Origin of the sequence: Streptomyces sp. NPDC004284 (genome assembly GCF_042874035.1) — a bacterium.
In the GTDB taxonomy this organism is placed as follows: Bacteria; Actinomycetota; Actinomycetes; order Streptomycetales; family Streptomycetaceae; genus Streptomyces.
Genome location: NZ_JBIAMJ010000001.1, coordinates 111,588 through 224,731, shown reverse-complemented (window position 1 = coordinate 224,731; position 113,144 = coordinate 111,588). Strand labels below are relative to the sequence as shown.

The following is a 113,144-nucleotide window of genomic DNA, read 5'->3' as shown; positions in this document are numbered from 1 at the left end:
CATCCGTGGTGCTCCCTGTCGGGACTGGAGGTTGCGGGCGGTCGACATGACTCTGGCGCGGGCCGCGCGCGAGGGCGCCGAGCCTCTTTCATGACACTCGTTCAATCACCCGTTCCAATGAACTGCTCATCACCCATTTCGACGAACCGCTCTTCAATACCGGCATACGCGACATACACGGCGATACGGTCACCGTCATGGCTGTCGAGACCCGCGTCCTGGACGACGACTGCGAAGCGCTCACCGGCTGGGGCCGCACCGCCCCCAGCCTCGCGCGCGTGTACCGGCCCCGGGGGCATGCGGAGGCCGTCGAGGCGGTGCTCGGGTGCGGGGCCCGGGGGGCGGTCGCGCGGGGGCTCGGACGGGCGTACGGGGATGCCGCGCAGAACGCGGGCGGGGCCGTTCTCGACATGACCGGGCTCGACCGGATCCTGGGCGTGGACGCGGCCGCGGGACTCGTCGCGTGCGAGGCGGGGGTCAGTCTGCACCGGCTGATGGAGGAGCTGCTGCCGCTCGGGTGGTTCGTCCCGGTGAGCCCCGGCACCCGGTACGTGACCGTCGGCGGAGCGATCGGCGCCGACATCCACGGCAAGAACCACCATGTCTCGGGCTCCTTCGGCCGGCACGTGACCGCGCTCGAACTCCTCACCGCCGACGGCGAGGTCAGGACCGTGCGGCCCGGGACCCCGCTCTTCGACGCCACCACCGGCGGCATGGGCCTGACCGGGGTGATCCTCTCCGCCACCCTGCGGCTGCTGCCCGTCGAGACCTCCCTGATGCGGGTGGACACCGAGCGCGTCCCCGACCTCGACGGGCTGATGGCCCGGCTGACGGACGGCGACCACGCGTACCGCTACTCCGTCGCCTGGATCGACCTGCTCGCCCGGGGCGCCGCCACCGGCCGCGCCGTCCTGACGCGCGGCGACCACGCCCCGTACGAGGCGCTGCCCCGCCGCCACCGGGCCCGCCGCGATCCGCTCGCCTTCCGGCCGGGACGGCTGCCCGCCCCGCCGCCGTACGTCCCCGGCGGGCTGCTCGGCCGCACGTCCGTCGGACTGTTCAACGAGCTCTGGTACCGCAGGGCCCCCCGCGCCGAGACGGGCAGGCTCCAGTCGCTGCCGGGCTTCTTCCACCCCCTCGACGGGGTCCCGCACTGGAACCGGATCTACGGGCCCGGCGGCCTCGTCCAGTACCAGTTCGTCGTCCCGTACGGGCAGGAGGACGCCCTCCGGCGGATCGTGCGGCGGATCGCGGACCGGGGCTGCCCGTCCTTCCTCGCCGTCCTGAAGCGGTTCGGCGCGGGCGACCCCGGCTGGCTGTCCTTCCCGCTCCCCGGCTGGACCCTCGCCCTCGACCTGCCCACCGGCCTCCCCGGCCTCGGCCGCTTCCTGGACGCGCTCGACGAGGAGGTCGCGGGCGCCGGCGGCCGGGTCTACCTCGCCAAGGACTCCCGGGTCCGGCCGGAGGTCCTGGCCGCGATGTACCCCCGGCTCGACGAGTTCCGGGCGCTGCGCGCCGCGCTCGACCCCCGGTCCGTCTTCACCTCGGACCTCGCCCGCCGTCTCGCCCTCTGAGGAGGACCCACCATGAAGGACGCCTTCGGTGCCCCGCAGTCCCTGCTCGTCCTCGGCGGCACCTCCGAGATCGGGCTCGCCACCGCCCGCCGTCTGATCGCCCGCCGCACCCGCACGGTCTGGCTGGCCGGCCGCCCCTCCCCCGCGCTCACGGCCGCCGCCGACTCGCTGCGCGCGCTCGGCGCGGACGTGCGCACCGTGCCCTTCGACGCACTCGACACCGAGGCGCACGAGGAGCGGCTCGGGAAGGTCTTCACGGAGGGCGACATCGACATGGTGCTGCTCGCCTTCGGGGTCCTCGGCGACCAGGCGCGCGACGAGTCCGATCCGGTCGCCGCCGCCCGGGTCGCGCAGACCAACTACACCGGCGCCGTCTCGGCCGGTCTGGTGTGCGCGGGCGCGCTCCAGGCGCAGGGGCACGGTTCGCTGGTGGTGCTGTCCTCGGTGGCGGGCGAGCGGGCCCGCCGCGCCAACTTCGTCTACGGCTCGTCGAAGGCGGGGCTCGACGCCTTCGCGCAGGGCCTCGGGGACGCGCTGCACGGCACGGGCGTGCACGTCATGGTCGTACGGCCCGGGTTCGTGCGCTCGAAGATGACGGCCGGGCTCGCGGAGGCGCCGCTCGCGACGACCCCGGAGGCGGTCGCGGGCGCGATCGAGCTGGGGCTGCGGCGGCGCTCGGAGACGGTGTGGGTGCCGGGGGCGCTGCGGATGGTGATGGCGGCCGTACGGCACCTGCCGAGGCCGCTGTTCCGGCGCCTGCCGGTGTGACTAGGCGGTGGGCGTCGGGGTGTCCACCGGGCTGCCGCCCTGCGCGGGGACCGCCGAGATCGGGCGGCCGCTGCCGAACTCGTAGTCGTACAGCTTGCGCCAGACCCCGTCCGGGCCCTGCTCGTACAGCGCGAAGGAGCGGCAGGTCCAGGCCGCCTCGTAGCCGGCGAGCTCCTCGAACGCCCGGTCCATCCCCTCCTCGGAGATGCCGTGCGCCACGGTGACGTGCGGGTGGTACGGGAAGGCCAGCTCGCGCGCGAGCGGGCCCTGCTCGTCCCGGATCCGCTGCTGGAGCCCGTTGCAGCAGGGCACGCCCTCCGCCAGCTTCACGAAGACGACCGGGGAGAGCGGGCGGAAGGTCCCGGTGCCTTCGAGGCGCACGGGGAAGGGCTGGTGGTCGGCGGCGACGGTCGCGAGGTGCGCCTCGATCTCCGGGAGCCGCTCCTCGGGGACCTCGGTCGGCGGGACCAGGGTGACGTGCGTGGGGATGCCGTACGCGGCCGGGTCCCCGAAGCCGGCGCGCCGCTCCTGGAGCAGGCTGCCGTAGGGCTCCGGGACCGCGATCGAAACGCCGAGCGTTACGGTCCCCACGTCGTTCTCCTCCGTTGTCGGTCGACTTGTGTCGGATGGTGCCAGCCGCCAGTGTGCGGCAGGCACCACCCTTTGGGCCAGGGTCCTTGGACTCGGCGCTCGGCTCAGTGCTTGGCGGGCAGGAAGCCGATCTTCTCGTACGTCTGCGCCAGCGTCTCGGCGGCGACGGTACGGGCCTTCTCCGCGCCCTTGGCCAGGACCGAGTCCAGCGTCTCCGGGTCGTCCAGGTATTCCTGGGTGCGGTCCCGGAACGGCGTGACGAAGTCCACCATGACCTCGGCGAGATCCGTCTTCAGCGCGCCGTACATCTTGCCCTCGTAGCTCTTCTCCAGGTCCTCGACGGAGGTCCCGGTGAGCGTGGACATGATGGCGAGCAGGTTGGAGACGCCGGCCTTGTTCTCCGGGTCGAAGCGGATCACCGTGTCGGTGTCGGTGACGGCGCTCTTGACCTTCTTCGCGGTGACCTTCGGGTCGTCCAGGAGGTTGATCAGGCCCTTCGGCGAGGACGCCGACTTGCTCATCTTGATCGTCGGGTCCTGGAGGTCGTAGATCTTCCCCGTCTCCTTGAGGATGTACGGGGCCGGGATCGTGAACGTCTCGCCGAAGCGGCCGTTGAAGCGCTCCGCGAGGTCGCGGGTCAGCTCGATGTGCTGGCGCTGGTCCTCGCCGACCGGAACCTGGTCGGCCTGGTAGAGCAGGATGTCCGCGACCTGGAGGATCGGGTACGTGAAGAGGCCGACGCTCGCGTTGCCGGCGCCCTGCTTGGCGGACTTGTCCTTGAACTGCGTCATCCGGGAGGCCTCGCCGAAGCCGGTGAGGCAGTTCATGACCCAGGCGAGCTGGGCGTGCTCGGGGACGTGGCTCTGGATGAAGAGGGTGCAGCGCTCGGGGTCGAGACCGGCGGCGAGCAGCTGGGCGGCGGCGAGCCGGGTGTTGGCGCGCAGCTCGGCGGGGTCCTGCGGGACCGTGATCGCGTGCAGGTCGACGACCATGTAGAAGGCGTCGTGCGTCTCCTGCAGCGCGACCCACTGGCGGACGGCGCCGAGGTAGTTGCCGAGGTGGAACGAGCCTGCGGTGGGCTGGATTCCGGAGAGCACACGGGGACTGTCAGAGGCCATGCGCCCCATTCTCTCAGGTGCCGGCCCCGGTACCGGACGTGGCATCGCGGCCCGTGAGACGAGAAACACACATCGCACGCGAAGCACTCGAAGTGCTCGAAGTGCTCGAAGCGCTCGGAGGGGGAACCGGCGGCGGACGTACGGGCGCGGGCCGAGGGCGTTCTTCGGGAGCCGGTCGGCCCGGGCCGGGAATCGGCCGTCGCCGAGAGCCAAGGGCTGAGGGCCGAGGGCTGGGGGCCGAGGGCTGGGGGCCGAGGGCTGGGGGCCGAGGGCTGGGGCCGAGGGCTGAGGGCCGAGGGCTGGGGGCCGAGGGCGTCCCGGGCCACGCCTGCCGTCCGGGCGGCAGGCGTGGGCCGGAGTCGCGCTACACCGGGAGGCCCGGGGCGGGGAACGCCGCCATCAGGTCGGCGACCTCGGCACGGACGGCGTGGAGGGCGTCCTCGTCGCCGGTTCCGGCGGCGGTGACGGCACGGTCGATCCACTCGGCGACCTGCGGCATGTGTGCGACCCCCAGGCCGCGGGAGGTGAGGGAGGGGGTGCCGATGCGGATGCCGGAGGGGTCGAAGGGCTTCCGGGGGTCGTAGGGGACGGTGTTGTAGTTCACGACGATCCCGGCCCGGTCGAGGGCCTTCGCCGCGATCTTGCCCGGGACCTGCTTGGGCGTGAGGTCGATCAGGATCAGGTGGTTGTCGGTGCCGCCGGAGACCAGGTCGAAGCCGCGGGCGAGGAGGGCCTCGGCGAGGGCCCGGGCGTTGGCGACGACGGCGTGGGCGTAGTCGCGGAAGGAGGGCTGGGAGGCCTCGCGGAGGGCGACGGCGATGGCGGCGGTGGTCTGGTTGTGCGGGCCGCCCTGGAGGCCGGGGAAGACGGCCTTGTCGAGGGCCTTGGCGTGCTCCTCGGTGGACATGAGCATGGCGCCACGGGGGCCGCGGAGGGTCTTGTGGGTGGTCGTGGAGATGACGTCGACGTGCCCGACCGGGGAGGGGTGCGCGCCGCCCGCGATGAGGCCGGCGATGTGGGCGACGTCGGCGACGAGGACGGCGCCGGACTCGCGGGCGATCTCGCCGAAGGCGGCGAAGTCGATGGTGCGGGGCAGCGCGGTGCCGCCGCAGAAGATGATCTTCGGGCGTTCCTTGAGGGCGAGCTCGCGGACCTGGTCGAAGTCGATCAGACCCGTGTCCTGGCGGACGCCGTACTGGACGCCGTGGAACCAGGTGCCGGTGGCGGAGACGCCCCAGCCGTGGGTGAGGTGGCCGCCCATGGGCAGGGCCATGCCCATGACGGTGTCGCCGGGCCGCGCGAAGGCGAGGTAGACGGCGAGGTTGGCCGGGGAGCCGGAGTACGGCTGGACGTTGGCGTGGTCGACGCCGAAGAGGGCCTTGGCGCGCTCGATCGCGAGGGTCTCGACCTGGTCGATGTTCTGCTGGCCCTCGTAGTAGCGGCGGCCGGGGTAGCCCTCGCTGTACTTGTTCTGGAGGACGGTGCCGGAGGCTTCGAGGACGGCGGCGGAGACGTAGTTCTCGCTGGGGATGAGGCGCAGGGTCTCGGCCTGGAGCCGTTCCTCGGCGCCGACGAGGGCGGCGAGCTCGGGGTCGGCGGCGGCGAGCGCGGGGTGCTGCGGGGACGTGGTCATGTCGTTCCTCCGGGCGTGCGGCGGACGGTCCCGGGACTGAGGTGTGCACGGGACCAGGGGCCCGTGATGCCCAGGCGAGCGGCACCTCGTGTAAGGGAGCGCGCGCGGCTCCCCCGGGGTCTCTTCCCCGTACGCCAGTCGCCGTGCGTGTTTCCAGACTAGCGGGCGCGCCGTCGCCGAGGTTTCCCGGTCCGGCATGCGAGCGACGATAAGAAAGGGGCCACAGCCCCTGGGTCACCCCTGAGCCGCAGGACGAACGGAGATCCCGTGTCGAGGACAGAAGACGCGATCGCTTCCGCCGACGCGCACAGCGCTCACAACTACCACCCCCTTCCGGTCGTCGTCGCCTCGGCGGACGGCGCGTGGATGACCGATGTCGAGGGCCGCCGCTACCTCGACATGCTCGCCGGGTACTCGGCGCTCAACTTCGGGCACGGCAACCGGCGTCTGATCGACGCCGCGAAGGCGCAGCTGGAGCGGGTGACGCTGACCTCGCGCGCCTTCCACCACGACCGCTTCGCCGAGTTCTGCGCGCAGCTCGCGGAGCTGTGCGGCAAGGAGGCGGTGCTGCCGATGAACACGGGGGCGGAGGCGGTCGAGACGGCCGTGAAGACCGCCCGGAAGTGGGGGTACGAGGTGAAGGGCGTGCCGGACGGGCACGCGAAGATCGTGGTCGCGGCGAACAACTTCCACGGCCGGACGACGACGATCGTGAGCTTCTCGACGGACCACGAGGCGCGGGACCACTTCGGGCCGTACACACCGGGGTTCGAGATCGTGCCGTACGGGGACCTGACCGCGATGGAGGCGGCGGTCACCGAGAACACGGTGGCGGTGCTGCTCGAACCGATCCAGGGCGAGGCGGGGGTCCTGGTCCCGCCGGCCGGCTATCTGGCGGGGGTGCGGGAGCTGACCCGCCGGCGGAACGTGCTGTTCATGGCGGACGAGATCCAGTCGGGCCTGGGCCGGACGGGGCGGACGTTCGCGTGCGAGCACGAGGGCGTGGTGCCCGATGTGTACATCCTGGGGAAGGCGCTGGGCGGCGGGGTGGTGCCGGTGTCGGCGGTGGTGGCCGACCGCGACGTCCTCGGGGTGTTCCGGCCGGGTGAGCACGGGTCGACGTTCGGCGGGAACCCGCTGGCCTGCGCGGTGGCCCTGGAGGTGATCGCGATGCTGCGGACGGGCGAGTTCCAGGAGCGGGCGGCGGAGCTGGGCGAGCACCTCCACGCGGAGCTGGGGCTGCTCGTGGGCGGAGGCGCGGTGGAGGCGGTGCGCGGGCGCGGGCTGTGGGCGGGCGTGGACATCGTGCCGTCGAAGGGGACGGGCCGGAAGATCTCGGAGAAGCTGATGGGGCGCGGGGTCCTGGTGAAGGACACGCACGGGTCGACGATCCGGATCGCTCCGCCGCTGGTCATCTCGAAGGAGGACCTGGACTGGGGCCTGGAGCAGCTGAGGGGGGTTCTGTCGGACTGACGGAGTCCGTCCGAAGAGGGTGGCGTGCGCTCAACTCGGCGCATTGACACCGGACTTGGTCTAGGCCAATGATGCGGCCATGCCGAGACTCCGTCTGCGTCACGCCGTGCGTGCCGCGCTCGCCGCCCTCGTCCCGCTCGCGCTCCTCGGCGCGGTCGCCGGACCCGCGCACGCCGCCGAGGCGGCCTGGCCCGAGCCCGTCCCGGTGGTCTCCCGCGTGGAGACCACCGACCCGGTCGTCTTCCTCACCATCGACGACGGCTGGTACCACGACCCGGCCGCCGCGAAGCTGCTGCTCGACCGCCGGGTGCCCGCCTCGCTCTTCCTGCTCCCCGGCGCCTACTCGTACGACTCCGGCTACTTCCACACCCTGCTCGACCAGGGCCGCTCCCGCGTCGAGAACCACACGGTCGGCCACCCGGACCTGACCGCCCTCGACGCCGCCGGGCAGAAGGCGGAGGTGTGCGGGGCCCGTGACCAGCACCTCGCGCAGTTCGGCGACGGTCCGCGGCTGCTGCGCCCGCCGTACGGCACGTACGACGCGACCACCCGGACCACCGCCCGTGCCTGCGGGGCGAAGGCCCTGGTGACCTGGACGTACGACATGACCACCTGGGGACGGTGGACCCCGCCGACCCCGTCGCTGAAGGCCGGCGACATCATCCTGCTGCACTTCAACGAGACGGTGACGCAGGACCTGACGCGGGCCCTGGACGCGGCGGAGGCGGCGGGCCTGACGCCGGCGCCGCTGCGGGACTACGTACCGGAGTGACCCCTAGAGGATCACATGCGGCAGGAAGCGGGCGTACTCGTCGGTGACGAGGCCCGCCGACTCCCGGATGCCGAGCCCCGCCGCCTCGTCCTCGACGACCCACGCGCCGAGCACCACCCGGTTGCCGTCGAAGTCGGGCAGCGGGGCCAGCTCCTGGTAGCAGCAGGCCTCCCCGTCCCGTACGAAGGGCTCCGTGCCGGCCTCGTGCAGGGTGACGCCCGCGCCCTCGCGGCCGAGCAGCGGCTTGGCGACCCAGCCGGTCGTCGAGGCGAGTTCGCGCGGCCCGTCGAGGTGGGCGGGCAGCAGGTTGGGGTGGCCCGGGTTCAGCTCCCACAGGATCGCGAGGAGCGCCTTGTTGGAGAGCAGCATCTTCCAGGCGGGTTCGATCCAGCAGGTGGTGCCGGTGCCGCCGCCGTTGTCGAGGGTGTCCAGGACGTGCCGGCCGAAGCGGTCGGTGGTCAGCCACTCCCACGGGTAGAGCTTGAAGCAGCTGCGGATGAAGCGGAGCCGGTCGTCGACGAAGCGGCGCGAGAGCCGGTCCCAGCCGATCCGCTCGACGGAGAGCATCTCGGTGTCGAGCCCGGCCTGCTGGGCGGTCTCCCGCAGGTACGCGACCGTCATCAGGTCCTCGCCGAGCTCGTCGCCGTCCGAGTGGGCGAAGTGCAGGGGGCCGGGCGGGAGCAGGTGGGCCTGGCGCCTCCAGGCGTCGACGAGCCGCTCGTGGAGGGAGTTCCACTGGTCGGCGCCGGGGAACCGTTCCTCCATCCAGAACCACTGCGGGCTCGCGGCCTCCACGAGCGAGGTCGGGGTGTCGGCGTTGTACTCCAGCATCTTGGCCGGGCCCGTGCCGTCGTAGCGCAGGTCGAAGCGGCCGTACAGGGAGGGGAGTTCGTCCCGTCGCCGCCAGGACTCGGCGACCAGGCCGGCCAGCTTCGGGTCGGTGATCCCGAGCTCGGCGAAACGGTCCTGCTCGACGATGTGCGCGGCCGCCCCCAGGCACAGGGCGTGCAGCTCCTCGACGACCTCCTCCAGGGCCTCGACCTCGGGCAGCGAGAAGGAGTAGTACGCGCTCTCGTCCCAGTACGGGCGCAGCGAGCCGTCGGGGTGGCGGGTCAGGGGGTAGACGAGCCCCTGCTCCTCGACCGTCTCCTGCCAGCCGGGCCGGGGCTCGATGGTGTGGCGTTCCATGGTGCCGTGCCCGCCTCAGCCGCCGCCGGAACCGGAGTGGGAGCAGCCGAAGCCGCCGGTGTCGACGGCGGTCTTGTCGAAGCTGCCGCCGCTGACCTTCCTGTCGCGGACGGAGCCGCCGTAGTAGTACGAGCCGCGGGTGCTGCTGCCGCCGTTGTCGTCGTCGCTGCCGCCGCCGCTCTCGCAGCGGTAGCTGGGCAGCTCCTCCCGGGTCAGCGGGTCCACACAGCGCCTGTCCGGCTCCGCACCGCACGCGGTGATCGTCGCCGCGAGCACACCCATCCCGCCGAGCACCACCGTGCTCGACCTCAGCCTGCGCATCTCCGTCGCCTCCCCTTCGCCGTCACGACCGCCACCGTCGCGACCGCCGCCCTCACGACCGCCACCGTCGCGACCGCACAGTGTAGGCCGGTGTTTTCCGGCCTCACGGCCTAGAGTCGCTTCGTGCTTCTTGGGATGATTTGCGCGCTGGCCTCGTCCGTCTGCTTCGGCGCCGCCTCGGTCCTCCAGGCGATGGCGGCGCGGGCCGCCGAGCCGGGGACGGGCGGCGGCGTCGACATCGCGCTGATGTGGCGGGCCCTGCAGCAGTGGCGCTATCTCGCCGGCCTCGGGGCGGACGGTCTGGGCTTCGCGCTCCAGATCGTGGCGTTGCGGACGCTCCCCATCTACGTGGTGGGCGCGGCCCTCGCCGCGAGCCTGGCGGTCACGGCGGTCATCGCCTCCCGGGTGCTGCGGGCACGGCTGAGCCGGGTGGAGTGGGGGGCCGTGGCCGCGGTCTGCGCGGGGCTCGCGATGCTGGCGCTCGCCTCCGGCAAGGAGGGGCACCAGGAGACTTCCGAGGTGCTGGACTGGGTGCTCCTCGTGGTCTCCTTCGGGGTCCTGCTGCTCGGCGTCGCGGCGGGCCGGCTGCCGGAGCGGTCCCGGGCGCTCGTCCTCGGCCTCGGGGCGGGGATCGGCTTCGGGGTGGTGGAGATCGCGGTCCGGCTGCTCGACGGAATCCACTTCACCGACCCCGCCCTCTACGCGCTCCTCGTCGGCGGCGGGGCCGCGTTCATGCTGCTGACCTCGGCTTTCCAGCGCGGCTCGGTGACCACGGCGACGGCGGGCGCGGTGCTCGGCGAGACGGTCGGCCCGGCGATCGTCGGGGTGGCCTGGCTCGGCGACCGCACGCGGGACGGCTTCGGCTGGCTGGCGATCGTCGGCTTCGCCGTGGCGGTGGCGGGCTCGCTGACCCTGGCCCGCTTCGGCGAAGCCCCGGCGCCGGAGCCGGTGGCGGCCCCGTGACCCCCCTCCCCCGGGTTACGGCAGCACCCCGCACAGCGCTTGGAGGGCGCCCTGCCAGCCGCTGTCCGGGGGTGTGGCGTAGCCGACGACGAGGCCGTCGAGGGTGGGGGGCACCGTGGGGCGGCGGAACCGGTTGACGCCGTGGACGTCGAGACCGCGCCAGGCGGCGGCCCGCAGGGTGGCCTGTTCGGTGCCGGGCGGGAGGGTCAGGACGGCGTGGAGGCCGGCCGCGATCCCGCTGACCCGGGTCTCCGGCGAGTGCGCGGCGACGGCCGCCACCAGCTGGTCGCGGCGGCGCCGGTAGCGCAGCCGCATCGCCCGTACGTGCCGGTCGTACGCCCCCGAGCGCAGGAACTCCGCGAACGCCAGCTGGTCCGGCGCGCTCGACGACCAGTCCACGGCCCCCTTCGCCGCCGCGACCTCCTCCGCCAGGTCCCCCGGCAGGACCATCCAGGCGAGGCGGAGTCCGGGCGCGAGGGACTTGCTCGCGGTGCCGAAGTAGACGACGCGCTCGGGGTCGAGTCCTTGGAGCGCCCCCACGGGCTGCCGGTCGTAGCGGAACTCCCCGTCGTAGTCGTCCTCCAGGACGAAGCCGCCGGAGGCCCGCGCCCAGTCGACGACCGCCGCCCGCCGGTCCGGGGGCAGGGCGCCGCCCAGCGGGTACTGGTGGGCGGCCGTCATCAGGACCGCCCCGCACCCGCCGAGACCGTTCAACTCATCGGTCCTCGTGCCGCGTTCGTCGAAGGCCAGGACGGGGGTGCCCAGTCCGGCGCTCCTGAGCAGCTCGTCGTGGAGCCCGAGCCCGTACGACTCGACGGCCACGTCCCGCACCCCCCGGGCCCGCAGCACCTGGCCGATCAGCGTCAGGCCGTGCACGAAGCCCGCGCAGACGACGATCCGCCCGGGCCGGGCGTGCACGCCCCGGGCGCGGGCGAGGTACTCGGCGAGCGCGGCGCGCAGTTCGGGCCTGCCGTGCGGATCGCCGTACCCGAAGGCCTCGTTGGGGGCGTCGGTGAGCGCCCGGCGGTACGCCTTGAGCCAGTCGGCGCGGGGGAAGGAGGCGAGGTCGGGGGTGCCGGACCTCAGGTTGTGCACGGGCGCGGCGGGCCGGCCCCGGACCGCGGCGGACGACGAGGACGGCGGGGACGGCGGGGACGGCGCCGGCGGGCGGGGCGCGGTCCGGCGGGCGACGCGGGTCCCGGAGCCCTGCCGGGCGGTGAGCCAGCCCTCGGCGACCAGTTCGGCGTAGGCGTCGGCGACGGTGTTGCGGGCCATGCCGAGGTCGGCGGCGAGCTGCCGGGAGGACGGCAGCCGGGTCCCGGCTTCCAGGCGCCCGCTGCGGACCGCCTCCCGCAGGGCGTCCATGAGGCCCGCGCGGAGCCGGGGGCCGCGGAGTTCCAGGTGGAGGTCGGACCCGAAAGTGGCCCAGTCGTTCGCCATGGAAATGGACCATACAGCTGAGCCATCGGCTTCGTACGGTGGACGGCATGACGACGGTAGAGACAGAGCAGACCGCGTACGCCCACGAGCACGCGCCCCGGATGTCCCTCCCCGAGCACCTCCCCGAGTTCTACCGGGCGATGGTCCGGCTCGAGGCGGCGGCCGCGAAGGACATCGACCCGACCCTGTACCACCTGATCAAGCTCCGGGCCTCGCAGATCAACCGCTGCGCCTTCTGCATCGACATGCACAGCAAGGACGCGCTGGCCGAGGGCGAGAGCGTGGAGCGGATCGTGCAGCTCTCCGCCTGGGAGGAGTCCCGGCACTTCTACACCGAGCGGGAGCTCGCGGCGCTCGCGCTGACCGAGGCCGTCACCGTCCTCACCGACGGCTCCGTCCCCGACGAGGTGTACGCCCGGGCCGCCGCGCACTTCGACGAGACCGGGCTCGCCCGGGTCATCGCCGCGATCGTCACGATCAACGCCTGGAACCGGATCGGCGTCACCACCCGCATGGTGCCCGGCCACTACACCCCCCGCCCCGCGTGAGCGCCTCGGCCCTGCGGGCCCTCCACCACGACCTGCCGGCGGACGCCCCGCTCGTGCTGCCCGGCCCGTGGGACGCGGCCAGCGCCCGCGCCTTCGAGGCGGCCGGGTTCCCCGCGCTCGCCACGCCCAGCGCCGGGATCGCCGCCTCCCTCGGGTACGAGGACGGGGCGACCCCCGCGGCGGAGATGTTCGCCGCCGTCGCGCGGATCGTCCGCTCCGTCTCCGTCCCCGTCACCGCGGACCTGGAGGGCGGCTACGGCCTCCCGCCCGCCGAACTCGTGGAGCGCGTACGGGAGTCCGGCGCCGTCGGCGTCAACCTGGAGGACAGCGGCCCCGACCGCGCCCTCAAGGACCCGCGGGCCCACGCGGACTGGCTGGCCGAGGTCCGGGCCGCGGCCGGCCCCTCGCTCTTCCTCAACGCGCGCGTCGACGTGTACATCCGCCCGTCGGCCGACCCTCTGGAAGAGGCCGTCACCCGTGCCCGGCTCTACGCCTCGGCCGGCGCGGACTGCGTCTACCCGATCGCCGCCCCGCCCGCCGACCTCCCGGCCCTCCGCGCCGCCCTCGGCGACCTCCCCGTCAACGCCCTCGCCGTGCCCGGCGGCCCGTCCTTCTCGGAGCTCGGACGGCTCGGCGCGAGTCGGGTCACGTTCGGGGACGGGCTGCTGGGGCGGGCGCTCCGGGACGTGACGGTCCTGGCGACGGCCCTCCGGGGGGCCGGGGCCTTCTGACCCCGGCCCGTGCGGGCGAGCCTCAGTGTGCGCCCGGGGCGAAGTGGTCCAGCGCCACCCGGAGGACCTCGCGCTGCTTGGGCCAGGCCGTCTCCGGGCCCGCCGCCAGGATCGCGTAGTGGTTGCCGTCCGCGCCGGTGAAGGCGCGGTCGACGACCTTGCGGCGGCCGCCCTCGCGGTCGTAGGCGTAGACGAGTTCGGCGGAGTCGGCGGGGGCGCCCGGCTCGCCGGTGACCCGTTCGAGGCTGAGCTCCTCGTAGCCGGGCTTGTTGGTCCGGCCGTCCTCGGAGGCGCCGCGCAGGGCGTCGTACGGCGTCAGGCCCGCCTCGTGGACGACGAAGACCTGGACGAGGCTCTGGCCGTCCGGGGCGTTGTAGAAGACGCCCTGGTCGGACTCGGTGCGGTTCCAGCCCTCGGGGACGGCGATCGTGAAGCCCTGGGGGTCCTCGACTCCGTGGTAGCCGGGCGGGGGCATGTCGTCCATGGGCGCCGACGTGTCGGAGGGGGACTCCGAGGGGAGTTCGGAGGACGGGGACGGGGACTCGGACTCGGACGTCGGGGCCGAGACCGAGGCCGGCGGGCCCGCCACCGGGTCCTTCCCGTCCTTCCCGCCGCCCCAGACCGCCCAGGCGCCCACGGATCCGGCCGCGAGGACGGCCACCGCCACTCCGGCCGCCAGCGCGGCCCGCGAGCGGGGCCGGGGCGCCGGGAGGGGCGGCGCGGGGTACTGCCAGCCGCCCGACTCGGGGACGTACTGCGGATCGTGCCCCGGGCCGTACTGCGGGCTGTACTGCGGAGGGGGCGGCGGAGGAGGAGCCACGGGGCTCCCGCCCGAGGAGGGAGCCGGCCCCGCTCCCCCCGCCTCCCAGCTCTGCGTCTCGTCGTTCCAGCGGGCCCCGCTCATCTCATCCTCCGAGCAGGGCGCCGACGGCCTGCCCCACGGCCACGCCGGAGGCGAGCATCCCGGTCACCGCGCCGGCGTCCGCGAGGGCGCGGCGCAGGGAGGCCAGACGGCCGCCGCCCGCGCGGCCGGTGCCCTCGATCTCGTCCTCGGCGTCGGAGAGTTCGGCGTCGAGGGCGGCCGTCTGCTCGGAGGGGACGAAGCCCGCCAGGTCGGAGCGGAGCCGGAGGATGGCCTGGAGCAGCTCCTCGTGCTGGGGGTCGCGGGCGGGCTGGGCGCCGTTCACGGTGTTGGTGACGGTGTTGTTGTCGCCGATGGTGACGTTGCCGCTGGTGTTGGTGACGTGAATGCCGTTCGTGTGGTCAGCCACGGTCGCCTCCGGTCGTCGAAGTGGTGAAGGTCTTGCTGGTCACCGTGTTGTTGTTGCCGACGGTGACGTTCCCCTTGGTGTTCTCGATGAACGTGCCGCCCTCGGCGACGTGAACGATCTTCTGCTCGAACTCGGCGGTCTCGTAGCCCGCTTCGCGGAGCGCGACCGTCACGCCGTTGGCGACCCGGTCCTGCACGCTCTTGAGGTAGCGGCTGACGTCCATCTCCTGGAAGAGGGAGGCCTCGTCGTCGGAGCCGAGCTGGCGGACGGAGGCCCACGGACCCTCGGGCAGCGCGTGGGCGTGGCCGCCGGTGAGCACCCGCCACAGGTGGCCGAGCGCGCGCCAGAGCGTGGCGAGGGAGTCGCCGGCCGAGCGCGGGGTCCGGCCGAGCGCCCAGACGGCCTTGCCGAAGTGGTGGTTGCGCAGGTAGCGGTGGGCGACCCGGTCGGCGTACCGGTAGAGCGGCTTCACGGGCCGCAGGACGTGCGGGGCGACCTCCAGCATCAGCATGCCGCCCTGGGTGTGGACCCGGACGAAGACGGTGGTGACGATCTCCTCGCCCCAGCCGCCGACCCGGACGCGGAGGAAGTGGCGGCGGGACTCGCCGCCCTCCTCGATGGAGCCCGAGCGGTGCGCCTCGAAGGCCTCGGGGGTGTACGGGGCGGCCGCGCGCTCCGGCAGTCCGTCGACGGGCAGGAAGACGACCTCGTCGATCTCCAGCTCGCGCAGCCGGTCCCGTACGGCGGCCTGGAGCTGCGGTGAGCCGTGCGGGGAGGGCACGCGGAGCGCCTCCAGGAGCGGGACGACGTGCCGCAGGACGGCGCTGTTGTCGAGCGGTTCGGGCGCCTTGCCCTCGAGGTTCTTGCGGGGGCGCAGCTCGATGGAGAGCGACCAGGGCTCGTACGGGGAGCCGGCGCCGCAGAACGGGTCCTCGGCGCCGTACATGATCAGCCGGGAGTGCTGCTCGACGCGGATCCGGTCGCGCAGCCGGCGGAAGCGGGGGCCCTCGGCCTGCTCGGCCGGGTCGGAGCGCTGGTCGGGGAAGCGCTCGCGGGACAGCTCCTGGGTGAGCGCGCGGGCGAACTGGCCGCGCTGGACGGCCACCGCCCAGGCCACGAGGAGCGGCACGATGATGGTGATCCAGACTTCCAGCTTGCCGACGCCCCACGCCTCCTGGGCGACGAGGCCGATCGCGGAGAAGGCGTCGCCCGCCGTGGAGATGTCGTCGAAGAAGCCCCCGGACTCGCCGTATCCGTCGTACCCGTCGTACCCGTCGTATCCGCCCGACCCGCCGGACCCGTCGGAGCCGGTCACGACGGCGAGGAGGAACAGCGCGGCCTGGAGGAGCGTGAGCCGCCCGTACCAGCGCAGCAGGAACGCGGGGACGAGGCGGTAGACCGCAGTGGCCGCGGTGGTGGCCGGGCCGCGCACCCAGCGGGCGATGCCCAGCAGCAGGAAGGGCGCGAGGAGGAGGACGACCAGGCCCTTGGTGAGGGGGATCGCGACGATCCAGAGGGCCAGGATGCCGGCGGCCCAGGCGAGTTCGACGCGACGGGCGCGCATCGCGTGGGCGAGGACGCGGCTCGCGTCGAAGCCGAGGGAGGGGGCGGTGAAGCGCTCCTCGTGGACGTACAGCTGGTCGATGACCGCGTCACGGAATCCGCCGTCGACGTACGTGCCGGCGCAGAGCAGCCGGGTCGCCTCGCTGGCGGCCGGTAAACGGCGCGGGTCGACGGCGGGCTGCCCGCCGGGCGGTGTGCTCGGCGGGTGACCGGGCTGTTGGGGTACGAACGACTGCGCCAAAACTCCCCCGATGTGCGTGGAACTGTCCATGGTTTCGGCCCAGTTGGCCGGGAACCGGTGGGACAGCATAGAGGAGGTCGGGGTTCCGTGTCGGCACGGAAAACGGCGCCCCCGGGCCGTACGGTCGGTCGTACGGCCCGGGGACGCCGGGAACATGAAGCCGGAATCAGCGCCGGCTGATCAGCTTCGGATGAGGCCGAGCTCGCGAACCGCGTCGCGCACCCCTTCTCGACGCTCCCCTCGCACCGCTCGGCCCCGAGAAGGGGCCTCGCGGGCTTCGGGAAGCCGCGACGGCCTCCGTCCGTCGGACGCGTGGGCTCAGATGAGGCCGAGCTCGCGGACCGCGTCGCGCTCCTCGACGAGCTCCTGGACGGAGGCGTCGATGCGGGCGCGGGAGAAGTCGTTGATCTCCAGGCCCTGGACGATCTCGTACTTGCCGTCCTTGCAGGTGACGGGGAAGGAGGAGATCAGGCCCTCCGGGACGCCGTAGGAGCCGTCGGACGGGACGCCCATGGAGGTCCAGTCGCCCTCGGCGGTGCCGTTGACCCAGGTGTAGACGTGGTCGATGGCGGCGTTCGCGGCGGAGGCGGCGGAGGAGGCGCCACGGGCGTCGATGATCGCGGCGCCGCGCTTGGCGACGGTCGGGATGAACGTGTCGGCCAGCCACGCCTCGTCGTTGACGGCCTCGGCGGCGTTCTTGCCGGCGATCTCCGCGTGGAAGATGTCCGGGTACTGCGTCGCGGAGTGGTTGCCCCAGATGGTGAGGCGCTTGATGTCCGTGACCGAGGAGCCGGTCTTCTGGGCCAGCTGCGTCAGGGCGCGGTTGTGGTCCAGGCGGGTCATCGCGGTGAAGCGCTCGGCCGGGACGCCCTTGGCGGCCGACTGGGCGATCAGGGCGTTGGTGTTGGCCGGGTTGCCGACGACGAGGACCTTGATGTCGTCCGCGGCGTGCGCGGCGATGGCCTCGCCCTGCGGCTTGAAGATGCCGCCGTTGGCGGCGAGCAGGTCACCGCGCTCCATGCCCGGGCCGCGCGGGCGGGCGCCCACGAGCAGGCCGATGTTGGCACCCTCGAAGCCCTTGTTCGGGTCGTCGAAGATGTCGATGCCCTTGAGCAGCGGGAAGGCGCAGTCGTCGAGCTCCATGGCGGTGCCCTCGGCGGCCTTGACGCCCTGCGGGATCTCGAGGAGGCGGAGCTTGACCGGCACGTCCGCGCCGAGCAGGTGGCCCGAGGCGATCCGGAAGAGCAGCGCGTAGCCGATCTGGCCGGCCGCGCCGGTCACGGTGACATTCACGGGAGTGCGGGTCATGGCGATCTCCGTAAGACAGCTGGCGGTGGGGGTCCCTGCCCCTGGTGCGGGATAGCTCTCTTGATCGATCGGTGTCTCGACATGAAGAGATATCCAGCGATCAGGCTATCCGACCCGGGGCCCCGCGAATCGCCACCCCCTTGTGGTCCGGCTCACTGCCACCCGTCCGGGGAGGTCCCGGCGCGCGCGGAGCCGAGGGTGGCTTCCGGCGCGTGTGGCGCGAGATAGCGGAATGGTCACCTCCGTGCCACAGCGCGCCGACGGAGCTTGAACCGACCTGGCGCGTACATGACCCTTGATCACGACGGCGCCCGCCCTCCCACGGGGGAGAGGGCGGGCGCCGCACCACGAGAGCCGGAGGGGCTACGTCGTCACCGTGAGGTGGAGTACGTCCTCCAGGAACGGGATCCGCAGCCACGGCCCCGGCTGCACCATGAGCGCGAACAGCACGATCAGGCCGCCCATCACCCCGTACGTGATCACGTCCGTGAAGCGGGAGCGGACGGCCAGCATGCCGACGGACGGCACCACCCGGCGCATCACGGCGCCCGCGAGGAGCGCGGCCCCGACCAGGATCGTCCCGACCCGGAAGGACTCCGCGAAGGGGTCCGTCCCCACCACGAGCAGGCCGAGCCCGGCGAGCACGAGGACGGTGAGCAGCGGCCACTGGCGGGCGGGGGCCGGCGCGTCGCCGGGGGCCGCCCGGCGCCCGCCCTCGGGGGGCGCGGTGTCGGTGGTGAGCCGCTTGCGCGGGCTGACCGCCGCCCCGGCGTCCGTCGCGCCCGGCGCCTCGTCCGGGCCCGGCGCCCCCGGCGTCCCGGAGGTCACGTCAGAGCGCCGCGGCCGCGCGCTCGGCGGCCTCGACGACGTTGACGAGGAGCTGCGCACGGGTCATCGGGCCGACGCCGCCGGGGTTCGGGGAGATCCAGCCGGCCACCTCGGTGACGCCCGGGTCCACGTCGCCGACGATCTTGCCCTCGCCGTTGCGGGAGACGCCGACGTCGAGGACGGCCGCGCCCGGCTTCACGTCCTCCGGCTTGATGAGGTGGGGCACGCCGGCCGCCGCGACGATGATGTCGGCGTTGCGCAGGTGCGCCGAGAGGTCCCGGGTGCCGGTGTGGCACTGGGTCACGGTGGCGTTCTCGGAGCGGCGGGTCAGGATGAGCGGCATCGGGCGCCCGATGGTGACGCCGCGTCCGACGACCACGACCTCGGCGCCGTTGATCTCCACGCCGTGGGCGCGGAGCAGGGTGACGATGCCGTTCGGCGTGCAGGGCAGCGGGGCGGGCTCGTTGAGGACGAGACGGCCGAGATTGGTCGGGTGCAGGCCGTCCGCGTCCTTGGCCGGATCCATCAGCTCCAGGATGCGGTTCTCGTCGATGCCCTTGGGCAGCGGCAGCTGGACGATGTAACCGGTGCAGGCCGGGTCCTCGTTGAGCTCCCGCACGACCGCCTCGATCTCCTCCTGGGTGGCGGTGCCCGGCAGGGTGCGCTGGATGGAGGCGAGGCCGACCTCCGCGCAGTCGCGGTGCTTTCCGGCGACGTACTTCTGGCTGGCCGGGTCGTCTCCGACCAGGATCGTTCCGAGGCCGGGCGCGATGCCCTTCTCCTTGAGGGCCGCCACACGGACGGTCAGATCGGACTTGATCGCGGCTGCGGTGGCCTTGCCATCGAGAATCTGGGCGCTCATGCCGCCATCCTCCCGGATGACCCCGCACATGTTCCAATCCGGGCGTCTCCGGGCCCGGAACCGGCGGCGGCGCGTTGCTGTCCTACAACACATCTGCATTCCGGCTGGACAAACTTATGCGCCACTTATGACGATGGGGGCCGAACAGTGCCGCGGGCACTGCCGGGGGGCGCACCGCAGAACGACCATGTTTCCTCCGCGTGACCGCGTCGTCCCCGCAACGGAGGAAAGCCCCACATGAGCTTCGGTGACCCGAACAACCCGTACGGCCAGCAGCCCCAGCAGCCCCCGCAGGGCCAGCCCGGTTACGGCTACCCGCAGCAGACCCCGCAGGGCGTTCCGCCGCAGCAGGGCTACGGCTACCCGCAGCAGCAGCCGGGCGCGTACCCCCAGGCTCCGGGCACCCTCCAGGCCAACAACGGCTACATCAGCGTGCACGGTCTCGGCACCGTGCAGGTCGCCTCGATGGGTCTGCGGTTCGCCGCGCGCCTGATCGACGGTGTCGCCATCGGCGTCGTGTACTGGATCCTGTCGGCCATCGGCCTGGCCGGTGTGGTGGGCGCGTCCAAGAGCATCGACGACTGCACGAGCCTGGACCCGGGCACCACGGCGTACAGCGACTGCATCAACGACCAGGCCGCCGCGGCCGGTGGCATCCTCGCCGCCTTCTTCGGCGTGCTCTTCCTGCTGTTCCTCGCCACCATGCTCTACGAGTGGCTGATGATCGCCTTCGTCGGCGCCACGCTCGGCAAGATGGCCCTGGGCCTGCGCGTCGTCAAGGAGACCACGGGCGGCAAGCCGGGTCTCGGCGGCGGCTTCATCCGCTGGATCATCCCGATGGTCGGCGCGATCCTCTGCGGCATCGGCCAGATCCTGGTCTACCTGTCGCCGTTCTTCGACAACACCGGCAAGACGCAGGGCTGGCACGACCGTGCCGCCGGCACGCTCGTCGTCAAGAAGTAACGCTCCACGAAGTAACGCTTCGGCAGACGCCCTGCCGTTCCGCGGGCCGTCCGGTTCACCACCGGGCGGCCCGCGGCCGTCTCACTGCCTCTTCAGGACCGCGAAGTTCACTGCCTCTTCAGGACCGCGAAGCCGTCCGAGCGGTACGTGATCTCGTACCGCGCCTCCGGGTGCAACTGCGCGGCCAGCTGCGCCGGATCCGACACCTGCTGCCCCCAGCCGCGCAGGTCGAAGGCGAGGTAGTCCGGGGTGGCCCCCTTCGACGTGCCCACCCAGTAGACCCGGTGGTCCGCCGTCAGGTGGGCGAGGAGCGAGACGTCCGCCTCGACGCTCGCCCCCTCCGGCACCGCGTCGACCGCCGCCCGCGCCTCCGTGGTCCGGGTGTCCGTCCGGTACGTCTCCGACTTCAGCAGCTCCCGGAGCGGCAGGTTCGCGGCGAGGGTCAGGGAGACGGCCACGGCGACCGGGACCACGACCTTCCCGTACGAGACGAGCCAGGCGCGCGGCGAGGTGCGGACCGAGCGGACGCCGTCCACGAGGGCCAGGAAGACGACCGGCATCAGGATCGCGCTGTAGTGCCAGTGCATGCCCCAGTGGTTGGGGTCCTGGGAGAGGAAGCGCCAGCCCAGGGTCGGCAGGACCAGCAGGGCCAGCGGGGAGCGCAGGGCGAGGAAGCCGGTGATCGCGAAGAGGTAGAACACCATCTCCCACCGCTCGCCCGAGCCGAGGGCGTCGGCGACGACCTGCCCGAAGGAGGTGTCGGCGCCCGTGCCGGTCTTCTCTATCTTCGCCCAGTAGTCGTACTGGCCGAGCTTGCTCGCCGCCGGGATCAGGACGAGGACCGTCAGCGCGAAGGCCGCCACGCCGAAGCCGGCCAGGGCCGCGCCCAGCTTCCTCCGCCCCTTCAGGAAGAGGACCACGCCGACCATGGCGACGGTCAGCCCCATGTCCTCCTTGACCAGGACGAGCGGGGCGGACCAGGCGGCGGCCGCGGTCCAGCGCCCGAGGAGCAGCGCCCGGCAGGTCAGGGCGAGCAGCGGGACGGCGAAGGCGATCTCGTGGAAGTCGGACTTGACGGCCTCCTGGAGCCCCCAGGACAGGCCGTACGCGACCGTCAGGCCGATGCCGGCGGCGCGGCTGCCGAGGACCTGCTGGGTGGTGCGGCCGACGACGACGGCCGAGGCGGCGAAGAGCGCCGCCTGCCCGAGGAGCAGGGAGACCGGCGAGGGCCAGATCCAGTAGAGCGGCGCGAGGAGCGCGGTGACGGGGCTGAAGTGGTCGCCGAGTATGGGGAAGCCGGGGCCCTTGATGTCGACGAGGGGCGCCCGGAACTCGGCGTACGCCCGGACCGACTGCCCGAAGATCCCGAGGTCCCAGGAGGGCGTCCGGAAGTGCGCGTACTGCACCCAGGAGTACAGGAAGTACAGGCCGCAGAGGACGCCCGCGAGGATCAGGTACGGCCGGAGCGGGGCCGGGGAGGGGCCGTCGGACGGCTCCGCTTCGATGCTCTCGGCAGCGGGCCTGTTCAGTACGTCCAACACCACGTCCCCCACTACCGGCGGCCGACAAAAGAGCCAACCCATTAGACCAGAGTCCACCCGTTCGGCGGACCTGTCGCAGGAGTGACGGAACGGGAGCGGCCCGCCGGCACCGGTGGGGTGCCGACGGGCCGCTACGGGGTGCCTACCGTCAGTGGAAGAAGTGGCGCGTGCCCGTGAAGTACATCGTCACGCCCGCGTTCTTCGCGGCCTCGACGACGAGCTCGTCGCGGACCGAGCCGCCCGGCTGGACGACCGCCTTGACGCCGGCGGCCGTGAGGATCTCCAGGCCGTCGGGGAAGGGGAAGAAGGCGTCGGAGGCGGCGTACGAACCGCGCGCCCGCTCCTCGCCCGCGCGCTCGACGGCGAGCTTGGCGGAGTCGACGCGGTTGACCTGGCCCATGCCGACGCCGACCGAGGCGCCGTCCTTGGCGAGCAGGATCGCGTTGGACTTGACCGCGCGGCAGGCCTTCCAGGCGAAGGCGAGCTCGGCGAGCTCCTCGGCGGAGAGGGCCTCGCCGGTGGCGAGGGTCCAGTTCGCCGGGTCGTCGCCCTCGGCCTGGAGGCGGTCGGTGACCTGGAGGAGGGCGCCGCCGTCGATCGGCTTGACCTCGACCGGGTTGGCCGGGGCGCCCTCGGCCTTCAGGACGCGGATGTTCTTCTTCTTGGCGAGGATCTCGACCGCGCCGTCCTCGTAGCCGGGGGCGACGATGACCTCGGTGAAGATCTCCGCGACCTGCTCGGCCATCGCGACGGAGACCGGGCGGTTGACGGCGATGACGCCGCCGAACGCGGACAGCGGGTCGCAGGCGTGCGCCTTGCGGTGGGCCTCGGCGACGTCGGCGCCGACCGCGATGCCGCACGGGTTGGCGTGCTTGATGATCGCGACGCAGGGCTCGGTGTGGTCGTACGCGGCCCGGCGCGCGGCGTCGGTGTCCGTGAAGTTGTTGTACGACATCTCCTTGCCGTGCAGCTGCTCGGCCTCGGCGAGGCCGCCCGTGCCGTCGACGTAGAGAGCGGCGCCCTGGTGCGGGTTCTCGCCGTAGCGCAGGACGTTCTTGCGCGCGTACGTGGCGCCCAGGAAGTCCGGGAAGCCGGAGTCGTCGGCGGCGGCGTAGTCGTCGGCGAACCAGGAGGCCACGGCCACGTCGTACGCGGCGGTGTGCTGGAAGGCCTCGGCGGCGAGCCGCTTGCGGGCGGTCAGGTCGAAGCCGCCGGCCTGGACGGCGGAGAGCACGTCGGCGTACCGCTCCGGGCTGGTGACGATCGCGACCGACGGGTGGTTCTTGGCGGCGGCGCGGACCATCGACGGGCCGCCGATGTCGATCTGCTCGACGCACTCGTCCGGGGTGGCGCCGGAGGCGACCGTCTCGCGGAACGGGTAGAGGTTCACCACGACGAGGTCGAAGGGCTCCACGCCGAGCTCGGCGAGCTGCGCGCGGTGCGACTCCAGGCGCAGGTCGGCGAGGATGCCGGCGTGCACGCGCGGGTGGAGGGTCTTGACGCGGCCGTCGAGGCACTCGGGGAAGCCGGTCAGCTCCTCGACCTTGGTGACGGGCACCCCGGCGGCGGCGATCTTCCCGGCGGTGGAACCGGTGGAGACGAGCTCGACACCGGCCTCGTGCAGACCGCGGGCCAGCTCCTCGAGCCCCGTCTTGTCGTAGACGCTGACCAGCGCGCGGCGGATGGGCTTAACGGTGTCCGTGTTCACCGACATGAACCTTTCGTCCCTCAATGCGGTAGCCGTGCCGGGCGAGGCGCCCCACGACGTCGACGAGCAGAGAGCGCTCGACTTCCTTGATGCGCTCGTGGAGCGCGGCTTCATCGTCCGACTCCCGCACCTCGACCACGCCCTGGGCGATGATCGGGCCGGTGTCGACGCCGTCGTCGACGAAGTGGACGGTGCACCCGGTGACCTTCGCGCCGTAGGCGAGGGCGTCACGCACCCCGTGGGCACCGGGAAAACTGGGGAGGAGCGCCGGGTGGGTGTTGACGACCCGGCCGCCGAAGCGGGCGAGGAACTCCTTGCCGACGATCTTCATGAAACCGGCCGAGACGACGAGGTCCGGCTCGTACGCCGCGGTGGCCTCGGTCAGCGCGCGGTCCCACTCCTCGCGGGTCGCGTGGTCCTTCACCTTGCACACGAAGGTCGGCAGACCGGCGCGCTCGGCGCGCTCCAGGCCGACGATGGACTCGCGGTCGGCGCCGACCGCGACGATCTCGGCGCCGTACCCCTCGGGGTCGGCGGCGATGGCGTCGAGGAGGGCCTGCAGATTCGTACCGGACCCGGAGACCAGGACGACGAGGCGAGCGGCAGCCACTGGGGTCACTCTTTCCGTGGTGTTTGTGCGGTCGTACGAACGAATCGTGCCCCTCGATACGGGGAACCCTACGAATGGCCCGACCGTCAGCAACGATACCGGCACACGGGACGGCCCCCACGGGACGGGGGCGGGACCGGACGGTAGCGTCAGGGTCCGACGCCAGCAGGGGCCGTGGATGCGGCCGCGGTCACGACGACAGAGGGAAGACGTTCAGCAGATGCCGGAACGCCAGTCCACGGACGACAACAACCCGTTCGCGCCGCCGCCCGAGGGCCGGCCGGATCAGCCGTGGCAGCCGCGGCGGCCGGAGGGCTCGGACGACGACGCGTCCGGCTCCTCGGGGCCGTCCGACGGCCGCTGGAGCCCCCGCCAGCCGGGCCCCTCCCAGGACGGCTTCGGCCGGGGACCGGAGCGCCAGGGAGGCGGCCAGGGCGGACCGGAGGGCGGCCCGGGGCAGGGCGGGCGCGGCCCGGGGCTCCGCTGGGACCCGACGGACCCGGCGCAGCGGCGTGCGCGGTACGCGATCCTCTCGGGCATGTGGGGCTTCTTCTTCGCGATCTTCGGCATCCCGGAACTGGCGCTGCTGCTCGGCGCCCTCGGCCTCTACTGGGCGATCAGCTCGCTGCGCGCCAAGCCGAAGCCGGCGGGGGAAGTGTCGCCGACATCACAGCCCTCTCCCCCGGCGGCCCCCTCCGAGGGGCAGCCGGCGGGGGCGTCCGCCGCGACCGCCCCGCTCCGCTCGATGCGGACGGCGGCGATCAGCGGCCTCGTCGCCGCGAGCCTGGCCCTGATGATCGTCGCGGTCGGCTTCACCATGCAGGTCGTCTACCGCGACTTCTACGAGTGCCGCGACGACGCCCTGACCCACGCGGGCGAACTGGCCTGCAACGACCTCCTGCCGAAGCCGCTGCGCGCGGGCTTCGGGGTGCGGGAGTAGCCGGTACGGCAGTGGCCGGCCCGCGTCATTCGGCGGGGGGTGGTGGCGGCGGGGCGGGTTCCCAGGCCGCCGGGAGGTAGTCGTACGGCTCGTATCCGGGGTCGGCGAAGGGGCCGGCGTTCGGACCGGTCATCGGGCCGACGTCCGAGCCGGTGATCGGGCCGGTGTGCCCATCGGTGTACGGGGGGCCGCCGGGGCCCCGGCCGGCGGCGGCCTCCGGAGCCGCCGAGGCTGCTGAGGTTGCTGGGGCCTCCGAGGCTGCGGGGGCTTCCGGCGCGGTGGCCTCCGGACGGCCCTCCGTGGCGCCCGGAGGGGCCTCGGCGGGCACCCCGACCACCGCCCCGACGGCTCCGACCGCCGCGCTCACGGCCGCCCCGACCGCCGCCAGGCGGCCGGGCGCGGACACCGGGGCGGGCCGGGACTTCTCGGAGCGCGGGACCCTGCGACCCCAGGCCCGCACCCCCAGCGCCGCCGGCGCCCCCACGCAGACCCCCCACAGCACCGCCGCCGCGCCCGCCTGCCACCACACCGGGCCGAACGCCGAGAGCCGGCCGGTGCCGAGCGGGCCGCCCGCCGCACCCGCGAGGACGGCGACGGCAGCCCCGTACCCCCAGGCCGCACCGAGCGCCGTCAGGGCCGCGTCCCGGGCCGCCCAGCTCCGCGCCGCGCGGCCCACGCGATGGCCCAGGACCAGGGCGGCGGCCAGCGGGGCCGCGGCGGTCGCCCAGTGGACCCAGGTGCCGCGCCCCTCGGTGGGCAGGGCGGCGAGGAGCGGGAAGGGCGGCAGGGCCGGGTCGCCGACGAGGCCCAGCGGGGTCGCGAGGGCCCCCGTGCCGAGGGTGAAGCCGGGGCCGAGGCCGTACGCCGCTCCCCAGACGGCCATGTTCGGCAGCAGCGCCAGGACGAGCAGCAGGACCGTCACCCGGCCGGACCACTCCCCCGCGAGGCCCGTGAGGGAGGCCTGCGCGCGGCCCGCGTGCCAGGCGAGGGAGACCGCCGCGGCCACGGCGCCGCCGCCGAGCAGCGTGACGAGCCCGAGCCCCGCGGCGCGCAGGGCGGCGGCCCGCCGCCGTCCGGGGAGCGGGCGGCCGAGCGCCGTCCACACGCCCGCGCCCGCCGCGCCGGTCACGACGGCGGGCAGCCACAGTCCGGCCGTGATCAGGTCGGCGGGCAGCGGGCCGCTCTCGCTGTAGACCACGACGGCGGCCGCGACCAGCAGGTATCCCCCCGCGACGGCGGCGACGGCGCCGCCCGGGGAGGGGCGCGGCCGGTCCCCGTCGCCCCCCGGGTCGAGGGTGTCGCGGGCGGCCCGGTGGACGAGCCAGACGGGCAGGGCGACGAGGAGCATCGGGACGATGCCGAGGGGCGCGGGCAGGCCGGACAGGGTGTCCGTACGGACCAGGTCCACGCCGTGCGCGAGCAGCCAGATCCCGGCGGCGACGTGCAGGGCGCCGACGGGGCCGCCGTCGGAGTACGGGGAGCTGATCCAGGCCGCGACCACCAGGACCGCGAGGGCGCCGAGACCGAGTCCGGCGGCGACCCCGCCCCGGACGCAGGCGGTGGCGAGCGCGGCGGAACGGCCGCCCTGGACCAGGGGGTGCTCGGTCACATGGGTCACGGGGCCATGCTCCCAACGACACGCGCTTTTCCCGCGTAACAGGCAAACCTCCGTTGTGTCGCTCAAGATACGTTTATGTACTTTTCCGCCCAGAGCAGCTCTGCGGGAGGTCGACGCCGATGAGCCGGAGCACCGCGGATTCCGCCCCCTCCGCCACCCTGCCGACCCCGAAGGAGCGGCGCAGGTTGCGTGAGGCCCTCGCCCTCACCGAGGAGCAGGTCGCCGAGGCCCTGGGCGTCACGAGGGCCACGGTCAAGGCCTGGGAGACCGGCCGGTCCACCCCACGCGGCCGCAAGCGCGAGGCATACGCGCGACTGCTCGGCGCGGAGGGCACGGAGCCCCCGCTCCCGACGACCCCGAAGCCGCCCGGGCCCGCGCCGACACGGGCAGAGCCCCGGGCCGCCCGGCCGGAGACCCCGGCGACCTTGCCGGAGATCCAGGCCGCCCGGCCCGAAGCCCGAGCTGCCGGGCCCGAAGACCAGGAGGCCTTGCCAGAGGCCCAGGCCGCCCGGCCCGAAGCCCAGCCGCAGGCGCAACCGGCCAGGCAGCCGGAGGCCCAGGCCCGGCCGGCGGCAGCCGTGTCGGCCCAGGGTCAGGAGGCAGCGGCAGCGACATCGCCGGCCCAAGCCCAGTCGCCGGCAGCAGCAGCGGCAGCGACGTCGTCGGCCCAGTCGCCGGCGGCAGCGGCAACGGCGTCCGTCCAGGCCCAGCCGGCGGCAGCCGCATCGGCGCCGAGGGTCTCGGGTGTGCAGGGCGGCGCCCCGGCCGCCGGTGCGTCGGCGGTCTCCGCCGGCGTCCGGCCCAAGGCCGCCGCCAAGCGGGCCGCGAAGCCGCCGCGGCCCCCGGCCCCGGTGCCGGCCATCGCGCACGGGGCCGCCCGCAAAGGGGGCGCGAAGCCGCCGGAGCGGCTGAAACCGGTGGCGGCGGAGGCCCCCGCGGAACCGGAACCGGCCGGACCGGGCCTCACCCCGGAGGAGGCCTTCGACGCGCTGTACGCGTACGCCGCGCCCGCCCTCGTCCACCAGACGTACCTGCTCACCGGCCGCCGCCGACTGTCCCGGGAGGCCGTCGAGCGCGCCTTCCACCACGCGTGGCAGCGCTGGCCCGAGGTGGCGGTGGACGCGGACCCGGTGGGCTGGGTGCGGGCGGCGGCGTACGAGTACGCCCTCTCTCCCTGGCACCGGCTGCGCCGCACCCACAAGCACCCCGACGCCCCGCCGACGGAGGCGAACCGGCGGGCGCTGCTCGGCGCGCTGCTGGAGCTGCCGCCGCCGTACCGCCGGACCGTCCTGCTGTACGACGGGCTCGGCCTGGACCTGCCGGAGACGGCGGCCGAGACGGAGGCGAGCACCCCCGCCGCCGCGAACCGGCTGCTGCACGCCCGTGAGGTCATCGCGGAGCGGATCCCGGAGCTCGCCGAGCCGGAGGCCCTGCACCGGCGTCTGAGCGCTCTGGTCGCGGAGGCGCCGACGGCGACCCTGCCGGCCGCGCGCGCGGTACGGACGGGCAGCGAGCACCGGGCCCGGAAGTGGACGCGGGCGGTGCTCGGGGTGACGGCGATCCTCATCGGGGTCACGGGTTTCACGGTGGCGACCGCGCCGACCCGCTACATCCCGGTGAACGCCCCCGGCGAGACCGTCAACGGGGTGCCCGTGCGCGGCGGACCGCAGAAGCTCCGCCCGGAGGACGTACAGCTCCGCGACAAACTGCGCTCGGAGCCCAACCCGGGCCCGGAGCGGCTGGTCCCGGCGGTCGAGTGACGCGTGCCGGGTGACGCGTGCGGACAGACGGACGACGGACGCGCGAACGTACGGACACGCGAAGGGGCCCCGCCCCCGCCCGGTCTCCCGGGAGGGGCGGGGCCCCCTCACGTGCCGCTGGTCGGGCTGCTGTGCGCACAGCCCGTCAGCCTTCTCGGGCTTTTCAGCCCGCGAGGATGGCGCGCGCGAGCTTGGCGGTCTCGGTCGGCGTCTTGCCGACCTTGACGCCGGCGGCCTCGAGGGCCTCCTTCTTCGCGGCGGCGGTGCCGGAGGAGCCGGAGACGATGGCGCCGGCGTGGCCCATGGTCTTGCCCTCGGGGGCGGTGAAGCCCGCGACGTAGCCGACGACCGGCTTGGTGACGTTGGCCTTGATGAAGTCGGCCGCACGCTCCTCGGCGTCGCCGCCGATCTCGCCGATCATGACGATCAGGTCGGTGTCGGGGTCGGCCTCGAACGCCGCGAGGGCGTCGATGTGCGTGGTGCCGATGACCGGGTCGCCACCGATGCCGACGGCGGAGGAGAAGCCGAGGTCACGGAGCTCGTACATCATCTGGTACGTCAGCGTGCCGGACTTCGAGACCAGGCCGATGCGGCCCGGCTTCGTGATGTCGCCCGGGATGATGCCGGCGTTGGACTGGCCCGGGGTGATGAGACCGGGGCAGTTCGGGCCGATGAGGCGGGTCTTGTTGCCCTTCTCCACGGCGTACGCGTAGAACGCGGCGGAGTCGTGGACGGCGATGCCCTCGGTGATGACGACGGCGAGGGGGATCTCGGCGTCGATCGCCTCGACGACGGCGGCCTTCGCGAAGGCCGGCGGCACGAAGAGGACGGAGACGTTGGCGCCCGTCTTCTCCATCGCCTCGGCGACGGTGCCGAAGACCGGGACCTCGGTGCCGTCGAAGTCGACGGTCGTGCCGGCCTTGCGCGGGTTCACGCCACCGACGATGTTGGTGCCGTCACCCAGCATGAGCTTGGTGTGCTTCATGCCCGTGGCACCGGTCATGCCCTGGACGATGACCTTGCTGTCCTTGTTGAGGAAGATAGCCATGGCTGTGGTTTCCCCTGTCCCTTACTTCGCAGCCGCGAGCTCGGCGGCCTTGTCGGCCGCGCCGTCCATGGTGTCCACGCGCTGCACGAGCGGGTGGTTGGCGTCCGACAGGATCTTGCGACCCAGCTCCGCGTTGTTGCCGTCGAGGCGCACGACCAGCGGCTTGGTGACCTCTTCGCCCTTGGAGGCGAGGAGCTCCAGGGCCTGGACGATGCCGTTGGCGACCTCGTCACAGGCGGTGATGCCACCGAAGACGTTGACGAAGACGGACTTGACGTCCGTGTCGCCCAGGATGATCTCCAGGCCGTTCGCCATGACCTCGGCGGAGGCGCCGCCACCGATGTCGAGGAAGTTGGCCGGCTTCACGCCGCCGTGGTTCTCACCGGCGTACGCGACGACGTCCAGGGTCGACATGACCAGACCGGCGCCGTTGCCGATGATGCCGACCTCGCCGTCGAGCTTGACGTAGTTGAGGCCCTTGGCCTTGGCGGCAGCCTCGAGCGGGTTGGCTGCGGCCTTGTCCTCGAGAGCCTCGTGCTCGGGCTGACGGAAGTCGGCGTTCTCGTCGAGGGACACCTTGCCGTCGAGGGCGAGGATGTCACCGGAGGCGACCTTGGCGAGCGGGTTGACCTCGACGAGGAGCGCGTCCTCGGCGACGAAGGTCTTCCACAGGGTCACGAGGACCTCGGCGACCTTCTCGGCCACCTCGGCCGGGAACTGGCCCGCGGCGACGATCTCGCGGGCCTTCTCGATGTCGACGCCCTTGTTGGCGTCGACCGGCACCTTCGCGACCTTCTCGGGGGTCGACGCGGCGACCTCCTCGATGTCCATGCCACCGGCCACGGAGGCGATCGCGAGGAAGGTGCGGTTGGTGCGGTCGAGGAGGTACGAGACGTAGTACTCCTCGACGATCTCCGGAGCGGTCTCCGCGATCATCACCTTGTGGACCGTGTGGCCCTTGATGTCCATCCCGAGGATGTCCGTCGCGCGGGCGACGGCCTCGTCCGGGGTGGCGGCCAGCTTGACGCCGCCGGCCTTGCCGCGGCCGCCGACCTTCACCTGCGCCTTGACGACCGACTTGCCGCCAAGACGCTCGGTGGCCTCGCGCGCCGCCTCAGGCGTGTCGATGACTTCACCGGCCAGCACCGGTACACCGTGCTTGGCGAAGAGGTCCCTCGCCTGGTACTCGAACAGGTCCACGCGCGTCCGTCCCTTTTCTGATGATCGCGGTTCGTTGTCTGCGTGGGCGTGCCGCGAAGGGCAACGTGACTGCGCTGTCACAAGGGAGGCGTGCACGGAGTCCGTGGACGCGGCATGTCCGTCTCGCAGGTTATCCCCGTGGGCCGTGGGTCCCTAAATCGCAGATCCCGACAGAGCGGTGATACGGGTCACAGATCGTAGGGATCAGGGGGCGGTCCGTAGGGGTCGGGGGGTGGGGGCGTGCGGCCTTCACGCCAGGCGGGGCCTGGGCTCCCGCCCCCTCACGGCGCGCCCGGAGCACGAATGAGGGCCTCTCGGGCGCTGATGTGATATGGGACTCAGTCGGGTCCCCGGCACCCGTGCGGGTGGTTCCGGGACGACGGATTCCGCACCGGCCCGCCTCACCCCTCCGGTATCGGCAGGGGGCGCTTCTCCAGGGCGGCCGCCATGATCTCCGGGAACAGGTCGGGGGTGCAGGCGAAGGCCGGGACGCCGAGCGCGGCGAGCGCGGCGGCGTGCTCCCGGTCGTAGGCGGGCGCGCCCTCGTCGGAGAGCGCGAGCAGGCTCACGAACTGCACCCCGGACGCCTTCATCGCGGCGACCCGCTTCAGCATCTCGTCGCGGATGCCTCCCTCGTACAGGTCGCTGATGAGCACGACGACGGTGTCGGCGGGCCGGGTGATCCTCGACTGGCAGTAGGCGAGGGCGCGGTTGATGTCGGTGCCGCCGCCGAGCCGGGTGCCGAAGAGGACGTCGACCGGGTCGTCGAGCTGCTCGGTCAGGTCGACGACGGCGGTGTCGAAGACGACGAGGCGGGTGGCGAGCGACCGGAGGGAGGCGAGGACCGCGCCGAAGACGGCGGCGTGGACGACGGAGGCCGCCATCGATCCCGACTGGTCGACGCAGAGCACCACCTCCTTCCTGACCGCCCGGGAGGCCCGTCCGTGGCCGACGAGCCGCTCGGGGACGACCGTGCCGTGCTCGGGCAGGTAGTTCCTGAGGTTGGCGCGGATCGTGCGGTCCCAGTCGATGTCGCGGTGCCGGGGACGGCTGATCCGTGCGGAACGGTCGAGCGCGCCGCCGAGGGTCGCGCGGGTACGGCTCGCGAGCCGCCCCTCCAACTCGTCGACGACCTTGCGCACCACCACGCGCGCCGTCTCCCTGGTCGTCTCGGGCATGGCCTTCCCGAGCGAGAGCAGCGTCCCGACGAGGTGCACATCGGCCTCGACGGCCTCCAGCATCTCCGGCTCCGCGAGCAGGGTCGCGAGCCCGAGCCGGTCGATCGCGTCGCGCTGCATGACCCGCACGACGGAGCTCGGGAAGTACGTGCGGATGTCCCCGAGCCACCGCGCGACGGACGGCGCGGAAGCCCCGAGCCCGGCGCCGCCCCCCTGCCCCTTGCCGTCGTAGAGCGCGCCGAGCGCGCCGTCCATCGCGGCGTCGCTTCCGGTGAGCCGCCGCCCGGTGCCTTCGCCGTCCCCGCCCCCCAGCACCAGCCTCCACCGCCGCAGCCGCTCGTCGTCACCGGCAGTCGTACTCATACGGAAGCCTCCGTCCCGAGGATGAGCTGAAGCAGGGGCAGCACGGCGTCCGCCCGCCCGAGGTCGGGCTCGGCCGAGAATCCGGGCGCAACGGGCGCCGAGGCCCCCGACCCGCGGGAGCGCGGCCCCCGGGCCACCAGCTCCCCGAGCGTCCGCCGCACCCCCGCCTCGTACCCGGCGAAGGTCCGCCGCAGCAGCGGCAGCACATCGACGAACGCCCCGTCCGGCACCCCCGTCAACCAGTCGTCCACCAACCCGAGCAGCCGCTCGTCATGCACGAGAAGCAACCCGCCCCCAGAAGCCCCGCCGACGAACCCGTCGATCCACGCGGCACCGTCCCCCGGCGGCGTCCCCGGCGAAAGAGCCCGCCCCATGAACACCGCGGCCTCCCCCTCCCCCATCCACCCCTCGTCCAGCAGCAACCGGACCGCCCTCCCCCGAAGGACCCCGGGCACCCGATCCCGCTCCGCGAGCCGCCGCAGCACCCCGGCCCAGCGGGTCGCGAGGGCGGGGAGGGAGGTGTCGGCCGCGTCCCCCGGCTCGGCTCCTGCGGCGGCGTCGCGATGCCCGGGGTCCTCGTTCGTCCCGGGGCGGTCCTGGAGGAGGCCGATCGACGTGTGGACGGCGTCGAGTCGGTCTCGCATCAGGGCGGCGGCGTCGGTGTCGAGTCCGGCGCAGGCGGGCGGCAGGCCGACGCAGATCCGCTCGGCGAGCCCGGCGGCGACCTCGCCGAGGGCCGCCGTGCCGGTGCCGCGGACGTCGCCGTAGCGCAGGGAGCGGGCCAGGGCCGGGAGGGCCTGGGCGAGGTGCGCGACGTCGGTGTCGAGGGCGGCCCGGTCGGCGAGCGCCCGCATGACGACGGGCAGCGCGTCGGTGAGCCCGGCGAGGAGGCACTGCTCGGCGAGGGCCGTGATGTCGGCGAGGGCGGTCGCGGCGAGGGCCAGGGACTCGGCCCTGGCGGTGGCGGCGGCCTCGACGGTGGTGCCCCAGACGCCGGCCTCGGCGACCCGGACGTGCAGCTCGGGCTCCCAGCGCAGCCGCCAGGCCTCGCGGAACGTCCCGGTGCCGACGCGCCCGGCGACCGGTTCGCCCCAGCGGACGCCGAGGAGGCGCAGACGGTGCAGCAGGCGGCTGCGCTCGCCGTCGGTGTCCTTGCGGAGGTCGAGGTCGAGGTCACGCTCCTGGGCCTCGGGCTTGAGGCGCAGGGTGCGCTGGCGGCGGGTCAGATCGCGCTGGAGGGGTACGGCGGGGGCGGTGGCCGGGACCTCGCCGAGGACGTCGCCGACGACGAGGCGGTCGCGGACGAGGTCGAGCGGCACGTCGGAGCCCTCGCAGAGGACGGCGCGGACGGCGTCGGTCGTCTCGTCGAGGCCGGGCAGCGGGCGGCCGCGCAGGGCGGCGAGGGTCTCGGCGAGCCGGACGGCCTCGATGACGTGGGCGGAGGAGACGGGGTGGTCCTCGGCCCTGAGGAGGCCGGCGACCTTGGTCATCCAGCGCTCGACGGGCCGGTCGGGGGCGGCGAAGAGATGTCCGTACCAGCCGGGCGCGTCGATCCCGGCGCCGTAGCCGGAACGGCGCGCGAGCCTGCGGTGGGTCCAGGGGACCCAGGTCAGCTCGGCCTTCACCTTGGGCAGGCCCTTGAGGAGGGCCCGGTCGGCGGTGACGGTGGTGCGGCGGGCGAGCGCGGGCACGTGCCAGGCCCCGCAGACGACGGCGACGGAGTCCCCGAACTCCTTGCGGGCGGCGCGCAGCTGGAGCCGCATGTACGCCTCGCGGACCAGGTCGCGGGGGTGGCCGCCGTGCCCGTACGTCTCGCGCAGGGCGGCCATGGCCTCGGCGAGGGCCTCGAAGGGGGCGGTGGGGTCCCCGTGCCCGGGCAGCTCGACGACGTCCTCCCACCAGCGCTCGGCGTCCTCGTACCCGGCGGCCCCGGCCAGTTCGGCGACGGGGTCGATCCGCGGACCGCTCCCGGCGACTTCGTCGTCCTCGTCCCGCCAGGTGGGGTCTGCGGCCGCGAGGGTGTGAGCGGCGGGCAGGTCGATGAACCGGACGACCGCGCCCCGGCCGAGGGCCCAGCGGATCGCGACCCACTCGGGCGAGAACTCGGCCATCGGCCAGAACGCCGCCCTCCCCGGGTCGTCCACGGCATGGGCCAGCAGCGCGACCGGCGGCCGCATACCGGGGTCCCCCGCGAGCGCCACCAGGGCGTCGGCCTCGGCAGGCCCCTCGACGAGCACGACAGCGGGCCGCCCCGCCTCCAACGCGGCCCACACCCCCCGCGCCGACCCGGGCCCGTGATGCCGCACACCGAGCAACAACGGCCCCCGACCAGGCACACCGGGCCCAGCCACAGGCCCGGCTTCCGGCCCGCGGCCGGGTACAGCGGCCCCGGACACATGGCCGACTCCCAGCGCCCGGCCAGGCACACCGACCCCGGCCACAGACCCATCCTCCGGCCCGCGGCCGGGCGCAGCGGCCCTGGACGCAAGCCCGACCTCCGCCCCGCGGCCGGGCACGACGGCCCCAGACACAGGCCCGACCTCCGCCCCGCAGGCCGCGCCCAGGGACGTCATGCGCTCACCTCGCGGCAGGCGCGGTAGAAGTCCTTCCAGCCGTCCCTCTCCCGTACGACCGTTTCCAGGTACTCCTGCCAGACGACGCGGTCGGCCGCCGGGTCGCGGACGACCGCGCCGAGGATGCCGGCGGCGATGTCGGCGGGGCGGAGGACGCCGTCGCCGAAGTGGGCGGCGAGGGCGAGGCCGCCGGTGACGACGGAGATCGCCTCGGCGGTGGAGAGCGTCCCGGAGGGGGACTTGATCCTGGTCCGGCCGTCGGCGGTGACGCCGTCCCGCAGTTCGCGGAAGACGGTGACGACCCGGCGGATCTCGTCGGCGCCGTCGGGAAGGGCGGGCAGCCGGAGGGAGCGTCCGAGCTGCTCGACGCGGCGGGCGACGATGTCGACCTCGTCCTCGGGGGTCGCGGGCAGCGGGAGCACGACGGTGTTGAACCGGCGGCGCAGGGCGCTGGAGAGCTCGTTGACGCCCCGGTCGCGGTCGTTGGCGGTGGCGATCAGGTTGAAGCCGGGGACGGCCTGCACCTCCTCCCCCAGTTCGGGGACGGGCAGGGTCTTCTCGGACAGGATCGTGATGAGCGTGTCCTGCACGTCGGCGGGGATGCGGGTGAGTTCTTCGACGCGGGCGGTCGCGCCCCGGGACATCGCGCGCATCACGGGGCTGGGGACGAGGGCGTCCCTGCTGGGGCCGTGGGCGAGGAGCCTGGCGTAGTTCCAGCCGTACCGGATGGCTTCCTCGGGGGTGCCGGCGGTGCCCTGGACGAGGAGGGTGGAGTCGCCGCTGACGGCGGCGGCGAGGTGCTCGGAGACCCAGGTCTTGGCGGTGCCGGGGACGCCGAGCAGGAGCAGCGCACGGTCGGTGGCGAGCGTGGTGACGGCGACTTCGACGATGCGGCGCGGCCCGACGTACTTGGGCGTGATGACGGTGCCGTCGGAGAGCGTGCCGCCGAGGAGGTAGGTGGCGACGGCCCAGGGCGAGAGGCGCCAGCGGGCGGGCCGGGGCCGGTCGTCGGCGGCGGCGAGGGCCGCGAGTTCATGGGCGAAGGCGTGCTCGGCGTGCGGTCGCAGGGCCTCGACGGCGGCCTGCGGCCCGCCCGGTCCGGTGTCCGTCTGGACACCGGACCCGGGCTTCGCGATGGTTTCGGGCACGGGCATGGATCCCCCTCCAGATCGTTCGACCTGCTGTGCGATCCACCGTGCACCATGGCACTGACAATCGGATGTCACCGCTGTTCAGGGCCGGTTGGGAGGGTACGGAGGGGTGAGCGGGCGTCAGCCCATGCCCGGCGAAGGGGCGTCAACCCACGACCGATGAGGGGGCGTCAGCCGACGACCGGTGAGGGGCGTCAGCCGACAATCGGGGAGACGGCGACGCAGCCGCCCGCCATCGCCTGCTCGCCCTTGGCCTCCTTGATGACCTTGCCCTGGTAGACGACCTTGCAGGTGAGGTCGGCGGGGTCGAGGGAGACGGGCATGACGGCCGGCGGCATGATGCCCTTCAGCGTCACCGTCTTCTTCCACGGCGTGGCGGGCTTCTTCTCCGACTCGATCTTCGGCTCCATCGCGGTGCCGCCGCCGGCGTGGAAGTCGATCGACTCGACGCCCTTGCCGCTGACCTCGTACGTGACCTCGTAGGTCTCGGTCACGGACTTGTCGACCTGGTCGACGGCCTTCTCGGTGGCCTCGGTGCAGGCCCCGAGGCCGAGGGCGAGGCCGGTGACGGCGAGGGCCGAGACGGCGGTGCGGACGGTGCGCTTCATGGGGTCCCCTGGGCGGCGTGGTGCGGTTCGTAGGTCGCCGCAGAGAATCGTAAAGAAAGAGTAAAGTCAAATCGCTCATCGCCCGCCTCCGCCGCCCACCTCCTCACGGGAGTGCCGGCTCAGGGGCGTTGTCAGTGGCGGCCTCTACCGTCGAGGACATGAATGCCATGGGGGTGCGCTGGACGGCTGAACAGGTGCTGGCACTGGCTCCTGACGACGCGTCGCGCAGAGCGGGGGGCAGGCTCGGCACGGCCGGGCCGTGGTCGGAGACGGGGTGCGGCGACGGCGCGGTCTGGGGTCTGTGCAAGGGCGGCGGCAGCGCGCCGTACCGGACGGTCGTCGACACCACGGCCCCGGCGTACTCCTGCGGCTGCCCCAGCCGGAAGCTCCCCTGCAAGCACGCGCTGGGCCTGCTGCTGCTCCGCGCGGCGGACGGGATCGCCGCCGAGGACTCCCCCGCGCCCGACTGGGCCGCGCAGTGGCTCACGGCACGGCGCGGCCGGGCCGCGGAAGCCGGCCGAGGCGCCGGGGACGCCGCCCCGGGCGCGACGGCGGACCCCGAGGCGGCGCGCCGCAGGGCCGAGCGCCGGGCGGCCCGGATCACCTCGGGCGCCCAGGAGTTGGAGCAGCGGCTCGCGGACCTGCTGCGCGGCGGCCTGGCGGCGGCCGGGCAGGCGGGGTACGGGCTGTGGGAGGAGACGGCGGCCCGCATGGTCGACGCCCAGGCGCCGGGGCTCGCCGGGCGGGTCCGGGAGCTGGGGGCGATACCGGGCTCGGGTCCGGGCTGGCCCGTGCGGCTCCTGGAGGAGTGCGCGCTGACCCACCTCCTCGACCGGGCGTGGCTGGCGGCGGACCGGCTGCCCGCCCCGTTCGCGACGACGGTGCGGACCCGGGTGGGCCTCACCACCACGGCCGACGGCGTCCCGGTGCGCGACCACTGGCTGGTCCTCGCCCAGTACGACGCGGCCGACGCCCGGCTGACCACCCGTCGGATCTGGCTGCACGGCACGACGACCGGCCGCACCGCGCTCCTGCTCTCCTACGGCGCGGCGGGCAGAGCGCCCCGGCTCGCGCTGCCCGTGGGCGCGCTGTTCGACGGCGAGCTGACCCCGCACACCGGCGCCGGCCGGCTGCGGGCGGAGCCTGGCGAGCACTTCGTCCCGGTCGCGGGCCCCGTCGCCCCACCGGCGGGCGGGCCGGTCGGCGCGGCGCTCGACGCGTACGGCCGCGCACTGGGCGAGGACCCGTGGCTGGACTCCTGGCCGGTGACGCTGAGCGGGGTCGTACCGGCGCGCGGGGAGTACGGCTGGCAGCTCGCCGACGCCGACGGCCGCGAGGCGGTGCCCCTGACGTCCACCGCGCAGTCCCGGTCCGGCCTCTGGCGGCTGCTCGCCGTGTCCGGCGGCGCCCCAGTGACCGTGTTCGGGGAGTGCGGGCACCGGGGGTTCACCCCGCTCGCCGCCTGGTCGCCGGAGACCCCGGGCGAGACGGTCCCCCTCATATGACGCCCGGTCACCGCGCACCGACCCACCGGAGGAGCCCGATGGACCCGACCACCGCGCCCGCCCCGACGGCGGAGAGCACGACCGACCACGACGCGAGCCGTACGACCACGCCCCCGACCCCACCCGCCACCACAGCCACACCGGCGGCGACAGGGCTCGACGACGGCTCCGCCCGCGCCTGGGAGGAGCTCGTCAGTTCGGCGATGCTCGGGACCGACCGGCGGCCGCCCGCCGGGCTCGTGGGCTCCGTGGCGGCCCGGGACATGCCGGGCGCGCTGCTCGACGCCGCCGCGCTGCACACCGTACGGCGCAGGGCGGGGCTGCGGCCCGGGCCCGCCGCGCCCCTGCCGGAGCCCGCCCCGGAGGACCCGCGCGCCCCGCTGCCCGAGGCCGCCCGGCTCCGCCTCGACCAGCTGCTCGCCGGCCGGGCCGCGCCCTCGCCCGCCGGGCGGCGCGGGGCCGCCCCCGACCTGGCCGAGCTGCTCCCCCAGTGGCTGGCCCTCGCCAACCAGCACGGCTACAAGGCGGCGCCGGCCGCCCTGCCGGCGCTGCTCGACGCGGCCAGGGCCCGCACCGATCTGCGGCCCCAGGCGCTCCGCCTCGCCGGTCCGCGCGGGCTGTGGCTGGCCCGGCTCAACCCCGAGTGGAGGTTCGCCCTGCGGGGCACGGGCGCGGCCGGAAGGCTCCCGTCCCCGAGTGACGCGGAAGGGGTCCGCGCCCTGTGGGACGAGGGCCTGTTCGCCGAGCGGGTCGCCCTGCTCGTCTCCGTACGGACCGAGGACCCGGCCGCCGGTCTCGCGCTGCTCGCGTCGACCTGGTCCACCGAGCGGGCGGAGGACCGGCTGATGTTCCTGGACTCGCTGCGGACCGGACTCTCCGACGCCGACGAGGAGTTCCTCGAAGAGGCCCTGGGCGACCGCAGCCGTAACGTCCGGGCCACCGCCGCCGAGCTGCTCTCCGCCCTGCCGGCCTCCGCTCTCGCGGGCCGGATGGCGGGCCGGGCCGCCACCTGCGTCGGCCTGGACCGTACGGCCCCGTCGCCGACGATCGCCGTCGAGGCCCCGCACGAGTGCGACGCGGCGATGCAGCGGGACGGCCTGGTGGCGACGCCTCCGGCGGGCCGGGGCGAGCGTTCCTGGTGGTTGGGGCAGCTCGTCGAGGCGGCGCCGCTGCCCTTCTGGCCGACGAGGTTCGGGGGCCGCACACCGGAGGAGATCGTGGCACTGCCGGTGGCCGACGACTGGCAGGCCGAACTGCACGCGGCCTGGTGCCGGGCCGCCGTGCGCCAGCGGGACCCGGACTGGTCGCGCGCGCTGCTCGGTTCGCCTGCGGTCCCGCCCGCGACGGGCCCGGGCACCTCGTCCCTGGCCGAGCGCGCCCAGCTCCTCTCGACGCTGCCCGTGGAGGAACGGGCCCGCTGGGTGGCCTCGTTCGTCGCGGCCCACGGGCTTTCGGAGGCGTTCCAGCTGCTCGGCGTCTGCGCCGTGCCGTGGGCGGAGCCGCTGGGCGCGGCGGTGATCGACGCCCTCGACATCGCGCGGGAGGCGGGCAGTTACCCGTGGAGCTTCAGCGGGGTGATGGGCCTGGCGGAGCGCTGCCTCGCCCCCGAGGCGGCCCGGCAGCTGGAGTCCCTGACGGCCCGTCCCGACGAGGCGGAGGACAGCTCGCCCGGCGCGGGCGACTACTGGGCGGAGGCCTTCCAGCGCCTGGTCTCCACGCTCCGGCTCCGCGCGGCGATGCGCGCGGAACTCATACCGCCGCCGCCTGGCTCCGCATCCCCCACCCCGTGAGACGCCGAAGGGCCGAGGGCCCGGACGGCCGGACACCCCGGCGCCCTGACGCGGAAGGGCCCTCCCGTACGGGAAGGCCCTGACAGCGAGGCGCGTACCGCGCCGGGGACGGACTAGGCCGCGACGCGGATGTTCGCGTTCACCCAGTCGACGATGGACGTGGTCGTCGCGCCCGGCGTGAAGATCTCCGCGACGCCCTTCTCCTTCAGCGGGGCGATGTCCGCCTCGGGGATGATGCCGCCGCCGAAGACCTTGATGTCCTCCGCGTCGCGGTCCTTGAGGAGCTCCAGGACCTTCACGAACAGCGTGTTGTGCGCCCCGGAGAGGATCGAGAGACCGATGGCGTCGGCGTCCTCCTGGATCGCGGTGTCGACGATCTGCTCGGGCGTCTGGTGGAGCCCGGTGTAGATGACCTCCATGCCGGCGTCGCGGAGCGCTCGCGCGATCACCTTGGCCCCGCGATCGTGACCGTCGAGACCCGGCTTGGCGACGACCACGCGGATCGGACCGCTCACACCCATCACTGCCTCCACATGCGACCCCCGCGCCTCATTGCCGGGGAGGTGAACGAACGTTATCTCCAGCATCCCGCACCCGGCCGTTTCGCGGTGGCGACCGAGGGGGAAATCACACGTGGGACATGTTCGCTCTGCGCCGTCCCCGCTTTCGGGCCCTCCTCCTGGGCCCACCAGCCGCAAGCGGGGCCGGTCGCGAAGGGAGCCGCGACGAGGTCGCCGCGCCCCCGTGCCGCCGTCCGTGCGGCGCGGGGGCGCGGCGGACCGGCGTACCGTTCGGCCCCGCGTGCCGTTCGGGAGGCCGGCCATGGAGCTCGCCAAGGTCACCGCCCTGATGAAGGCCACCGCGCTGGAAGTCGCGATCCTCACCGGCCATCTCGTCCTCTACCCGTCCGGGATCGTCTCCGAACGGCTCTCCACCCCCGCGAAACCCACCGCGAAGCCCACCGGGGATCCCGACACGACGCCCGACCCGGCGCCCGCCGCGCATCCCGCCACGTCATCCGCATCCACCGCGACGTCGGCCGAGCGCCCCGCCGACATCCCTGCCGAAGCCCCCACGCCCATCGCCGCAGGCACCCGCCCGGTCGTCCTCCTGCACGGCTTCGTCGACAACCGTTCGGTCTTCGTCCTGCTGCGCCGTTCCCTCGTCCGGCACGGACGTGACTGCGTCGAGTCGCTCAACTACTCCCCGCTCACCTGCGACCTGCGGGCCGCCGCCGAAATGCTCGGCCGCCGGGTGGACGAGATCCGCGACCGCACCGGACACGCCGAGGTCGACGTCGTCGGGCACAGCCTGGGCGGCCTCATCGCCCGCTACTACGTGCAGCGACTGGGCGGCGACACCCGGGTGCGCACCCTCGTGACGCTGGGCACCCCGCACGCGGGCACCACGGTGGCCCCGCTCGCCGACGCGCATCCGCTGGTGCGGCAGATGCGGCCCGGTTCGGAGGTCCTGCGGGAGCTCTCCGGGCCCGCGCCCGGCTGCCGGACCCGGTTCGTGAGCTTCTGGAGCGATCTGGACCAGGTGATGGTGCCGGTGGAGACCGCCCGTCTCGACCACCCCGACCTGCTCGTGCACAACGTGCGGGTGAGCGGCATCGGCCATCTCGCGCTGCCCGTGCATCCGACGGTGGCCGCCGGGGTCCGGGAGGCCCTCGACGCCGGCGGTCCGGTCGTCTCCGGAAGGCGGGACGAGGGGCCCGGCGCCAGCTCCGTCGCCTGAGCGCACGACACCGTTCTTCGAACGTTCATCGAACACAAGGCCAAAGCTCTCCACCCGACCTGGCAAAACACGGTCGATTGCCCTTTTCCTACGGGCCCAAACCCCTCCGAAGATTGTCCGCCGCGCGTACCGCCGGGTACAGTCGCGCCACTGCTTACCCCCGGGACACCCCTCACGGGCCCGCCCCGGACTGGTCCTGCTGCCGAGGCGAGAGAGACGTTGGTGAACGACCAGCACCCCCACGCCGGGTACGTCGGAGACGGCGCCCACACCACCGGCAGCTTCGCCATCGACCCGCTGTTCGGCGCCTACGCCGGCGGTCAGGCCGACCACAGCGGCCAGTGGGACCTCGGCCAGTACGCCGCCACCGGCACGTACGCGACGACGGGGCAGTACGACACCACCGGGCAGTACGACGCGACCGGCCAGTGGGACACCACGGGCCAGTGGAACACCGCCGCCACCTCTTACGGGTCTTACGAGGCCACCGGCACGTACGCGACCACCGCGACGCAGTACGACACCACCGGCCAGTGGGACGCCTCCGCCTGGACCGAGGCCCAGCACACCGGCCAGTACGAGACCGCCCACGCCGGCGCCTACGCCGCCCAGGGCACGTACGGCTACGAGGCCTACGACGCCACCGGACAGTGGGCCGCCCCCGCCTTCGCGACCGAGACCGGCGCCTTCGACGCGACCGCGTGGAACCACACGGCCCCGGAGCCCGAGCCGGTCGTCCCCCAGCAGTACGCCCCGCACCCCGCGCAGGCCGAGCACACCGCCGAGTTCGCCTTCGCGTACGTCCCCGGGGAACACGACGGACACGCGGCCGACGAGGTCCACGAAACGTCCGAAGAGACCTACGAAGCCTCCGACGAGGCTTACGAGGCCGAAGAGGCCTACGACCCGGCCGAGCCCGACGACCTGGCAGCGGCCGGGGCGCCGGAAGACCTCGAAGAGGACGGCGAGGACGGCCCGCACGACCGGCCGGCCGTCGAGGTCCGCACCGGGCCGCCCGCCGGCGGCCGTCCCGTGCGCCGCTCCTCCGGCGGCAACCGCGGCCGTCGCCGTACCCCCGCCAAGCGGTCCGCGCTGCTGACCGTCGCCGTCCCCTCCGCCTGCGTCATGGGCGTCGCCGGCATCGCCGCCGCCTCCGTCGGCGGACTGACCGGGAACACCGACGGCGGGCAGAAGGACAACACCACCACGCTCGCCGCGGCCGACCCGGCCTCCGTCAAGCAGGTCGCCGCCAACAACGCGTTCGACACCCAGCTCGCCGCGCTCAACGCCGACGCCCGCGACTTCGGCGACCGCGCCAGCCGCACCCAGGAGCGCATCGACCTCCGCGCCCGCCAGGCGGCCGACAAGAAGAAGCGCGAGGAGGAAGCGGCCCGCAAGGAGGCGCTGCGCCCCAAGTACGCGCTGCCGGTGGCGCTGCACCGGCTCAGCGCGCGCTTCGGCCAGTCGGGCGTCAACTGGATGTCCGTGCACACCGGGATCGATTTCCCCGTGTTCACCGGCACACCCGTGATGGCCGCGACGGACGGCACCGTCCGCACCCAGCTGAACAGCGCCTACGGCAACATGGTGATCGTGACCGCCCCGGACGGCACCGAGACCTGGTACTGCCACCTCAGCAGCGCCAAGATCCGCTCGGGTTACGTGAAGGCCGGCGACGTCATCGCGTACTCCGGCGACTCCGGCAACTCCACCGGCCCGCACCTCCACTTCGAGGTCCGGCCGAACGGCACCGCCGCGATCGACCCGCTGCCCTGGCTGCGCAGCCACGGGCTCGACCCGACGAGCTGAGCTTCCCCCTACGCAGGAAAGGGCCCCGGCATCGCGCCGGGGCCCTTCCCTTCTCCGCTACAGCTTCTCGACCGGCGCGTACCGCAGCAGCAGCCGCTTCGGCTTGTCGTCGCCGAAGTCGATGGTCGCCTGGGCGTCCGAGCCCGCGCCGGTCACCGACATGACCGTGCCGAGGCCGAACTGGTCGTGCGTGACGCGGTCGCCGACCTGGAGGGAGATCACCGGCTTCTCGCCGGCGCGCCGGGTGGCGAAGCCGGAGGGGCCGGAGCGCGCGCGGGAGGAGGAGAGCGAGGAGGTGATCCCCGAGGTCGGCCCGGCGGGCTTCGCCATCGGACCGGTCCGCTTCCACTCCAGGTACGTGGGCGGGATCTCCTCCAGGAAGCGCGAGGCCGGGTTGTACGAGGGCTGGCCCCAGGCGCTGCGCATCGACGAGCGGGTGAGGTAGAGCCGCTCACGCGCGCGCGTGATGCCGACGTACGCGAGGCGCCGCTCCTCCTCCAGCTCCTTCGTCTGCCCGAGGGCGCGCATGTGCGGGAAGACGCCGTCCTCCATGCCGGTGAGGAACACCACCGGGAATTCGAGGCCCTTGGCGGTGTGCAGGGTCATCAGGGTGATGACGCCCCGGCCCTCCTCGTCCTCGTCCGGGATCTGGTCGGAGTCGGCGACGAGCGCGACCTTCTCCAGGAACTCGGCGAGGGTCGCGGGCTCCTCGCCGCGCTCCTGCTCGAACTCGAGGGCGACGGCGGCGAGCTCCTGGAGGTTCTCGATCCGGGTCTCGTCCTGCGGGTCGGTCGAGGCCTGGAGCTCGGCCAGGTAGCCGGTCCGCTCCAGGACGGCCTCCAGGACGACGGCGGGGCCGGCGCCGGACTCGACGACGGTGCGCAGCTCGTCCATGAGCGCGTTGAACCGCTTCACCGCGTTCGCCGAGCGCGCCGCCATGCCGTACGCCTCGTCGACCCGCTTGAGGGCCTGCGGGAAGGTGATCTTCTCGCGCAGGGACAGGGCGTCGATCATCGCCTCGGCGCGCTCGCCGATGCCCCGCTTGGGGACGTTGAGGATGCGGCGCAGCGGGACGTTGTCCTCGGGATTGGCGAGGACGCGGAGGTACGCGAGGACGTCCCGGACCTCCTTGCGCTCGTAGAAGCGCACGCCGCCGACGACCTTGTAGGGCAGTCCGACGCGGATGAAGACCTCTTCGAAGACGCGGGACTGGGCGTTGGTCCGGTAGAAGACGGCGACGTCGCCGGCCTTGGCCTCGCCCGCGTCGGTGAGCCGGTCGATCTCGTCGGCGACGAACTGGGCCTCGTCGTGCTCGGTGTCGGCGACGTAACCGGTGATCTGCGCTCCCGCGCCCGCGTTCGTCCACAGGTTCTTGGGGCGGCGGGACTCGTTGCGCTCGATGACGGCGTTGGCGGCGGACAGGATCGTCTGGGTGGAGCGGTAGTTCTGCTCCAGGAGGATCGTCGTCGCGTCCGGGTAGTCCTCCTCGAACTGGAGGATGTTGCGGATGGTCGCGCCGCGGAAGGCGTAGATCGACTGGTCGGCGTCGCCGACGACGCACAGCTCGGCCGGGCCGAGGTCCTCGTAGCCGGTGCCGACGAGCTCCCGCACGAGGGTGTACTGGGCGTGGTTGGTGTCCTGGTACTCGTCGACGAGGACGTGGCGGAAGCGGCGGCGGTAGTGCTCGGCGACGTCGGGGAACGCCTGGAGCAGGTGGACCGTCGTCATGATGATGTCGTCGAAGTCCAGGGCGTTGGCCTCGCGCAGCCGCGCCTGGTACATCCGGTACGCCTCGGCGAGCGTCTTCTCGAAGCCGTCGGCGGCCCGGTCCGCGAAGCTCTCCTCGTCGATCAGCTCGTTCTTGAGGTTCGAGATCTTGGCGCTGAACGACTTCGGCGGGAACTTCTTCGGGTCGAGGTCCAGGTCACGGCAGACCAGGGACATCAGCCGCTTGGAGTCGGCGGCGTCGTAGATCGAGAAGGAGGAGGTGAAGCCGAGCCTCTTCGACTCGCGGCGCAGGATGCGGACGCACGCGCTGTGGAAGGTCATGACCCACATCGCACTGGCACGCGGTCCGACGAGCTGCTCGACGCGCTCCTTCATCTCGCCGGCGGCCTTGTTCGTGAAGGTGATCGCCAGTATCTGGCCGGGGTGGACGTGCCGCGTGCCCAGGAGGTGGGCGATGCGGTGGGTGAGCACCCGGGTCTTGCCGGAGCCCGCGCCGGCGACGATGAGCAGCGGGGTGCCGGTGTGGACGACGGCGGCGCGCTGCTGTTCGTTCAGCCCTTCCAGGAGCGCGGCGGGGTCCACGACGGGCCGGGGGTGGCCGTCGCGGTAGTGCGTCTCCCGGGCGGGCGGGGGTGCGTCGAAGTGCTCCCCGAAGAGGTCGTGCGGGACCTCCTCCGTGGCCGGGGAGCCGTACTCCTCGTCCTCGGGGTGGGGCGGGGGCTCCTCCGCGTTGTTCTGGAGGCCGGCCAGGAAGCTGTCGTCAAAGAGGCTGCTCATCGCCTCACGAGTCTAGGACGCCCCACCGACATCCGGGCCCGCCTTCGGGACGCGGACTGTGGAAGGGCTCACACCCGGGCGGCTCCGCGCCTCGTACCCGGGCGGCTCCGCGCCTCACACCCAGAGGGTCGCGATGAAGATGTTCGCCATGGTCAGGCCGCCGACGGCGCCGAAGAGGCCCTTGTCGACCTTCTCCTCGTCCCGCTTGACGTAGACGAGGCCGAGGATCACGACGAGGATCGCCAGCTTGATGCCGATCTTGAGGTTGTTCACGGTGTGGCCCTCGGCCTGGTGTATGCCGACGAGCGCGACGCCCGTGACCAGCATGGTCAGCGCGCCGTGCAGCATCGCGGGGACGAAGCGGGCCGTACCGGCGCCCATCGCCTTCATCTGGGTGAGGAAGCCCCCGAGGAGGGAGGCGATGCCGATGATGTGCAGGGCGACGAAGACATTGATGAGGACGTCCATGGGGCGGAGCCTAACCGGGGCCCTACCACCGCTCTCCGGCCGGGTCCACTCCCCCCGCCGGTTCGGTCGGCCGGTCGACGGAATGTTCCCGGCCCCTCACTCCGGGCGAACGAGTTCGGTCTCCGACACGTCAACTGACGCCAATAGCGGTCAACTCCTCGTCCGGCCGTGACCCCAGGTTTAGCGTCCTCCACCAGGTGACCGGCTCCCCACCCTCGCCGGCGATCCGGCGGCCGTCGGTCACCCCCGCCGAGAAAACCGGCGGCGGTCCGTCTCCCCTGTGCGGCCCGCCGCCGGCCCGGCGGGCACCGTCCCCCAGGGAAGAGGATGTGACCCGCCCTCGTGGCAGCGCACCGGAAGTCCAGACAGTCCCCCCTCGGCACCTCCGCGGTCCGCACCGCCGCCACCCTCGCCCTCGCCTCGGCGGCGACGGCGACGCTCTTCGAAGGCTCCGGACACGCGGACCCCCGGCCCACCACCGCCCAGGTCAAGGCGAAGGTCGACCGGCTCTACGAGGAGGCCGAGGTCGCGACGGAGCGGTACAACGGGGCGAAGGAGAAGGCCGACGAGGCCCGCGTCGCCTTCGACCGGCTGCGCGACGAGGCCGCCCGCAGGACCGAGCGGCTCAACGCCGCCCGCGACGGGATCGGGGCCATGGCCGCCGCCCAGTACCGCTCCGGAGGGCTCGACCCCGCGGTGCAGCTCGCCCTCACCTCCAACCCCGACCAGTACCTGGAACGGGCCGCACTCGCCGAGAAGGCCGGAGAACGACAGACGGCCGCCCTCACGGCCGTACGGCGCGAGCTCGCCGCGATCCGGCAGCTCCGCGGCGAGTCGGCGGGGGCGCTCACCGCACTGCGCGGACACGAGGCCGAGCTGCGGAGGCAGAAGGCGGCCGTGCTCGGCAAGCTGGCGGAGGCCAGGACACTCCTCGCCCGGCTGACCGCGGAGGAACGCGCACGGTACGAGGCGGCCGCCGCCGCCCGCGACGGCTCCGGCCCCTCGACGCGGACCGACGCGCCGAGCGACCCGGTCACGGCCGAAGGCTCCGCCCCGCTGCGGGCCGACCGCTCCTCGGGCGGCGAGCGCGAGCCGGTGACCGCCCCCGCCGGACGAGCCGCCGAGGCCATCGCCTTCGCCCGCGCCCAGCTCGGCAAGCCGTACGTCTGGGGGGCGACGGGCCCCTCCGCCTACGACTGCTCCGGCCTCACCCAGGCGGCCTGGCGCGCGGCCGGCGTCTCCCTGCCCCGCACGACATACACCCAGATCAACGCCGGCCGACGCGTCTCCCGCTCCCAGCTCGCCCCCGGCGACCTCGTCTTCTTCTACTCCGGGATCAGCCACGTCGGTCTCTACATCGGCGGCGGCCAAATGATCCACGCCCCCCGCCCCGGCGCCCCCGTACGAATCGCCCCCATCGACGAAATGCCCTTCGCCGGAGCAACCCGAGTCGACTGAACGCCGCCCCCTCCACTCGAACCTGCCCATGCCCGACGCAGACCCCGATCCCAGACCCGCTCAGGCCCGGTACAGGCCCCGATCCCAGACCTGCTCAGGCCCGGTGAGACCCGCTCGGCCCCTCAGGCCCCGATCCAGCCCCGCTCGGGCCCGCTCAGGCTCGGTAAGGCCCGCCGCTCAGGCCCGACGCAGATCCCGGGGGGGTCCAGGACCCCACCGCTCGGTCTCGATGAGACCCGCGCAGGCTCAGCGAAGCCCGCTCAGGCCCGGTGAGACCCGCTCGGGCCCCCCGGTCACCCGCTCGGGCCCCGGTCACCCGCTCCAGCCTCTCCAGCCCCTCCGGTCCCGTCAGTCCGGCCCGGGCTGGTGAGGCCGCTCGGGTCCCAGCCATCCGCTCCGGCCCCGTCAGACCTGCTCAGGTCTCCTCCCGACCCCGTCAGACCCGGCTCAGCCCCCTCGGCCCCGTCAAGCCCGCTCGGGCTCGGTGAGGGCCCGCTCGGGACCTGCTCAGGCCCGGTGAGACCTGCTCAGGCCCGGTGAGATCTGCTCAGCTCCCCTCCCCCTCGGCCCCGCTCAGACCAGGCGGCGGGCGGTGGCCCAGCGCGTCAGTTCGTGACGGTTGGAGAGCTGGAGCTTCCGCAGCACCGCCGAGACGTGCGACTCGACCGTCTTCACCGAGATGTAGAGCTGCTTGGCGATCTCCTTGTACGCGTATCCCCGGGCGATCAGCCGCAGCACCTCCCGCTCCCGCTGGGTGAGCCGGTCCAGGTCCTCGTCCACCGGCGGCGCGTCCGTCGAGGCGAAGGCGTCCAGGACGAAACCGGCGAGGCGCGGCGAGAAGACGGCGTCGCCCTCCTGGACCCGGAAGATCGAGTCGACCAGGTCGGTGCCGGTGATCGTCTTGGTCACATAGCCGCGGGCACCGCCCCGGATCACCCCGATGACGTCCTCGGCCGCGTCCGAGACCGACAGGGCCAGGAAACGGACCGGATCCTCGGGCGCGCCCATCAGGCTCGCGCAGCGCCGCAGCACCTCGACCCCGCCGCCACCCGGCAGGTGCACGTCGAGGAGGACGACCTCGGGGCGGGTCGCGGTGATGACCGTGACCGCCTGGTCGACGTCGGCGGCCTCGCCGACCACCTCGACACCGGTGACCTCGGTCCGGCCGATCTCGGCCTGGACCCCGGTGCGGAACATCCGGTGGTCGTCGACGAGCACCACCCGCACCCGGCGCTCCGTGCCCGGCGCCCCCGCATCGGTTCCGGTCGCCGCTCCGGTCTCGTCGCTCATCCGTCCGCCCTCTCCATCTCGAGCTCCACTTCGGTGCCCCCACCCTGCGGTGACCGCAGCCGGGCCGTACCGCCGTTGCGCTGCATACGGCCGATGATCGATTCTCGTACGCCCATCCGGTCCTCGGGCACCGCGTCCAGGTCGAAGCCCGGCCCCCGGTCCCGCACCGAGACGAACACCATGCGGCCCTCCACCTCGGCGTACACCTGCACGGCCCCGCCCTCGCCACCGTACTTGGCGGCGTTGACCATCGCCTCGCGCGCGGCCTGCATCTGCGCGGCCAGCTTCTCGTCGAGGGGGCAGTCGCCGACGACGACCACCTCCAGCGGAACACCGTGCTTGTCCTCCACCTCGGCCGCCGCCCGCTTCACCGCCTCAGCGAGGGTCTCGGGCTCCTCGTCCCGGCCGGTGCCCTCGGGCTTGTAGAGCCAGTTCCGCAGCTCGCGCTCCTGCGCACGGGCCAGGCGGCGCACCTCGCCGGCGTCGTCGGCGTTGCGCTGGATCAGGGTGAGGGTGTGCAGCACGGAGTCGTGGACGTGGGCCGCGACCTCGGCGCGCTCCTGCGCGCGGATGCGCATGGTCCGCTCCTCCGTGAGGTCCTGCGACATCCGGACCAGCCACGGTCCCGCGAGCAGGGCTATGCCGGTGAGGACCGCGACGGCGGCGGTGAGGGCCGTGCCGAGCTGGGCGACGGAGCCGCGGACCACCACGAAGACCGCGAGGCCGGTGCCGACCAGCCCGACTCCGACGAGGCCGCGGACGATCTGGAGCGCCCGTCTGTGCCGGCCGGAGTCGGTCCAGCTGGCCCGGCGGGCGTTGTCCACCTGTCTCCAGACCAGGACGACGCCGACGGCGATGAGGAGGAGGGGCCATATGTAGCGCCCGGTCTCGTTGTCGACGCTGATGTTCCCGACGAGGGCCGCGATGCCGATGCCGAGCGCGATCAGGGCGACGACCTGGCCGCTGTCGGGCTTGCGCAGTCTGCGCCGCCCGTCCGGGGTCTCCTCGAAGAGGGAGCGCGGGGCGGACCGGCCGCCGACACCGAGCGGGACGACGATCCAGAAGACCGCGTAGAGCACGATGCCCAGACCGTTCGAGAACGACAGCACCACGAACAGCGCGCGCACCCAGACGACCGGCAGGCCCAGGTGGCCCGCGAGGCCGCGTGCGACACCACCGAGCCACCGCCCGTCGGCGCTCCGGTAGAGCCTGCGCACGGGTGGTTCGTCGGTCTCGGTGACACGAGCGGTTGCGGACATGCACCGATCGTCACACGTCCGGCCCTCCCCGGACATCAGGGGCGGCCCTGAGATCGTCCCTGGTACGGACTCGGGGACGGTGGCCCCTCGAATATCAGGGTCGGGCCAGGGTCGGCCCCGGTGCCGCGGGGCGTCACGGGCCGTCACCATGGAGGCATGACGAGTTCGATGCCTTCGCAGCACGAGGCCCCGCCGCCGGCGGAGGCCGATACCGCCCCGCCGCTCCGGCGCTCGCGCGGAAGCAACGTCGTGGGCGGCGTCTGCGGAGGTCTCGGGCGGCACTTCGACCTCGACCCGGTGATATTCCGGGTGGTGATCGGCGTGCTGGCGGTGACGGGCGGCCTGGGCCTGCTGTTCTACGGCTTCGCGTGGCTGCTGATCCCGCTCGCGGGCGAGGAGGAGAGCGAGGGCCGCAGACTGCTGACGGGCCGGGTGTCCGGGGCCTCCCTGGCGGCCCTGCTGATGGCGCTGATCGGCTGCGGGATCTTCCTGTCGACGATGCACAGCGGGCAGCTGCTCGGATTCACGCTGACGCTGACGCTCGCGGTGGGCGGGGCGGCCGTGTGGTCGCAGCGGCGGCGGGTCGGCGGCGAGACCGAGGGCAGGTCGGACACCACGACAGGTCTCACGGTCGCCGAGGCCCCGCCCGAGACCAAGGCCCCGCCGATCTTCGAGTCCCACTCCTGGTGGAAGGACCCGATCGTCAAGGACGGCTCGACGGGCAAGCTGGCCATCGGCTACATGTGGGGACCGCACGGAATCCTCGACGAGGACGGCAAGGTCAACGGCGAGGTGCCGAAGCCGGGCAGCCAATGGGGCCCCAGGCCGGAGGCGCCCGGGCGACCGGCGCCCTCCGTCCGCCGGAGCCCGTACTCCATAGGCGGGCTGGTGTTTCTGCTCGCTCTGGTCGCGGGCGGTCTCGGCACGGGTCTGACGTGGGACACCCACCCGCTGGGCACCAGTCTGCAGATCGGTCTGGCCGCCGCGCTCGCGGTGTTCGGCGTGGGCCTCGTCGTCAGCAGTCTCCTCGGACGGACCGGATTCGGCACGGTCTTCCTGACCGTCGTCACGGCGGGCCTGCTCGCACTGGCCTCGGCGCTGCCCGACCGGATCAGTACGGAATGGATCCGCGAGACATGGCGGCCCGCTTCGGTCGCCGCCGTGCAGCCGGACTACGAGCTGGGCACCGGGGTCGGCACCCTCGACCTGTCCGGGCTTCCGCTCCCGGCCGGCACGACGGTGACCACGCGTGCCGGGGTGGGCGCCGGGCAGCTCAAGGTGATCGTCCCGAAGGGCGCGGTGGTGAAGCTGCACGCCCAGGTGGGGCTGGGCGATCTGCAGCTGCCGGGTGCGCCCGCCGGCGACATCGACATCGAGCCGGACCGTGACGTGACCCGGACGCTCACGCCGCCTGCCGGGACCGCCCCGGCGGGCACCCTGGACCTCTCGCTGGAGGTCGGACTCGGACAGGTGGAGGTCACCCGTGCTGCTTCATGAGTTCCGCCCCGGCCGGCTGCTCGTCGGCCTGACCGCCCTCTCCCTGGCCGGCCTGTACGCGGGCGACGCCGCCGGGGCCTGGACGACCCCGTGGTACACGGTGATCCCCGTGCTCTGCGGTGGTCTGGGCGCCGCCGCCCTCGCGACCTGGGTCGCCTATCGAATACGGCGCCGTTCGGCGAGGAGCCGGTCCAGCGAGAGCACCGGGGCCCCGGCCAGCAGCAGTGGGAGCCAGGACATCAGATAGGGCAGATCGTTGCCGAGGTAGTACGGCTGCGCCTGCCAGCTCACGGTCAGCCAGAGGCTCAGCGAGATCAGCACACCGCCGAGCGCCGCCGGCCGGGCGAAGAGACCGAAGAGGGTCCCGAGCCCGACGGCGAGCTCACCGAAGGCGATGGCGTAGCCGAAGCCCGTCGGATTGTTGAGGGCGAGGTCGACGAGGGCGGGGATCGCGGAGCTGTCGCGGACACCGCGCATCATCTCGCCGATGGAGCCGGTGCCCGTGTCGGCGAAGAAGGCGGAGTCGGTGAGCTTGTCGAGCCCGGCGTAGACGAAGGTGATCCCGAGGAAGATCCGCAGCGGAAGGAGGGCATAGCGGGAGGCGGTAGCCCTCCACCGGTCGAAGGTCGCCTCCCGCTCGACGGACCGCCCGGACTCACCGCTACCGCCCGAGCCGCGCAGGCCGCCGGCACCGCCCGGGCCCTCGGCGCCACCCAGGCCGCGCAGGCCCTCGGCGCCACCCGGGTCGCCGGTCCCGTCGGAGCTGAGCAGGCCGCCGGTCACGCCGGGGCCACGCAGGCCGCCGGCACCGCCCGGGCCGCCCAGGCCCTCGGCACCGCCCGGGCCGCGCAGGCCCTCGGCACCGCCCGGGTCGCCGGTCCCGTCGGAGCTGAGCAGGCCGCCGGTCACGCCGGGGCCACGCAGGCCGCCGGTGCTGCCGGGGCCGTTCGTGTCGTGCGGTCGGTCCGTCTGTTCCGTCATCGTCGGTCACCTCTCCACGCCCCGTACGACTGTTCGCGGAACGATTCTCCTCGTACCTGGTGCCTGGGATGCGGGAAGGGGGGCCGGACGTTCAGTCCACGATGTCGATCATGACCCGGTTGGTCTCCACGCCGGCAGCGGTGACGACCGAGACCTCCACGCGGCCCGGTTCGACGTCCGCCGGGAGGGGGACGGTGAGGGTCGTGTCGGTGGGGTTGGCGAAGCCGCCCGGGACCGGGACCAGCGGTACGTGGGCGTGGACGGGGCCGATGCGGACGACCAGACGGGTCAGCGGGTCGGGGGCACCGGCGCCGGGCGGGACGAAGCCGCAGCCGCGGATCTCGATGTCGTCTCCCGTGCGGATCGGGGCGTCGAGGTCGCCGGCCTCCCGGGACCGGACCACGGAGTGGATCGCGGGGCGGACGCCCTCGGTGCACTTGGCGGCGAGGTGCCAGGCGGCCGAGACGCCGACGAGCAGGACGAGGGACCAGGGCACCTCGGGGAGCCGCTCGGGGTCGCGGGCCAGACCGACGGCGGCCAGGGCCAGGACGGCGCCGGAGATCAGGAGGTACTGGACGTCGGCGAGGGCGGCCCGGCCGTTGTCGTCGCAGACCAGGTCGGCGGCGCGTGGGCGGTCGGCGCGCACCTTCTGGAGGCGGCCGGACGCGATCCCGAGGGAGACGACGAGACGGGCGGTGACGGTGACGGAGGCGACGAGGGCGAGGACGGTGAGGAGACCCGCGGCACGGGACAGGGTGAAGGCGGTCGCGCCCGGCGACCGGAAGGCCAGGAAGAGGAGGACGTATCCGAGGGACAGCAGCCAGCCGGCGGCGACGGCGCGGGTGGTGGAGAGCCGGTTGTCCTCGCCGATCAGAGGGGCGAGGAGGCCGCCGCGGGCCCGGTGGGCGTGGGCGGCGGCGCTGAGGAGGACGGCGAGCAGCAGGGCGGTGCAGAGGCCGGCCGTGCGGGTGCCGGTCCAGCCGCCGTCGACGGCGGTGAGGGCCTGGCCGAGGAGGAGGGCGAGGACGGCGCCCCAGACCGCGCCGAGGCCTCCGCGCCGTACCCGGTCGAGCCAGGCGGGTCCGGCCTCCCGGCCGCGTGCGGCCACCGCGCGGGCGGACTGGGCGAGCTCGTCGGAGACCCACTGGCGGGCGGCGACCGGCGAGTGGGCGACGGCCGCGGGGACGCCGTGCCCGGCGGCGAGCTCGTCGCGCCGGGCGAGGAAGGCGGCGACGGCGCGTCGGTGCCCGGCCTGCCCGCAGTGGGCGCAGCCGGCGCAGGCCGTCGCGTGCTCGCCGTACTGTCTCGCCTCTTGAACCGCCACGGTGCTCACTCCCGAGCTCACTTCACGGCCCGCGTCGATGCGTACCGGAGCGCCCCGGAGGGCCAACCAGCCGTTGATTCCACGGAATTGTGCCGTACCGGCGGCTTCCGCGCCTGCCGCGTGCGCCCCGCCGGAGAGTGATTGCCGAGCCATCTCATTGACGTACAGAAGGGTGAAGCGATGGTGTTACGACAGGAGTTCGGGGTCCGTTCGGCTGATCCTGCGCCACAGGGGCTGGTAGTTGATCCAGGCGACGAGGTCGCTGCCGAGCTGTTCCCGGGTGGCGACCGCGTCGCGGTGGTCGATGAGCACGGGCTTGCCGGCGGCCCGCGCGGCCAGCTGCACCTGGGCGGAGCGTTCCAGGGAGATGAACCACCAGGCGGCCGCGTCGACGGAGGTGCCGACGGTGAGCAGTCCGTGGTTGCGGAGCACGATGGCCTTGAAGGTGCCGAGGGCGATGGCGATCCGGCGGCCTTCCTCGGCGTCCACGGTGACGCCGGTGTAGGCGTCGTAGAGGGCGTGGTCCTGGTAGAAGGCGCAGGCCTCCTGGGTGATCGGGTCGAGGAGTTCGCCGAGCGCGGCGAGGGCCCGCCCGTGGACGGAGTGGGTGTGGGCGACGGCGACGGCGTCGGGCCGGGCCCGGTGGACCTGGGCGTGGACGGTGAAGGCGGCCTGGTTGACGTGGTTGCCGCCCCAGACGACCTGCCCCTCGCCGTTGACCAGGATGAGGTCGCTCGCGGTGAGCTCCTCGAACGGCGCCCCGAAGGGGTTCACCCAGAAGCAGTCGGGATGCTCCGGGTCGCGGGCGGTGATGTGGCCCGAGACGCCCTCCTCGTACCCGAGCCGCCCGAAGAGCCGGAGAGCGCCCGCGAGCCGCTGCTTGCGATGGGCGCGTTCCTCCTCGGCCGTCGCGTGGACGGGCGGCAGGGCGAAGTGGAGCCGTTCGACGGGGACGGGGTCCGGTATCACGCTCATGCGCCGGAAGGTAACGCCCGGCCGGTCAAGTCACCAGAGTCAGGACGTGAACACGGCGAAGCCGCCGCCCCTTCGCGGGGGCGGCGGCTTCGGCCGACTCGGAGAGCAGGCTCGGCGAGCAGGCTCGGGAGCGAGCTCACGGAGCGGGAGGGATCACTCCCACTCGATGGTGCCCGGCGGCTTGCTGGTGACGTCGAGGACGACACGGTTGACGTCGGCGACCTCGTTGGTGATGCGGGTCGAGATCTTGGCGAGCACCTCGTAGGGCAGGCGCGACCAGTCGGCCGTCATGGCGTCCTCGGAGGAGACGGGGCGCAGCACGATCGGGTGACCGTAGGTGCGGCCGTCGCCCTGGACGCCCACCGAGCGGACGTCGGCGAGCAGGACGACCGGGCACTGCCAGATCTCGCGGTCGAGGCCGGCCGCGGTGAGCTCCTCGCGGGCGATGGCGTCGGCCTCGCGCAGCAGGTCCAGGCGCTCCTTGGTGACCTCGCCGACGATGCGGATGCCGAGGCCGGGGCCGGGGAACGGCTGGCGCTGGACGATCTCCTCGGGCAGGCCGAGCTCCTGGCCGACCATCCGGACCTCGTCCTTGAACAGCTGGCGGAGGGGCTCGACGAGCTCGAACTCGATGTCGTCGGGGAGGCCGCCCACGTTGTGGTGGGACTTGATGTTGGCCGTGCCGGTGCCGCCGCCGGACTCGACGATGTCCGGGTAGAGGGTGCCCTGCACGAGGAAGGCGACCTCGGGGCCCTCCTCCTGGAGGATCTCCAGCTGCGCCTGCTCGAAGACGCGGATGAACTCACGGCCGATGATCTTGCGCTTGGTCTCCGGGTCGGAGACGCCGGCGAGGGCGTCGAGGAAGCGCTTCTCCGCGTCGACGACGACCAGGCGGGCGCCGGTCGCGGCGACGAAGTCCTTCTCGACCTGCTGGGTCTCGCCCTTGCGCATCAGGCCGTGGTCGACGTAGACGCAGGTGAGCTGGTCGCCGATGGCCTTCTGGACGAGGGCCGCGGCCACGGCGGAGTCGACGCCGCCGGAGAGGCCGCAGATGGCGCGCTTGTCGCCGACCTGGGCGCGGATGGCCGCGACCTGCTCCTCGATCACGTTGCCCGTGGTCCAGCTCGGCTCGATGCCGGCGCCGCGGTAGAGGAAGTGCTCCAGGATCTGCTGGCCGTGCGTGGAGTGCAGCACCTCGGGGTGGTACTGGACGCCGTACAGCTTCTTCTCGTCGTTCTCGAAGGCGGCGACCGGCACGACGTCCGTGGAGGCGGTGACGGTGAAGCCCTCGGGGGCGGCGGAGCAGGCGTCGCCGTGCGACATCCACACCGACTGCTCGACCGGGGTGCCCTCGAAGAGGGTGGAGCCGGCCTTGGTGACGTGCAGCGGGGTCCGGCCGTACTCGCGGGCGCCCGTGTTGTCGACGGTGCCACCGAGGGTCGTCGCCATCAGCTGGAAGCCGTAGCACATGCCGAAGACGGGGACGCCCGCCTCGAAGATGGCGCGGTCGAGGCGCGGGGCGCCCTCGGCGTACACGGAGGACGGGCCGCCGGAGAGGATGATCGCCTTGGGGTTCTTGGCCAGCATCTCGGCCACCGGCATGGTGGACGGGACGATCTCGCTGTAGACCCGCGCCTCACGGACGCGACGGGCGATGAGCTGGGCGTACTGGGCGCCGAAGTCGACAACGAGGACTACGTCCGGGTTGGAGACGTCGGGCGCGGCAGCGGGAGTCGCTGATGACACTACGGCGGCCTTCCGGCGGTAGGAGAGGTTCCCTGGGGGGTCCCTCAGGGGTTCCCTGGGGTTCCCTCGAAAGGGGGGCTATTTGTCGATTCTACCGGCGCGCCGGTGTCGCTTTTCGTCTCACCATCCGAACCCGGGTTGTTCCGGGCCGGGCGAAGGGGTCCATACTGTCGCCATGCGCAAGTACTCGACCTTCGTCTTTACCTATGGCAACCGGCCCACCGGCTGCCATGGTCGTGCTGCTTGAGCAACTGACAAGCGACTTCCCAGGCGCCCCGGGCCGACAAGGCCCGGGGCGTTCTGCTTGTCTCCGGGCCGTGTCGCTCCAGGGCGTCCGACACCCCGAGGAGCCCCACCATGACGAACACCGCCACCGCGAAGACCCTCGCCGAGCAGACCGGCGCCCGCACCGACGAGGCGGCGACGCTGATCGGCGACGCCCGTGAGCGCATCGACGCCCTCGACGACCGGATCATCGGCCTCATCCAGGAACGGATGGCCGTCTCGGCCGTCATCCAGGAGGCCCGGATCTCCTCCGGCGGCCGCCGGGTGAACCTGACCCGCGAGATGGAGGTCCTCGGCCACTACCGGGACGCCCTGGGCAAGCCGGGCACGACGCTCGCGATGACGATGCTGGAGCTGTGCCGGGGCCGCATCTGAGGAACGGTTCCAAGGGACGGCGCATCCGAAGGCCACGCCCGAGGGACGGGTTCGAGGGATGCATCCGAAGGCCACGCCCGAGGGACGGGTCCGAGGGACGCATCCGAAGGCCGCGCCTGACGGAGGGATCCGAGGGACGCATCCGAAGGCCGCGCCCGACGGACGGGTCCGAGGGGCGCATCCGGGTGTGCTTCCGTACCCGAGTTCGGTCCCGCTCTCACCCGTACGGCGCGTGACCGGCTCCGGCCGGGCTTCGTTGGTCCGGGTGTCCGTGCCAGCCAGGGGCGGGCCCGATTGAAACCACGCGTGGCTTCGCTGGGGCGTGTGGCGTACCTCTCCGGTACGTCGTGGGACCTCGCACCAGCGCGTGTGACCGGACAGCAGGGGACAGCAGCCCGGTCACCCAGAAAGGGCGGTCGGTCCCGGGGACGCCCGGGGCCGGCCGCAACCGGCCGACCTCACCGATCCTCCCGTTCCCCTGATCCCCCCGACCTCCTCCGTCCTCCTGATCTCCTTCCTCCCCTCCCCCCGCGGCGCACCCCCCGGCGCCGCTCCGCTCGGCACCGCCGCTGCCCTGACACCGGTGCCGGCCCGAGGGCCCCGCGCCGCGACCGGAATCGCGAGCGTGGGGCCCTTCTCGTCCCCACCCCCACAGGACGTGACGCGCGTCACATGAAGATCCTGCGCAACCGCTACAACCAATCGCGGGGGCCGGAGGTCATCTATGCAGCAACACCAAAGCTGGAAGGGCGCTGCACTCGGAGGGGGGTGCAGCGCCCTTTCTGCTGAGCAGGTGGGGGTCAGCCCTTCTTCGGCGGGACCGCCGGGATCCCCAGGAACGGCAGCCGCAGGGCGCCGAAGGCCTCGGACGGGACGGCGGGGGACTTCGGCTCGATCGCCGAGAGCCGTACGTACGCCTCCCCCTGCCGCGGGCGCGGGTCCTCCTCGCCCTTGTTCGGCCAGAAGGACATGGCGCGCTCCGCCTGGGCCGTGATCGTCAGGGACGGGTTGACGCCGAGGTTGGCGGAGACGGCCGCGCCGTCGACGACGGAGATCCCCGGGTGGCCGTAGAGCCGGTGGTACGGGTCGATGACGCCGGTCTCGCCGTCGGCGCCGATCGGGCAACCGCCCAGGAAGTGCGCGGTGAGCGGGGTGCCCATGAGCTCGCCGACGTTGGAGCCGGCGAAGCCGTTGATCTCCTCGGCGAGGAGGGTGGCGGCCTGGGTGGCCTCCGGGATCTGGACCGGGTTCGGCGCGCCGTGTCCCTGGCGGGCCGTGAGCAGGCCCTTTCCGAGGCCGCCGGGCTTGCGGTAGGTCGTGAGGGAGTTGTCGAGGGACTGCATGACCAGGCCGATGATGGTGCGCTCGGACCAGTGCCAGTTGGAGAGCGAGCGGACGGCGAGGGTCGGGTGCTTGAGCAGGCCGAGGAACCAGTTGCGCACCCGGTGGGCCCCGTAGGGCACCTGGAGGACGGTCAGGCTGCCCATCGAGTTGGAGCCCTTGCCGTACCGGACCGGCTCGATGTGGGTGTTCTCGTCCGGGTGGACGGACGAGGTGATGGCGACGCCCCTGGTGAAGTCGGCCTTCTCCTTGCCGTGCCGCTTGCGGTAGCGGCGGTCGGTGGTCTGGGCGCCGACGAGGCCCTCGGAGTTGGTGCGGGTGAGTTCGCCGAGCCGGTTGGAGATCCGGGGCAGCAGTCCGCTGTCCTTCATCCGGTGCAGCAGGGTCTGCGTGCCGTACGTGCCGGCCGCGATCACCACGCGGCGGGCCGTGAAGGTCCGGCCCCTGCCCTTCCTGCGGTTGTCGGTGGGCAGGGTCTTCACCGCGAAGCCGCCCCGCGAGTCCTCGGTGACGGTGACGACGGTGGTCATGGGGTGGACGGTGGCGCCCGCCTTCTCGGCGAGGTACAGGTAGTTCTCGTTGAGGGTGTTCTTGGCGCCGTGGCGGCAGCCGGTCATGCACTCGCCGCACTCGGTGCAGGCGCGCCGGGCCGGGCCCGCCCCGCCGAAGTACGGGTCGGCGACCTCGCCGCCGGGCTTCGCCCTCGTCGTGCCGTCGGCGTCGTCGCCGTCACCGAAGAAGACGCCGACGGGGGCCATGTGGAAGGTGTCGCCGATGCCCATGGCCTGCGCGGCGGACTTCAGGTGCACGTCGGAGGGGGTCATCGTCGGGTTGAGCCGGACGCCCAGCATCCGCTTCGCCTGGTCGTAGTACGGCCCCAGCTCGTCCTGCCAGTCCGTGATGTCCTTCCACTGCGGGTCGTCGAAGAAGGGCTTGGGCGGTACGTAGAGGGTGTTGGCGTAGTTGAGGGAGCCGCCTCCCACGCCGGCGCCCGCGAGGACCATGACGTTGCCGAGCAGGTGGATGCGCTGGAGGCCGTACAGACCGAGGGCGGGGGCCCACAGGAAGTTCTTCACGTCCCAGGAGTTCTTCGGCAGGGTCGCGCGGGTGAAGCGGCGCCCGGCCTCCAGGACGCCGACCCGGTAGCCCTTCTCGGTGAGGCGGAGGGCGGTGACCGAACCGCCGAAGCCGGAGCCGACGACGAGGACGTCGTAGTCGTAGCCGCCCTCCGGGCCGTCCTCGGCCTGATTCTGGGCAGGGGGTACCGCGGTCATGGCTCTCCTCGTGCGGAAGGGGTGGGGGAAGGACGGGGCGTCAGCGCAGGCGCAGGGCCTTCATCGCCTTCAGGGACACGCTCATGAACGCGGCGTACTTCTCGTCGTCCATCCCGAAGGAGGGCGCGAGCGGGATCAGCCGCTGCTGGGCGACGGTCTGGGCCTCGGTGTACTTGAGGATGCCCTCGGAGCCGTGGCGGCGGCCGAGCCCGGAGTCCTTCATGCCGCCCATCGGGGACTGCACGCTGCCGTACGCGGGCGCGTACCCCTCGTTGATGTTGACGGTGCCGGTGCGCAGCCGGGCCGCGACGGCGTGGCCGCGGCGCGAGTCCTTCGTCCAGACGGAGGAGTTGAGGCCGTACGGGGTGGCGTTGGCGAGCTCGACGACCTCGTCCTCGTCCGTGAAGCGGTAGACGGAGACGACCGGGCCGAAGGTCTCCTCGGCGCAGACGGCCATCGGGGCCTCGACGCCGTCGAGGATGGTCGGCTCGTAGAAGAGGGGGCCGATGTCGGGGCGGGCGACGCCGCCGGCGAGGAGCGTGGCGCCCTTGGCGACGGCCTCCTCGACGTGCCGGGTGACGGCCTCCATCTGCCGCTCGCCGACGAGGGAGCCCATGTCCGCCCCGTACGCGAGGGAGCTGCCGAGCCGCATGGCCTTGGTGCGGGCGGTGAAGCGCTCCAGGAAGGCGTCGGCGATCGACTCGTGGACGTACAGCCGCTCGATGGAGATGCAGAGCTGGCCGGCGGAGGAGAAGCAGGCGCGGACGGCTCCGGCGGCGGCCTTCTCGATGTCGGCGTCCTGGAGGACGAGCATCGCGTTCTTGCCGCCGAGTTCGAGGGAGACGCCGACGAGCCGGTCGGCGGCGCCCCGGGCGACCTGGCGGCCGGTGTTGGTGGAGCCGGTGAAGGAGATGTAGTCGCCGTGCTTGACGACCTCGGGGCCGACGACCGGCCCCTCGCCGAGGACGACCTGGAAGACGCCGGCGGGCAGTCCGGCCTCGATGAGCAGGTCACGGGCCCAGAGCGCGGTGAGCGCGGTCTCCGTGTCGGGCTTCATGACGACGGCGTTGCCCGAGACGAAGGCGGGGAGCGCGTCGCCGACGGAGAGCTCCAGCGGGTAGTTCCACGGCGCGATCTGGCCGACGACCCCGCGCGGCTGGCGCAGCTCGGTGACCTTGGTGAGGGTCGGCACGACGCCGGTGTGGCGCTTGGCGCGCAGGTAGGAGGCGGCCTTGCGGCCGTAGTGGCGGGCGGCGACGGCCACCGCCTGGACCTCCTCGTGGGCGTGCAGGCGGGCCTTGCCCGTCTCCAGCTGGATGAGGTCGAGGACCTCGGCCTGCCGCTGGAGGATCAGGTCGTGGAAGCGCAGGAGGACGGCGGCGCGGACCTTCACCGGGGTGGCGGCCCAGGCGGACTGGGCGGCACGCGCGCGCGTGAAGGCCTCGGCGACGTCCTCGGGGGTGGACTCGGGCAGGTCCGCCAGCTTCTCCCCGGTGAAGGGGGTGTGGTTGGCGGTCCGGCCGGAGCCGACGACGCCCCGCGTGAGCCGGGCCACCAGCTCGGGCGTCACGACGTCGGCGGCGGTCCGCGCGCCGGCCGGCGCGGGCGCGACCGGGTTGGTCGCGCCGGCGGGGGCGGCCGGTCGGGCCGCCTCGGCGGCGGTGTCGGCGGCGGTGTCCGCGTCGGCGGGAACCGTGGGGGCGGCGGGGGCCTGCGAGTCCGTCATGACGCCGAGCGTAGGCCGCGTTCCGACCTTTGGGTACCCGTCGGTAACGCGTTTTCACCCTCTACACACATCACGCCAGCGATCACTGGCATATAAGCCCTGATCAGGGGCTTACGGTCGCCGGAGGCCGGGCACGGAGATTTCTCCGCCCCTCGGACCTCCGACGACGAGGACCTTGGACCTCCGGCACCCGAGACCCTCGGACCTCCGGCGCCCGAGACCCTCAGGCCTCCGGCGCCCGCCAGTGCTGGAGGACGATGTCGAACTGCTCCCGGGTGGTCTCCCAGCTCGACTCCGGCGAGGACATGTAGATGGCGTACTCGGTGCCGTCGTCCTCGTAGTACATCTGGTCGATCGCATGCCGCGGCCCGGGGAAGGTCTTCTTCTCGGTCCAGGTGAACTCCCACTGGCAGGAGCGGACCTGGTCGCGGTAGGTGGTCTGGTCGAGCTTGACCCGGTTGTAGTCCATGCGCTTGCCCAGCTGACGCTCCAGGTCGATGGCGTGCATGTACGGGTTCTCGAAGTCGGGGCTCCTGTCGATGCTGATCCGGATGCGGTGGCGGCCGTTGTCCGGGGTGTAGTCGATCTGGTCGCCCTCGGTCTGCCGCTTCCAGCCGTCCGGTACGAGGAGGCTGAAGCCCTCCGGGTCCTTGACGCGGTGCCAGCCGGCCGGAATGCCGTCCCCGGCGTCCTTCTTGGTGGCGGGGGCGGTCGGCGCCGTCGTGGTCCGCCCGCCGGCCTCACCGCCGCCGGGGGTGCGGTCGCCGCCCGCGTAGTTCATGGCGGCGAAGACGGCACCGCCGGCGACGACCCCGGCGAGCAGCGCGGCGAGAACGGCGGAGCGCCAGCGCCCGCGGGGGGACGGAGGCGGGGAGGAGGGGATGAGGGTGGGATGCGACGGGGAAGGCTGCTGGGGTACGGGAGACGGCTGGGGCTGCTGAGCCGGCTGGGGCCACTGCGCGGTGGTCTTCGGCGGCCCGCCCGCCAGGACCTCCGTACCCGTGCCGTCCGCCTCGCGGGCCTCGTCCGCCGCCGAGTCCAGCTCCTCCCTGGCCACGCGCTGGGTCGGCACGTACGCCTGGGCCGCCGTCGGCGTGCGCCCCTCCATCGCGTCGAGCAGCATCCGCTCGGCCTCGTCCGCGCGCGGCCGCTGCGCCGGGTCCTTGCGCAGCAGGGCCACGATGACGGGGGCCAGCGGCCCCGCCTTCTGCGGGTGCGGCGGCTCCTCGGTCACCACGGCCTGCATGGTGCTGATCGGGGAGGTGCGGCGGAACGGCGAGGTGCCCTCCACCGCCGTGTACAGCGTCGCGCCGAGGGACCAGAGGTCGGAGGCGGGACCCGGATCGCCGCCCTGTACCCGCTCGGGCGCCAGATAGTCGATGGAGCCGACGATCTCACCGGTCCGGGTGATCGTCGAGTCCCCCTCGATCGCCGCGATCCCGAAGTCGGTGATGAGGACGCGCCCGTCCCGCGCGAGCAGGACGTTGCCCGGCTTGACGTCCCGGTGCAGCACCCCGGCCGCGTGCGCGGCGCGCAGCGCGCCGACGACGTGCAGCCCGATCCTGGCCGCCTCGCGGGGCTCGATCGTGCCGGCCTCCTTGGCGGCGTCGGCGAGCGAGGGCCCGTCGACGTACTGCATCACGATCCACGGCCGGTTGTCGTGCTCCAGGACGTCGTGGACGGTCACCACACCCGGGTGCGTGATCCGTGCGGCGGCCCGCGCCTCCTTCTGCGTGCGGGCGTGCAGAACCAGGCGGTCGGCCTCCGCCACGAACCGGCCCGCCGTCAGTTCCTTCACCGCCACCACGCGGTGCAGCACCTCGTCGTGCGCGCGCCAGACCTTCCCCATGCCGCCGCGTCCGATGGACTCGCCCAGCCGGTAGCGACCGGCGAGCAGCAGCCCCGACCCCGTGCTCTGAGAAGCGCTCTGAGAATGTTCCACTTGCCCCCGCCCGTTCCTTCTGATGCAAGGTTACGGAGGGGGGTACGGAAGACGGAACCTCGGGGCGGTCATAGGAACAGCACTGTGACCGGGGGCCGATGGGCCATCCGGGTCACCGTCCCGGGCGGAACCCCTTCGTGGCCTGCTCGTAGATCTCGGACACCTTGTCGCGCTCGCCCTCCGGGCCGATCACCTGGACGACGTAATACCGGCCGCCGTCGATCAGCGCGAGATTGCGCACGAACACCTCGCGGCCCGTGCTGTCCGGCCAGGTGTACGTCCCCTCGGCCGTCGGCGTCCGGCCGATGTCCACCCGGCGCGCCTTCTCCACCTGCGACCAGCTGGTCGACCGGTACGGCTCCAACTCGCGCTCCTTGGAGTTCTGGTACTCCAGCGGGTCGGAGCCGTTGTCCTGGACGCCGTCCCGGCCGGGGACGACGATCAGCGTGAAGCCGCCTCCGGTGTAGCGCACTTGGCCCACGTCGTTGATCGGGCTGCGCCGCCATCCCTCCGGGACCCCGATCCGGAAGCCCTCCGGGTCCTGCCGCAGGACGTACCCGGCGGCGAGCGCGGGCGCCGAAGGGTCCGCCGGGGGCGGGGTGGTGGCCGGCTTCCCGGTCGGCTCGGTGGTCGGTTTCGCGGTCGGCTTCGCGGTCGGTTCGGCGGGCTGCTCCGTGGTCGGCTTCGCGGTCGCCGACGGACCGGTCGCGACCGGCGTACGGGGCTGCTCGCCGCCGGGCTTGAACAGGACGACGTACGCGGCGGCTCCCGCGAGCAGCAGGAGGACGAGGATCAGGAGCGTACGGCCCAGGGAGCGCGGGGCGCCCGGGGCCCGGGAGGACGACGTGCGGGGGGAGGAGCGGGGCGCGCGGGGCGCACGCGGGGCGCGCTGCGGGATCTCCTCGTCGAAGTCCTCGTGGAACGCCTCCCGGAAGCCGTCCCGGGCCCCCTCCCGCGGCTCCTCGCGGAACTCCTCCCGGAAGTCCTCCCGAAACTCCTCGCGGTAATCGGGCTGTACGCGCGCGCGGCCGTACTCGTCGTCGTGACCGAGGCCGTGGTCGTGGTCGTGGTCGTGACCGTCGTCGTGGCCGAGACCGAGGCCGTGACCGTCGTCGTGGCCGAGACCGAGACCGAGGCCGTGGCCAAGGCCGTCGTCCTGCTCGGGTCCGTGCTCGAAGCCCCGCGGGTCCTCGTGCAGGGCCGCCGGGGGCACGTCCTTGGCGCGCTTGGTGCGGTGGCGGCCCGCCCCCGCGCGCCCGCGCCACCGGCGCACCAGCTCGCCGCGCCGGCGCACGATCGGCAGCCGCGCCTCGTCGAAGGACGGCGGCGGTACGGCTCCGAGCCCGGCCTCCGGCTCCGGCGCCGAGCGGACGAGGGAGCGCAGCCAGCCGCGCAGCTCCTCGAAGTCGGGCCGCTCGGTCGGGTCCTGACGCAGCAGCGACTCCACGACCGGGCGCAGGGGCCCGCACTCCTCGGCGAAGGCGGGCGGTTCGGCGCAGACCAGCTGGACGAGCTCGGCCGCGTTGTCCTCGGGGTACGGGGCGTGGCCCTGGACGGCCCGGTAGAGGAGCGCGCCGAGCGCCCACAGGTCGGTCGCGGGGCCGATGGGCGGGGCGAGGCGCCAGTTCTCGTGCACGGGACCGGCCTGCTCGGGCGCCCAGCGCTCGGTCACGGCGCCGACGACCGCGATCCGGGTCTGGCGGGCCCGCTCGGCGGCCAGCCGCGTGGTCGGGCCGCGGTACGCCTGGGCCGGGATCGCGACCGGCGCCTCCTCGCGGGGGCCTGCGGGGGCGGGGAGGCGCGCGGGCTCCGGGGTCGCCGCCGTGTAACCGGCGGGCAGCGCCGGGCGGCCCGAACCCGGCAGTAAGGAGCCGCCACCGGCCGGAATCGGCCCGGAGCCGTCCCGCGAGGCGTGCGGGCCGTCGCTCCAGCTGCCGGCCAGCATCACGCGCGGCGGCGGGCCGGCCTGCGGACCGCCGCCGTACGGCTCGTCGCCGTCGTCCTCGTCGTCCTCGTCGTCCGCCACCTGCGCCCACCACTGCGGCTCGGGCGCGCCGGCCGCCGGCGCCGTCGGCGGGGGCGGGGGCGGCCCGGGCGTCTCCGGCGGCGCGGGGCGCTGGACGGGCAGCTGCCCCGTCTCGCCGAGCCGGGCGGCGGCTCGCGCACCGGCCCGGTACGCCGCGATGGCCCCGGCCCGCGCGGCCCGTACGTCGGCGGTGGGCGGCACGGCCAGGGGCTGCGTCTCCGCGGGCCGCGCATAGGGGTCGACGTCGCCGTAGGGGCCGCTGCCGTAGGGGCCGAGGGGGCCGGCCCCCGCCACGGGCGGCTCGCCCCCGTCCGGCTCCTCGCCGGCCTCCTCGTAGGCCTCCGCCTCGAAGCCCTCGGAACCCTCGAAGTCCTCGGAGCCGTACTCCTCGGCCGGCGCGTGCCATTCGGACGCCGGCTCGGGAGCGTACGGCTCAGGTGCGTAGTACGGCCCGGGCGCGCGCACCTCGCCGCCCTCGTGAGCCCCGGCCCCGTACTCGTACGCCCCGTACTCGTACGCCTCGGCCTCGCGCGTCTCCGCCTCGTACGCCTCGGCCTCGCGCGTCTCCGCCTCGTACGCCTCGGCCTCGTACGTCTCCGCCTCGTAGACCTCGGGGTCGTACGTCTCGGGCCCGCTCGCCCCGGCCTCGTACGGCTCCGTCTCGTACGTCTCCGGCTCGTACGCCCCGCCCTCGTACTCCTCCGTCTCCCCTGCCGGGGGCGCGAACTCGTCGGCCGGTTCCGGGACCGGTGCGTAGCCGCAGAGGGCCTCCTCGGCGGCGCCCACCGCGAGGCCGGTGAGGACGACGCGGCCGTCGTCGCAGACGAGGACGGTCCGGGAGGTGATGTTCCGGTGGACCCAGCCGTGGGCGTGGAGCGCGCGCAGGGCGGTGAGGACGTCGGCGCCTATCTCGGCCGCGCGGTACGGGTTGAGGGGCCGCTCGGCGAGGAACGCGGCCAGCGGTCTGGCGGCCACGCGCTCGCTCACTATCCACAGCGAGCCGGCCTCCGCGAAGACGTCGAAGACCTGGTCGAGGAGGGGGTGGTCGGGGACCTGCGCGGCGGCCTGGGCCGCCTCGATCGCCCGGCGCACGACGGGCTCGGCCGGCCGGCGGGTGGCCGCGCCCGCGGCGCCGTAGGGGCCGGCGGGGCCGCCGCTCCCGTCGAGCACCTCGGCGTCGACGAACTCCGGCAGCGGCACCTGGCGGATCAGGACCTCCTGCCCGCTGTACGTGTCGAACGCGCGCGTCTCCACCGGTTCGTACGCGTCGGCGTCCGCCGGCGGCAGTGGCAGGCGGTAGCGGTCGGCGAGCACCCTTCCCGCGTAGTCGTCCACGACGCCTCCCCACGCGCGCACGCTGTTCCCCCGTGACCCCGCGGATCCCTCGGGATCGGGCGGGATCACCCGACTCCGTCAGTTCCGGTCCGGCACCGTGCAGTTGACGTTTCTTTTCGGCTGCGTTCGGTCCGCGGTTCTCACGATACGTGGCGCCGGTCAGTCCTTGGGGCTGAACGTGGCGAACGCCGTCTCCCGCAGCGTCTTGCACCCCGCGCCGTTCCACTCGTCCGCCGCGCAGCTGACCATGATGGAGTAGCCGTGCCGGGCGTCCACCTTGAAGCCGCGGTTGAGCACGTGGACGCGGATGCCCTTCTGGGTGCGCTCGAACTCCCAGTCGGCGACGGTCGGGTAGCCCTTGTACGAGACGGACCGTATGCCGATGTGCTTGTAGTCCTGGCTGGTGGCGGCCACGCCGTACCGGGCCAGCTCCCAGGCGTTCGCCGCGTCGTCCTTCGGGCTGCCGTTGTAGTCGACCTGGACGCGCGGGAAGCCGCCGCTCTCGCTGAATATGGCGCCGAGGGAGTATCCCGGGATGGTGCTGAGCTTGAAGGCCGAGGGCATGGCCATCGAGAAGTGGAGCCGGTCGTTGCTGACGAGGCCGTACCCGGCGGGCAGCTTCGCGCCGGCGTCGCCGATGGGCTTCGTGGAGGGCGTGGTGCCGTTCTGCCCGTCCGTGGACCCCGTCGTCGTGCCGTCGGCGCCGGTGGACCCCGTGGCGCCGTTGTCGCCGGGCTGCACGCCGCCCTGCTGGCCGGGGCCGCCGGACGACTGGCCCTGGGCGCCGCCGGAGCCGGCGGAACCGTCCGCGCCTCCGGCCGAGGCGCCGGCCGAGGCCGTGGTGCCCCCGCCGCCCTTGCCCTGGTTGCCCTCGTCGCCCCCGCCGCCGAGGGAGACCGCGAGGATCGTCCCGAGCACGGCGAGGACGGCGACCGCGGCGATGATCACCAGGGTGCGGCGCGGCACGACGTCGGTCAGCGGCGCACGGGCCGGGGTCGGCTTGCCGCCGCCCCGCAGCGGCTCGGTGGCCAGCCTCGGCGCCGGCTTCGGCTCGGCCTTCGCGGAGGCCGCAGCGTTCCGTACGGAGTTCAGCGCGCCCCGCATCCGCTCGGCGGCCGCGTCGGGCCCCTTGTCGCCCGCGGGGGCGACGGGAGCCTGCTCGGGGCGCGGCGGCAGCGGTATGACGGCGGTGGCCTCGGGCGAGACCACGGGCGCCGGCTCGGGCGCGTCGAGCACGGCCCGCAGCAGGACCCGGGCGCCGGCGTCGTCGAGGCGCTGCGCCGGGTCCTTGGCGAGCAGGCCGTAGATGACCTTCTCCAGCTCGGGGCCGGCGTTCTTCGGCGGGTCGACCGGCTCGGTCATCACGGCCGTGAGGGTGGCGATGGCGGAGCCCTTGTCGTACGGCGGGCTGCCCTCGACCGCCGCGTAGATGAGGCCGCCCAGCGACCACATGTCGGCGGCCGGGCCGGGCTTGTGGCCGCGGGCACGCTCCGGGGAGATGTACGAGGGGGCGCCGACGAGCATGCCGGTGGAGGTGATCGAGGGGTCGCCCTCCACCTGGGCGATGCCGAAGTCGGTGAGGACGACCCGGCCGTCGTCGGCGATCAGCACGTTGGACGGCTTCACGTCACGGTGCAGGATGCCCTCGCGGTGCGCCGAACGCAGCACGTCGAGGATGGCGAGGCCGACCTCGGCGGCGCGCCGGGGCGTGAGCGTGCCGTCCTCGCGTACGGCGTCCGCGAGGGACTTGCCCTCGATGAGCTCCATGACGATCCACGGGCGGTCGTCCTCGTCGACGACGTCGTAGACGGTCACGGCGCCGTTGTTGCGGATCCGGGCGATGGCCTTCGCCTCGCGCAGGGTCCGGGTGATGAGGCGTCGCTTCTCGTCCTCGTCGATGCTGTTGGGGAAGCGGAGCTCCTTGACGGCGACGGTACGGCCGAGGGTCTCGTCGACGGCGCGCCACACGGTGCCCATGCCGCCGCGCCCCAGGATCACGCCGAGCCGGTAGCGGCCCGCGAGCAGCCGTCCTTCACCGGCCGGCTCCTTGCGGAACCTGTCGCCGCCGCGCGCGGTTCCGGTGCCCGTCCGGCGGTCGCTCTCGCCGTCGCCGTCCCCGGCGCCGAAACCGGCCCGACCGGTCGACGGCTCGGTCCCGCGCAGCCTCCCGGCCACGACGGCCCCGTCACCATCGGTCCCGGCCCCGCTCGCGTCCGTCGCCCGGCCGGCCTCCGCGCCCTGAGAGTCCTTCACGTCCGAAGCGACCTCCGCGCCCGCCGCGGGCTTCGCAGCCTCCGCGGCCGTCACGGCCTCCGCGGGCTTCGCGTCCTCGACGCCCCGCTCCGGCTCGCTCCCGCCCTCCGGGCTCTGCGCACCCCGGTTGACCTGCGCGTCCTTCGCGTCTCGCGCGGCCGGAACCGCCCCTCGGTCGCCGTCGGTCGCGGCCCCCGCGGCGGCGTCCCGCCTGGGGTCCCTCGCCGTGTCCCGCGACTGCTCCGCCTCCGACATGCGTCCCCTCTGCGATCCCTGATCTGCGCCGCGTCTGCCGCTTCCCGCGCGATGCGGTAACCCGCCCTGGAAGAGAGGCCATTGTCCCTCACCTCGGGACGGGTGCCGCCCCCGGGTCCGCACTCCGGGATACGACGCCTCCCACGGCCCCGAGGTTCCCACGGCACACCGCCCCCTCGGACCTCCCCTCCACACCTCCCCTCCACACCTCCCCCGACCCTCCCCCGGACCTTCCATCAGATGGGCACGATGTCCGGCGCCCCCAGGCGCGCGGCGTCCGCCGTCAGGTCGTCGGGCTGCCGCTGCGACTCGCGCTCCGCCTCCACCCGCTTCTCGTAGTGCTCGATCTCCTTCTCGATCTGCCGGTCGTCCCAGCCGAGGACCGGCGCCATCAACTCCGCGCACTCGCGGGCGCTGAGCGTGCCCCGGTCGAAGGTCTCGATGGAGATCCTGGTCCGTCTGGTGAGGACGTCGTCGAGATGGCGCGCGCCCTCGTGGGAGGCGGCGTAGACGATCTCGGCGCGCAGGTAGTCGTCGGCCGCCGCGAGCGGTTCGCCGAGCCCGGGGTCGGCCGCGATCAGGGCGAGGATCTCCTCCGTCAGGGAGCCGTAGCGGTTGAGGAGATGCTCGACCCGGACGACGTGCAGGCCGGTTCTCGCGGCGATCCTGGCCCGCGCGTTCCACAGGGCGCGGTAGCCCTCGGCGCCGATGAGCGGGGTGTCCTCCGTGACGCAGGGGGCGACCCTTCCCCAAGCACTTCGTGCAGGGGATGCCCCAGGATCGAGTCCGTGCACCGCCTCGTCGACGGCGTCCTTCGCCATCACGCGGTACGTCGTGTACTTGCCGCCGGCGACGACCACGAGGCCGGGGACCGGGTGGGCGACGGTGTGCTCCCGGGAGAGCTTGCTGGTGGCGTCCGACTCGCCGGCGAGGAGGGGGCGCAGGCCCGCGTAGACGCCCTGGACGTCGTCCCGGGTGAGCGGGGTGGCGAGCACGGTGTTCACGTGCTCCAGGAGGTAGTCGATGTCGGCGCTGGAGGCGGCGGGGTGGGCCTTGTCGAGGTCCCAGTCGGTGTCGGTGGTGCCGACGATCCAGTGGCGTCCCCAGGGGATGACGAACAGCACGGACTTCTCGGTGCGCAGGATCAGTCCGGTGGTCGAGTGGATGCGGTCCTTGGGCACGACGAGGTGGATGCCCTTGGAGGCGCGGACGTGGAACTGGCCGCGCTCCCCGATGAGGGCCTGGGTGTCGTCCGTCCACACGCCGGTGGCGTTGACGATCTGCTTGGCCCTGATCTCGTACGCGACGCCGGCCTCGACGTCCTGGACGCGCGCGCCGACGACCCGCTCGCCCTCGCGGAGGAAGCCGGTGACGCGGGCGCGGCTGGCGGCCTCCGCGCCGTAGGAGGCGGCCGTGCGCACGAGGGTGGTGACGAAGCGGGCGTCGTCCATCTGGGCGTCGTAGTACTGGAGGGCGCCGACGAGGGCGTCCTTCCTCAGGCAGGGCGCGACGCGCAGGGCGTTGCGCCGGGAGAGGTGCCGGTGGACGGGGAGCCCGCGGCCGTGACCGGAGGAGAGGGACATCGCGTCGTACAGCGCGACGCCCGAGCCGGCGTAGAACCGCTCCCAGCCCTTGTGCTGGAGGGGGTAGAGGAAGGGGACCGGTTTCACCAGGTGGGGTGCGAGCCGCTCCAGGAGGAGTCCGCGCTCCTTGAGCGCCTCCCGCACGAGGGCGAAGTCCAGCATCTCCAGGTAGCGCAGGCCGCCGTGGATGAGCTTGCTGGACCTGCTGGAGGTGCCCGAGGCCCAGTCGCGGGCCTCCACGATGCCGGTGGAGAGTCCTCGCGTGACGGCGTCGAGGGCGATCCCGGCGCCGACCACTCCGGCGCCGACGACCAGCACGTCCAGCTCTCGCTCGGCCATGGCCGCGAGCGCCTCGGCGCGCTCGGCGGGTCCCAGTGTCGCTGTCCTCACGCTGCTGCCTCCCGTCGTCCCCCCTCGGTCCCGCCCGCCGCACGCCCCGCACGCGCCAGGGCCGTACGCGACGTACACGAGCGGCGAACCGGGCCCGTGTGGTCCGGCTCACAGCTCGATTCTGGCCCGCCCCCGCGAGTTCAGCCACCGCCTCACCGCCGACCTGTGGATAACACTCGGCGATCTTCGGCTCCACAATGCCGCATATCGGTCATATTTACGCCTAGTCTGACATTGCGCTCGCCCCGTTCTGTCCACCGGGCTTGCGCGTCGCGCTCCCTCCGGCTACCGGGAAGGACGGCCCACCCTTCATGCCCGCTGATCTCGCCGTCATCGGCCTCGGCCACCACGGACTCCCCCTGGCCCAGGCCGCCACCGCCGCAGGCATCGACACCATCGGCTACGACACCGACCCCCGCCCCGTCGCCGAACTCGCCGCCGGACGCGCCCCGGTCGACGGCTCCCTCACCACCCCCGAGATCCGCCGGATGCTCGCGGGGGGCTTCCGGCCGACCACCGACCCCGCCGAGCTCGGCCGGGTCCGCACGGCCGTCCTCTGCGCCCCGACCTCCCTCGGGCCCGACCGGACCCTCGACCTCACCGCCGTCACCGACGCCGCCCGCGCGCTCGCCGCCCGGCTGCGCCCCCACACCACCGTCATCCTGGAGTCCCCGGTCCCCCCGGGCACCACCGAGGGCCTCCTCCGCGAGGTCCTGGAGACGGGCTCCGGCCTGCGCGCCGGGCGCGACTTCCACCTCGCGTACTCCCCCGGCCGCCTCGACCCCGGCAGCCGCACCCACGGCTACACCGGCACCCCCAAGGTCCTCGGCGGCCTCACCCCGGCCTGCACCGAGTCCGCCGCCGCCTTCTACGGCCGGCTCACCGACAAGGTGGTACGCGCGCGTGGCCCCCGCGAGGCGGAGACGGTCAAGCTCCTGGAGACCAACTTCCGGCACGTCAACATCGCCCTCGTCAACGAGATGGCGGTCCTCTGCCACGAACTCGGCGTCGACCTGTGGGACGTCATCCGCTGCGCCGAGACCAAACCCTTCGGCTTCCAGGCCTTCCGCCCCGGCCCCGGCGTCGGCGGCCACGGCGTCCCCGTCGACACCGTCGGCGCCCACCGCCCGCTCCGCCTCGTCGAACTCGCGGGCCAGGTCAACGAGCGCATGCCGCAGTACGTCGTCCAGCGCGCCGCCACCCTCCTCAACGAGCACGGCAAATCGGCCCGCGGCGCCCGGATCCTGCTCCTCGGCATCACGTACAAGCCCGACCTCCCCGACCGACAGGGCTCCCCCGCCGACGAGATCGCCCGCCGCCTCATGGACCTGGGCGCGACCATCAGCTACCACGACCCCCACGTCCCCGACTGGCGCGTCCGCGACCTCCCCGTCCCCCGCGCCGACTCCCTCTACGAGTCCGCCGCCCACGCCGACCTCACGGTCCTCCTCCAGCACCACCGCACCTACGACCTCCAGGGCCTCTCGGTGAAGGCCCAGCTCCTCCTCGACACCCGGGGCGCCACCCCGGCGGGGGCGGCCCACCGCCTCTGAGGACGGCCCCCGGCCGGAATCCCCTAGGTCGTTGTCATGTACCGGTGCTAGCCTCCGGGACCACCGCGCGCCGTTCCACGCGCGCGCGTACCGTCCCGGGGGCCCCGCGTGTTCGTCGTCTTCATCCTCCTGCTCTTCACGTTCTTCCTGGCGGCAGGGGTCGCCGGCCTCTGCCTGGCACTGAACGTCAAGAACTGCGCCGTTCGACTGGAGCAGCGGCAGCTGCGCAACATCGAGCTGCGCGCACACGCCAGGGGGGACCTGGGACCGCCCGACCGGGTCGCCACCGCCTTCGGCATCCGCGTGGCCGGCGGGCTGCTGTCCCTGTTCCCGTTCGGACTGATCCTCGCGGCGCTGACCGCCGCCTTCACCGGCTGACACACGTCACGCCCGGTCGCTCTTCACTGTTCCCTGGGGGGATCCACACCATGAGCCAGCCCGTTCCTCCGCCCGGCAACCCGTTCGCCGACGGCGCCGCGCCCCAGCAGTACCCGGTGGCCCCGCCGCCGGCCCCCGCCCGTGACAACGTGGCGCTCGGCCTGGTGGCCGCCCTGGTCGCGGCGCTCGTCGCCGCCGGTGCCTACGGCGGCATCGCCGGTGGCATCGAGCGGGAGATCGGCTGGGCCGCCGTGGGCGTCGGCTTCCTCACCGGCTTCGCGGCCGGCAAGGTCGGCGGCCGCAACCCGGCCCTCCCCGTGGTCAGCGCCGTGTTCTCGCTCGGCGCCGTGTACCTCGGCCAGCTGATCGCCCTCGCGATCATCGGCGGCAAGGAGCTGAACGTCTCCGCCACCACGCTCTTCCTCGACCACTTCGACGTCCTCACGGCGGCGTGGAAGGAAGACCTGGACCCGCTGACCTTCCTGTTCTTCGGCATCGCCGCCTTCGCCGCCTTCTCCGGCGCCAGGAAGGCCGCCGCGTAGCCGTACGTGGAGGGGCCCCGCACCACCCGGTGCGGGGCCCCTCCACGTACGTACGAACCGGCTCAGCGCTTGTGCTGGGCGTCCGCGACCGTGACCTCGACGCGCTGGAACTCCTTGAGCTCGCTGTAGCCCGTGGTGGCCATCGCGCGGCGCAGGGCGCCGAAGAAGTTCATCGAGCCGTCCGGGATGTGCGACGGGCCCGCGAGGATCTCCTCGGTGGTGCCGACGATGCCCAGGTCGACCAGCTTGCCGCGGGGGACGTCCTCGTGGACGGCCTCCATGCCCCAGTGGTGGCCCTTGCCGGGGGCGTCCGTGGCACGGGCCAGCGGGGAGCCCATCATGACGGCGTCGGCGCCGCAGGCGATGGCCTTCGGGAGGTCGCCGGACCAGCCGACACCGCCGTCGGCGATGACGTGCACGTACCGGCCGCCGGACTCGTCCATGTAGTCGCGGCGGGCCGCGGCCACGTCGGCGACCGCGGTCGCCATCGGGACCTGGATGCCGAGGACGTTGCGGGTGGTGTGCGCGGCGCCGCCGCCGAAGCCGACCAGGACACCCGCCGCGCCGGTGCGCATCAGGTGCAGGGCCGCGGTGTACGTGGCGCAGCCGCCGACGATGACCGGGACGTCCAGCTCGTAGATGAACTGCTTCAGGTTCAGCGGCTCGGCCGCGCCGGAGACGTGCTCGGCGGAGACCGTCGTGCCGCGGATGACGAAGATGTCCACGCCGGCGTCGACGACGGCCTTGGAGAACTGCGCGGTGCGCTGCGGGGAGAGCGCGGCGGCGGTGACGACACCGGAGTCGCGCACCTCCTTGATGCGCTGCCCGATCAGCTCCTCCTTGATCGGGGCGGCGTAGATCTCCTGCAGACGGCGGGTCGCGGTCTCCTCGTCCAGCTCGGCGATCTCGTCGAGGAGCGGCTGCGGGTCCTCGTACCGGGTCCAGAGACCCTCCAGGTTGAGGACGCCCAGGCCGCCCAGCTCGCCGATGCGGATGGCGGTCTGCGGCGAGACGACCGAGTCCATCGGGGCGGCCAGGAACGGCAGCTCGAAGCGGTAGGCGTCGATCTGCCAGGCGATCGAGACCTCCTTCGGGTCCCGGGTGCGCCGGCTCGGGACGACGGCGATGTCGTCGAACGCGTACGCCCTGCGGCCGCGCTTGCCGCGCCCGATCTCGATCTCAGTCACGATGTGTGGCCTTTCCCTCTATGTCTGCGCCTACCAGTATCCCCGACACAGGCCGAAGGGGCGGCTCCGGCCACATGCCGGAACCGCCCCCTCCGTCGCGCGCTGTTACTTCCTGCTGTAGTTCGGCGCCTCGACCGTCATCTGGATGTCGTGCGGGTGGCTCTCCTTGAGACCCGCCGAGGTGATCCGGACGAATCGGCCGTTCGCCTGGAGCTCCGGCACCGTGCGCCCGCCGACGTAGAACATCGACTGGCGCAGACCGCCCACCAGCTGGTGGACGACGGCCGCGAGCGGGCCGCGGTAGGGCACCTGGCCCTCGATGCCCTCGGGGACGAGCTTCTCGTCGGAGGCGACGCCCTCCTGGAAGTAGCGGTCCTTGGAGAAGGAGCGCTGCTCGCCGCGGGACTGCATGGCGCCGAGCGAGCCCATGCCGCGGTACGACTTGAACTGCTTGCCGTTGATGAAGAGCAGCTCGCCCGGGGACTCCTCGCAGCCCGCGAGCAGCGAGCCGAGCATCACCGTGTCGGCGCCGGCGACGAGGGCCTTCGCGATGTCGCCGGAGTACTGCAGACCGCCGTCGCCGATGACCGGGACGCCGGCCGCCTTGGCGGCGAGGGAGGCCTCGTAGATCGCGGTGACCTGCGGGACGCCGATGCCGGCGACCACGCGGGTGGTGCAGATGGAGCCCGGGCCGACACCGACCTTGATGCCGTCGACACCGGCGTCGATCAGCGCCTGGGCGCCGTCGCGGGTGGCGACGTTTCCGCCGATGACGTCGACCGAGGAGTTCGACTTGATCTTGGCGACCATGTCGCCGACCAGGCGGGAGTGACCGTGCGCGGTGTCGACGACGATGAAGTCGACGCCCGCCTCGATCAGGGCCTGGGCGCGCTCGTACGCGTCACCGGCGACACCGACGGCGGCGCCGACGAGCAGCCGGCCCTCCTTGTCCTTGGCGGCGTTCGGGTACTTCTCGGCCTTGACGAAGTCCTTGACCGTGATGAGGCCCTTGAGGACGCCCGCCTCGTCGACCAGCGGAAGCTTCTCGATCTTGTGGCGGCGCAGCAGCTCCATGGCGTCCACGCCGGAGATGCCGACCTTGCCGGTGACGAGCGGCATCGGGGTCATGACCTCGCGCACCTGGCGGCTGCGGTCCGACTCGAAGGCCATGTCGCGGTTGGTGACGATGCCGAGCAGCTTGCCGGCCGGGTCGGTGACCGGGACGCCGCTGATGCGGAACTTGGCGCAGATCGCGTCGGCCTCGGCGAGCGTCGCGTCCGGGTGGACCGTGATCGGGTCCGAGACCATGCCGGACTCGGAGCGCTTCACGAGGTCGACCTGGTTCGCCTGGTCGGCGATCGAGAGGTTGCGGTGCAGCACACCGACACCACCCTGTCGCGCCATGGCGATCGCCATGCGGGACTCGGTGACCTTGTCCATCGCGGCGGAGAGCAGCGGGATGTTCACCCGCACGTTCTTCGAGATGTACGAGGCGGTGTCGATCTGGTCGGGCGCCATGTCGGACGCGCCCGGCAGCAGCAGCACGTCGTCGTAGGTCAGCCCGAGTGTCGCGAATTTTTCGGGCACTCCGTCGACGTTGGCAGTCATGACACCTTCCCAAATGGCCTTGATCGGTGCGGGATGTCCATGCTAACGGGCTTGAGCCGTGTCTCATTCCACGATCAAGATCAGCGAGCAGCTTTGGACGTTCACACGTGTACGAAAGGGATGACGACGCCCGGCAAGGCTTACTGCTCGGCCAGGGCGCGCGGTCGGGCCGTGCGCGGACGGCTCACTGCTCCGCCAGCGCCCGGAGGCGGCTGAGGGCGCGGTGCTGTGCGACCCGGACGGCGCCCGGGGACATGCCGAGCATCTGGCCGGTCTCCTCGGCGGTCAGTCCGACCGCGACGCGCAGCACGAGCAGCTCGCGCTGGTTCTCCGGGAGGTTGGCGAGCAGCTTCTTGGCCCACTCGGCGTCGTCGCTGAGCAGGGCCCGCTCCTCGGGGCCGAGGGAGTCGTCGGGCCGCTCGGGCATCTCGTCGGAGGGCACGGCGGTGGACCCCGGGTGCCGCATGGCGGCCCGCTGGAGGTCGGCGACCTTGTGTCCGGCGATGGCGAAGACGAAGGCCTCGAAGGGCCTGCCGGTGTCCTTGTAGCGCGGCAGCGCCATCAGGACGGCGACGCAGACCTCCTGGGCGAGGTCCTCGACGAAGTGCCGGGCGTCGCCGGGCAGCCGGTTGAGGCGGGTGCGGCAGTACCGCAGGGCGAGCGGGTGGACCCGCGCGAGCAGGTCGTGGGTGGCCTGCGCGTCGCCTTCGACCGCGCGGTGCACGAGCGCGCCGATCTCCCCCTGCCCGGCAGGCATGGGGGAACCCACGGTCTCGTCGTCGCGCATCGCTCCATGGTGCCCCGACGCCTCTCGGTTCGCGGCACCGCGTCCGTAGTTGTGCACCGAAGCGTTATGAGCAGGTGCGCCGGCACTCATCTCCCGCGCCCTCCCCTCCCGCTCGATCGACTCGTCCCCGAGGAACTCCACATCTCAAGGATGCGGCATTCCGAGGGGAAGTGACACAAGCCCGCCCCGTCCACCCCACGACGGACGCGGGTGAGGACGGGGAGACCGCAGGTGACCTGCGATTCAGCGGACCAGGCCCCAGCGGAATCCGAGCGCGACGGCGTGCGCCCGGTCGGAGGCGCCCAGCTTCTTGAAGAGGCGCCGGGCGTGGGTCTTGACCGTGTCCTCGGAGAGGAAGAGCTCGCGCCCGATCTCCGCGTTGGACCGGCCGTGACTCATGCCTTCGAGGACCTGGATCTCGCGCGCGGTGAGGGTGGGCGCGGCGCCCATCTCGGCCGAGCGGAGGCGGCGCGGGGCGAGCCGCCAGGTCGGGTCGGCGAGCGCCTGCGTGACCGTGGCCCGCAGCTCGGCGCGCGAGGCGTCCTTGTGCAGGTAGCCGCGGGCACCCGCGGCGACCGCGAGCGCGACGCCGTCGAGGTCCTCGGCGACCGTGAGCATGATGATGCGGGCGCCGGGGTCCGCGGAGAGCAGCCGGCGGACGGTCTCCACGCCGCCCAGGCCGGGCATGCGCACGTCCATCAGAATCAGGTCCGAGCGGTCCGCGCCCCAGCGGCGGAGGACTTCCTCGCCGTTGGCCGCGGTGGTCACGCGCTCGACGCCGGGCACGGTCGCGACCGCGCGGCGGAGCGCCTCTCGGGCAAGCGGGGAGTCATCGCAGACGAGGACGGATGTCATGCCTGACCTCCGTGGCTCTCGCAGCTGTTGCGCGTCACCTTGAGCCTCCAGGGCTGTACGTATCGTCACCTGTGCGGTTGACGCTCTCGGACGTGTGCCCGATCGCTTGTTCCTTCAACCGCCTCCGCACTCTCAACGACGGTCACTCGAAAGAGTTACGGGTCGGACGGCGTCTTCGGCACTCTACGTGAGGAGTCGTGCGCGGAGGAGAGTGTCGCAGGTCGTTCGTCCCAACATCAAAAGCTATGCCCCATTTAGCGGGATTTCTTCCCTTTTCGCAGTGTCTGTGGCTAGATTCGCAATGAGTCATATTTACATCTACTTCGACAGTAGGTGTACAGCCCGGACCCGTCGGGACCCGAGGAGCCCCGGCCATCAGCCATCCACCCGCCCACCTATCCGTTCGACACGGTTTCAAGGGGACAAGCGCAATGGCAGATTTCTCCCGCCTTCCCGGACCCAACGCCGATCTGTGGGACTGGCAACTCCTCGCGGCCTGCCGTGGAGTCGACAGCTCCCTGTTCTTCCACCCCGAGGGAGAGCGCGGCGCGGCACGGAGTGCGCGCGAGAACTCGGCGAAAGAGGTCTGCATGCGGTGCCCGGTGCGCGCGGAGTGCGCGGCACACGCACTCGCCGTGCGGGAGCCCTACGGCGTATGGGGCGGCCTCACCGAGGACGAACGCGAAGAGCTCATGGGACGCGCGCGCAATCGCCTGATCACGACGGCACCGGCCACCGCGCCGGTCGCGTCCGCCGCGTCCACGACATCCATGACGTCGATGACATCCATCGGGGACCGTATGTGACGGAACGTTTCTTCAGTGCGCTGAGCACCGTCTGACCGCACCGCGGCCGTACGGACCCGCGCCCGCGCGCGCCGCCTCTCCGCGCGCGCGTGGCGGCGCGGCTCAGTCCCGCGCGGCGGCGCGGATCAGTTCGTCGAGCGTGGCGGCGACGGCCGGGACCTGTGCGAGGTCCGGCAGCGTCAGGGCCACGATCTCCCGCTCCACGGCCGGCTCCACGGCCACGGTCCGCGCCCCCTTGGGCCGTACGGACTCGATGGCCAGCTCCGGCAGGACGGCGACGCCCAGACCGGCGCCGACCAGGCCCACCACGGCCGGGTAGTCGTCGGTGGCGAAGTCGATGCGGGGGGTGAAGCCCGCCTCCTCGCAGACGTCCACGAGCTGGCGGCGACAGCGCGGGCAGCCCGCGATCCAGGACTCGTCCGCGAGTTCCGCGATGCCGACCGACCCGGCCCCGGCGAGCCGGTGCCCCTCGGGCACCAGGCCGACGAGCCGGTCGGCGAGCAGCGGGCGGACCACCAGGTCGTCCCACTCGGCCTGCCCGGCCCCGTACCGAAAGGCGAGGGCGATGTCGCAGTCGCCCTCGCGGAGCATCTCGATCGAGCGCGGCGGTTCGGCCTCGACGAGGGAGACGCGGGTGCCGGGGTGCGCGGCCCGCAGCGCGGCGAGCGCGGTGGGCACCAGGGTGGAGCTGCCGCTGGGGAAGCTGACCAGGCGGACGCGGCCCGCCCGGAGCCCGGCGATGGCGGCGACCTCCTCCTCGGCGGCGGTGAGCCCGGCGAGGATGCCGGAGGCGTGGCGCACCAGGACCTCGCCGGCCTGGGTCAGGCGCATCTCGCGTCCCGTACGGATCAGCAGCGGCGTGCCGGCGGAGGCTTCGAGCGCCTTCATCTGCTGGCTGACGGCGGGCTGGGTGCAGCCGAGTTCGCGCGCGGCGGCCGAGAAGGAGCCGGTGGCGGCGACGGCGCGCAGGACGCGGAGGTGGCGGGCCTCGATCATGCGTCCAGCATAAGCGACTCTTGGGTGAAGCCTCCTATTATCGCGAGCGCCTTTGAGATCGGCGCCCGTACAGTGCCCGCATGACCTTGCTGAGCGTGAATGTGGGCCGTGCCAGGCCCGTGGAGTACACGGACGCCGCCTCGGGGATGACGGGCATCGACAAGCGTCCGGTGGAGGGGCCCGTGCGGATCGAGGCGCCGGGGGCGCCCGGGGTCGGGGCGAGCGGGGTCGCCGGGGACACGGTCTGCGACCTGCGCTTCCACGGCGGCGACGACCGGGCGGCGTACGCCTTCGCCCGCGAGGACATGGACCTGTGGGAGCGGGAGCTCGGCCGCGAACTGGCCAACGGCTCCTTCGGCGAGAACCTCACCACCCGGGGCCTCGACGTGAACGGGGCCCTGATCGGCGAGCGGTGGCGGATCGGCGAGGAGGTGGTCCTGGAGGTGACCGGCGGCCGCATCCCGTGCCGCACCTTCGCGGGCTTCGTCGAGGAGAAGGGCTGGGTGAAGCGGTTCACGCAGTCGGAGGCCGGTCCCGGCGCGCTGCTGCGGGTGATCGAGCCGGGCGAGGTGCGGGCCGGCGACCCGATCACCGTGGTGCACCGGCCGGACCACGGCATCACCGTCGCGTACCTGCACCGCGCCGCGACCACCGAACGCGCCCTGCTGCCCTCCACGTTGGTGGCGGCCGAGTGGATGGAGTCCGGACTCCTCGCGCTCGCCCGCCGCTACCAGGAGAAGTACGCCCAGGCGTAGGGGCGGGACGGGGCACTAGGTTGCCGTCATGACGACTGCACTGATTACGGGCGCCACCGCGGGCATCGGGGCCGCCTTCGCACGGAGACTGGCGGCGGACGGCCATGACGTCGTGCTCGTGGCCAGGGACGTGACGCGGCTGCGGGAGCAGGCGACCGAACTGCACGACCGGCACGGCGTCGAGGCCGAGGTCCTCGCGGCGGACCTCTCCGAGGAGGAGGGCATCGCCGCCGTCGAGGCCCGGCTCTCCGACCCGAGGCGGCCGGTGGACATACTCGTGAACAACGCGGGCTTCGGCAACAAGGGCCGTTTCCTCGAGGTCTCCATGGCCGACGAGCTGAAGATGCTGACGGTGCACTGCGAGGCGGTGCTGCGGCTGACCTCGGCGGCCGCCGCCGCGATGAAGGACCGCCGCCGGGGCGCCGTGGTGAACGTCGCCTCGGTCGCGGCCTTCGTGCCCCGCGGCACGTACGGCGCCTCGAAGGCCTGGGTCGTGCAGTTCACCCAGGGCGCGGCGCGGGACCTCGCGGGCAGCGGGGTGCGGCTGATGGCGCTCTGCCCCGGCTTCGTACGGACCGAGTTCCACGAGCGGGCCGGGATGGGCACGGACAACATCCCGGGCTGGATGTGGCTCGACGCGGACAAGCTGGTGACGGCGGCGCTCACCGACCTGAAGCGGGGGAAGACCCTGTCGATCCCGGACCCCCGCTACAAGGCCCTCATGGGTGTGGCGAAGCTGGCGCCGCGCGGCCTGCTGGGCGGGGTCTCCTCCAAGGCGGGCCGCAAGTACGGGCCGGAGTAGGCCCTATGCGGGGCTCCTCGGGTCGAGGTGCGCGGTGGTGCCGTCCTGCCAGGTCACCGTCAGCAGGCACCCGTCGACCCGGACGTCCGCGAGCGTCGACACGGGTGCGGGGTCGGGCTCGGCCGTGAGGGACGCGAGGGCCGCGAAGAGCGCGGCCGGGCCGTGCGTGGTGCCGTGCAGGGCCAGGGTGCGGCTGCCGGGGCCCTGAAGGGTTTCCCCGGTGGGGAGTTCCCCGGCTTCGGGGCGGTAGCCGTGCACCGGGTGGAGCTGGGCGTGCGGGCCGTCGGGGGTGACGGCCCAGCCGGTCTGCCGTACGGGGGTCCCCTCGGGGGCGCCGAGGACGAGGTGGGCGCGGAGTTCGGCGCGGCCGTGGACGAGGGTCGCGGAGAGGACCCGGACGCCGGGCAGCGGGTGGTGGACGGAGGCGGCCCGGTCGGGGCCGGTGCCGGCCGGGACGGCGGGGCCCCGGGGGGTCGCCCGCCCGTCGACGATCAGGGAGAAGTGGTTGTCGGCCGCCGCCGTCCCCGTACTGGGTCCCGTACGGGTGGAGTAGGCGTGGCGGGCGTAGCCGGGGTCGTCATCCTCGCCCGGCGCGCTGTGGACGTGGTTGCTGCCGTGGTTGTGGAGGCGTACGAGCCCGTCGGCGGCGGTGGTCTGGACGAGCAGCCCGGCGGGGGCGAAGGGGAGGACCGTGTCGGCGCGTTCGGCGGGCAGGGGTTCCTCGGGGTCGGTCCAGGCGGGGTGGCCGGCGGGCAGGAGGAGGCCGAGGAAGCCCTTGGACGCCCAGTAGGGGGAGCCGGGGCCCGAGTACTCCTGGACGAGCGGCGGGTACGGGCCGTGCCAGCCGAGGGTGAGGAGCCCGCGCTCGTCGGTGGCCCCGTGCCGGTGGAAGTACCGCAGGGCGCCGGAGGCGAGGCGGCGGGTGGCGCCGGGGGTGAGCGGGGTGTGGCCGGTGAGGGTGCCGAGCCAGGGGGCGGCGGCCGCGGCGAAGCGGTAGATCAGGGAGCGCCCGTACGGGACGGGGGCGCCGTTCGCGTCGAAGAGGTGGACGTACGCGTCGAGGTGGGCGCGCAGCCGGGGGCCGTACCGGCCGAGGAGGTCCTCGTCGCCGGCGAGGTGGGCGTGGAGGACGGGGTAGAAGTGCAGGGCCCAGGCGTTGTAGTGGTCGAAGGCCCGGTTGTCGCCGTCGCTGTACCAGCCGTCGCCGAGGTACCAGTCCTCGATCCGGGCGAGGGAGCGGTCGATCGTGGCGGCGGCGCGGTCGGTCTCGATCCCGGCGTCCTGGAGGAAGCCGGCGACGGTGAGGCCGAAGAGCCACCAGTTGTTGTCGACCGGGGAGGGGCCGAGGGCGGGCAGGAGCCAGTCGACGGCCCGCTGCCGGGTGCGGTCGTCGAGGCGGTCCCAGAGCCAGGGCCGGGTGAGGCGGAGGCCGAGGGCGATCGAGGCGGATTCGACGATCGCCTGGCGGGTGTCGGCCATCAGGGGCCAGGAGTCCCGGTCGTCCCGTCCTGGCTTCCCGGTCCCGGCCGCGAGCCCTTCCGCGTACCGGTCGAGGTGGCCGTGCGGGTCCTCGCCGTGGGCGCCGGCGACGCGGAGGGCGGCGAGGAGGAAGGTGCGGGCCCAGCCCTCCAGGCCGTCGGAGCGGGCGCCGGACCAGCTGGGGCGGGGCCCGGGGAGGTCGACGAGACCGCCGCCGGGCGAGGCGAACGGGCGGACGTCCAGGAGGAGCCGGTCGGCCGCGGCCTCCCAGTGGGCACGGGTCCAGCCGGTGTACGGGCTGAGCTCACGGTTCTCGGGCGGCGTGGGCATCATGCTCCCTGGGGCCTGTCACGGCGTCTGCGTCGCCGGGAATCCTGGACAGACTTCGAGCGGACGTCAAGAGAATCGGATCGAATGATCGAAAGTTCTGTCGTTCGATCATCTCTGGAGCTAGGCTCAAGGGACCACCACCACCGCGAGGGGGAACCGCGCCGTGCGCGAGAGTGCTGCCGAACGACACGACCGACTGCTGGCCCTGGTGCGCGAGCGCGGCACCGCCCGCGTCTCCGAACTGGCCGAACGCCTCGGGGTCTCCCCCGTCACCGCCCGCCGGGACGTCGAGGCCCTGGCCGGCCAGGGCCTGCTCGACCGGGTGCACGGCCAGGTCTCCTGGCCGCAGCGCGGGGCCGGCGGCGGACGCTCCGGCGAGGGCCTGGTCCTCGGCCTGCTCGCGCCCTCCGCCACGTACTACTTCGCCGAGGTCATCCGGGGGGCGCACGAGGCGGCGGCCCGCGCCGGGGCGCGGCTCGTGCTGCGGATCTCCGACTACCGGCCGGAGGAGGACCGGGCCCGCGTCGAGGGCCTCCTCGCGGCGGGCGCCGAGGGCGTCCTCGTCGCGCCCGGCTGGCGCGGACTGCCCGAGGACCGGCTCGCGTACGGCGACTGGCTGGCCGAACTGCCCGTGCCGGCCGTCCTCCTGGAGCGCCGCGCCGAGCCCGGCAGCCCGCTCGACGGCCTGGACCGGGTCGCCTCCGACCACGCCCACGGCGTGCTGCTCGCCCTGCGCCACCTGCTCTCGCTCGGCCACGCGACGCCGCTGCTCGTGGCCCGCCGGGACTCCCCGACCGCCTTCGCGGTGCGCGCGGGCTACGCCGAGGCGCTGGGGACGCTCGGCCTGAAGGAGCCGCGCCCGGTGATCGACTCCGTACCGGCCGAGGCCGATCCGGAGGGCTTCGAGCGGGCGGTGCGGGCGCTGCACGAGGCCGTCGGTTCGGGCCTGGCGAGCGCGGCCCTGGTGCACAACGACGTGGACGCGATCGAGATCGTGCAGCGCCTGGCCGACCTGGGCGTACGGGTGCCGCAGGACCTGGCCCTGATCGCGTACGACGACGAGGTCGCCGCCCTCGCCGACACCCCGCTGACGGCGGTCGCCCCGCCGAAGCGGCAGGTGGGCCGGCACGCCACGGAACTCCTGGTGGAGCGGCTCACGGAGGCCTCCGACGAGGAGACGGCGCGGCGTCATCTGAGTCTGCTGCCGTGGCTGCGGGTGCGGGACTCGTGCGGGGCCCACTCCGCGCCTTCGATCTGATCTTTTTTCGATCAATCAATCTTTCGCTCTTGACTTCGGTCATGAACGGTCACAGGATCACGGCCACAACCCCAGCCGCCCCGCCCTCAGGAGCCGTGCCGTGACCCGTACCTGGAGCAGAACGTCCCGCGTCATAGCCGGCACCGCCACCGCCCTGGCCGTCCTCACGGCCTGCGGCGGCGGTGGTGACGACACCGCAAGCAAGCCGTCCGGGCCCGTGACCATCACCTTCTGGGGCTGGGCCAAGGGCTCCAAGGACGTCGTGGACGCCTTCAACGCCTCCCACGAAGACATCCAGGTGAAGTTCGAGGAGATCCCCTCCGGCAACGCCGGCGGCTACGCCAAGATCTCCAACGCCGTGAAGGCGGGCAACGCCCCCGACCTGGTCTCCATCGAATACGCCGCGCTCCCCGAGTTCGTGAGCTCCGGCGCCCTCCAGGACATCGGCGACCAGTTCACCGAGGCCGACCGCGCCAAGCTCCTCCCGCAGTCCGTCGAACTCACCACCCTCGGCGGAAAGTCCTGGGCCGTCCCCTTCGACGCCGCCCCGCAGGCCTTCTTCTACCGCAAGGACCTCTTCGCCAAGTACAAGATCCAGGTCCCCGCCACCTGGGACGCGTTCAAGAAGGCCGCCGAGCAGGTCAAGAAGGCCGACGCCAAGGCCCGCATCGCCACCTTCTTCCCCGACGACCCGGCCACCTTCGAGGCCCAGGTCTGGCAGGCCGGCGCCCAGTGGTTCAAGGCCGAGAACGACACCTGGAAGATCGACACCACCGACCCGGCCACCACCAAGGTCACCGCCTACTGGCAGGGCCTCCTCGACGCCGACCTCGTCCACAAGGACGCCTCCTTCAGCCCCGAGTGGGTCGGCTCCCTCAAGAACGACACCACCATCGGCTACCTCGGCGCCTCCTGGGGCGCGGGCGTCCTCAAGGGCAACGTCCCCGAGATGGGCGGCAAGTGGGCCGTCGCCCCCATCCCCACCTGGGACGGCAAGCCCGCCAGCGGCATGCTCGGCGGCACCTCCTTCGCCGTCACCAAGGACAGCGGGCAGAAGGCCGCGGCCGTCACCTTCGCCGAGTGGATGTCCACCACCGAGGAGGGCGTCAAGTCCCGGATCGCCTCCGGCACCTCCAGCGCCTTCCCCGCCGACGCCGACCTGCGCCCCGTCGCCAAGAAGGCCTTCGACGCGAGCTTCTACGGCGGCCAGGACATCTACACCCTCTTCGAGGCCGCCGGCGCCTCCATCAACCCCAACTGGTCCTGGGGCCCGACCTCCGGCACCACCAACACCGCGATCAAGGACGCCTTCGGCAAGCTCGCCCAGGGCGGCCCGTCCATCGCCGACGCCGTCAAGGCCGGCCACGACGCCACCGTCACCGAACTCACCAAGCGCGGCCTGAAGGTCGAGGGCTGACCCGATGAAGGCCCGCACCCGCGCCGCGGCGCTCCTGCTGACCCCCTTCTTCGTCCTGTTCACCGCGGTGATGGTGCTGCCGATCGGATACGCGGTCTGGCTCAGCCTCTTCACCGAGAAGCAGTCCGGACTGGGCTTCGGCGGCACCGAGACCGTCTTCAGCGGCCTCGACAACTACACCGCGGCGCTGGGTGACCGGGCCTTCCTGGAGGGCTTCGGCGTCCTGCTCGGATACTGCCTGCTCTACATCCCGCTGCTGCTCGCCGGGGCCCTCGGCCTCGCCCTCCTGCTCGACTCGGCGCTCGCCCGCGCCCGCCGCTTCTTCCAGCTCGCGCTCTTCCTGCCGCACGCCGTCCCCGGCATCATCGCCGCCCTGATCTGGGTCTACCTCTACACGCCCCAGCTCAGCCCGGTCGTGCGGGCCATGGACGCCGGAGGCATCGGCTTCGACTTCTTCTCCCCCGAGGGCACCCTGCCCTCCGTCGTCAACATCGCCCTGTGGGAGTGGCTCGGCTACAACATGGTCATCTTCTACGCCGCCCTCCAGGCCATCGACCGCTCCGTCCTCGAAGCGGCCACCGTCGACGGCGCCGGCGCCTGGCGCACCGCCTTCGCCATCAAGATCCCGCTGGTCAAGGCCTCGCTCGCGATGGTCGCCCTCTTCACGATCATCGGCTCCCTCCAGCTCTTCACCGAGCCGCTCATCCTCAACAAGGGCACCGGCTCCGCCGTCACCTCCACCTGGACGCCGAACATGTACGCCTACACCGCGGCCTTCGACCGCAACGACTACGGACTCGCCGCCGCGGCCTCCGTCCTCCTCGCCCTGACGGCGGCGCTGCTCTCCTTCGCGGTGACCAGACTGACCGGCCGCCGGAAGTCGGGCGAGGCACGGAAGGAGAAGGCCGCATGAGCCGGCCCCGCACCCCGAACAGATGGCTCTCGAAGACGGCCGTCAACGGCGCCCTCGTCCTCGCCGTCGTCTACATGCTCTTCCCGCTCGTCTGGCTGCTCACCGCCGCCACCAAGGACGCCGGCGGCCTCCTCGCCGGAGACGCCTTCTCCTTCGAGGGCTTCGACCTCGGCGGCAACCTCTCCCGGCTCGCCGCGTACAACGACGGCGTCTACTTCCACTGGTACGCCAACAGCCTCCTCTACGCGGGCCTCGGCGCCCTCGCCTGCTCCCTCGTCAGCGTCGCCGCCGGATACGCCTTCCACGTCTACGACTTCCGCGGCAAGGAGAAGCTCTTCGGTCTCGTCCTCCTGGGCGTGCTCGTCCCCACCACCGCGCTCGCCCTGCCGATGTACCTCCTGGCCAGCGAGATCGGCGTCGTCAACACCTACTGGGCCGTCCTGATCCCCGTCCTCGTCAACCCCTTCGGCGTCTACCTCTCCCGGGTCTTCTGCGCCGGCTACATCCCCGACGAGGCCCTGGAGGCCGCCCGCATCGACGGGGCCGGCGAGATGCGCGTCTTCTGGTCCATCGGCCTGCGCATGGTCATGCCCGGCTTCGTGACCGTCTTCCTCTTCCAGTTCACCGCCGTCTGGAACAACTTCTTCCTCCCCCTGGTGATGCTCTCGGACCAGAAGCTCTACCCGCTGAGCCTCGGCCTGTACGCGTGGAACAGCAACGCCCACGCCGAACCCGACTTCTACCCCCTCGTCGTCACCGGATCCCTGCTCGCCGTCGTCCCCCTCGTCGTCGCCTTCGTCTCCCTCCAGCGCCACTGGAAGGCCGGTCTGACGGCCGGCAGCGTCAAGTGAGGAAGGCCCGTACCCACGATGCACCCGACCACTGACCATCGCCCGTCCCTCCTCCTCGCCATGGGCCCGGGAGTCGACGACCGCCTCCTCACGGACGCCCACCGCACCCGCCTCGCCCGACTCGCGCACACCGACCCCCACCTGGTGGCCCACGACCTGACCGCCCCGGACACACGGGTCGCCGCGGCCCTCGCCGAGGCCGAGATCCTCCTCACCTGCTGGGGAGCGACCCCGCTCACGGCCGAGGTCCTGGCCCGCGCCCCGAAGCTCAAGGCGGTCATCCACGCGGCCGGCTCCGTCAAACACCACATCACCGACGCCTGCTGGGAACGCGGACTCCGCGTCACCTCGGCCGCCGCCGCCAACGCCCTCCCCGTCGCCGAATACACCCTCGCCGCGATCCTCTTCGCCGGGAAGCGGGTCCTGCGCTCCGCCCAGCGGTACGGGGAACTCCGCACCGACGACGCCTGGCTGACGGAGTCCACCGCCTGGGGCAACTACCGCCGCACCATCGGCGTCGTCGGCGCCTCCCGCATCGGCCGCCGCGTCGTCGAACTCCTCCGCCCCTTCGACTTCGAGATCCTGCTGTACGACCCGTACGTGACGACCCCGCCGCCCGGCACCGAGCTCGTCGGCCTCGACGAACTCTGCGCCCGCAGCACGGTCGTCTCGATCCACGCTCCCCAACTGCCCTCCACCCACGGCATGATCGGCGCCGCCCAGCTCGCCGCGATGCCGGACGGCACCACCCTGATCAACACCGCCCGCGGTTCCCTCGTCGACGAGCCGGCCCTCCTCCCCCACCTCGTCTCGGGCCGCCTCCACGCGATCCTCGACGTGACGGACCCGGAACTCCCACCGTCCGAATCACCGTTGTGGACCCTTCCGAACGTCCTCCTCACCCCCCACGTCGCCGGCTCCCTCGGCAACGAACTCCACCGCATGGCGGACCAGGCGATCGAGGAGGTCGCGCGGTACGGGCGGGGGGAACCGTTCGCGGAGGAGGTGCGGGCTTCAGACCTCCAGCGCTCGGCGTAGGCGCTCCCCCTCGGCCTCGACGACCGGGATCGCGTCCGGGGCCACGGCGAGCGCCACCTCCAGGGAGTCCTCCCAGGCACCGAGGTGGAGGGCGAATGCGGCGAACCGGCGCGCCTCCGCCGGACGGGGGTGGGCACGGGCCAGTTCGGCGTACGCCCGGCCACAGGCCAGACCGAGGTGATGCAGATCCTTGAGGAGGGCGGCCGCGGCGTCGAACTGCGCCGCCCGGACCAACTCGCCGACGAAGCCGGACAAGAGCAGGCGGGGCCCCTCGGCCTCCAGGGCACGGAACAGCCTGAGCGCCTGGCCGTACGCGCCGACGAGCACCAAGGCCACGGCCGCGTCCGGGGTCCGGTCGCGCACTGCTCGGAGCGCCAGAGAAACAGCCTCGACGCGTCGGTCGAGTGCCAGCAGAACGCGGATGACATCGACCGTGTTCTCGGCCGGTCCCTGCGAGACGGCCTCGCCGAGCAGCCGCTCCGCCTCTTCACGATGCCCGCTCTCCGCGAGTTCCCAGGCCATCCTGGCGTACGTCTCCGCGGCCCCCCGGTACGCGTGGATGCGCGGGACGAGGGCCATCGCACGGGCGACCTCACCTGCGGCGGCGAAGGCCAAAGCCGCGTCGCGGACGACGGTTCCGGAGTAGACGAAGTCCTCGACCAACCGGTCGGCGCGTTCGACGGCCCCGGCGGCCACATGAGCCGCCACGATCGGACCGATGAATTCGCCGTCGTCCAGCTCGGGCGTCCCCCCAGCCACGACCACAGCCCTCTCGAAGCGTCCGGCCGCCAGCAGCGCACGGACGGCGTAGCCTCCCGCCCCGTCCCCGGCGAGCGAGACCAGATCGGCGTCGAGGCCTCGCAGCAGCCCCCCGGCGCTGTCGGTCCGCCCCGCGTGCCCCAAGGACTCGGTGATGAGCGCGAGGTGGAGGAGCAGCTTGAAAGGTGACGGCTCGCGACGACGCCTTTCCTCGTCGTCGAGGATCCTTCTTGCCCCGGTCGCGTTCCCGGCGCCGTACAGTGCCCGCGCCAAGGAGACGACAGATTCCACCTGGTCACCCGCACGGGCCGCCTCATGGGCGCGATCGAGGCGTCCCCCGGCGACCAGGCAGCGCATCAGTTCCGTGATCACCAGCACTCCCTTCTCGCTGTGCACGAGACGATCGGTGATTCCTGCGACCTGGTCGAGCGCACCGCGGGCCAGCAGTGCGGAGGCGATGGCCACCCAGGCGTCGGTGTCCCAGGCCGTCCACATGTGATCGAGCAGAGCCCTGGCCCCTTCGACGTCTCCCGCCAGGGCCAGCCGTTCGGCAAGGCGGCCGCGTACCTGGGGGTGCATGCCGGTCGTTCTGCCGACGGCGCGGGCCTGCTCCCGCCTCCCGCTCGCCGCGAGCGCCAGCTCGTAGGAGGAAGGGTCTCCCCATCGCCCCACCTCGCGCGCCGCGTCGAACTCCTCGACCGCCACCAGCGCCTCGGTCAACTCCCGCAGAAGACGCATGTCCCGTCCGCCCGCCGCGTGCGTCGACAAGGGGTGCAGCCCTTCGGCACGGGCCGCCTCGGCAGCCTCCTCCCGCCCGATGTCACGCAGCGGGACCGCGGCCCGCAGCAGCACCAGCGCGCGCACCAGAGGATCGTCCGCGCCGCGTGCGGCCTGCTCCGCCTCGGGGACCCGACCGACACGGATCAGCGTCTCGACCACCACCGACATCGCGCGGGCCCGGGTTGTCGGATCCGGCTCCTCCCGTACGAGACGGAGGGCCGTTTCGCACCGGTCCGCCTCACCCAGCGCCCGGACGAGCGCGAGCAGGGGATCGGACCGTCGCGAGGAGTCCCGGATCGTCCCCACCAGACTCGCGGCGCGATCGTGGTCGCCGAGCCTGACAAGCAGGTGGACGGTGGCCTGCAGAGCCCACTCGCGGGGGGAACCGTGGAGCAGGGCGAGTGTGGCCGTCTCGGCCTCCTCGGCGAGTTTCGCCGCGCCGTCCGGATCCCCGCGCGCCATCAGCTCACGAGCCACCACGCATAACGCCTCGACCGCCCCCACGCCGTCCATGCTCCGGGCGAGCCGCACGGCTCGGCCGTCCTCGCCGATCGCCGCCCACCCCGCCACGATCGGGAGCGGCACGCTCTGCGCCCGGTCTTCCAACACCGTACGGTGGAACGCCAACCGGACCGCGTCGCTCACCAGACCGGTCCGGTCACCACCGGCGAGCCCCTGCGCCTCCGCCGCCCGCACCTCCCTCAGCGCCGCCTCGTCCGCACCGGTCGTCGCGAGCAGCCGGTCGTGACGCGCCTCGTCGAGGGCGCACACCACCATCCGGTCCAGGTTCCCCGTCTCCCGCAGCATCGGGAAGTACTCCAGCAGGAGGTACGTCGGGGTGAGTTCCGGCCAGCCCCGCTCCCGCCATCGGCCGGCCCATTCATGCAGCCTGCCACGGCACCGTTCCAGCTCCCGCGCGCCCAGCATCTCCCGTGCCCTCGCGTCGAGTTCCCCGTGGGCGAGGAGGTACGCGTCGCCGCGCAGGGTGAAGGTCCGTCCCGGGCCCGTCCGCAGCACGTCCTTCACCCGGTAAGGGGCTTCGCCGGTCAACTCGGCCAAGTCCTCCGCCGTCAGGCCGCCGTCGGCAGCGGTGAGCAGGGCAAGGAAGTCGTATGCCAGCCCTCCCGCCCCCAGCAGGTGCTTCAGCTCGCGCTCGGCCTCGACACGGATCGCGCGGGCCGCCGGGGACGGGGTGAGGAGCCGTACGACCGCCGGATCCCGCAGCGGATGGTCCTCCGGGACGTCGGCCGGGACGGGCGGGTTCGGCCGGCCGGAGACGATGACCGGCAGGTCGTACGGGAGGAGGGCCGCGATCGAGTGGGCGTCCGGTCCCGTGGTCACGCCCCGGTCCTCGTCCAGGCCGTCCACCAGGAGGACGAGACGCTCGCCGCGCGCCGCGCAGGCGCGTGCGGCCGTCCCGTACAGGCGCAGCAGGTGGGCCTGCCGGGTCGCGGCCGTGAGGAGGGCGGGCGCGGGCTCGGCGGCCAGTTCGGCGAGTTGCTCCAGGACGACGTCGACGTACGCGGCAGCGTCGTTCTGCGCGGCCCAGCGAGCGGTGACGAAGAAGGAGACGATCCGGATGCCTGGGGGCGGGTCGAGGGCGAACCACGACAGGAGGGCCGTCTTTCCCGCCCAGGCGTCGGCCCGCCACCACAGATAACCCGTCCCCGCGCGACTGAAGTCGGCGAGCTGCGACAACTCGGCTTCCCGGTGCACGAGTTCAGGCGGGGCGATCCGCCGGACCTGTTCCCGGTAGGCCGAGCGGACCATCGGGACCGCGCCCTGGACGACCTGGTTTCCGTCGCCGATCACGACGACGCCGGTCCTGTTGTCGACCGCGACCGACCGGTCTCCCCGTTTCACGTCCCCATGCTGCCAGGGCATCCCGGCCCTCCGGACCTAGACTGGAAAGGTCCTACCTGGTTCGGGAGGCGTCATGACCTTCGTACAAATCATCGACTGCAAGACGAGCCGGGTCGAGGACCTGAACCGGCTCATGGACCGGTGGGTCGAGCAGACCAAGGGCAAGCGGACCGCGACGCACAGCATCGTCGGGAAGGACCGGTCCGACGCCTCGCACGTCGTGGAGATCGTGGAGTTTCCCTCGTACGACGTGGCCATGACGAACTCGCAGCTTCCCGAGACCGACCGGATCTTCCGGGAGATGGTCGCGCTCTGTGACGAGATGCCGACCTTCACCGATCTGGACGTCCTCCGGGACGAGCAGATGTACAAGGCGACGTCCCGCCGGATCTTCGAGCTGCTCGCGACTCCGGGGGAGCTGCCGCCGCTCGACGAGGTGTTCGCCGAGGGGTACCACGATCACGACCCGAGCAATCCGAGCGATGTGCACGGGATGGACGCGCTGCGGCGCGAGGCCGAGATGTGGCGGGGGGCGTTCGACTTCGCGTTCACGGTCGAGGACCAGATCGCGGACGGGGACCGGGTCTGCAACCGGTGGACGTGGAAGGGGACCCATGTCGGCGACTTCATGGGGCTCCAGCCGACCGGGATGGAGGTGAGCATGACCGGGATGGTCGTCCACCGCTTCCGGGAGGACGGGAAGGCCGTCGAGGGGTGGTGGCAGTACGACCTGCTCGGGCTGATGGGGCAGCTCGGGGCCGTGGAGGGGTAGGGGGGCGGACGAACAGTGAGGCCCGGTGCCCCCGCGACGGGGGCACCGGGCCTCAGCTGTCAGCTACGTGCCTCAGTGGGAGTGGCCGTGACCGTGGCCGTGGCCGTGGTCCGCCGGCTCCTCTTCCTTCTTCTCCACCACGAGGGTCTCGGTGGTGAGGAGGAGGGAGGCGATCGAGGCGGCGTTCTCCAGGGCGGAGCGCGTCACCTTGACCGGGTCGATGACGCCGGCCTTGACCAGGTCGCCGTACTCGCCGGTCGCGGCGTTGAAGCCCTGGCCCTTGTCGAGCTCGGCGACCTTGGAGGTGATGACGTAGCCCTCGAGGCCGGCGTTCTCGGCGATCCAGCGCAGCGGCTCGACGGCGGCGCGGCGGACGACCGCGACACCGGTGGCCTCGTCGCCGGTCTTGTCGAGGTTGCCCTCGAGGACCTTGACGGCGTGGACGAGCGCGGAGCCACCACCGGAGACGATGCCCTCCTCGACCGCGGCGCGGGTCGCGGAGATGGCGTCCTCCAGACGGTGCTTCTTCTCCTTGAGCTCGACCTCGGTCGCGGCGCCGACCTTGATGACGCAGACGCCGCCGGCGAGCTTCGCGAGGCGCTCCTGGAGCTTCTCGCGGTCCCAGTCGGAGTCCGTGGACTCGATCTCGGCCTTGATCTGGTTGACGCGGCCCGCGACGTCCCCGGAGTTGCCGCCACCGTCGACGATGGTGGTGTCGTCCTTGGTGATGGTCACGCGGCGGGCGGTGCCCAGCACGTCCAGACCGGCCTGGTCGAGCTTGAGGCCGACCTCCTCGGCGATGACGGTGGCACCGGTGAGGGTGGCCATGTCGCCGAGCATCGCCTTGCGGCGGTCACCGAAGCCGGGCGCCTTGACGGCGACGGCGTTGAAGGTGCCACGGATCTTGTTGACGACGAGGGTGGAGAGGGCCTCGCCCTCGACGTCCTCGGCGATGATCAGGAGCGGCTTGCTGGCGCCGGCCTGGATGACCTTCTCCAGGATGGGCAGCAGGTCCTGGATCGAGGAGATCTTGCCCTGGTGGATCAGGATGTACGGGTCGTCGAGGACGGCCTCCATGCGCTCCTGGTCGGTCACCATGTACGGGGACAGGTAGCCCTTGTCGAAGGCCATGCCCTCGGTGAAGTCGAGCTCCAGGCCGAAGGTGTTGGACTCCTCGACGGTGATGACACCGTCCTTGCCGACCTTGTCCATCGCCTCGGCGATGAGCTCGCCGACCTGCTGGTCCTGCGCGGAGAGCGCGGCGACGGCGGCGATGTCGGACTTGTCCTCGATCGGGCGCGCGGTGGCGAGGAGCTCCTCGGAGACGGCCTTGACGGCGGCGTCGATGCCCTTCTTCAGGGCGGCCGGGGAGGCGCCGGCGGCGACGTTGCGCAGACCCTCGCGGACCAGGGCCTGGGCGAGCACGGTGGCGGTGGTGGTGCCGTCACCCGCGATGTCGTTGGTCTTGGTCGCCACCTCCTTCACGAGCTGGGCGCCGAGGTTCTCGTACGGGTCCTCGATCTCGACCTCGCGGGCGATCGTGACACCGTCGTTGGTGATGGTGGGGGCGCCGAACTTCTTGTCGATGACGACGTTGCGGCCCTTGGGGCCGATCGTCACCTTCACCGTGTCGGCAAGCTTGTTGACGCCGCGCTCAAGGGCGCGACGGGCGTCCTCGTCGAACTTCAGGATCTTCGCCATGGGAGCGGTTCAGCCCTCTCGGAATCGGGTGGAACGAACTGCGCCCCCGGACGCCCGGTGCGGGGTCAAGGGGCGCAGCTCAAAGCATCTGGTTCAGATACTTCGGTGAATTACTTCTCGACGATCGCGAGCACGTCGCGAGCCGAGAGGACGAGGTACTCCTCGCCGCTGTACTTCACCTCGGTGCCGCCGTACTTGCTGTACAGCACGATGTCGCCGGTCTTGACGTCGAGCGGCAGGCGCTCGCCGTTCTCGAAGCGGCCCGGGCCCACGGCCAGGACGACGCCCTCCTGGGGCTTCTCCTTGGCGGTGTCCGGAATGACCAGGCCAGAGGCGGTGGTCTGCTCGGCGTCGAGCGGCTGGACCACGATGCGGTCCTCGAGCGGCTTGATGGCAACCTTGGAGCTGGTGGTCGTCACGATCCGACCTCCCCCTTCGGAGATCTCACGGGGTTAACTGTCTGAGGTGGCGACCAGGTGGATCCGTCGTCGCGGGTGCCGGACCTGCCCGTCGCTGTGTTGGCACTCTCCGGTGGGGAGTGCCAGAGCCGAGACTATGACCGCGATTAGCACTCGGTCAAGCGGAGTGCCAATTCCTCGCTCCGTGGCGTGACGGGACGCGTGACGGGACCCGTGACGGGACGCGTGGCCGCGTGTGCCGCCGCGCCCGCATGCGCACGCGTGGCCGCTCGCAGCACACGGGCCTCTTCGCAGCGCCTCGCGTCCACCGCCGCCCGTGCGGGGACCACCGGCGTGGGCCGGGGGCCCACCCGTTCCGCCGCCTTCCGGCCGAGCCGCTCGATCGGGTCGATCGGGCCGGCCGGGCCGGCCGAGGAGGTGCAGGCGGGGAGGGCGAGGAGCGCGCCGGTCACCACGAGCACGGCGGCCCATCGCCGCCCCCGCGTCCTCACACGTAGTCCTCGAGCTTCGCCACCGCGTACCCCTTCGACGTGATCACGTTCATCACCCGTCGGATCATGTCCGGCATCGTGCCCTTCCAGTCCTCCTTGCCCCGGAAATGCGTGAGCACGATGTCGCCGGGGTGCAGGTCCCGGTCCCACTCGCGCCACTCCATGTGGTCGGGGAAGGCCTCGGCGGCCCAGAGCGGGACCGCCTTGACGCCGCAGCTCTTCGCGGCGACGAGGGTGTCCTCGTTGTAGTTGCCGTACGGCGGGCGGAAGAGCGGGGGCCGCTTGCCGAAGCGCTTCTCGATGACGTCCTGCATGCCGCAGATCTCGCGCTTCTGCTCGCCGTACGAGAGGCCGGGCAGGTAGCGGTGGTTGAGGGTGTGGTTGTGCAGGGAGACGCCGGACTCCTCGGACTTCTGCATCTTCGCGAAGTAGCCGTAGTCGTCCTTGACGAGGTAGTCGCTGAGGAAGGCGCTGTAGGGGATGCGGAGCTCGCTCATCATCTTCAGCAACTGGGGGTCCTTGTCCGCGCCGTCGTCGATCGTCAGGAAGACGACCTTCTGCTTGGTCGGCACGGTGGTGAAGACGGGCGGGAGGCCCTCGCCGTCCGTCTCGAAGCCCTTGCGGGTGGTGATCTTCGGTTTGACGGCGGGCGGGGCGGGCGCTTCGAGCGGGGGCTTGGCGAGGCCCCACTTCTTCGCGGCGAGCACGCGGGCGGCCCGCTGCGCGCGGACCTTCTCGACGTACGCGGTGAGGGCGCCGGCGGCGCCCCGGGCCTGCTGGCCGGCGGCGGGGACGGGCGCGGGGCGCTCGGGTTCGGCGCTGCCGGAGCAGGCCGTGGCGGCGGAGGCGAGGGCGGCCACGGCGAGCGCCGCCCCGAACGTCCGGCGGGAGCGGTGCGCGCCTTTTGCCATCATCTGGTCCTTTTGTCGTACGAGCTGCATGGCGCCGCATCCTGTCAGCGCGAGAGCCCCTTCCGGGCCGCGACACCGCCGTACCGCCCCCACCGTCCCCCGGCCGGCCCACTGGCCGCGTGGCCCAGAATGGGGCGGGTGACCGACCTCTCCTCCTTCGCCGCCCTGCTCAGCCCCGAGGGGCAGACGCTCCTCGCCGCCCTGCGCGACTACGACCCCGCCCAGGAGCTGGCGGTCGCCTCCCGGCTGCGCCGCGACCATCCCGCCGAGCTCGTCACCGCGGCCCTCGGGCAGGCGCGGCTGCGGCAGCGGGCGGTGGCGAAGTTCGGCGCGGAGGACGCGTACCGGATGTACTTCACGCCCAACGGCGTCGAGCAGTCGACCCGCGCCTCGGTCGGCACCTACCGGGCGGCCCGGATGAAGGCGCTGGGCGTCCGCGGCGTCGCGGACCTCTGCTCCGGGATCGGCGGCGACGCGATCGCGCTGGCCCGCGCCGGGATCTCCGTCCTCGCCGTCGACCGCGACCCGCTGACCGCCGAGGCGGTCCGGGCCAACGCGGCGGCGCTCGGCCTCGCCGACCTGATCGAGGTGCGGTGCGCGGACGTCACCGAGATCGACACGAGCCCGTACGACGCGGTCTTCGTCGACCCGGCGCGGCGCGGCGGCCGGGGCAGGATCTTCGACCCCGAGGCGTACTCCCCGCCGCTCTCCTGGGCGATCGAGGCGGCCCGCCGCGCCCCGCACGCCGCGCTGAAGGTGGCGCCGGGCATCCCGCACGAGGCGGTGCCCGAGGAGGCCGAGGCCGAGTGGATCTCGGACGGCGGGGACGTGAAGGAGGCCGTGCTCTGGTTCGGCACGGAGCCGGGCGCCCGCCGGGCCACCCTGCTGCCCTCCGGGACCACCCTGACGGGCCGCGGCCTCCCCGACCCGGCGGTCCGCCCGGTCGGCCGCTACCTGTACGAGCCGGACGGCGCCGTCATCCGCGCGCACCTGGTCGCCGAGGTGGCCGAGGAGCTCGACGGCGGCCTGATCGACGAGACGATCGCGTACATCACGGCGGACGGGCCGAGGGAGACCCCCTACGCCTCCGCCTACGAGATCACCGACGAACTCCCCTTCAACCTGAAGAAGTTGAAGGCCCTGCTGCGGGAGCGCGAGGTCGGCACCCTCACCGTCAAGAAGCGCGGCTCGGCGGTCGAACCCGAGGAGATCCGCCGCAAGGTGAAGCCGAAGGGCCCCAACTCCGCGACGGTCCTGCTCACTCGGGTCGCGGGAGCCCCGACGATGCTGATCGGCCGCCCGGTGGACAAGCCCTAGGGGGGTTCATGGCACTGCACCCGGAAGGCATGTTCACCAGCGGCCCGCTCGCCCACCTCGCCGCCCTCGCCGCCGGCCCCGACCCGCTGGAGTGGGAGGTCCTGCGCCTCAAGCGGGTCCTCCGGCTCAACCACTGGGACGCGGCCTGGCGGGAGACCCCGCAGCGGCTCGCCTCCCAGCTGGACTACCTGTCCACCGTGTTCGGCGACGCCTTCTTCGCGACCTGCCCAGAACAGGCCCGCCGCACCTGGCGGACGGCCGCGGGCCCGAAGGGCGTACCCGCGTTCATGACCGACCTCGCGGCGCTCCTGCGCCTCGCGGACCGCGAGGGCGACGCCCCGTACGAGGACGTCCCCCTGGCCGCCTGGGAGGTGCGGGCGCGGTTCCCGCTCCTCCTCGCGCTCGACGGCTGGGCGTACGACGGCGAGCACGCCTCGTACGAGGAGAGCCTCCGCGCCTTCATCGAGGCCGAACACCCCTTCTGCTTCCACGAGTTGATCCCCCGCCTCACCCAGGCGCTGGAAGCGAGGACACTCCGCGCGGAGTCCCCGGCCTTCGCCGCCTCCTTCGCGGCCCTCGCCCCGACGGCGACCCCGGAGACCCTGGACGTCCTCGTCCGCCTCGCCTTCGCCCATCTGGAGGAGCACCATGGCTGAGCCCTTCCCCGAGGTCTTCGGGAATCCGGACCAGGCAGTCGTCAGCACCGACGGGCGGTGGATCGCGGCCAGTGTGTGCTGGCACGGCCACAGCCGCGTGGCCGTCTACCGCGCCGCCGACCTCTCCCTCGCGCACCTCCTGGAGTACACCGAGGAGGCCGAGCCGATCGCCTTCCACCCCGTGCTCCCGCTCCTCGCCGTCGGCCTCGACAACGGCGACGAGTACTTCCGCGCGGGCGGCCTCACCCTCCTCGAAGCCGACACCGGCCACCGCGTCGACTTCACCGACCCCGGCCGGGGCATCGACCTGGTCCGCTGGCTGGATCCCCGTACGCTCGAACTCACCTTCTGTGCCGTGGACACGCACAACGAGTACGTCTACTACGTCTCCCGGCCCACCGTCGTCCGCGACGACTGGCGCGGCCTCGCCCCGGACGCCCTCGACCTGCCCGCACTCGACGGGCCCCTGCTCGACGAGGTCACGTACCCCGACACCGGGTCCGCGCGGGAGCTCCTCCGGTCACTCGCCGAGCAGGCGGGCCGGCCCTACCGCTGAGCCCGGTCGAGGAGCAACGCCCGCTCGCTCTCGTTCTTCGTGAGGGCGGCCGCGCGCTCGAACTCCGCCCGCGCCTCCGCCGTCCGCCCGAGACGGGCGAGCAGGTCGCCCCGGACGCTCGGCAGCAGGTGGTAGCGGGCCAGGGACGGTTCGGCGGCGAGGGCGTCGACGATCTGGAGGGCGGCCTCGGGGCCTTCGGTCATCGAGAGGGCGACCGCGCGGTTGAGTTCGACGACCGGGGACGGGGTGAGGGTGCCGAGCCGGGCGTAGAGCGCGGCGATGGTCGGCCAGTCCGTGTCCTCGTACGAGGCGGCCCGCGCGTGGCAGGCGGCGATCGCGGCCTGGAGGGCGTAGGGGCCGTAGGAGCGGCCGTCGCCGGCGCGGGCGAGGGCGGCGTACCCCCTGCGCATCAGCAGCCGGTTCCAGCGGCTGCGGTTCTGGTCGGGGAGGAGGACCGGGCGGCCGTCGGGGCCGGTGCGGGCGGCCGTGCGGGAGGCCTGGAGTTCGAGGAGGGCGGCCAGGCCGTGCGCCTCGCTCTCCTCCGGCATGAGGACGGCCAGGCCCCGGGCGAGCCGCAGCGCGTCCTCGCAGAGGCCGGGGCGCAGCAGGTCGTCGCCGGCGGTGGCCGCGTACCCCTCGTTGAAGATCAGGTAGACGACCTCCAGGACGGAGCCGAGCCGGGCGGCCCTCTCCTCCCCGTACGGCACCTCGAACTCCACGCCCTCCTTCGCGAGCGTCCGCTTGGCGCGGGTGATCCGCGCCGCGACCGTCGCCTCCGGCACGAGGAAGGCGCGGGCGATCTCGTCCGTCCGCAGCCCGCCGACGAGCCGCAGCGTGAGCGCCGCGCGCGCGTCGGCGGAGAGCACCGGGTGGCAGGTGGTGAAGACGAGCCGGAGGACGTCGTCGTCGATGTCGCCGGGGCCGGACGGCTCGGGGTCGTACGACTCCTCCGAGAGCGTCCTGCCCACCTCGGCGAGCTTCCGCGCGTACGTCTCGCGCCGCCGCACGAGGTCGACGGCGCGGTGTTTCGCGGCGGCCGTCAGCCAGGCTCCCGGGCGGTCCGGGACGCCCGACCGCGGCCACTGCTCCAGGGCGGAGACCAGCGCGTCCTGGGCGATCTCCTCGGCGATGCCGACGTCCCTGACGATCCGCGCCACGGTGGCGATGATCCGCGCCGACTCCATCCGGAAGACCGTCTCAAGGGTGCTCTCCACCGTCACGTCTCACATGACAGCACAGGACGGGTCAGCCCTGCGGCATCTCCTCGACCTCGCGGACCTCCAGGCCGACCTTCCAGTGCGAGGGGTGGACGGCCAGGAACCGCTTCCCCCACTCGACGGCCTCGGCCATGTCCTTGCACTGGAGCATCGCGTAGCCGCCGACGACCTCCTTGGTCTCGGTGAACGGGCCGTCGGTGAACGACAGCCTCCCGTCCGACCAGGTGATCCGGGTGGCCTCGGCGGTCGGCTTGAGCCCGGCCGTGTCCACCATGGCGCCGGCCTTGGTGATCTCCTCGAAGAGGGCGCCCATGCGCTGCTCGAAGCCGGGGTCGGCGCTCTCCATGTCGATGGTGTTCTCCTCGATGCGCACGAGGGACAGGTAGCGGGGCATGACGACTCCTCGGTGGTGCGGTGGGCGGGGCCGTTCCCCGCCGTCCACACATACGTCGAACGGGATCCGTCCGCATCGACACCGCGCCCGGAGAATTTCTCAGACGTAGTCCTCCAGGCGCGCGACCGTGAAGCCCTGCTCCTGGATCTTCCGCAGCATCGTCGCCGTCATCTCGGTCATCGTCCGGCCCTTGAGCTCGGACGGGCCCCGGAAGTGGGCCAGGACGATGTCACCGGGGTGCAGCTTCCTGTCGCCGCGCTGGTACTGCATGTTCTTGATCTGCATGGACTCGCGCCACAGCACGATCGCGTCGAGACCGCACTCCCCCGCCGCCGCGCGCGTGGCCTCGTTCCAGTTGCCGTACGGCGGGCGGAAGAGGCGCGGGGTGGTGCCGTACCGCTGCTTCAGCTTCGTCTGCTGGCCGCATATCTCGCGGCGCTGGGCGTCGGGGCCGAGGGTGCGGAGGTTGGGGTGGGTGAGGGTGTGGTTGGCGAGGCCGTCGCCCTGGGCGATCAGGGGGGCGAAGTACGCGTAGTCGGCGCGGATGGCCGAGTCCGTGAGGAACATCGTGAAGGGGACCTTGAGGTCCTTCATCATCCGGACGAACTCCGGGTCCTTCTCGGCGCCGTCGTCGATCGTGAGGAAGACGATCTTCTCGCGGGTGGGTATCTCGCTGATGACGGGCACCGGTCCGCCGGCCCGGCGGGCCACCGGCTTGACCGCGGGCGGGGCGGGCGGGGCGGGGAAGGGCTTCAGGCCCCATTTCCGGTACGCGGCGGCCTCGGCGGCTCCGGGGGCCCCGGGTGCCTCGTCCCCGGCCGGAGGCGCGGTCGTGGCCGTCTTCGCCGGGGCGGGGGGCTGGGCGGCGGCGGGCTCGTCCACCGTGCAGCCGGTCACCAGGAGGGCGACGGCGGTCAGGGCCGCCCACAGCGCGATCGTCTTCTTCACGCGCTGTGGGATGCCCGAACCACTCGAAAGGTTGCTCGGTTTTCGGTTATTCGATCGATTCGAAGCGCCAGCGGTGGACCGGACGGGTGATCAGCTCCGCGTCCGGCTCCGGCAGCTCGGGCAGCTCGGCGTCGAAGGTCTCCGCCTCCCACCAGGTGAGGACGAGGACCCGGTCCTGCGGGGCCCGGAAGATCTCCCGGCGGAGCGGCTCACGGGCCAGGACCCGCGCCCGCGCCCACTCCAGGAGCTCGGCGCCCCGGCCCTGGGCGGCCCTGGCCTCCCACATGAGCGTGAGCCTCACGGGTACAGGTTCTCCTTGCTGACCTCGTGCACGTGGTCGTGGTCGTGGTCGTGGCCGTGTGCCGCACCCGGCACGTGCGGGTCCGTCACCGGCAGCGACGAGTCCGCCGACAGCTCCAGGTCCGAGGCCGGCCGGTTGCGGGCGACCATCTCGGAGCCGAGGGCCGCGACCATCGCGCCGTTGTCGGTGCACAGGCCCGGCCGGGGCACCCGCAGCCGGATCCCGGCGCGCTCGCAGCGCTCCTGGGCGAGGGCCCGCAGCCGCGAGTTCGCGGCGACGCCGCCGCCGATCATCAGGTGGTCGACGCCCTCGTCCTTGCAGGCCCGGACGGCCTTGCGGGTGAGCACGTCGACGACCGCCTCCTGGAAGGACGCGGCGACGTCCCGTACGGGCACGTCCTCGCCGGCCGCCCGCTTGGCCTCGATCCAGCGGGCCACGGCGGTCTTGAGGCCGGAGAAGGAGAAGTCGTACGCGGGGTCCCGGGAGCCGCTGAGGCCGCGCGGGAAGGCGATCGCCTTCGGGTCGCCCTCCTTGGCGAGCCGGTCGATGACCGGTCCGCCGGGGAAGCCGAGGTCGAGGACGCGGGCGATCTTGTCGAAGGCCTCGCCGGCCGCGTCGTCGATGGTGGCGCCCAGCGGCCGCACGTCGGAGGTGATGTCGGTGGAGAGCAGCAGCGAGGAGTGCCCGCCGGAGACGAGCAGGGCCATCGTCGGCTCGGGCAGCTTGCCGTGCTCCAGCTGGTCGACGCAGATGTGCGAGGCGAGGTGGTTGACGCCGTAGAGCGGCTTGCCGAGGGCGTACGCGTACGCCTTGGCGGCGGAGACGCCGACGAGCAGCGCGCCCGCCAGGCCGGGTCCGGCGGTGACGGCGATGCCGTCGAGGTCCTTCGCGGAGATCCCGGCCGTCTTCAGGGCGCGCTCGATCGTCGGGACCATGGCCTCCAGGTGGGCCCGGGAGGCGATCTCGGGGACGACGCCGCCGAAGCGGGCGTGGGTGTCGACGCTGGAGGCGACGGCGTCGGCGAGGAGCGTGGTCCCGTGGACGATGCCGACGCCGGTCTCGTCGCAGGAGGTCTCGATGCCGAGTACGAGCGGTTCGTCAGCAGCCATCTGAATCAGTCTCTGTTCCTTGAACGGTGTGTCGCATCACGAGCGCGTCCACGTTGCCGGGCTGGTAGTAGCCGCGGCGGAAGCCGATGGGCTCGAAGCCGAAGCGCTCGTAGAGCTTCTGGGCCCGGGTGTTGTCCACGCGCACTTCGAGGAGGACCTCTTCGCACTCGAAGGCGGTCGCGGCCTGGAGGAGGTCGGTGAGGAGCCGGGCGCCGAGGCCCGTGCCCCACTGGTCGCGGGCGACGGCGATGGTCTGGACGTCGCCGAGGCCGCCGGCGGCGGCGAGCCCGGCGTAGCCGACGAGCCGGCCGGATTCGTCCTCGGCCACCACGTAGTGGCGGGTCGCGCGCGGCCCCCGGGCGTGCGCGAGCTCCGACCAGAACATCCCCTCCGACCAGGCGTCCTCGGGGAACAGCACGGCTTCGAGCGCGAGCACGTGCTCCAGGTCCCACCAGCGCATCTCACGGAGCATGGCCGTCACTTGGGGGTGACCACCTTGTAGTTCTTCGGCACCTGCGCGTCGGGGCGGCGCAGGTACATCGGCTGCGGGTCCAGGAAGCCGCCCCCGCCGGCCCCGAGCCTCTCCGCGGCGAGCCCGGCGAGCGCGGCGGCCGACTGGTGCTCGGGCTCGCGGGCGTCGGGGAAGGCGTCCGGGTAGAGGAGCGCGCCCGCGCCGACGACGGGGAGCCCGGCGAGGGACTCGGCGATGTCGGCGGGCCGGTCGACGCTCGCGTCGCCGACCCGGGTGCGGGAGTCCTCGTACCGCGCCCAGTAGACCTCCTTGCGGCGCGCGTCCGTGGCGACGGCGAAGGGCTCGTCGATCCCGGAGGCGTACGCGAGGCCGTCGAGGGTGCACAGGCCGTGCACGGGCACCCCGAGCGCGGACGCGAAGGCCGCGGCCGTGACGAGGCCGACCCGGAGCCCGGTGTACGGGCCGGGGCCGACGCCGACGACGATCCCGGTGACCGCGTCGAGCTTCAGTCCGGCCTCGGCGAGGACCCGGTCGACGGCGGGGAGCAGCAGCTCCCCGTGGCGGCGGGCGTCGACCTGGCTCGACGCGGCGACGACGGACTCGCCGTCGTGGAGGGCGACGGTGACGGCGGGGGTGGCGGTATCCATGGCGAGCAACAGCACGCGAACAGCCTACGGCTCCCGGGCACGCTGCCCCGAACCTCGGGCGGGCTGCTGCTACCGTCACCCTTCGATACGTTCGTACGAAAGGTGGGCACGGTGGCACGGAGCAGCTCGGGATTCGTGGCCGGGCTCACGGCGGCGGCCGTCGCCGCGGTCTGCTTCCTCGCCTACCAGGCCTCGGCGAGCGCGCCCGCCGATCTGTCGGTGAAGCCGCGGGCGACGGGCACCGCCGCCCCCTCGGTCTCGCCGAGCGGCGGCCCGAAGCAGCCGGCCAAGGACCCCCTGGCCGTCCCCGCGAGCTCGGGCAGCGGCGAGCGGGTGGTGTACTCGCTGGCCGACCGCCGGGTGTGGATCGTGGACGGCAAGGGCAAGGCGACCCGTACGTTCAAGGTGTGGGCGAGCACGGTCGACCCGGTGCCGGGCGCCTACACGGTGACCTCGCGCTCGAACTCGGTGCGCGGTTCGGACGGGGTGCAGATCGAACACGTGGTCCGCTTCGCGACGGCCCAGGACGTGGCGATCGGCTTCAGCGCGGCCGTCGACGGCTCGACGCCGTCCCCGGACCCGGCGAGGAAGACCGGCGGCATCCGGATGAAGCGGGCCGACGGCGACGCGCTGTGGACGTTCGCGGTGATCGGCGCGAAGGTCGTCGTCGTCGCCTGAGGCCTGTCCGCCCCTGATCCGCCGGACGGGCCTAGGCCGCTTCGTCCCGTACGGCTTCGGGCTCTTCCCTCTCCTCGGACCGCTCCGGCGGCGGGGTCGAGAGGGCGCGGGCGGCCGCGCAGGACGCGAGCAGCTCGCTCATCGAGACGTGGTCCCGGGTGGGTTCCGCGCGTTCCGGCGTCGCCATGCCTGCCTCCCGTAGGTTAGGTACACCTAACCAGCTCGTACGTCCATGTGACCACGGCTCGTACGACCCACGCAACACCTTGCCGACACGTTGTCGGAACGTACGTGCGTTCAGAGCAACGCGAGGTCCTCGTCGGCCCAGCGCCCGCCGATCCCGCGCAGCACGACCGTCCGCCGGTCGTCGTCGGTGTCGCCGGTCACCCGGTGGATGAGGAGGTGCAGCCGGTCGTCGGTCAGCTCCTCGACCTTGCCGTCACCCCATTCGACGACGATCACGGACTCGGGCAGCGAGACGTCCAGGTCGAGGTCCTCCATCTCGTCGAGACCGCCGCCGAGGCGGTACGCGTCGACGTGGACCAGGGCCGGACCGCCGACCAGGGACGGGTGGACGCGGGCGATGACGAAGGTCGGGGAGGTGACGGCCCCCCGCACGCCGAGCCCCTCGCCCAGGCCGCGGGTCAGGGTCGTCTTCCCGGCGCCGAGCTCGCCGGTGAGCATGACGAGGTCGCCGGGGCGGAGGACCTTCGCGAGCCGGCGGCCGAGCTCCTGCATCTGCTGCGGGGAGTCGACGGAGAGGGTGGCGCCGGAGACGTGCGGGTGCGGGTGCGCTGCTTCCATACCGGCAAACCTAGCGCGTGCGGAAGGTCTCCCCGGCCGGGACGGCTCCGGCCCTCACCAGCAGGTCGGCCAGCCGGTCGGTGACCGCCTCCGGGTGCTCCAGCATCACCAGATGGCCGGCGTCCGGGACGATGACCAGCTCCGCGTCCGGCAGCAGGGCGGCGATGGCCTCGGTGTGCGAGCTGGGGGTGACCAGGTCGTTGTCCCCGGCGAGCGCGAGCACCGGCGGCTCGCGGAAGGCGGCGAGGGCGGCGGCCTTGTCGTGCTCGGCGAAGGCCGGGTAGAAGGCGGCGACCACGTCGATCGGGGTCGACTCGATCATCCGCTCCGCGAAGCGGGCGACGGCCGGGTCCACGTCCTTCGAGGCGAACGAGTACTTCTTGATCAGCCCGGCGAAGAGGTCGGCGGTCGCCCGGCGCCCCCGCTCGACCAGCTCCGCCTGGGAGCCGAGGGCCCGCAGGACGCCCGGCAGGACCCGCCGGACGGCGTTGACGCCGGCGAGCGGCAGCCCGTACGTGACCTCCCCCAGCTTCCCCGCCGAGGTGCCGACGAGGGCGACGCCGACGACCCGGTCGCGGATCAGCTCCGGGTACTGCTCGGCGAGCGCCATCACGGTCATGCCGCCCATGGAGTGCCCCACCAGGACGAGCGGTCCCTCGGGTGCGGCCGCGTCGAGGACGGCCTTGAGGTCGCGGCCGAGGAGGTCGATGGAGACGGGCACCCCGTCGGGCCCGGCCTGGGAGACCCCGCCCCCGGAGCGGCCGTGGCTGCGCTGGTCCCAGTGGACGGTGCGGACGAGACCCCGCAGGGCGGCGCGCTGGAAGTGCCAGGAGTCCTGGTTGAGGCAGTAGCCGTGGCTGAAGACGACGGTGACGGGAGCGGGCTGCTTGCGCCCGAAGAGCCGCCTGCGGCGCCCGGCCGAGGAGGCGTCCGCCTCGACCTCGTCCACCTCGTAGTACAGGACGGTCCCGTCGTCGGCGAGGACCCGGCCGGGGGTGCCGCGCAGACCGCCGTACGGACCGGTCGCGTCCAGGGCGAGCCGCGCCTTCTGCCGTACGGAACGGCCGACGGTGAGCCGCTCGACGGCGACCCCGGCGGCCGCGCCGGCGGCCAGGACGCCTATCGCGGCACCGGCGAGCCCGGCCCGCCTCCAGCTGCTGCCACTCGGCTCCGCCATGGCGGGCTACTCCCCCAGGTAGACGCGCGGGACGCGCGCGCCGATCCGGGTGACGATCTCGTACGCGATGGTGTCGGCGGCCACCGCCCAGTCCTCGGCGGTCGGCTCGCCCCGGTCGCCGGGGCCGAAGAGCACGGCCTCGGTGCCGGGCTCGGGGGTGTCCCCGCCGAGGTCGACCACGAACTGGTCCATGGCGACGCGCCCGGCGACCGTGCGGACCCGGCCGCCGACGAGGACGGGCCCGCGCCCGGAGGCGTGCCGGGGGATCCCGTCGGCGTATCCCAGCGGGACGAGGCCGAGGGTGGTCTCTTCGCCGGTCACGTAGTGGTGCCCGTAACTCACCCCGTGCCCGCCCGGCACCCGCTTGACGAGGGCGACGCTCGCCTTGAGCGACATGACGGGCCGCAGGCCCAGCTCGGCGGAGGTGCCGAGCTCGGGGCTCGGGGAGACGCCGTACATCGCGATGCCGGGCCGGACCAGGTCGAAGTGGGTCTCGGGCAGGGTGAGGGTGGCCGGCGAGTTGGCGATGTGCCGGACCTCGGGCCGGACGCCCGCCCGCTCGGCGTGGTCCAGCATCGAGCGGAAGACGTCGAGCTGGGCGGCGATGGACGGGTGGTGCGGCTCGTCGGCGCAGGCGAAGTGCGACCAGAGGCCGGTCACCTTGACGAGCCCGTCGACCTCGGCCTTGAGGGCGGCCCCGACGAGCTCGGGCCAGTCGGCGGGCTGGCAGCCGTTGCGCCCGAGCCCGGTGTCGGCCTTGAGCTGGATGCGGGCGGTCCTCCCGACCTTCTTCGCGGCCTCGACGACCTCGTCCAGGGCCCACATCCCGCTCACGGACATGTCGAGGCCGGCCTCGATGCCCTGGTCCCAGGGGTCGCCGGGGGTCCAGAGCCAGCACATGACGGGCACGTCCGTGATCCCGGCGGCACGCAGGGCCAGCGCCTCGTGCGGGGTGGCCGTGCCGAGCCAGTCCGCGCCCGCGTCCAGGGCGGCGCGGGCGCAGCGCAGGGCGCCGTGTCCGTACGCGTCGGCCTTGACCACGGCCATGATCCGGACGTGGGGGGCGATACGGGCGCGCAGCGTGCGGACGTTCGCACGCAGCGCGCCGAGGTCGATCTCGGCGCGGGCTCTGCGGGGCGGAGGTGTCTCAGTCATCGCGCCCAGTCTCTCAGGTGTCAGCTGCCGGGCCGCTTTCCCCAGATGTAGACCCGGTCACCCTTGCGGAGGACGTCCCAGAGTTTCCCCGCGTCGCGGTAGCTGAGATTGACGCAGCCACGGCTTCCGCCGGGCGTGGCGAGCTGCCCGTAGACGGCGTGGAAGGCCTGGCCGCCGCTGAAGAACTGGGCGTACGGCATGGGGGTGTCGTAGATGGTCGACCAGTGGTCCTTGTGCCGCCAGTAGACGGTGTGCCAGCCGGTGCGGGTGGCGTATCCGGGCCGCCCGGTCCGCACGTTGACGACCTGATACGTCACCTTCGTCCCCTTCCGCACCCACATGAGCTGGCGGTCGAGGTCGACGCAGGCGACGGCGTACTTCTTCACGGGGCAGCGCCGGCCGGGGTCGAGGTTCTTCCGGGCGGCGAGCAGCTCGGCGCGGGCCCAGGTGACGGGACCGGCGTAGCCGACGGCCGGCTTGATCTTCTCCTTCACCTGGAAGGCGCGGATGGCCCGGCAGTCGGCGGCGGACTGCTTCCCGTCGACGCGCAGCCCGAGCAGCTGCTCGACCCGCCGCTGATGGACGCTCGCCTTGGCGGTGCAGGCGGCCCCCAGGGCGCTCCGGGGCATGTACTCGACGAGCTCGTCGGCCTCCTCCTCGGGCTCGGGCACGGGAACGCCGCCCGTGTCCTCCTGCAGCGGCGGCAGCACCTGGTCGGGCGTGTCCATCGGGTACTCGGCCCGGCCGCCGCCGTCGACCCCGGGCACGAGCGGGTCCTCGACGGACGGTGCCTCAGGGACGGCCGGGGCGACGGCGGACGGCGCCTCAGGGGCGGCGGGGGCGGCGGCGAGGGCGGTGGGTCCGAGCGCGAGCGAGGCGGCGAGGACGAACAACGACGGCGCGGTACGGCTTCTCCAACTGGTCACCCCACCCACCCAATCCGCCGCCCGCGCCACGGGCGCGCGGGAACACACGGCCGGCCCAACGGGGTTCGCCCAGCCGTGTGGGGGGCTCGGGCTCCCGCGGGGCTACGCGCCGCCGTCCGTCGCCGTCACGTCCCGCCACGCCCCCCGCAGGGACCCCGCCACCTCCGTCGCCGTCACCGGCGCGCCGCCCTCCGAGGCCCGCCGGGCGGCGAGGCCGTGGAGGTAGGCCGCGCAGGAGGCCGCGTCCAGGGCCGGGAGGCCGGCCGCGAGGAGGGAGCCGGCGAGGCCGGAGAGGACGTCGCCGCTGCCGGCCGTGGCGAGCCAGGAGGTCCCGGTCGGGTTGACCCGTACGGGACCGCTCCCACCCGCCCCGCACACGAGCGTCGTCGAGCCCTTCAGCAGCACGGTCGCGCCGAAGCGGCCCGCCAGTTCGCGGACGGCCGCGAGCCGCCCGGCCTCGACCTCCTCCCGGGCGACGCCGAGGAGCGCCGCCGCCTCGCCGGCGTGCGGGGTGAGCAGCGTGGGGGCGCCGCGCCCCCGGACGGCCGAGGGGTCGAGGCCCCGGAGCCCGTCGGCGTCGACGAGGACGGGGACGTCGGTGGCGAGGACCTCGGAGACGGCGACCCCGGCCCCGGGCCCCTCGCCGAGGCCGGGCCCGACGACCCAGGCCTGGACGCGCCCGGCCTTCTCGGGCCGGCCGGAGTGGACGAGGGTCTCGGGGTGCGCGGCGAGCACGGCGTCCCCGGCGGGCCCGACGTACCGCACGGCCCCCGCGCCGCCGCGCAGCGCGCCCGCCACGGCGAGGACGGCGGCGCCCGGATAGCGGGTGGACCCGGCGACGAGGCCGACGACGCCCCGCCGGTACTTGTCGCTCTCGGCGGCCGGGACCGGCAGCAGCCACGCCAGGTCCTCGTGCTGGAGGGCCTCCAGGTCCGGCACGCCGGGGAGCAGGGGCCCGAGCCCGATGTCGACGAGCCGCAGCGCACCGGCGTACTCGCGGGCCGGGTCGACGAGGAGCCCCGGCTTGTACGCGCCGAAGGTGATCGTCGCGTCGGCGGGCAGCGCCTCTCCGCGGACCTCCCCGGTGTCGGCGTCGACGCCGCTCGGCAGGTCGACGGCGACGACGACCGCGCCGGAGCCGCGCGCGGCCCGGGCGACGGGAACGGCGCCGGGGCGGAGGCCGCCGCGGCCTCCGATGCCGGTGATGCCGTCGAGGACGAGGTCCGCGGCGGCGAGGGGCTCGAACGGCTCGTCGGCGACCCGTCCCCCCGCCGCCCGGAGCGCCGCGAGCCCGCCCTCGTGGGCGCGGTCGCCGAGCAGCACCGCCGTCACGCCGGCGCCCCGGCGCGCGAGCCGGGCCCCGGCGTACAGGGCGTCGCCGCCGTTGTCGCCGCTGCCGACGAGCAGGACGACCCGGGCGCCGTACACCCGCCCCTTCCCGAGGAGCGAGCAGCAGGCGGCGGCGAGGCCGGCGGCGGCCCGCTGCATGAGGGCCCCGTCGGGGAGGCGGGCCATGAGGGCGGCCTCGGCGGCCCGGACGGTCTCGACGCGATAGGCGGTACGCATGCGAGCAGTCTCCCGCGCCGCACGCCCCGGCGCGCCCCGTGCGCGCGGGGCGCTCTAACCCTCCGCGATCACCACCGCCGACGCCACCCCCGCGTCGTGGCTCAGCGACACGTGCCAGTGCTTGACGCCCAGCTCGGCCGCCCGCTCCGCCACCGTCCCGCGGACCCGCAGCCGGGGCTGGCCGCTGCCCTCGACGTAGACCTCGGCGTCGGTCCAGTGGAGCCCGCCGGGCGCGCCGAGGGCCTTGGCCACCGCCTCCTTCGCCGCGAAGCGGACGGCCAGCGAGGCGGGCCCGCGGCGCTCACCGCTCGGGAGGAGCAGCTCGCGCTCGACGAAGAGGCGCTGGAGCAGCCCCGGTGTGCGCTCGATGGACGCGGCGAAGCGGTCGATCTCTGCCACGTCGATCCCCACCCCAATGATCATTTCCCACTCACTCCACGGTCACGGATTTGGCCAGGTTGCGCGGCTGGTCGACCTCGTTGCCCCGCGCGGTGGCGAGCTCGCAGGCGAAGACCTGGAGCGGCACCGTGGCGACCAGCGGCTGGAGCAGCGTAGGCGTGGCGGGGATGCGGACGAGATGGTCGGCGTACGGGACGACGGCCTCGTCGCCCTCCTCGGCGATGACGATCGTCCGGGCGCCCCGCGCCCGGATCTCCTGGATGTTGGAGACGATCTTGTCGTGGAGGACGGACCGCCCGCGCGGCGAGGGCACGACCACGACGACCGGCAGGCCCTCCTCGACGAGCGCGATCGGCCCGTGCTTGAGCTCGCCCGCCGCGAAGCCCTCGGCGTGCATGTACGCGAGCTCCTTGAGCTTGAGCGCGCCTTCCAGGGCCACCGGGTGGCCGACGTGCCGCCCGAGGAAGAGGACGGTGTCCTTGTCGGCGAGGGAGCGGGCCAGGGCCCGCACGGGCTCCATGGTCTCCAGGACGCGCTCGACGTCGTCGCCGATCCGGGCGAGGTCGCGGACGACGGCGTGGATCTCGTCGCCCCACTGGGTGCCGCGCACCTGGCCGAGGTACAGCGCGAGCAGGTAGCAGGCCACCAGCTGCGTGAGGAAGGCCTTCGTCGAGGCGACGGCAACCTCGGGCCCGGCGTGCGTGTAGAGGACCGCGTCCGACTCCCTCGGGATCGTCGAACCGTTCGTGTTGCACACCGCGAGCACCTTCGCGCCCTGCTCCCGCGCGTGCCGCAGCGCCATCAGCGTGTCCATGGTCTCGCCGGACTGGGAGATCGCGATGACGAGGGTCCGCCGGTCGAGGATGGGGTCGCGGTAGCGGAACTCGCTGGCGAGCTCGACCTCGCAGGGGATGCGGGTCCAGTGCTCGATGGCGTACTTGGCGATGAGCCCGGCGTGGAAGGCCGTGCCGCAGGCGACGACGACGACCTTGTCGGCCTCGCGGAGCACGGCGTCGGGGATGCGCACCTCGTCGAGGGTGAGCCGGCCGGCCCCGTCGATCCGCCCGAGGAGGGTGTCGGCGACGGCCTTGGGCTGCTCGGCGATCTCCTTGAGCATGAAGGAGGCGTAGCCGCCCTTCTCGGCGGCGGAGGCGTCCCAGTCGACGTGGTAGGCCCGTACGTCGGCGGGCGCCCCGTCGAAGTCGGTGACGGTGACGCCGTCCCTGGTCAGTTCGACGACCTGGTCCTGCCCGAGCTCGATCGCGGACCGCGTGTGCGCGATGAACGCGGAGACGTCGGAGGCGAGGAAGTTCTCGCCCTCCCCCACGCCGACGACGAGCGGCGAGTTCCGGCGGGCGCCGACGACGACGTCCGGCTGGTCGGCGTGCACGGCGACCAGCGTGAACGCCCCGTCGAGCCGCCCGCACACCAGCCGCATGGCCTCCGCGAGGTCCCCCGCGGAGGAGAACTCCTCGGCCAGGAGATGGGCGACGACCTCGGTGTCGGTCTCGGAGAGCAGCGTGTGGCCGCGCTCGGCGAGCTCCTCCCGGAGGGCCGCGAAGTTCTCGATGATGCCGTTGTGCACGACGGCGACGCGCCCGGCGTTGTCCAGGTGCGGGTGCGCGTTGACGTCCGTCGGGCCGCCGTGGGTGGCCCAGCGGGTGTGCCCGATGCCGACGGAACCGCCGGGCAGCGGCCGGTCGACGAGCTCCTTCTCCAGGTTGACGAGCTTCCCCGCCTTCTTGGCCGCGGCGAGCCCCCCGTCGGCGAGCACCGCGACACCGGCCGAGTCGTAGCCCCGGTATTCGAGCCTCTTGAGGCCCGCGACCACCACATCAAGCGCCGACTGCCCGCCGACGTATCCCACGATTCCGCACATGACGGCAGAGTACGGCGGAACCCGCCCGAAGGACCGGAGCGCGCGCGAAGGGCCGCACCCCGGGTGGGGTGCGGCCCTCGGCCGTGCGTCAGTGCGTCAGTGCGTC

Annotated in this window: 96 protein-coding genes and 1 riboswitch (1 of these 97 only partly in view); of the genes, 33 read left to right on the top strand and 63 right to left on the bottom strand. The window is 73.2% G+C overall.

Annotation, left to right across the window (positions count from 1 at the left end):
• On the bottom strand, window positions 1-3 hold the 5' portion of the coding sequence (locus ACFYUS_RS01065) for a phosphatase PAP2 family protein (protein WP_388844257.1). The gene continues 600 nt to the left of window position 1, outside the view; only the first 3 of its 603 coding nucleotides appear in the window; it begins with the start codon at window positions 1-3; its stop codon lies beyond the left edge, outside the window.
• A 194-nt stretch (window positions 4-197) separates the two neighbouring features.
• Between ACFYUS_RS01065 and ACFYUS_RS01060 the strand changes: the two genes are divergently transcribed.
• Window positions 198-1,574, top strand: coding sequence for an FAD-binding protein (locus ACFYUS_RS01060; RefSeq protein ID WP_388844256.1), 1,377 nt, complete (start codon window positions 198-200; stop codon window positions 1,572-1,574).
• A 12-nt stretch (window positions 1,575-1,586) separates the two neighbouring features.
• On the top strand, window positions 1,587-2,342 hold the full coding sequence (locus ACFYUS_RS01055; protein ID WP_388844254.1) for a decaprenylphospho-beta-D-erythro-pentofuranosid-2-ulose 2-reductase: 756 nt from the start codon (window positions 1,587-1,589) through the stop codon (window positions 2,340-2,342).
• Here ACFYUS_RS01055 and ACFYUS_RS01050 read toward each other — a convergent pair whose 3' ends face one another.
• The 3 genes from ACFYUS_RS01050 to glyA all read right to left on the bottom strand — a co-directional run bounded on the left by ACFYUS_RS01050 (window position 2,343) and on the right by glyA (window position 5,684).
• Window positions 2,343-2,933: a 2'-5' RNA ligase family protein gene (locus tag ACFYUS_RS01050; RefSeq protein WP_388844252.1), complete on the bottom strand. Its 591-nt coding sequence runs from the start codon at window positions 2,931-2,933 to the stop codon at window positions 2,343-2,345. It abuts the gene before it with no gap.
• 104 nt (window positions 2,934-3,037) lie between these two features.
• Window positions 3,038-4,051, bottom strand: coding sequence for a tryptophan--tRNA ligase (trpS, locus tag ACFYUS_RS01045; RefSeq protein WP_388844250.1), 1,014 nt, complete (start codon window positions 4,049-4,051; stop codon window positions 3,038-3,040).
• A 364-nt stretch (window positions 4,052-4,415) separates the two neighbouring features.
• Window positions 4,416-5,684: a serine hydroxymethyltransferase gene (gene glyA / locus ACFYUS_RS01040; RefSeq protein WP_388844248.1), complete on the bottom strand. Its 1,269-nt coding sequence runs from the start codon at window positions 5,682-5,684 to the stop codon at window positions 4,416-4,418.
• Between the two features lie 61 nt (window positions 5,685-5,745).
• Window positions 5,746-5,836: riboswitch (ZMP/ZTP riboswitch) on the bottom strand.
• 115 nt (window positions 5,837-5,951) lie between these two features.
• On the opposite strand from glyA, the gene rocD reads away from it, so the two are divergent.
• Both rocD and ACFYUS_RS01030 read left to right on the top strand, forming a co-directional pair.
• Complete coding sequence (rocD, locus tag ACFYUS_RS01035; protein ID WP_388844246.1) at window positions 5,952-7,157, top strand: ornithine--oxo-acid transaminase; 1,206 nt, start codon at window positions 5,952-5,954, stop codon at window positions 7,155-7,157.
• 79 nt (window positions 7,158-7,236) lie between these two features.
• Window positions 7,237-7,929, top strand: coding sequence for a polysaccharide deacetylase family protein (locus ACFYUS_RS01030; protein ID WP_388844244.1), 693 nt, complete (start codon window positions 7,237-7,239; stop codon window positions 7,927-7,929).
• Between the two features lie 3 nt (window positions 7,930-7,932).
• Here the strand turns inward: ACFYUS_RS01030 and ACFYUS_RS01025 are convergent, their stop codons facing one another.
• Complete coding sequence (locus ACFYUS_RS01025) at window positions 7,933-9,117, bottom strand: glutathionylspermidine synthase family protein (protein WP_388844242.1); 1,185 nt, start codon at window positions 9,115-9,117, stop codon at window positions 7,933-7,935.
• Between the two features lie 15 nt (window positions 9,118-9,132).
• Window positions 9,133-9,438, bottom strand: a complete 306-nt coding sequence (locus tag ACFYUS_RS01020) for a hypothetical protein (RefSeq protein WP_388844241.1) — start codon at window positions 9,436-9,438, stop codon at window positions 9,133-9,135.
• Window positions 9,439-9,561: 123 nt separating this feature from the next.
• Here ACFYUS_RS01020 and ACFYUS_RS01015 point away from each other — a divergent pair, with 123 nt between their 5' ends.
• Window positions 9,562-10,401: a hypothetical protein gene (locus tag ACFYUS_RS01015; protein ID WP_388844239.1), complete on the top strand. Its 840-nt coding sequence runs from the start codon at window positions 9,562-9,564 to the stop codon at window positions 10,399-10,401.
• Window positions 10,402-10,416: 15 nt separating this feature from the next.
• Here ACFYUS_RS01015 and ACFYUS_RS01010 read toward each other — a convergent pair whose 3' ends face one another.
• On the bottom strand, window positions 10,417-11,841 hold the full coding sequence (locus ACFYUS_RS01010; protein WP_388844237.1) for a PLP-dependent aminotransferase family protein: 1,425 nt from the start codon (window positions 11,839-11,841) through the stop codon (window positions 10,417-10,419).
• A 47-nt stretch (window positions 11,842-11,888) separates the two neighbouring features.
• Between ACFYUS_RS01010 and ACFYUS_RS01005 the strand changes: the two genes are divergently transcribed.
• Together ACFYUS_RS01005 and ACFYUS_RS01000 are read left to right on the top strand one after the other, a co-directional pair.
• Window positions 11,889-12,389 (top strand): carboxymuconolactone decarboxylase family protein, encoded by a 501-nt coding sequence (locus ACFYUS_RS01005; protein ID WP_388844235.1) that lies wholly within the window; start codon window positions 11,889-11,891, stop codon window positions 12,387-12,389.
• The gene (locus ACFYUS_RS01000) at window positions 12,386-13,120 is read left to right on the top strand and encodes an isocitrate lyase/phosphoenolpyruvate mutase family protein (RefSeq protein ID WP_388844233.1); all 735 of its coding nucleotides are present in this window, start codon (window positions 12,386-12,388) and stop codon (window positions 13,118-13,120) included. The genes ACFYUS_RS01005 and ACFYUS_RS01000 overlap by 4 nt, the downstream gene beginning before the upstream one ends.
• A gap of 22 nt (window positions 13,121-13,142) precedes the next feature.
• Here ACFYUS_RS01000 and ACFYUS_RS00995 read toward each other — a convergent pair whose 3' ends face one another.
• The 6 genes from ACFYUS_RS00995 to ACFYUS_RS00970 all read right to left on the bottom strand — a co-directional run bounded on the left by ACFYUS_RS00995 (window position 13,143) and on the right by ACFYUS_RS00970 (window position 19,193).
• Window positions 13,143-13,940, bottom strand: a complete 798-nt coding sequence (locus tag ACFYUS_RS00995) for a hypothetical protein (RefSeq protein WP_388844231.1) — start codon at window positions 13,938-13,940, stop codon at window positions 13,143-13,145.
• An 85-nt stretch (window positions 13,941-14,025) separates the two neighbouring features.
• Window positions 14,026-14,391: a hypothetical protein gene (locus ACFYUS_RS00990; RefSeq protein ID WP_388844229.1), complete on the bottom strand. Its 366-nt coding sequence runs from the start codon at window positions 14,389-14,391 to the stop codon at window positions 14,026-14,028.
• Window positions 14,384-16,225 (bottom strand): hypothetical protein, encoded by a 1,842-nt coding sequence (locus ACFYUS_RS00985; protein WP_388844227.1) that lies wholly within the window; start codon window positions 16,223-16,225, stop codon window positions 14,384-14,386. Before ACFYUS_RS00985 ends, ACFYUS_RS00990 begins: the two co-directional genes overlap by 8 nt.
• A 288-nt stretch (window positions 16,226-16,513) precedes the next feature.
• Window positions 16,514-17,503, bottom strand: coding sequence for a malate dehydrogenase (locus ACFYUS_RS00980; protein ID WP_388844225.1), 990 nt, complete (start codon window positions 17,501-17,503; stop codon window positions 16,514-16,516).
• A 363-nt stretch (window positions 17,504-17,866) separates the two neighbouring features.
• Window positions 17,867-18,391 carry a DUF3017 domain-containing protein gene (locus ACFYUS_RS00975; RefSeq protein WP_388844223.1) on the bottom strand — a complete coding sequence of 175 codons (525 nt, stop codon included), beginning with the start codon at window positions 18,389-18,391 and terminating at the stop codon, window positions 17,867-17,869.
• Window positions 18,333-19,193 (bottom strand): bifunctional methylenetetrahydrofolate dehydrogenase/methenyltetrahydrofolate cyclohydrolase, encoded by an 861-nt coding sequence (locus ACFYUS_RS00970; RefSeq protein ID WP_388844221.1) that lies wholly within the window; start codon window positions 19,191-19,193, stop codon window positions 18,333-18,335. The genes ACFYUS_RS00975 and ACFYUS_RS00970 overlap by 59 nt, the downstream gene beginning before the upstream one ends.
• Window positions 19,194-19,430: 237 nt before the next feature.
• Here ACFYUS_RS00970 and ACFYUS_RS00965 point away from each other — a divergent pair, with 237 nt between their 5' ends.
• On the top strand, window positions 19,431-20,156 hold the full coding sequence (locus tag ACFYUS_RS00965) for an RDD family protein (protein ID WP_388844219.1): 726 nt from the start codon (window positions 19,431-19,433) through the stop codon (window positions 20,154-20,156).
• Window positions 20,157-20,263: 107 nt separating this feature from the next.
• Here the strand turns inward: ACFYUS_RS00965 and ACFYUS_RS00960 are convergent, their stop codons facing one another.
• The 3 genes from ACFYUS_RS00960 to purN form a co-directional block, all read right to left on the bottom strand.
• Window positions 20,264-21,739 carry a DUF2079 domain-containing protein gene (locus ACFYUS_RS00960; protein ID WP_388844217.1) on the bottom strand — a complete coding sequence of 492 codons (1,476 nt, stop codon included), beginning with the start codon at window positions 21,737-21,739 and terminating at the stop codon, window positions 20,264-20,266.
• A gap of 106 nt (window positions 21,740-21,845) precedes the next feature.
• Window positions 21,846-23,411: a bifunctional phosphoribosylaminoimidazolecarboxamide formyltransferase/IMP cyclohydrolase gene (purH, locus tag ACFYUS_RS00955; protein ID WP_388844215.1), complete on the bottom strand. Its 1,566-nt coding sequence runs from the start codon at window positions 23,409-23,411 to the stop codon at window positions 21,846-21,848.
• A complete protein-coding gene (gene purN, locus ACFYUS_RS00950; RefSeq protein WP_388844213.1) occupies window positions 23,386-24,015 on the bottom strand; it encodes a phosphoribosylglycinamide formyltransferase in 630 nt (209 codons plus the stop codon). Before purN ends, purH begins: the two co-directional genes overlap by 26 nt.
• A 220-nt stretch (window positions 24,016-24,235) precedes the next feature.
• Here purN and ACFYUS_RS00945 point away from each other — a divergent pair, with 220 nt between their 5' ends.
• Window positions 24,236-24,955 carry a hypothetical protein gene (locus ACFYUS_RS00945; protein WP_388844211.1) on the top strand — a complete coding sequence of 240 codons (720 nt, stop codon included), beginning with the start codon at window positions 24,236-24,238 and terminating at the stop codon, window positions 24,953-24,955.
• 25 nt (window positions 24,956-24,980) lie between these two features.
• Here ACFYUS_RS00945 and ACFYUS_RS00940 read toward each other — a convergent pair whose 3' ends face one another.
• A complete protein-coding gene (locus ACFYUS_RS00940; RefSeq protein WP_388844209.1) occupies window positions 24,981-26,573 on the bottom strand; it encodes a DUF6350 family protein in 1,593 nt (530 codons plus the stop codon).
• A 119-nt stretch (window positions 26,574-26,692) separates the two neighbouring features.
• Here ACFYUS_RS00940 and ACFYUS_RS00935 point away from each other — a divergent pair, with 119 nt between their 5' ends.
• Window positions 26,693-28,333: a sigma factor-like helix-turn-helix DNA-binding protein gene (locus ACFYUS_RS00935; RefSeq protein WP_388844207.1), complete on the top strand. Its 1,641-nt coding sequence runs from the start codon at window positions 26,693-26,695 to the stop codon at window positions 28,331-28,333.
• Between the two features lie 163 nt (window positions 28,334-28,496).
• Here the strand turns inward: ACFYUS_RS00935 and sucD are convergent, their stop codons facing one another.
• The 6 genes from sucD to ACFYUS_RS00905 form a co-directional block, all read right to left on the bottom strand.
• Window positions 28,497-29,381, bottom strand: coding sequence for a succinate--CoA ligase subunit alpha (gene sucD / locus ACFYUS_RS00930; RefSeq protein WP_388844206.1), 885 nt, complete (start codon window positions 29,379-29,381; stop codon window positions 28,497-28,499).
• 21 nt (window positions 29,382-29,402) lie between these two features.
• Window positions 29,403-30,581 carry an ADP-forming succinate--CoA ligase subunit beta gene (gene sucC / locus ACFYUS_RS00925; RefSeq protein ID WP_388844204.1) on the bottom strand — a complete coding sequence of 393 codons (1,179 nt, stop codon included), beginning with the start codon at window positions 30,579-30,581 and terminating at the stop codon, window positions 29,403-29,405.
• A gap of 401 nt (window positions 30,582-30,982) precedes the next feature.
• Complete coding sequence (locus ACFYUS_RS00920; RefSeq protein WP_388844202.1) at window positions 30,983-32,122, bottom strand: VWA domain-containing protein; 1,140 nt, start codon at window positions 32,120-32,122, stop codon at window positions 30,983-30,985.
• Window positions 32,119-34,695, bottom strand: a complete 2,577-nt coding sequence (locus ACFYUS_RS00915) for a DUF5682 family protein (RefSeq protein WP_388844200.1) — start codon at window positions 34,693-34,695, stop codon at window positions 32,119-32,121. Before ACFYUS_RS00915 ends, ACFYUS_RS00920 begins: the two co-directional genes overlap by 4 nt.
• A complete protein-coding gene (locus ACFYUS_RS00910; RefSeq protein WP_388844198.1) occupies window positions 34,692-35,849 on the bottom strand; it encodes an AAA family ATPase in 1,158 nt (385 codons plus the stop codon). Before ACFYUS_RS00910 ends, ACFYUS_RS00915 begins: the two co-directional genes overlap by 4 nt.
• A 191-nt stretch (window positions 35,850-36,040) precedes the next feature.
• Window positions 36,041-36,454 (bottom strand): hypothetical protein, encoded by a 414-nt coding sequence (locus ACFYUS_RS00905; RefSeq protein WP_388844196.1) that lies wholly within the window; start codon window positions 36,452-36,454, stop codon window positions 36,041-36,043.
• Between the two features lie 158 nt (window positions 36,455-36,612).
• Here ACFYUS_RS00905 and ACFYUS_RS00900 point away from each other — a divergent pair, with 158 nt between their 5' ends.
• Window positions 36,613-37,959 carry an SWIM zinc finger family protein gene (locus ACFYUS_RS00900; RefSeq protein WP_388844194.1) on the top strand — a complete coding sequence of 449 codons (1,347 nt, stop codon included), beginning with the start codon at window positions 36,613-36,615 and terminating at the stop codon, window positions 37,957-37,959.
• A gap of 38 nt (window positions 37,960-37,997) precedes the next feature.
• The gene (locus ACFYUS_RS00895) at window positions 37,998-39,749 is read left to right on the top strand and encodes a DUF5691 domain-containing protein (RefSeq protein WP_388844192.1); all 1,752 of its coding nucleotides are present in this window, start codon (window positions 37,998-38,000) and stop codon (window positions 39,747-39,749) included.
• A gap of 113 nt (window positions 39,750-39,862) precedes the next feature.
• Here the strand turns inward: ACFYUS_RS00895 and ACFYUS_RS00890 are convergent, their stop codons facing one another.
• Entirely contained in the window at window positions 39,863-40,270 is a 408-nt protein-coding gene (locus ACFYUS_RS00890) for a cobalamin B12-binding domain-containing protein (protein WP_388844190.1), read from the bottom strand.
• 301 nt (window positions 40,271-40,571) lie between these two features.
• Between ACFYUS_RS00890 and ACFYUS_RS00885 the strand changes: the two genes are divergently transcribed.
• Both ACFYUS_RS00885 and ACFYUS_RS00880 read left to right on the top strand, forming a co-directional pair.
• Window positions 40,572-41,489, top strand: a complete 918-nt coding sequence (locus ACFYUS_RS00885) for a lipase family alpha/beta hydrolase (RefSeq protein WP_388844188.1) — start codon at window positions 40,572-40,574, stop codon at window positions 41,487-41,489.
• A 222-nt stretch (window positions 41,490-41,711) separates the two neighbouring features.
• A complete protein-coding gene (locus ACFYUS_RS00880; protein WP_388844186.1) occupies window positions 41,712-43,298 on the top strand; it encodes a peptidoglycan DD-metalloendopeptidase family protein in 1,587 nt (528 codons plus the stop codon).
• Window positions 43,299-43,355: 57 nt separating this feature from the next.
• Here the strand turns inward: ACFYUS_RS00880 and pcrA are convergent, their stop codons facing one another.
• Together pcrA and ACFYUS_RS00870 are read right to left on the bottom strand one after the other, a co-directional pair.
• The gene (gene pcrA, locus ACFYUS_RS00875) at window positions 43,356-45,803 is read right to left on the bottom strand and encodes a DNA helicase PcrA (RefSeq protein WP_388844184.1); all 2,448 of its coding nucleotides are present in this window, start codon (window positions 45,801-45,803) and stop codon (window positions 43,356-43,358) included.
• A gap of 114 nt (window positions 45,804-45,917) precedes the next feature.
• Window positions 45,918-46,271 (bottom strand): hypothetical protein, encoded by a 354-nt coding sequence (locus ACFYUS_RS00870; protein ID WP_388844182.1) that lies wholly within the window; start codon window positions 46,269-46,271, stop codon window positions 45,918-45,920.
• A gap of 342 nt (window positions 46,272-46,613) precedes the next feature.
• Here ACFYUS_RS00870 and ACFYUS_RS00865 point away from each other — a divergent pair, with 342 nt between their 5' ends.
• Window positions 46,614-47,729: an NlpC/P60 family protein gene (locus ACFYUS_RS00865; RefSeq protein ID WP_388844180.1), complete on the top strand. Its 1,116-nt coding sequence runs from the start codon at window positions 46,614-46,616 to the stop codon at window positions 47,727-47,729.
• Window positions 47,730-48,302: 573 nt separating this feature from the next.
• Here ACFYUS_RS00865 and ACFYUS_RS00860 read toward each other — a convergent pair.
• Both ACFYUS_RS00860 and ACFYUS_RS00855 read right to left on the bottom strand, forming a co-directional pair.
• Complete coding sequence (locus ACFYUS_RS00860; protein WP_366039914.1) at window positions 48,303-49,019, bottom strand: response regulator transcription factor; 717 nt, start codon at window positions 49,017-49,019, stop codon at window positions 48,303-48,305.
• The gene (locus ACFYUS_RS00855) at window positions 49,016-50,278 is read right to left on the bottom strand and encodes a PspC domain-containing protein (RefSeq protein ID WP_388844178.1); all 1,263 of its coding nucleotides are present in this window, start codon (window positions 50,276-50,278) and stop codon (window positions 49,016-49,018) included. Before ACFYUS_RS00855 ends, ACFYUS_RS00860 begins: the two co-directional genes overlap by 4 nt.
• Before the next feature lie 156 nt (window positions 50,279-50,434).
• Between ACFYUS_RS00855 and ACFYUS_RS00850 the strand changes: the two genes are divergently transcribed.
• Complete coding sequence (locus tag ACFYUS_RS00850; RefSeq protein ID WP_388844176.1) at window positions 50,435-51,775, top strand: PspC domain-containing protein; 1,341 nt, start codon at window positions 50,435-50,437, stop codon at window positions 51,773-51,775.
• 156 nt (window positions 51,776-51,931) lie between these two features.
• On the opposite strand, the gene ACFYUS_RS00845 is transcribed toward ACFYUS_RS00850, so the two are convergent.
• From ACFYUS_RS00845 to guaA, 4 genes are all read right to left on the bottom strand, one after another.
• Window positions 51,932-52,492, bottom strand: coding sequence for a DoxX family protein (locus ACFYUS_RS00845; protein ID WP_388845942.1), 561 nt, complete (start codon window positions 52,490-52,492; stop codon window positions 51,932-51,934).
• Window positions 52,493-52,847: 355 nt separating this feature from the next.
• A complete protein-coding gene (locus ACFYUS_RS00840) occupies window positions 52,848-54,080 on the bottom strand; it encodes a hypothetical protein (protein WP_388844175.1) in 1,233 nt (410 codons plus the stop codon).
• Between the two features lie 186 nt (window positions 54,081-54,266).
• A complete protein-coding gene (locus tag ACFYUS_RS00835) occupies window positions 54,267-55,055 on the bottom strand; it encodes a class II aldolase/adducin family protein (protein WP_388844173.1) in 789 nt (262 codons plus the stop codon).
• Window positions 55,056-55,208: 153 nt separating this feature from the next.
• The gene (gene guaA, locus ACFYUS_RS00830; RefSeq protein ID WP_388844172.1) at window positions 55,209-56,801 is read right to left on the bottom strand and encodes a glutamine-hydrolyzing GMP synthase; all 1,593 of its coding nucleotides are present in this window, start codon (window positions 56,799-56,801) and stop codon (window positions 55,209-55,211) included.
• Window positions 56,802-57,158: 357 nt separating this feature from the next.
• Between guaA and ACFYUS_RS00825 the strand changes: the two genes are divergently transcribed.
• Window positions 57,159-57,461, top strand: coding sequence for a chorismate mutase (locus ACFYUS_RS00825; protein ID WP_388844170.1), 303 nt, complete (start codon window positions 57,159-57,161; stop codon window positions 57,459-57,461).
• 800 nt (window positions 57,462-58,261) lie between these two features.
• On the opposite strand, the gene ACFYUS_RS00820 is transcribed toward ACFYUS_RS00825, so the two are convergent.
• The 6 genes from ACFYUS_RS00820 to ACFYUS_RS00795 all read right to left on the bottom strand — a co-directional run bounded on the left by ACFYUS_RS00820 (window position 58,262) and on the right by ACFYUS_RS00795 (window position 71,586).
• Window positions 58,262-60,076: a GMC oxidoreductase gene (locus ACFYUS_RS00820; protein ID WP_388844168.1), complete on the bottom strand. Its 1,815-nt coding sequence runs from the start codon at window positions 60,074-60,076 to the stop codon at window positions 58,262-58,264.
• 40 nt (window positions 60,077-60,116) lie between these two features.
• Window positions 60,117-61,802 (bottom strand): succinic semialdehyde dehydrogenase, encoded by a 1,686-nt coding sequence (locus ACFYUS_RS00815; protein ID WP_388844166.1) that lies wholly within the window; start codon window positions 61,800-61,802, stop codon window positions 60,117-60,119.
• 223 nt (window positions 61,803-62,025) lie between these two features.
• Complete coding sequence (locus ACFYUS_RS00810) at window positions 62,026-63,651, bottom strand: serine/threonine-protein kinase (RefSeq protein WP_388845939.1); 1,626 nt, start codon at window positions 63,649-63,651, stop codon at window positions 62,026-62,028.
• A gap of 205 nt (window positions 63,652-63,856) precedes the next feature.
• The gene (locus ACFYUS_RS00805) at window positions 63,857-67,105 is read right to left on the bottom strand and encodes a protein kinase (protein WP_388844164.1); all 3,249 of its coding nucleotides are present in this window, start codon (window positions 67,103-67,105) and stop codon (window positions 63,857-63,859) included.
• A 159-nt stretch (window positions 67,106-67,264) separates the two neighbouring features.
• On the bottom strand, window positions 67,265-69,613 hold the full coding sequence (locus ACFYUS_RS00800; RefSeq protein WP_388844162.1) for a protein kinase: 2,349 nt from the start codon (window positions 69,611-69,613) through the stop codon (window positions 67,265-67,267).
• A 236-nt stretch (window positions 69,614-69,849) separates the two neighbouring features.
• Window positions 69,850-71,586: a glycerol-3-phosphate dehydrogenase/oxidase gene (locus tag ACFYUS_RS00795; protein WP_388844160.1), complete on the bottom strand. Its 1,737-nt coding sequence runs from the start codon at window positions 71,584-71,586 to the stop codon at window positions 69,850-69,852.
• 311 nt (window positions 71,587-71,897) lie between these two features.
• On the opposite strand from ACFYUS_RS00795, the gene ACFYUS_RS00790 reads away from it, so the two are divergent.
• The 3 genes from ACFYUS_RS00790 to ACFYUS_RS00780 all read left to right on the top strand — a co-directional run bounded on the left by ACFYUS_RS00790 (window position 71,898) and on the right by ACFYUS_RS00780 (window position 74,059).
• The gene (locus tag ACFYUS_RS00790) at window positions 71,898-73,139 is read left to right on the top strand and encodes a nucleotide sugar dehydrogenase (protein WP_388844158.1); all 1,242 of its coding nucleotides are present in this window, start codon (window positions 71,898-71,900) and stop codon (window positions 73,137-73,139) included.
• 108 nt (window positions 73,140-73,247) lie between these two features.
• Window positions 73,248-73,517: a hypothetical protein gene (locus ACFYUS_RS00785; RefSeq protein ID WP_388844156.1), complete on the top strand. Its 270-nt coding sequence runs from the start codon at window positions 73,248-73,250 to the stop codon at window positions 73,515-73,517.
• Between the two features lie 50 nt (window positions 73,518-73,567).
• A complete protein-coding gene (locus ACFYUS_RS00780; RefSeq protein WP_388844154.1) occupies window positions 73,568-74,059 on the top strand; it encodes a hypothetical protein in 492 nt (163 codons plus the stop codon).
• A gap of 62 nt (window positions 74,060-74,121) precedes the next feature.
• Here the strand turns inward: ACFYUS_RS00780 and ACFYUS_RS00775 are convergent, their stop codons facing one another.
• From ACFYUS_RS00775 to ACFYUS_RS00760, 4 genes are all read right to left on the bottom strand, one after another.
• On the bottom strand, window positions 74,122-75,246 hold the full coding sequence (locus tag ACFYUS_RS00775; RefSeq protein WP_388844152.1) for a GuaB3 family IMP dehydrogenase-related protein: 1,125 nt from the start codon (window positions 75,244-75,246) through the stop codon (window positions 74,122-74,124).
• A 105-nt stretch (window positions 75,247-75,351) separates the two neighbouring features.
• Window positions 75,352-76,854: an IMP dehydrogenase gene (guaB, locus tag ACFYUS_RS00770; RefSeq protein WP_388844150.1), complete on the bottom strand. Its 1,503-nt coding sequence runs from the start codon at window positions 76,852-76,854 to the stop codon at window positions 75,352-75,354.
• Window positions 76,855-77,038: 184 nt separating this feature from the next.
• On the bottom strand, window positions 77,039-77,641 hold the full coding sequence (locus tag ACFYUS_RS00765) for a sigma-70 family RNA polymerase sigma factor (RefSeq protein ID WP_030318557.1): 603 nt from the start codon (window positions 77,639-77,641) through the stop codon (window positions 77,039-77,041).
• Between the two features lie 243 nt (window positions 77,642-77,884).
• The gene (locus tag ACFYUS_RS00760) at window positions 77,885-78,496 is read right to left on the bottom strand and encodes a response regulator transcription factor (protein WP_003948568.1); all 612 of its coding nucleotides are present in this window, start codon (window positions 78,494-78,496) and stop codon (window positions 77,885-77,887) included.
• A gap of 431 nt (window positions 78,497-78,927) precedes the next feature.
• Between ACFYUS_RS00760 and ACFYUS_RS00755 the strand changes: the two genes are divergently transcribed.
• Window positions 78,928-79,302 carry a WhiB family transcriptional regulator gene (locus tag ACFYUS_RS00755; RefSeq protein ID WP_388844149.1) on the top strand — a complete coding sequence of 125 codons (375 nt, stop codon included), beginning with the start codon at window positions 78,928-78,930 and terminating at the stop codon, window positions 79,300-79,302.
• Between the two features lie 102 nt (window positions 79,303-79,404).
• Here ACFYUS_RS00755 and ACFYUS_RS00750 read toward each other — a convergent pair whose 3' ends face one another.
• Entirely contained in the window at window positions 79,405-80,298 is an 894-nt protein-coding gene (locus tag ACFYUS_RS00750; RefSeq protein WP_388844147.1) for a LysR family transcriptional regulator, read from the bottom strand.
• A gap of 80 nt (window positions 80,299-80,378) precedes the next feature.
• Between ACFYUS_RS00750 and ACFYUS_RS00745 the strand changes: the two genes are divergently transcribed.
• Window positions 80,379-81,053: an MOSC domain-containing protein gene (locus ACFYUS_RS00745; RefSeq protein WP_388844146.1), complete on the top strand. Its 675-nt coding sequence runs from the start codon at window positions 80,379-80,381 to the stop codon at window positions 81,051-81,053.
• 28 nt (window positions 81,054-81,081) lie between these two features.
• A complete protein-coding gene (locus ACFYUS_RS00740; RefSeq protein WP_388844144.1) occupies window positions 81,082-81,855 on the top strand; it encodes an SDR family NAD(P)-dependent oxidoreductase in 774 nt (257 codons plus the stop codon).
• 3 nt (window positions 81,856-81,858) lie between these two features.
• On the opposite strand, the gene ACFYUS_RS00735 is transcribed toward ACFYUS_RS00740, so the two are convergent.
• On the bottom strand, window positions 81,859-83,664 hold the full coding sequence (locus ACFYUS_RS00735) for a DUF2264 domain-containing protein (protein WP_388845937.1): 1,806 nt from the start codon (window positions 83,662-83,664) through the stop codon (window positions 81,859-81,861).
• A gap of 163 nt (window positions 83,665-83,827) precedes the next feature.
• On the opposite strand from ACFYUS_RS00735, the gene ACFYUS_RS00730 reads away from it, so the two are divergent.
• From ACFYUS_RS00730 to ACFYUS_RS00710, 5 genes are all read left to right on the top strand, one after another.
• Complete coding sequence (locus tag ACFYUS_RS00730; protein ID WP_388844142.1) at window positions 83,828-84,922, top strand: substrate-binding domain-containing protein; 1,095 nt, start codon at window positions 83,828-83,830, stop codon at window positions 84,920-84,922.
• A 100-nt stretch (window positions 84,923-85,022) separates the two neighbouring features.
• Entirely contained in the window at window positions 85,023-86,339 is a 1,317-nt protein-coding gene (locus ACFYUS_RS00725) for an ABC transporter substrate-binding protein (protein WP_388844140.1), read from the top strand.
• Between the two features lie 4 nt (window positions 86,340-86,343).
• Window positions 86,344-87,252 (top strand): carbohydrate ABC transporter permease, encoded by a 909-nt coding sequence (locus ACFYUS_RS00720; RefSeq protein ID WP_388844138.1) that lies wholly within the window; start codon window positions 86,344-86,346, stop codon window positions 87,250-87,252.
• Complete coding sequence (locus ACFYUS_RS00715; protein ID WP_388844136.1) at window positions 87,249-88,103, top strand: carbohydrate ABC transporter permease; 855 nt, start codon at window positions 87,249-87,251, stop codon at window positions 88,101-88,103. The genes ACFYUS_RS00720 and ACFYUS_RS00715 overlap by 4 nt, the downstream gene beginning before the upstream one ends.
• An 18-nt stretch (window positions 88,104-88,121) precedes the next feature.
• Window positions 88,122-89,141 (top strand): hydroxyacid dehydrogenase, encoded by a 1,020-nt coding sequence (locus ACFYUS_RS00710; RefSeq protein WP_388844135.1) that lies wholly within the window; start codon window positions 88,122-88,124, stop codon window positions 89,139-89,141.
• Here ACFYUS_RS00710 and ACFYUS_RS00705 read toward each other — a convergent pair.
• Window positions 89,118-92,543, bottom strand: coding sequence for a hypothetical protein (locus ACFYUS_RS00705; RefSeq protein WP_388844133.1), 3,426 nt, complete (start codon window positions 92,541-92,543; stop codon window positions 89,118-89,120). The genes ACFYUS_RS00710 and ACFYUS_RS00705 overlap by 24 nt on opposite strands.
• Before the next feature lie 73 nt (window positions 92,544-92,616).
• Here ACFYUS_RS00705 and ACFYUS_RS00700 point away from each other — a divergent pair, with 73 nt between their 5' ends.
• On the top strand, window positions 92,617-93,315 hold the full coding sequence (locus tag ACFYUS_RS00700) for an ester cyclase (RefSeq protein ID WP_388844131.1): 699 nt from the start codon (window positions 92,617-92,619) through the stop codon (window positions 93,313-93,315).
• Window positions 93,316-93,387: 72 nt separating this feature from the next.
• Here the strand turns inward: ACFYUS_RS00700 and groL are convergent, their stop codons facing one another.
• The 3 genes from groL to ACFYUS_RS00685 all read right to left on the bottom strand — a co-directional run bounded on the left by groL (window position 93,388) and on the right by ACFYUS_RS00685 (window position 96,867).
• Window positions 93,388-95,016 (bottom strand): chaperonin GroEL, encoded by a 1,629-nt coding sequence (gene groL / locus ACFYUS_RS00695; protein ID WP_388844129.1) that lies wholly within the window; start codon window positions 95,014-95,016, stop codon window positions 93,388-93,390.
• A gap of 110 nt (window positions 95,017-95,126) precedes the next feature.
• Complete coding sequence (groES, locus tag ACFYUS_RS00690) at window positions 95,127-95,435, bottom strand: co-chaperone GroES (RefSeq protein ID WP_010471835.1); 309 nt, start codon at window positions 95,433-95,435, stop codon at window positions 95,127-95,129.
• Window positions 95,436-95,922: 487 nt separating this feature from the next.
• Window positions 95,923-96,867 carry a polysaccharide deacetylase family protein gene (locus tag ACFYUS_RS00685; protein ID WP_388844127.1) on the bottom strand — a complete coding sequence of 315 codons (945 nt, stop codon included), beginning with the start codon at window positions 96,865-96,867 and terminating at the stop codon, window positions 95,923-95,925.
• A 99-nt stretch (window positions 96,868-96,966) separates the two neighbouring features.
• On the opposite strand from ACFYUS_RS00685, the gene ACFYUS_RS00680 reads away from it, so the two are divergent.
• From ACFYUS_RS00680 to ACFYUS_RS00670, 3 genes are read left to right on the top strand one after another with little or no spacing between them, the layout of a single operon-like run.
• Window positions 96,967-98,154: an SAM-dependent methyltransferase gene (locus ACFYUS_RS00680; protein WP_388844126.1), complete on the top strand. Its 1,188-nt coding sequence runs from the start codon at window positions 96,967-96,969 to the stop codon at window positions 98,152-98,154.
• An 8-nt stretch (window positions 98,155-98,162) separates the two neighbouring features.
• The gene (locus tag ACFYUS_RS00675) at window positions 98,163-98,810 is read left to right on the top strand and encodes a hypothetical protein (protein WP_388844124.1); all 648 of its coding nucleotides are present in this window, start codon (window positions 98,163-98,165) and stop codon (window positions 98,808-98,810) included.
• A complete protein-coding gene (locus ACFYUS_RS00670; protein WP_388844122.1) occupies window positions 98,803-99,366 on the top strand; it encodes a hypothetical protein in 564 nt (187 codons plus the stop codon). The genes ACFYUS_RS00675 and ACFYUS_RS00670 overlap by 8 nt, the downstream gene beginning before the upstream one ends.
• On the opposite strand, the gene ACFYUS_RS00665 is transcribed toward ACFYUS_RS00670, so the two are convergent.
• From ACFYUS_RS00665 to tsaB, 7 genes are all read right to left on the bottom strand, one after another.
• The gene (locus ACFYUS_RS00665; protein WP_388845934.1) at window positions 99,357-100,550 is read right to left on the bottom strand and encodes an RNA polymerase sigma factor; all 1,194 of its coding nucleotides are present in this window, start codon (window positions 100,548-100,550) and stop codon (window positions 99,357-99,359) included. The two genes, ACFYUS_RS00670 and ACFYUS_RS00665, sit on opposite strands and share 10 nt — an antisense overlap.
• 61 nt (window positions 100,551-100,611) lie before the next feature.
• On the bottom strand, window positions 100,612-100,977 hold the full coding sequence (locus ACFYUS_RS00660; protein ID WP_388844120.1) for a YciI family protein: 366 nt from the start codon (window positions 100,975-100,977) through the stop codon (window positions 100,612-100,614).
• A 99-nt stretch (window positions 100,978-101,076) separates the two neighbouring features.
• Complete coding sequence (locus ACFYUS_RS00655) at window positions 101,077-101,925, bottom strand: polysaccharide deacetylase family protein (protein ID WP_388844119.1); 849 nt, start codon at window positions 101,923-101,925, stop codon at window positions 101,077-101,079.
• Window positions 101,926-101,971: 46 nt separating this feature from the next.
• A complete protein-coding gene (locus ACFYUS_RS00650; protein WP_388845932.1) occupies window positions 101,972-102,211 on the bottom strand; it encodes a hypothetical protein in 240 nt (79 codons plus the stop codon).
• Between the two features lie 11 nt (window positions 102,212-102,222).
• Entirely contained in the window at window positions 102,223-103,335 is a 1,113-nt protein-coding gene (gene tsaD, locus ACFYUS_RS00645; RefSeq protein ID WP_388844117.1) for a tRNA (adenosine(37)-N6)-threonylcarbamoyltransferase complex transferase subunit TsaD, read from the bottom strand.
• Window positions 103,325-103,807 (bottom strand): ribosomal protein S18-alanine N-acetyltransferase, encoded by a 483-nt coding sequence (gene rimI, locus ACFYUS_RS00640; RefSeq protein ID WP_388845930.1) that lies wholly within the window; start codon window positions 103,805-103,807, stop codon window positions 103,325-103,327. The genes tsaD and rimI overlap by 11 nt, the downstream gene beginning before the upstream one ends.
• A gap of 5 nt (window positions 103,808-103,812) precedes the next feature.
• A complete protein-coding gene (tsaB, locus tag ACFYUS_RS00635) occupies window positions 103,813-104,469 on the bottom strand; it encodes a tRNA (adenosine(37)-N6)-threonylcarbamoyltransferase complex dimerization subunit type 1 TsaB (protein WP_388844115.1) in 657 nt (218 codons plus the stop codon).
• A gap of 120 nt (window positions 104,470-104,589) precedes the next feature.
• On the opposite strand from tsaB, the gene ACFYUS_RS00630 reads away from it, so the two are divergent.
• On the top strand, window positions 104,590-105,132 hold the full coding sequence (locus tag ACFYUS_RS00630) for a hypothetical protein (protein WP_388845928.1): 543 nt from the start codon (window positions 104,590-104,592) through the stop codon (window positions 105,130-105,132).
• A 31-nt stretch (window positions 105,133-105,163) separates the two neighbouring features.
• Here ACFYUS_RS00630 and ACFYUS_RS00625 read toward each other — a convergent pair whose 3' ends face one another.
• The 8 genes from ACFYUS_RS00625 to glmS form a co-directional block, all read right to left on the bottom strand.
• Entirely contained in the window at window positions 105,164-105,319 is a 156-nt protein-coding gene (locus tag ACFYUS_RS00625) for a hypothetical protein (RefSeq protein WP_388844113.1), read from the bottom strand.
• A 110-nt stretch (window positions 105,320-105,429) separates the two neighbouring features.
• Window positions 105,430-105,936, bottom strand: a complete 507-nt coding sequence (tsaE, locus tag ACFYUS_RS00620; RefSeq protein WP_388844111.1) for a tRNA (adenosine(37)-N6)-threonylcarbamoyltransferase complex ATPase subunit type 1 TsaE — start codon at window positions 105,934-105,936, stop codon at window positions 105,430-105,432.
• A gap of 10 nt (window positions 105,937-105,946) precedes the next feature.
• On the bottom strand, window positions 105,947-107,113 hold the full coding sequence (locus ACFYUS_RS00615; RefSeq protein ID WP_388844110.1) for an alpha/beta fold hydrolase: 1,167 nt from the start codon (window positions 107,111-107,113) through the stop codon (window positions 105,947-105,949).
• Window positions 107,114-107,119: 6 nt separating this feature from the next.
• Window positions 107,120-108,268, bottom strand: coding sequence for an alanine racemase (alr, locus tag ACFYUS_RS00610; RefSeq protein WP_388844108.1), 1,149 nt, complete (start codon window positions 108,266-108,268; stop codon window positions 107,120-107,122).
• 20 nt (window positions 108,269-108,288) lie between these two features.
• The gene (locus ACFYUS_RS00605; RefSeq protein ID WP_388844106.1) at window positions 108,289-109,203 is read right to left on the bottom strand and encodes a L,D-transpeptidase; all 915 of its coding nucleotides are present in this window, start codon (window positions 109,201-109,203) and stop codon (window positions 108,289-108,291) included.
• A gap of 93 nt (window positions 109,204-109,296) precedes the next feature.
• Entirely contained in the window at window positions 109,297-110,760 is a 1,464-nt protein-coding gene (locus ACFYUS_RS00600) for an NAD(P)H-hydrate dehydratase (RefSeq protein ID WP_388844104.1), read from the bottom strand.
• Between the two features lie 54 nt (window positions 110,761-110,814).
• A complete protein-coding gene (locus tag ACFYUS_RS00595) occupies window positions 110,815-111,183 on the bottom strand; it encodes a holo-ACP synthase (protein ID WP_388844103.1) in 369 nt (122 codons plus the stop codon).
• Between the two features lie 7 nt (window positions 111,184-111,190).
• A complete protein-coding gene (gene glmS / locus ACFYUS_RS00590; protein WP_388844101.1) occupies window positions 111,191-113,038 on the bottom strand; it encodes a glutamine--fructose-6-phosphate transaminase (isomerizing) in 1,848 nt (615 codons plus the stop codon).
• Window positions 113,039-113,144 lie beyond the last annotated feature (106 nt).

What these genes read in the sequence shown, in the direction of transcription:
- alr (WP_388844108.1), bottom strand. Translation starts at nt 108,268, where the DNA reads ATGACTGAGACACCTCCGCCCCGCAGAGCCCGCGCCGAGATCGACCTC.
- ACFYUS_RS00945 (WP_388844211.1), top strand. Translation starts at nt 24,236, where the DNA reads ATGCCGGAACGCCAGTCCACGGACGACAACAACCCGTTCGCGCCGCCG.
- ACFYUS_RS00670 (WP_388844122.1), top strand. Translation starts at nt 98,803, where the DNA reads ATGGCTGAGCCCTTCCCCGAGGTCTTCGGGAATCCGGACCAGGCAGTC.
- tsaD (WP_388844117.1), bottom strand. Translation starts at nt 103,335, where the DNA reads ATGGCTGCTGACGAACCGCTCGTACTCGGCATCGAGACCTCCTGCGAC.
- ACFYUS_RS01005 (WP_388844235.1), top strand. Translation starts at nt 11,889, where the DNA reads ATGACGACGGTAGAGACAGAGCAGACCGCGTACGCCCACGAGCACGCG.
- ACFYUS_RS00820 (WP_388844168.1), bottom strand. Translation starts at nt 60,076, where the DNA reads ATGACCGCGGTACCCCCTGCCCAGAATCAGGCCGAGGACGGCCCGGAG.
- glmS (WP_388844101.1), bottom strand. Translation starts at nt 113,038, where the DNA reads ATGTGCGGAATCGTGGGATACGTCGGCGGGCAGTCGGCGCTTGATGTG.
- ACFYUS_RS00860 (WP_366039914.1), bottom strand. Translation starts at nt 49,019, where the DNA reads ATGAGCGACGAGACCGGAGCGGCGACCGGAACCGATGCGGGGGCGCCG.
- ACFYUS_RS00890 (WP_388844190.1), bottom strand. Translation starts at nt 40,270, where the DNA reads ATGGGTGTGAGCGGTCCGATCCGCGTGGTCGTCGCCAAGCCGGGTCTC.
- ACFYUS_RS00660 (WP_388844120.1), bottom strand. Translation starts at nt 100,977, where the DNA reads ATGCCCCGCTACCTGTCCCTCGTGCGCATCGAGGAGAACACCATCGAC.
- groL (WP_388844129.1), bottom strand. Translation starts at nt 95,016, where the DNA reads ATGGCGAAGATCCTGAAGTTCGACGAGGACGCCCGTCGCGCCCTTGAG.
- ACFYUS_RS00735 (WP_388845937.1), bottom strand. Translation starts at nt 83,664, where the DNA reads ATGCCCACGCCGCCCGAGAACCGTGAGCTCAGCCCGTACACCGGCTGG.
- ACFYUS_RS00980 (WP_388844225.1), bottom strand. Translation starts at nt 17,503, where the DNA reads ATGACCCGCACTCCCGTGAATGTCACCGTGACCGGCGCGGCCGGCCAG.
- ACFYUS_RS00615 (WP_388844110.1), bottom strand. Translation starts at nt 107,113, where the DNA reads ATGGCGGAGCCGAGTGGCAGCAGCTGGAGGCGGGCCGGGCTCGCCGGT.
- ACFYUS_RS00665 (WP_388845934.1), bottom strand. Translation starts at nt 100,550, where the DNA reads ATGGAGTCGGCGCGGATCATCGCCACCGTGGCGCGGATCGTCAGGGAC.
- ACFYUS_RS00765 (WP_030318557.1), bottom strand. Translation starts at nt 77,641, where the DNA reads ATGCGCGACGACGAGACCGTGGGTTCCCCCATGCCTGCCGGGCAGGGG.
- ACFYUS_RS00680 (WP_388844126.1), top strand. Translation starts at nt 96,967, where the DNA reads ATGGGGCGGGTGACCGACCTCTCCTCCTTCGCCGCCCTGCTCAGCCCC.
- ACFYUS_RS01020 (WP_388844241.1), bottom strand. Translation starts at nt 9,438, where the DNA reads ATGCGCAGGCTGAGGTCGAGCACGGTGGTGCTCGGCGGGATGGGTGTG.
- ACFYUS_RS00935 (WP_388844207.1), top strand. Translation starts at nt 26,693, where the DNA reads ATGAGCCGGAGCACCGCGGATTCCGCCCCCTCCGCCACCCTGCCGACC.
- ACFYUS_RS01010 (WP_388844237.1), bottom strand. Translation starts at nt 11,841, where the DNA reads ATGGCGAACGACTGGGCCACTTTCGGGTCCGACCTCCACCTGGAACTC.
- ACFYUS_RS00885 (WP_388844188.1), top strand. Translation starts at nt 40,572, where the DNA reads ATGGAGCTCGCCAAGGTCACCGCCCTGATGAAGGCCACCGCGCTGGAA.
- ACFYUS_RS00900 (WP_388844194.1), top strand. Translation starts at nt 36,613, where the DNA reads ATGAATGCCATGGGGGTGCGCTGGACGGCTGAACAGGTGCTGGCACTG.
- ACFYUS_RS00810 (WP_388845939.1), bottom strand. Translation starts at nt 63,651, where the DNA reads ATGGGGAAGGTCTGGCGCGCGCACGACGAGGTGCTGCACCGCGTGGTG.
- ACFYUS_RS00710 (WP_388844135.1), top strand. Translation starts at nt 88,122, where the DNA reads ATGCACCCGACCACTGACCATCGCCCGTCCCTCCTCCTCGCCATGGGC.
- ACFYUS_RS00675 (WP_388844124.1), top strand. Translation starts at nt 98,163, where the DNA reads ATGGCACTGCACCCGGAAGGCATGTTCACCAGCGGCCCGCTCGCCCAC.
- ACFYUS_RS01060 (WP_388844256.1), top strand. Translation starts at nt 198, where the DNA reads ATGGCTGTCGAGACCCGCGTCCTGGACGACGACTGCGAAGCGCTCACC.
- sucD (WP_388844206.1), bottom strand. Translation starts at nt 29,381, where the DNA reads ATGGCTATCTTCCTCAACAAGGACAGCAAGGTCATCGTCCAGGGCATG.
- ACFYUS_RS00920 (WP_388844202.1), bottom strand. Translation starts at nt 32,122, where the DNA reads ATGAGTACGACTGCCGGTGACGACGAGCGGCTGCGGCGGTGGAGGCTG.
- ACFYUS_RS00895 (WP_388844192.1), top strand. Translation starts at nt 37,998, where the DNA reads ATGGACCCGACCACCGCGCCCGCCCCGACGGCGGAGAGCACGACCGAC.
- ACFYUS_RS00825 (WP_388844170.1), top strand. Translation starts at nt 57,159, where the DNA reads ATGACGAACACCGCCACCGCGAAGACCCTCGCCGAGCAGACCGGCGCC.
- ACFYUS_RS00790 (WP_388844158.1), top strand. Translation starts at nt 71,898, where the DNA reads ATGCCCGCTGATCTCGCCGTCATCGGCCTCGGCCACCACGGACTCCCC.
- ACFYUS_RS00960 (WP_388844217.1), bottom strand. Translation starts at nt 21,739, where the DNA reads ATGGGTTGGCTCTTTTGTCGGCCGCCGGTAGTGGGGGACGTGGTGTTG.
- glyA (WP_388844248.1), bottom strand. Translation starts at nt 5,684, where the DNA reads ATGACCACGTCCCCGCAGCACCCCGCGCTCGCCGCCGCCGACCCCGAG.
- pcrA (WP_388844184.1), bottom strand. Translation starts at nt 45,803, where the DNA reads ATGAGCAGCCTCTTTGACGACAGCTTCCTGGCCGGCCTCCAGAACAAC.
- ACFYUS_RS00915 (WP_388844200.1), bottom strand. Translation starts at nt 34,695, where the DNA reads ATGACGTCCCTGGGCGCGGCCTGCGGGGCGGAGGTCGGGCCTGTGTCT.
- tsaE (WP_388844111.1), bottom strand. Translation starts at nt 105,936, where the DNA reads ATGGAAGCAGCGCACCCGCACCCGCACGTCTCCGGCGCCACCCTCTCC.
- ACFYUS_RS00685 (WP_388844127.1), bottom strand. Translation starts at nt 96,867, where the DNA reads ATGCAGCTCGTACGACAAAAGGACCAGATGATGGCAAAAGGCGCGCAC.
- purH (WP_388844215.1), bottom strand. Translation starts at nt 23,411, where the DNA reads ATGTCGGTGAACACGGACACCGTTAAGCCCATCCGCCGCGCGCTGGTC.
- ACFYUS_RS00755 (WP_388844149.1), top strand. Translation starts at nt 78,928, where the DNA reads ATGGCAGATTTCTCCCGCCTTCCCGGACCCAACGCCGATCTGTGGGAC.
- ACFYUS_RS00720 (WP_388844138.1), top strand. Translation starts at nt 86,344, where the DNA reads ATGAAGGCCCGCACCCGCGCCGCGGCGCTCCTGCTGACCCCCTTCTTC.
- ACFYUS_RS00910 (WP_388844198.1), bottom strand. Translation starts at nt 35,849, where the DNA reads ATGCCCGTGCCCGAAACCATCGCGAAGCCCGGGTCCGGTGTCCAGACG.
- guaB (WP_388844150.1), bottom strand. Translation starts at nt 76,854, where the DNA reads ATGACTGCCAACGTCGACGGAGTGCCCGAAAAATTCGCGACACTCGGG.
- rimI (WP_388845930.1), bottom strand. Translation starts at nt 103,807, where the DNA reads ATGCTCCGTGAGATGCGCTGGTGGGACCTGGAGCACGTGCTCGCGCTC.
- ACFYUS_RS00625 (WP_388844113.1), bottom strand. Translation starts at nt 105,319, where the DNA reads ATGGCGACGCCGGAACGCGCGGAACCCACCCGGGACCACGTCTCGATG.
- ACFYUS_RS00745 (WP_388844146.1), top strand. Translation starts at nt 80,379, where the DNA reads ATGACCTTGCTGAGCGTGAATGTGGGCCGTGCCAGGCCCGTGGAGTAC.
- ACFYUS_RS01055 (WP_388844254.1), top strand. Translation starts at nt 1,587, where the DNA reads ATGAAGGACGCCTTCGGTGCCCCGCAGTCCCTGCTCGTCCTCGGCGGC.
- ACFYUS_RS00965 (WP_388844219.1), top strand. Translation starts at nt 19,431, where the DNA reads ATGAGCTTCGGTGACCCGAACAACCCGTACGGCCAGCAGCCCCAGCAG.
- ACFYUS_RS00870 (WP_388844182.1), bottom strand. Translation starts at nt 46,271, where the DNA reads ATGGACGTCCTCATCAATGTCTTCGTCGCCCTGCACATCATCGGCATC.
- ACFYUS_RS00700 (WP_388844131.1), top strand. Translation starts at nt 92,617, where the DNA reads ATGACCTTCGTACAAATCATCGACTGCAAGACGAGCCGGGTCGAGGAC.
- ACFYUS_RS00850 (WP_388844176.1), top strand. Translation starts at nt 50,435, where the DNA reads ATGACGAGTTCGATGCCTTCGCAGCACGAGGCCCCGCCGCCGGCGGAG.
- ACFYUS_RS00800 (WP_388844162.1), bottom strand. Translation starts at nt 69,613, where the DNA reads ATGTCGGAGGCGGAGCAGTCGCGGGACACGGCGAGGGACCCCAGGCGG.
- ACFYUS_RS00595 (WP_388844103.1), bottom strand. Translation starts at nt 111,183, where the DNA reads ATGATCATTGGGGTGGGGATCGACGTGGCAGAGATCGACCGCTTCGCC.
- ACFYUS_RS00905 (WP_388844196.1), bottom strand. Translation starts at nt 36,454, where the DNA reads ATGAAGCGCACCGTCCGCACCGCCGTCTCGGCCCTCGCCGTCACCGGC.
- ACFYUS_RS00815 (WP_388844166.1), bottom strand. Translation starts at nt 61,802, where the DNA reads ATGACGGACTCGCAGGCCCCCGCCGCCCCCACGGTTCCCGCCGACGCG.
- ACFYUS_RS01030 (WP_388844244.1), top strand. Translation starts at nt 7,237, where the DNA reads ATGCCGAGACTCCGTCTGCGTCACGCCGTGCGTGCCGCGCTCGCCGCC.
- ACFYUS_RS00970 (WP_388844221.1), bottom strand. Translation starts at nt 19,193, where the DNA reads ATGAGCGCCCAGATTCTCGATGGCAAGGCCACCGCAGCCGCGATCAAG.
- ACFYUS_RS00855 (WP_388844178.1), bottom strand. Translation starts at nt 50,278, where the DNA reads ATGTCCGCAACCGCTCGTGTCACCGAGACCGACGAACCACCCGTGCGC.
- ACFYUS_RS00760 (WP_003948568.1), bottom strand. Translation starts at nt 78,496, where the DNA reads ATGACATCCGTCCTCGTCTGCGATGACTCCCCGCTTGCCCGAGAGGCG.
- ACFYUS_RS00715 (WP_388844136.1), top strand. Translation starts at nt 87,249, where the DNA reads ATGAGCCGGCCCCGCACCCCGAACAGATGGCTCTCGAAGACGGCCGTC.
- trpS (WP_388844250.1), bottom strand. Translation starts at nt 4,051, where the DNA reads ATGGCCTCTGACAGTCCCCGTGTGCTCTCCGGAATCCAGCCCACCGCA.
- ACFYUS_RS00650 (WP_388845932.1), bottom strand. Translation starts at nt 102,211, where the DNA reads ATGTGGGAGGCCAGGGCCGCCCAGGGCCGGGGCGCCGAGCTCCTGGAG.
- ACFYUS_RS00740 (WP_388844144.1), top strand. Translation starts at nt 81,082, where the DNA reads ATGACGACTGCACTGATTACGGGCGCCACCGCGGGCATCGGGGCCGCC.
- ACFYUS_RS00600 (WP_388844104.1), bottom strand. Translation starts at nt 110,760, where the DNA reads ATGCGTACCGCCTATCGCGTCGAGACCGTCCGGGCCGCCGAGGCCGCC.
- ACFYUS_RS00750 (WP_388844147.1), bottom strand. Translation starts at nt 80,298, where the DNA reads ATGATCGAGGCCCGCCACCTCCGCGTCCTGCGCGCCGTCGCCGCCACC.
- ACFYUS_RS01025 (WP_388844242.1), bottom strand. Translation starts at nt 9,117, where the DNA reads ATGGAACGCCACACCATCGAGCCCCGGCCCGGCTGGCAGGAGACGGTC.
- ACFYUS_RS00780 (WP_388844154.1), top strand. Translation starts at nt 73,568, where the DNA reads ATGAGCCAGCCCGTTCCTCCGCCCGGCAACCCGTTCGCCGACGGCGCC.
- ACFYUS_RS00835 (WP_388844173.1), bottom strand. Translation starts at nt 55,055, where the DNA reads ATGAGCGTGATACCGGACCCCGTCCCCGTCGAACGGCTCCACTTCGCC.
- ACFYUS_RS00985 (WP_388844227.1), bottom strand. Translation starts at nt 16,225, where the DNA reads ATGGACAGTTCCACGCACATCGGGGGAGTTTTGGCGCAGTCGTTCGTA.